The organism is Quyinboa mangrovi, assembly GCF_042219825.1.
In the GTDB taxonomy this organism is placed as follows: Bacteria; Bacteroidota; Bacteroidia; order Bacteroidales; family UBA5342; genus JBHJHP01.
This window is the reverse complement of record NZ_JBHJHQ010000005.1, coordinates 403,700-506,086: the sequence shown is the minus strand read 5'-3', so window position 1 is coordinate 506,086 and position 102,387 is coordinate 403,700. Positions and strand designations below refer to the sequence as shown.

At 39.9% G+C, this 102,387-nt stretch carries 68 protein-coding genes and 1 tRNA gene (1 of these 69 running past the window's edge); 36 read left to right on the top strand and 33 right to left on the bottom strand.

Annotation, left to right across the window (positions count from 1 at the left end; genetic code table 11):
- Positions 1–1,375: 1,375 nt before the first annotated feature.
- The 14 genes from ACE1ET_RS13220 to ACE1ET_RS13155 all read left to right on the top strand — a co-directional run bounded on the left by ACE1ET_RS13220 (position 1,376) and on the right by ACE1ET_RS13155 (position 31,099).
- A complete protein-coding gene (locus ACE1ET_RS13220; protein WP_375728886.1) occupies positions 1,376–3,568 on the top strand; it encodes a fasciclin domain-containing protein in 2,193 nt (730 codons plus the stop codon).
- 22 nt (positions 3,569–3,590) lie between these two features.
- Positions 3,591–6,842, top strand: a complete 3,252-nt coding sequence (locus ACE1ET_RS13215; RefSeq protein ID WP_375728885.1) for a SusC/RagA family TonB-linked outer membrane protein — start codon at positions 3,591–3,593, stop codon at positions 6,840–6,842.
- An 11-nt stretch (positions 6,843–6,853) separates the two neighbouring features.
- Positions 6,854–8,338: a RagB/SusD family nutrient uptake outer membrane protein gene (locus tag ACE1ET_RS13210; RefSeq protein WP_375728884.1), complete on the top strand. Its 1,485-nt coding sequence runs from the start codon at positions 6,854–6,856 to the stop codon at positions 8,336–8,338.
- A 9-nt stretch (positions 8,339–8,347) separates the two neighbouring features.
- Positions 8,348–9,826, top strand: a complete 1,479-nt coding sequence (locus ACE1ET_RS13205) for a fasciclin domain-containing protein (RefSeq protein WP_375728883.1) — start codon at positions 8,348–8,350, stop codon at positions 9,824–9,826.
- A gap of 36 nt (positions 9,827–9,862) precedes the next feature.
- Positions 9,863–12,955, top strand: coding sequence for a SusC/RagA family TonB-linked outer membrane protein (locus tag ACE1ET_RS13200; protein WP_375728882.1), 3,093 nt, complete (start codon positions 9,863–9,865; stop codon positions 12,953–12,955).
- 20 nt (positions 12,956–12,975) lie between these two features.
- Positions 12,976–14,520, top strand: a complete 1,545-nt coding sequence (locus tag ACE1ET_RS13195; protein WP_375728881.1) for a RagB/SusD family nutrient uptake outer membrane protein — start codon at positions 12,976–12,978, stop codon at positions 14,518–14,520.
- An 815-nt stretch (positions 14,521–15,335) separates the two neighbouring features.
- A complete protein-coding gene (locus ACE1ET_RS13190; RefSeq protein ID WP_375728880.1) occupies positions 15,336–17,072 on the top strand; it encodes a sugar-binding protein in 1,737 nt (578 codons plus the stop codon).
- A gap of 351 nt (positions 17,073–17,423) precedes the next feature.
- On the top strand, positions 17,424–19,691 hold the full coding sequence (gene bglX, locus ACE1ET_RS13185) for a beta-glucosidase BglX (protein WP_375728879.1): 2,268 nt from the start codon (positions 17,424–17,426) through the stop codon (positions 19,689–19,691).
- 36 nt (positions 19,692–19,727) lie between these two features.
- Positions 19,728–21,719 (top strand): cellulase family glycosylhydrolase, encoded by a 1,992-nt coding sequence (locus ACE1ET_RS13180; protein WP_375728878.1) that lies wholly within the window; start codon positions 19,728–19,730, stop codon positions 21,717–21,719.
- Positions 21,720–21,723: 4 nt separating this feature from the next.
- On the top strand, positions 21,724–23,721 hold the full coding sequence (locus ACE1ET_RS13175) for a family 16 glycosylhydrolase (RefSeq protein ID WP_375728877.1): 1,998 nt from the start codon (positions 21,724–21,726) through the stop codon (positions 23,719–23,721).
- A 28-nt stretch (positions 23,722–23,749) separates the two neighbouring features.
- Positions 23,750–25,300 carry a glycosyl hydrolase gene (locus ACE1ET_RS13170; protein ID WP_375728876.1) on the top strand — a complete coding sequence of 517 codons (1,551 nt, stop codon included), beginning with the start codon at positions 23,750–23,752 and terminating at the stop codon, positions 25,298–25,300.
- The gene (locus ACE1ET_RS13165; protein WP_375728875.1) at positions 25,301–26,824 is read left to right on the top strand and encodes a CotH kinase family protein; all 1,524 of its coding nucleotides are present in this window, start codon (positions 25,301–25,303) and stop codon (positions 26,822–26,824) included.
- Positions 26,821–28,314 carry a glycoside hydrolase family 30 protein gene (locus ACE1ET_RS13160; RefSeq protein WP_375728874.1) on the top strand — a complete coding sequence of 498 codons (1,494 nt, stop codon included), beginning with the start codon at positions 26,821–26,823 and terminating at the stop codon, positions 28,312–28,314. The genes ACE1ET_RS13165 and ACE1ET_RS13160 overlap by 4 nt, the downstream gene beginning before the upstream one ends.
- Positions 28,315–28,384: 70 nt before the next feature.
- On the top strand, positions 28,385–31,099 hold the full coding sequence (locus ACE1ET_RS13155; protein WP_375728873.1) for a carbohydrate-binding protein: 2,715 nt from the start codon (positions 28,385–28,387) through the stop codon (positions 31,097–31,099).
- Between the two features lie 32 nt (positions 31,100–31,131).
- Here the strand turns inward: ACE1ET_RS13155 and ACE1ET_RS13150 are convergent, their stop codons facing one another.
- From ACE1ET_RS13150 to ACE1ET_RS13135, 4 genes are all read right to left on the bottom strand, one after another.
- Positions 31,132–32,925, bottom strand: a complete 1,794-nt coding sequence (locus ACE1ET_RS13150) for a cellulase family glycosylhydrolase (protein WP_375728872.1) — start codon at positions 32,923–32,925, stop codon at positions 31,132–31,134.
- Between the two features lie 316 nt (positions 32,926–33,241).
- Positions 33,242–35,923 carry a helix-turn-helix and ligand-binding sensor domain-containing protein gene (locus ACE1ET_RS13145; RefSeq protein WP_375728871.1) on the bottom strand — a complete coding sequence of 894 codons (2,682 nt, stop codon included), beginning with the start codon at positions 35,921–35,923 and terminating at the stop codon, positions 33,242–33,244.
- Positions 35,924–36,186: 263 nt separating this feature from the next.
- Complete coding sequence (locus tag ACE1ET_RS13140; RefSeq protein ID WP_375728870.1) at positions 36,187–37,857, bottom strand: T9SS type A sorting domain-containing protein; 1,671 nt, start codon at positions 37,855–37,857, stop codon at positions 36,187–36,189.
- A gap of 299 nt (positions 37,858–38,156) precedes the next feature.
- Complete coding sequence (locus tag ACE1ET_RS13135; RefSeq protein WP_375728869.1) at positions 38,157–39,782, bottom strand: lipocalin-like domain-containing protein; 1,626 nt, start codon at positions 39,780–39,782, stop codon at positions 38,157–38,159.
- A gap of 623 nt (positions 39,783–40,405) precedes the next feature.
- On the opposite strand from ACE1ET_RS13135, the gene ACE1ET_RS13130 reads away from it, so the two are divergent.
- Positions 40,406–44,437, top strand: a complete 4,032-nt coding sequence (locus tag ACE1ET_RS13130; RefSeq protein ID WP_375728868.1) for a choice-of-anchor J domain-containing protein — start codon at positions 40,406–40,408, stop codon at positions 44,435–44,437.
- 174 nt (positions 44,438–44,611) lie between these two features.
- Here the strand turns inward: ACE1ET_RS13130 and ACE1ET_RS13125 are convergent.
- From ACE1ET_RS13125 to ACE1ET_RS13100, 6 genes are all read right to left on the bottom strand, one after another.
- Positions 44,612–44,684: transfer RNA gene (locus ACE1ET_RS13125), tRNA-Phe, on the bottom strand.
- A gap of 95 nt (positions 44,685–44,779) precedes the next feature.
- Entirely contained in the window at positions 44,780–46,039 is a 1,260-nt protein-coding gene (locus ACE1ET_RS13120) for a hemolysin family protein (RefSeq protein ID WP_375728867.1), read from the bottom strand.
- 46 nt (positions 46,040–46,085) lie between these two features.
- Positions 46,086–46,661, bottom strand: coding sequence for an LPS export ABC transporter periplasmic protein LptC (gene lptC, locus ACE1ET_RS13115; RefSeq protein ID WP_375728866.1), 576 nt, complete (start codon positions 46,659–46,661; stop codon positions 46,086–46,088).
- Between the two features lie 2 nt (positions 46,662–46,663).
- On the bottom strand, positions 46,664–48,055 hold the full coding sequence (locus ACE1ET_RS13110; RefSeq protein WP_375728865.1) for a tetratricopeptide repeat protein: 1,392 nt from the start codon (positions 48,053–48,055) through the stop codon (positions 46,664–46,666).
- Between the two features lie 19 nt (positions 48,056–48,074).
- On the bottom strand, positions 48,075–49,331 hold the full coding sequence (locus ACE1ET_RS13105; protein WP_375728864.1) for a BamG family beta-barrel-assembly machinery protein: 1,257 nt from the start codon (positions 49,329–49,331) through the stop codon (positions 48,075–48,077).
- The gene (locus tag ACE1ET_RS13100) at positions 49,321–50,046 is read right to left on the bottom strand and encodes a type III pantothenate kinase (RefSeq protein WP_375728863.1); all 726 of its coding nucleotides are present in this window, start codon (positions 50,044–50,046) and stop codon (positions 49,321–49,323) included. Before ACE1ET_RS13100 ends, ACE1ET_RS13105 begins: the two co-directional genes overlap by 11 nt.
- A 199-nt stretch (positions 50,047–50,245) precedes the next feature.
- Between ACE1ET_RS13100 and ACE1ET_RS13095 the strand changes: the two genes are divergently transcribed.
- Positions 50,246–51,151, top strand: coding sequence for a hypothetical protein (locus tag ACE1ET_RS13095; RefSeq protein WP_375728862.1), 906 nt, complete (start codon positions 50,246–50,248; stop codon positions 51,149–51,151).
- A 64-nt stretch (positions 51,152–51,215) separates the two neighbouring features.
- Positions 51,216–51,923, top strand: coding sequence for a hypothetical protein (locus ACE1ET_RS13090; RefSeq protein ID WP_375728861.1), 708 nt, complete (start codon positions 51,216–51,218; stop codon positions 51,921–51,923).
- A gap of 1 nt (position 51,924) precedes the next feature.
- Here the strand turns inward: ACE1ET_RS13090 and ACE1ET_RS13085 are convergent, their stop codons facing one another.
- The 6 genes from ACE1ET_RS13085 to ACE1ET_RS13060 all read right to left on the bottom strand — a co-directional run bounded on the left by ACE1ET_RS13085 (position 51,925) and on the right by ACE1ET_RS13060 (position 56,151).
- Positions 51,925–52,344, bottom strand: a complete 420-nt coding sequence (locus tag ACE1ET_RS13085; RefSeq protein ID WP_375728860.1) for a thiol-disulfide oxidoreductase DCC family protein — start codon at positions 52,342–52,344, stop codon at positions 51,925–51,927.
- Between the two features lie 102 nt (positions 52,345–52,446).
- The gene (locus ACE1ET_RS13080; RefSeq protein WP_375728859.1) at positions 52,447–53,226 is read right to left on the bottom strand and encodes a head GIN domain-containing protein; all 780 of its coding nucleotides are present in this window, start codon (positions 53,224–53,226) and stop codon (positions 52,447–52,449) included.
- 25 nt (positions 53,227–53,251) lie between these two features.
- Complete coding sequence (locus tag ACE1ET_RS13075; RefSeq protein ID WP_375728858.1) at positions 53,252–53,929, bottom strand: hypothetical protein; 678 nt, start codon at positions 53,927–53,929, stop codon at positions 53,252–53,254.
- Between the two features lie 17 nt (positions 53,930–53,946).
- Complete coding sequence (locus tag ACE1ET_RS13070) at positions 53,947–55,047, bottom strand: hypothetical protein (protein WP_375728857.1); 1,101 nt, start codon at positions 55,045–55,047, stop codon at positions 53,947–53,949.
- Entirely contained in the window at positions 55,019–55,600 is a 582-nt protein-coding gene (locus ACE1ET_RS13065; protein ID WP_375728856.1) for a hypothetical protein, read from the bottom strand. Before ACE1ET_RS13065 ends, ACE1ET_RS13070 begins: the two co-directional genes overlap by 29 nt.
- Positions 55,597–56,151, bottom strand: a complete 555-nt coding sequence (locus ACE1ET_RS13060; RefSeq protein WP_375728855.1) for an RNA polymerase sigma factor — start codon at positions 56,149–56,151, stop codon at positions 55,597–55,599. The genes ACE1ET_RS13065 and ACE1ET_RS13060 overlap by 4 nt, the downstream gene beginning before the upstream one ends.
- 251 nt (positions 56,152–56,402) lie before the next feature.
- Here ACE1ET_RS13060 and ACE1ET_RS13055 point away from each other — a divergent pair, with 251 nt between their 5' ends.
- The 3 genes from ACE1ET_RS13055 to ACE1ET_RS13045 all read left to right on the top strand — a co-directional run bounded on the left by ACE1ET_RS13055 (position 56,403) and on the right by ACE1ET_RS13045 (position 58,319).
- Positions 56,403–56,987, top strand: coding sequence for a hypothetical protein (locus ACE1ET_RS13055; protein ID WP_375728854.1), 585 nt, complete (start codon positions 56,403–56,405; stop codon positions 56,985–56,987).
- Between the two features lie 70 nt (positions 56,988–57,057).
- The gene (locus tag ACE1ET_RS13050; RefSeq protein ID WP_375728853.1) at positions 57,058–57,351 is read left to right on the top strand and encodes a chorismate mutase; all 294 of its coding nucleotides are present in this window, start codon (positions 57,058–57,060) and stop codon (positions 57,349–57,351) included.
- 17 nt (positions 57,352–57,368) lie between these two features.
- A complete protein-coding gene (locus tag ACE1ET_RS13045; protein WP_375728852.1) occupies positions 57,369–58,319 on the top strand; it encodes an aldolase catalytic domain-containing protein in 951 nt (316 codons plus the stop codon).
- Between the two features lie 70 nt (positions 58,320–58,389).
- Here the strand turns inward: ACE1ET_RS13045 and ACE1ET_RS13040 are convergent, their stop codons facing one another.
- The 3 genes from ACE1ET_RS13040 to ACE1ET_RS13030 all read right to left on the bottom strand — a co-directional run bounded on the left by ACE1ET_RS13040 (position 58,390) and on the right by ACE1ET_RS13030 (position 66,258).
- Positions 58,390–61,899: a CotH family protein gene (locus tag ACE1ET_RS13040; protein ID WP_375728851.1), complete on the bottom strand. Its 3,510-nt coding sequence runs from the start codon at positions 61,897–61,899 to the stop codon at positions 58,390–58,392.
- Between the two features lie 147 nt (positions 61,900–62,046).
- Positions 62,047–62,886, bottom strand: coding sequence for a restriction endonuclease (locus tag ACE1ET_RS13035; RefSeq protein WP_375728850.1), 840 nt, complete (start codon positions 62,884–62,886; stop codon positions 62,047–62,049).
- Positions 62,887–63,003: 117 nt separating this feature from the next.
- A complete protein-coding gene (locus ACE1ET_RS13030) occupies positions 63,004–66,258 on the bottom strand; it encodes a LamG-like jellyroll fold domain-containing protein (protein ID WP_375728849.1) in 3,255 nt (1,084 codons plus the stop codon).
- A gap of 130 nt (positions 66,259–66,388) precedes the next feature.
- Here ACE1ET_RS13030 and ACE1ET_RS13025 point away from each other — a divergent pair, with 130 nt between their 5' ends.
- Together ACE1ET_RS13025 and pbpC are read left to right on the top strand one after the other, a co-directional pair.
- Positions 66,389–71,908 carry an MG2 domain-containing protein gene (locus tag ACE1ET_RS13025; RefSeq protein WP_375728848.1) on the top strand — a complete coding sequence of 1,840 codons (5,520 nt, stop codon included), beginning with the start codon at positions 66,389–66,391 and terminating at the stop codon, positions 71,906–71,908.
- A gap of 31 nt (positions 71,909–71,939) precedes the next feature.
- Positions 71,940–74,273, top strand: a complete 2,334-nt coding sequence (gene pbpC / locus ACE1ET_RS13020; RefSeq protein WP_375728847.1) for a penicillin-binding protein 1C — start codon at positions 71,940–71,942, stop codon at positions 74,271–74,273.
- 52 nt (positions 74,274–74,325) lie between these two features.
- Here pbpC and ACE1ET_RS13015 read toward each other — a convergent pair whose 3' ends face one another.
- Genes ACE1ET_RS13015 through ACE1ET_RS13000 form a run of 4 tightly spaced genes read right to left on the bottom strand, consistent with a single transcriptional unit; the run spans position 74,326 to position 76,946 of the window.
- On the bottom strand, positions 74,326–75,834 hold the full coding sequence (locus ACE1ET_RS13015; RefSeq protein ID WP_375728846.1) for a peptidoglycan-binding domain-containing protein: 1,509 nt from the start codon (positions 75,832–75,834) through the stop codon (positions 74,326–74,328).
- A complete protein-coding gene (locus ACE1ET_RS13010; RefSeq protein WP_375728845.1) occupies positions 75,834–76,181 on the bottom strand; it encodes a hypothetical protein in 348 nt (115 codons plus the stop codon). The genes ACE1ET_RS13015 and ACE1ET_RS13010 overlap by 1 nt, the downstream gene beginning before the upstream one ends.
- A 17-nt stretch (positions 76,182–76,198) precedes the next feature.
- Positions 76,199–76,792, bottom strand: coding sequence for a hypothetical protein (locus tag ACE1ET_RS13005; protein WP_375728844.1), 594 nt, complete (start codon positions 76,790–76,792; stop codon positions 76,199–76,201).
- A gap of 31 nt (positions 76,793–76,823) precedes the next feature.
- A complete protein-coding gene (locus ACE1ET_RS13000) occupies positions 76,824–76,946 on the bottom strand; it encodes a hypothetical protein (protein WP_375728843.1) in 123 nt (40 codons plus the stop codon).
- A 360-nt stretch (positions 76,947–77,306) separates the two neighbouring features.
- On the opposite strand from ACE1ET_RS13000, the gene ACE1ET_RS12995 reads away from it, so the two are divergent.
- The 3 genes from ACE1ET_RS12995 to ACE1ET_RS12985 all read left to right on the top strand — a co-directional run bounded on the left by ACE1ET_RS12995 (position 77,307) and on the right by ACE1ET_RS12985 (position 80,017).
- On the top strand, positions 77,307–78,056 hold the full coding sequence (locus ACE1ET_RS12995; protein WP_375728842.1) for a hypothetical protein: 750 nt from the start codon (positions 77,307–77,309) through the stop codon (positions 78,054–78,056).
- Positions 78,057–78,420: 364 nt separating this feature from the next.
- Positions 78,421–78,882, top strand: coding sequence for a VOC family protein (locus ACE1ET_RS12990; protein WP_375728841.1), 462 nt, complete (start codon positions 78,421–78,423; stop codon positions 78,880–78,882).
- A 484-nt stretch (positions 78,883–79,366) separates the two neighbouring features.
- Complete coding sequence (locus tag ACE1ET_RS12985; protein WP_375728840.1) at positions 79,367–80,017, top strand: hypothetical protein; 651 nt, start codon at positions 79,367–79,369, stop codon at positions 80,015–80,017.
- Between the two features lie 183 nt (positions 80,018–80,200).
- Here the strand turns inward: ACE1ET_RS12985 and ACE1ET_RS12980 are convergent, their stop codons facing one another.
- Positions 80,201–81,457, bottom strand: coding sequence for a hypothetical protein (locus tag ACE1ET_RS12980; protein WP_375728839.1), 1,257 nt, complete (start codon positions 81,455–81,457; stop codon positions 80,201–80,203).
- A 332-nt stretch (positions 81,458–81,789) separates the two neighbouring features.
- Between ACE1ET_RS12980 and ACE1ET_RS12975 the strand changes: the two genes are divergently transcribed.
- The 3 genes from ACE1ET_RS12975 to ACE1ET_RS12965 all read left to right on the top strand — a co-directional run bounded on the left by ACE1ET_RS12975 (position 81,790) and on the right by ACE1ET_RS12965 (position 86,870).
- A complete protein-coding gene (locus tag ACE1ET_RS12975) occupies positions 81,790–84,480 on the top strand; it encodes a leucine-rich repeat protein (RefSeq protein WP_375728838.1) in 2,691 nt (896 codons plus the stop codon).
- 72 nt (positions 84,481–84,552) lie between these two features.
- The gene (locus ACE1ET_RS12970) at positions 84,553–85,917 is read left to right on the top strand and encodes a hypothetical protein (protein WP_375728837.1); all 1,365 of its coding nucleotides are present in this window, start codon (positions 84,553–84,555) and stop codon (positions 85,915–85,917) included.
- Positions 85,918–86,138: 221 nt separating this feature from the next.
- On the top strand, positions 86,139–86,870 hold the full coding sequence (locus ACE1ET_RS12965; RefSeq protein WP_375728836.1) for a hypothetical protein: 732 nt from the start codon (positions 86,139–86,141) through the stop codon (positions 86,868–86,870).
- A 225-nt stretch (positions 86,871–87,095) separates the two neighbouring features.
- On the opposite strand, the gene ACE1ET_RS12960 is transcribed toward ACE1ET_RS12965, so the two are convergent.
- From ACE1ET_RS12960 to lysA, 7 genes are all read right to left on the bottom strand, one after another.
- A complete protein-coding gene (locus ACE1ET_RS12960; RefSeq protein WP_375728835.1) occupies positions 87,096–88,508 on the bottom strand; it encodes a sugar transferase in 1,413 nt (470 codons plus the stop codon).
- Entirely contained in the window at positions 88,505–89,077 is a 573-nt protein-coding gene (locus ACE1ET_RS12955) for an L-threonylcarbamoyladenylate synthase (RefSeq protein WP_375728834.1), read from the bottom strand. The genes ACE1ET_RS12960 and ACE1ET_RS12955 overlap by 4 nt, the downstream gene beginning before the upstream one ends.
- Positions 89,070–89,828: a glycosyltransferase family 2 protein gene (locus ACE1ET_RS12950; protein ID WP_375728833.1), complete on the bottom strand. Its 759-nt coding sequence runs from the start codon at positions 89,826–89,828 to the stop codon at positions 89,070–89,072. Before ACE1ET_RS12950 ends, ACE1ET_RS12955 begins: the two co-directional genes overlap by 8 nt.
- Positions 89,829–89,832: 4 nt before the next feature.
- Positions 89,833–90,963, bottom strand: coding sequence for a glycosyltransferase family 4 protein (locus ACE1ET_RS12945; RefSeq protein WP_375728832.1), 1,131 nt, complete (start codon positions 90,961–90,963; stop codon positions 89,833–89,835).
- Between the two features lie 85 nt (positions 90,964–91,048).
- The gene (locus ACE1ET_RS12940) at positions 91,049–91,813 is read right to left on the bottom strand and encodes a glycosyltransferase family 2 protein (protein WP_375728831.1); all 765 of its coding nucleotides are present in this window, start codon (positions 91,811–91,813) and stop codon (positions 91,049–91,051) included.
- A 45-nt stretch (positions 91,814–91,858) separates the two neighbouring features.
- On the bottom strand, positions 91,859–92,737 hold the full coding sequence (gene dapF, locus ACE1ET_RS12935) for a diaminopimelate epimerase (protein ID WP_375728830.1): 879 nt from the start codon (positions 92,735–92,737) through the stop codon (positions 91,859–91,861).
- Positions 92,738–92,748: 11 nt separating this feature from the next.
- Positions 92,749–94,002 carry a diaminopimelate decarboxylase gene (gene lysA / locus ACE1ET_RS12930; RefSeq protein ID WP_375728829.1) on the bottom strand — a complete coding sequence of 418 codons (1,254 nt, stop codon included), beginning with the start codon at positions 94,000–94,002 and terminating at the stop codon, positions 92,749–92,751.
- A gap of 53 nt (positions 94,003–94,055) precedes the next feature.
- Here lysA and ACE1ET_RS12925 point away from each other — a divergent pair, with 53 nt between their 5' ends.
- On the top strand, positions 94,056–95,279 hold the full coding sequence (locus tag ACE1ET_RS12925; RefSeq protein ID WP_375728828.1) for an LL-diaminopimelate aminotransferase: 1,224 nt from the start codon (positions 94,056–94,058) through the stop codon (positions 95,277–95,279).
- A gap of 136 nt (positions 95,280–95,415) precedes the next feature.
- On the opposite strand, the gene ACE1ET_RS12920 is transcribed toward ACE1ET_RS12925, so the two are convergent.
- On the bottom strand, positions 95,416–96,183 hold the full coding sequence (locus tag ACE1ET_RS12920; protein WP_375728827.1) for a TIGR02757 family protein: 768 nt from the start codon (positions 96,181–96,183) through the stop codon (positions 95,416–95,418).
- A gap of 126 nt (positions 96,184–96,309) precedes the next feature.
- Here ACE1ET_RS12920 and thrS point away from each other — a divergent pair, with 126 nt between their 5' ends.
- The 7 genes from thrS to ACE1ET_RS12885 all read left to right on the top strand — a co-directional run bounded on the left by thrS (position 96,310) and on the right by ACE1ET_RS12885 (position 101,654).
- Positions 96,310–98,247, top strand: coding sequence for a threonine--tRNA ligase (thrS, locus tag ACE1ET_RS12915; protein ID WP_375728826.1), 1,938 nt, complete (start codon positions 96,310–96,312; stop codon positions 98,245–98,247).
- 33 nt (positions 98,248–98,280) lie between these two features.
- Positions 98,281–98,850, top strand: a complete 570-nt coding sequence (infC, locus tag ACE1ET_RS12910; RefSeq protein ID WP_375728889.1) for a translation initiation factor IF-3 — start codon at positions 98,281–98,283, stop codon at positions 98,848–98,850.
- A gap of 29 nt (positions 98,851–98,879) precedes the next feature.
- On the top strand, positions 98,880–99,068 hold the full coding sequence (gene rpmI, locus ACE1ET_RS12905) for a 50S ribosomal protein L35 (protein ID WP_438826951.1): 189 nt from the start codon (positions 98,880–98,882) through the stop codon (positions 99,066–99,068).
- Positions 99,069–99,143: 75 nt separating this feature from the next.
- Positions 99,144–99,503, top strand: coding sequence for a 50S ribosomal protein L20 (rplT, locus tag ACE1ET_RS12900; RefSeq protein WP_375728824.1), 360 nt, complete (start codon positions 99,144–99,146; stop codon positions 99,501–99,503).
- Between the two features lie 133 nt (positions 99,504–99,636).
- The gene (locus ACE1ET_RS12895; protein WP_375728823.1) at positions 99,637–100,263 is read left to right on the top strand and encodes a cyclase family protein; all 627 of its coding nucleotides are present in this window, start codon (positions 99,637–99,639) and stop codon (positions 100,261–100,263) included.
- 166 nt (positions 100,264–100,429) lie between these two features.
- Positions 100,430–100,558, top strand: coding sequence for a hypothetical protein (locus ACE1ET_RS12890; RefSeq protein WP_375728822.1), 129 nt, complete (start codon positions 100,430–100,432; stop codon positions 100,556–100,558).
- Positions 100,559–100,724: 166 nt separating this feature from the next.
- Positions 100,725–101,654, top strand: a complete 930-nt coding sequence (locus tag ACE1ET_RS12885) for a hypothetical protein (protein WP_375728821.1) — start codon at positions 100,725–100,727, stop codon at positions 101,652–101,654.
- Positions 101,655–101,676: 22 nt separating this feature from the next.
- Here the strand turns inward: ACE1ET_RS12885 and ACE1ET_RS12880 are convergent, their stop codons facing one another.
- Positions 101,677–102,387, bottom strand: partial view of a DUF3857 domain-containing protein gene (locus ACE1ET_RS12880; protein WP_375728820.1) — the 3' portion only. Its footprint extends 1,197 nt past the window's final position; the window shows 711 of its 1,908 coding nt (coding positions 1,198–1,908); its start codon lies beyond the right edge, outside the window; it ends in the stop codon at positions 101,677–101,679.

The window sequence follows — 102,387 nt, the reverse complement described above, 5'->3', positions numbered from 1 at the left end:
CCTCCCTGGGCACGACCGAAGAGAGTGTTTAGGGAGGGCAGCAAATATGAAGCTTGCAGGTTTGCCAAAAGCCAGGGTGGGTCATGAATTATTTGACTCACCCCAGTTCTCAGTTCCAGCTCGTTCTTTTCAGGATAACCCTCTCTATCACTTTACTTTATTTCGTGACAAAGAGGGACAGTATAGACCTGCAAATTTGATTCAATCATATCCCAACGAAAATCACTTGTCCAAACACCCTCCCTGAGCCGACCGAAGAGAGTGTTTAAGGAGGGAAGTAAATATGAAGCTTGCAGGTTTGCCAAAAGCCAGGGTGGGTCATGAATTATCTGACTCACCCCAGACTCCAGTTCCACCATGTTCTCCAAAAGACAGCCCTCTCTATCACTTGGCTACACTGCGTGACAAAGAGGGACCGTTTATACAAGCGGACCCGATTATAACTTTTCAATTCTTTTCTAATTGCCAAATTCATCCAATTTAATCCAATCGCCTCACAAGCAAATGTACCCGTCCGAATACCCTCCCTGGGCACGACCGAAGAGAGTGTTTAGGGAGGGCAGCAAATATGAAGCTTGCAGGTTTGCCAAAAGCCAGGGTGGGTCATGAATTATTTGACTCACCCCAGTTCTCAGTTCCAGCTCGTTCTTTTCAGGATAACCCTCTCTATCACTTTACTTTATTTCGTGACAAAGAGGGACAGTATAGACCTGCAAATTTGATTCAATCACATCCCAATGAAAATCACTTGTCCAAACACCCTCCCTTGGCCGACCGAAGAGAGTGTTTAGGGAGGGCAGTAAATAGAATCTTACAAGTTTGTCAAAAGCCAGGGTGGGTCATGTATTCATAATTCGTAATTAAATAACTAGGGTGGGTCATAAAATTGAATGCACCATTTAACCAAAATTTTGGCAGATTCCGTAAGTCTGGTATGCCTTACGAAAGGAGGATTATTTTTTCTAAAAATGAGTGAGGACCATACCTTTATAAAAAGCGGATAAGCGTACTTAAAACACTTATTTTTTGAGGAATTTTTATACGAAAATCTGAAATAGCAGCCTCAAAAGGTGATGGGGTATTTTTTTTGAATTCATTGGGGTTTGTTGTTGTAAGTGTAAGTGTGTGAGTGATTAAGATGCTTCTGTAATGCGGATATAATGAATTAAATTTTCATTGTAGAGAATAAGTATGACTTTTCATCAGATAACATTTAAGGAAAGGCCTTATTTTCGGGTTACCGATTACAAAAAAAATGTTAAATTGAAAATTGGGAGTGTTGTTATGATAACCTTATAATTTGCTATTTTAGTTGGTTCGATTGAGCTATTTTAAGGGTATGTTTTGCTAACTATAATACTACAAAAATCCGAATATGTTTATTAATCTTAAGTTTTTCCAAAAAAGAGCTGCAGTGCTGTTTGCGCTTCTGGCTCTCTTTGCCTGTAAGGACTATAAAGAAAGATACGAAGATCCGCCATGGTTGGGTGGATCGAATATTGAAACCCTGCAGGCCGCAGGTGATTATACCATTTTTCTTGAATTAATGGACAGGGCCGGATATACTGAATCTGTTTCTAAAATTCTGTATACCTTGTTTGTGCCAAACGATGAAGCTTTTACAGAATATTTTCATTCCATTGGCAAAGAATCGGTGGATGACCTGACCGACGACGAGGCTTTTCAGTTATTCACATTGCATATCCTTGTCAATCCACGCTCACGTTACCAGTTAATCTACGAATACGTATGGAGCGAGGAACAGGGGCCAAACGGGGAATATGCCGGGCTGTTTTTCCGTAAAAGAACACCAAGCCGTTCAACACCCTATACGGAGTATGTCAAATACAATACAGATTTCGAAGGTGATTCCTTACGGATCTACACCGGAGATAAATATGTACCGCTGTGGAGTAAAGATTTCTTCGAAGATTATTTCGCGGCGACCGATGGTTCAGACTATACCTTTATTTATCCCAACAGTACTTACGATGCAGCTTCACCGTTGGCCAATCAGGCCATGAACTGGCATAATGCCAGGGTGATCCCGAATCCGGCAAAACCGGATGAACTGGGAGCAAGAACGTCCAGTGGGTTTATCTACTATCTTGATCAGGTGGTGGCACCAATGCCAAGTATTGAGGAGTATCTGCGTCAGCATCTCGATAAATACGGCGTGTTCTACGATCTGATGCAGCGCTTTGCCGATTATGGCTTACCCATAGTGGATGAGGATCAGAATACCTTTTATCAGAAATCATATGTTGATTTGCCCAACATAGCAAACGATGCAGGTCCCGGTGATGGCCCTGAGGTAAGGATGAAGGATGTGTACAGTGCGTTTATTCCAGAGGACAATATCCTGGAACCATATATCAATAACAAACTTCTGGCTTCTTATGGCAGTATCGACAGTGTGCCGCTTATCACCTTGTCGTATGTATTGCGAAGCCACCTTATTCGTTCACTGGGACTGGTGTCAAAAATGGAGCGGGGATTTTTCAATGATTTTGGTGATCCGCTTACATTAACCCGCGATGATATCAATTCGGGATATATGTGCAGCAACGGTGTATTCTACGACATGAAAAAAGTGCTGGAACCCAACGCATTTACTGGGGTTACTGGTGATCTCTTTTTTATTAAGGACTATTCCACTTTTCTGTTTGCCCTGAATGAAACCGGTATGATCCGGACTCTGGCCAGCGGATACCAGGATGTAACGCTGTTTGCACCAACAAACGATGAACTGGAAAAATCGAATGTACGGTATAATAAAGATGCCAATCAGATTGAATACTACGGTCCTGACGAAGTCTGGCGGAAAATGAAAACCGATCAGCTGACAGAGTTCGTTCAAAACCTTGTCACCTTCAATAAGGTAACAGATTTAAGTGGCGAGGGATTTCTTGAAATGAGCTCAGGTAACTATGTGCACTATCGGAATAATATTTTACAGGGACCTGAAAACCAGTATTTAAACGATAGCATAACCATTGTATACAGTAAGGAACCCAACGAAACAGGGATTCAGTATGGCATAACAAATGCCATTAAATCGCGGTATTACAGCATGGGTAAATTAATCTGGTTCGATCCGGAACTAACTGAATTTGCTGCCCTGCTTGATGGTTCACGGCTTTTGAACCGCCGTATCAAAGACAGCGATACCAAGGAGCTGATTCCAAGACTTTCCTTTGTCTCCAATTCAGATGCCTGGACGGTTTTTGCACCAACCAACGACGCCATTGCAGCTGCAAGAGATGCCGGACTGATTCCTGAGGACCGTGATTCCCTGATTGCATTTCTGGAGTATCATTTTGTAAAAGATGTGGTGTCATTCGATAACGGTGATCCCAGTGGTAGCGGAACATTTTCAACACAGGCAGAAGCACCGGAAACCCCCAACGGACCTAAGTTTTATACGGTGACAATTAATAACGAAATGAATAACCTCAGGGTTACAGATATGAGCGGACAGGTGGTTACTGTGGATCATGCCAAAGCCGATAACCTGGCTCAAAAGAGTGTGATTCATAAAATTAACTCCGTGTTAAAGTATCAGTAGTAACGTTGTAACGAGTCTTAAAATGAAAAAAATCTTACTTATCATAGCTTTAGCCGGAGGTCTTTTAAATGCACAGGCGCAAACCACTATCATTAAAGGGCAGGTGGTTGATGCCGAAACAAAGGAACCTCTTGTTGGCGTCAACGTAGTGGAAATTGATGAAAACGATCGTTTTCTTACAGGTGCCATTACGGATATGAACGGTAACTATGTCATTCAGACGGGTGATCCGGATAATCCGCTGCAGTTTTCTTATATCGGATACGAAAAGCAAACTATTCCGGTTAACGGGAAAACAACCATTAATGTGGAACTTGGAACCTCATCGACGGCGCTGAACGAAGTATCTGTATCCGGTTCACGAATGTCCAACGATGGCATAACAACCATCAGGGACAGGACCACCAGTGTGTCGCGCCTCGAATTTAAGGAACTCGAAACACAGATGGGAAGCTCTGTGGAGGATATGTTACAGGGACGTATCGCAAACGTGGATATTACTTCCGTCTCCGGTGATCCGGGAGCAGGCCTGAATATCAGAATCCGCGGTACAGCTACTCTGAATGCCAGGAATACACCACTGATTGTGGTCAACGGCATTCCGTATAATTCACAAATCGATGAAAACTTCGATTTTGCCACTGCCGATATAGAAAAGTTCGGTAACATGATAGATGTGGCACCCGAGGATATTGAAAGCATAGAGGTACTGAAGGATGCTGCATCAACAGCTATCTGGGGCTCAAGTGCTGCCAATGGTGTTTTGATGATTAAAACCAAACGCGGTATCAAGTCAAAACCTATTTTCGACTATACCTATAAATATGCTGTGGGCTGGGAACCGGATCCTCTACCAATGCTTGACGGAGGCGACTACTCCCGTCTTATTCTGCAAATGCATTACAATGTGGATCGCAATGAATTTTCAAATCAGTTCAATCCTAACAATGTGAATAATCTGGCAAACGAAATTGCCTTTGACCCGAGATGGACGGAGTATTATAATTTCAGTCAGGAAACCGATTGGGTAAGAGAGATCACTCAGCGTGCCAATTCACAACAGCATGTGTTCTCGGTGCGTGGAGGTGGTGATAAGTCACGGTACAATATGTCTGTGGGGCACTCCAACGAAACAGGTACTACCATTAATAACGGGCTTAAAAAACTGACTTTGCGCAGTTCACTCGACTATGATCTGTCATCAAAACTAACGTTTAAAACAGATATTCTTTATACCCGTTACGATCAGTATAATACGTACGATGCTGAAGATCCTGAATTCGGAAGTAAATTAATCAGATCTATCGCATATCGTAAAATGCCTAATATGAGTGTGTACGACAGGGACGAAAATAATGAGCATGTTGGCGATTATTTTACACCGGCAGAAACATTGCAGGGCAATGCCCGGGATATGTATAATCCGGTGGCTCTGGCAAATCTGGGTGTAAACGAACAGCTAAAAAATAATGCAAGGGCACTGTTTACATTGCGTTACCGGATTCAAAACAACCTGATCTTAAATTCTACCATCACCCTTGATATCTTCGATAATAAAAGGCACAGGTTTCTGCCATACGATGCCGTCGGTTACATTTACGACAGTGAAATAACCAACCTTGCATCAGATGAGTTTTCAAAGAAAAGCACCATTTATACTTATAATCAGCTGATTTATACACCGGTTCTGGGAGAAGGTCACAGTCTTACAGTAATGGGTCAGGTTGATACCGAGAAAACCAATCAACTATGGCAAAAGCAGCAGACCAGCCGTTCGGCATCACCTTACCTTCAGTTGCCTGCCGGTGATAAAACGATTGAATATATCGGACAGAACTTTTCAGAATATCGTTCGCTTGGTTTCTACCTGCAGGGTGCCTATAAATATAAGGACAAATACCTGGCTACCATGGGTGCCAAATATGAAGGGAATTCAAAATATAGTCCTGATAGCCGTTGGGGCTTATTCCCAACCGTTTCAGGTGCCTGGAGAATCAACGAGGAAAGTTTTATGGAAGATGCCACCTGGATCAATGACTTTCGTTTGCGTGTCAGCTGGGGGCAGAGTGGGAACTCACCCAATACAAACTATCTTTACTGGAACACCTATAATTCAAGTGCTCAGCTGTCTTATCTCAATTACCAGGGCGTTGAACCCAATGGCGTGGAATTAACCAGCTTGAGATGGGAGACCCTGGAGACATTCAACCCGGGTATATCATTTTATGGACTACGAAACCGCTTAAATGTTGAACTGGATTATTATACCAAAGTCACCAAGGACCTGTTTCTCGAAAACACCGCCATCCCGACCCATACCGGTTTTACGAGTATGAGTATCAACGAAGGACAGATGGAGAACAGGGGCTATGAAGTGATGGTGGATTACAAGATTCTTGAAAAGACGGCTTTTAAACTGAGCGTTAATGCCAACTTTTCTACCAACAAAAATATTGTGATCAGCCTGCCGGAGAACTTTGCCATGGAATACGGCGATATGCTGGCAAACGGGAATTACAAAATCAGTGTGGTACCGGGTGAACCACTGGGGGGATTCTTTGGCTACCGTTACCTTGGTGTTTATCAGAGCAATGAAGATGCTGTGGTGCGCGATGAAAATGGCGATCCCATTTATGGGTTGAATAAGACCGAACCCTTAAAAATGATCATGGGTGGTTCTGAAGGCTATACCTTTGAAGGTGGTGATGCCAAATACGACGACATCAACCATGATGGTAAGATTGATGAACTTGACCTGGTTTATTTGGGCGACCTGAACCCAAAAGTAATGGGTGGTACCGGTATCAGGGCTCAGTATAAGAATATTACATTCAATACCTTCCTCTATTTCAAGCTGGGTCAGAAAGTAATAAACCAGACCCGAATGGATACCGAAAAAATGTATAACTACGATAACCAGAGCAAAGCCACAAACTGGTACTGGAGAAATCCAGGTGATATTACCAATGTTCCGAGGCCCTTATATAACAAAGGGTACAACTGGCTTGGATCAAGCCGGTTTGTGGAAGATGGATCGTATATGCGTCTGAAAACCATATCGTTGAGCTATGATTTTAGCAGTGCTCTCCTGAAAAAGCTTCACCTGAGAAGTCTGAGAGTGTATGCCACAGGATACAACCTGTTTACACTGACTAACTATTCGGGACAGGATCCGGAAGTCGGACTCCCGAACAGGCCGGATACATTGCCAAAAGATTACAGCAGAACACCGCCATCCAAAAGGGTAATGTTTGGTTTAAATGTTTCATTTTAAGAATTGCAGCTATGAAGTTTGACAGAATATATAAAAAACCGGCAGCTATTGCAGTGCTGTTATTGTTCATGATCACATCGTGTAACGACTGGATGACGCTGATGCCTGAAGATGAATTACTGAAGGAAAACTTCTGGGGTAAAACTGAAGATGTGTACAGCGCAATGGGCGCCATGTACAACGCGTTCAGGGATGCATCCATGGAGAACCTGATATGGGGTGAACTTAGGGCAGATCTTATGGTGATCAACGATATATCTCCGTTCCAGGATTATGCACGCATTGCAGAAAGTAATATCAGCCCTACAAACGGTGCGGTAAGCTGGAGACACTATTATAAGGCCATTAACCTTGCCAATACACTGATGTATTATGATAAGGAAGTCTTTGAAATTGATGAGACATTTACAAAACGCATGATGGATGGTGTGGATGCCGAAGCGCTCTTTATTCGTTCACTGAGTTATTTTTATCTCGTGCGTTTGTGGAAAGATGTTCCATTGGTTATTGAACCCACCTTATCGGACACCACAGATATGTTTATTCCTAAAAGTTCAGAACGTGAAGTTTTAAACCATGTTATTAAGGATCTGCTGAAAGCCAAGGATATGGCATATACAACGGAGTTCTTCGGAAGCAATGCCGAACCGGGTTTCAGAACCGGAAGAGCCAATAAATATGCGATTATGGCGCTGCTGGCTGACGTGTATCTTTGGGATGAGCAGTACCGGCTTGCTTCAGATTACTGCGATTCAATTATCGCTTCTGGTCTGTACGATCTGGAACCGGCCGACAACTGGTTTAGTTTATACTATCCGGGTAACTCAAAGGTGGAAAGTATTTTTGAAATTCAGTACGACGATAATCTGGATTACCAGGAGAATCCCATTTATAACGATCTGATTCCACTGACAGGTGCAGCAAAAATAAGGTCTGATATGCAACAGTTAACCTTGCTGCTCTCAGAACAGGATATTCGCACCTGTAATCCTTCAAGCCCAAGAAATCCGGATCCGCTCAGGAAATATAAAAGCATTAGCATAGAAACCGGAATCCCACGTTCACAAAACCAGCGTGATGCCAATTTTCTGTACTATCGGTATGCAGATATTACCCTGATAAAGGCAGAGGCGCTGAACGAGTTGGATGATGTATCCGGAGCCAACGAGTGGCTGAGGAAGACCAAGGAAAGAGCAAACCTCTCGCATTCTCCTGTTGATACCAAAGAAGATCTCCGGACGGCCATACTGGAAGAAAGGGCCAAAGAATTTCTTGCTGAAGGGAAAAGATGGTTCGATGTACTAAGGGTTGCCAAACGCAACAGTTTTGAGCAGAAACAGCTCATCATAAGCATGATCCTGGCAGGTGCCGATATCAAGCAGAAACCGATTCTGCAGGCTAAGGTTTATGATACCCTCAGTTATTACCTGCCTATTCCGGAAGGGGATATCAGAACCAATCCGAATTTGATCCAAAACCCGTATTACGACAGATAATCAGAAAGCATGATGAAAAAGATAGTATTACATAACATAAAGTCCGTTTTGCCTCTGGCAATGTTGCTGGTCGTATTATTTGCCTGTAAAAAGGATCCCATCTACTGGAAAGTGGATTCTGAATTCCAGGTGATATCAGAGTATGTAGCCGATAATGCTGAATTTACGGAATTCAACAAGATGCTGGAGTATACAAAGTTGTACCGTATACTGAGTACACGGGGACCTTTTACCTTGTTTCTGCCAACTGACGAGGCGATTCAGAAATTTTACCAGGGAAATGGCTATTCTTCTTTTCGCGATTTTCCGGATACCAACATGGTTTATGACTTTGTCTACAACCATTTGATAGCCAATCAGATTACAACCGGTGATGTGGGCCTGGGTGCCTTGCGCGATACCAATGCACTTGGTGATTACATTGTAAGTGAATTCCAGAATGCAGATATTATTCTCAATAAGAAAGCAAAAATTATTGACAGGGACGTAGAGACGGCCAACGGATTTATTCATGTTGTGGACGAAGTTATTCCGATCATCACAAAAAGTATTTATCAGACCCTGAAGGACAATCCGTCATATTCAATATTTACGCAGGGACTTGAAAGGACAGGTCTAAGCGATACCCTGGATATTATCACCTTCCCTTACGGTAATAAAACGGCGAGAACACGCTTTACAGTGCTGGCTATTGCTGATACAACATACGGGCGTTATGGTATTACAAATATTGATCAGTTGATCAATCAGTTTACGGATATGCCTGATAGTCTTACTTTTCTGAATAACGGATTCTACCGTTATATGGAATATCATTGTCTGGCCAACACCTATTATCTGTCAGATTTTGAATCACAGTTATATCCGATTCTGTCGCATGATAATAATGTAAAGGCTACCATTACAGATGATTATAAGTTAAATTTAGATCCTGAAACAGAAACCTATACTGGGTTTTATGTGCCGGAATCCAATTATCCGGCTAAAAACGGCGCCTTACATACTATTAACGGCTTGCTGCCGGTTGAAACACCCAGTCCAACCACAATTATTTTTGAGGTCACAGATTATTTCGACCTGAAACAGGGCGATTATTTCGGTAAGTATTACATGAAATGGTTTGACGGGGAAAATACCTTTAAGTACATCAAATGGTCAGGTGATTATCTGCAGTATTACTGGAAGGATCACGATACGGGAACACTGTTAAACGATGATTGTCTGAACATGCTGGGCTACTGGTGGATTGAGATCACTACGCCTAAGATCATGAAAGGGAAATACCATGTATCCGGAAATATCTGGCAAAACCAGGTGGGCTATGAGGTATTCGTTGACGATGAAAGAATTGGAATCGTGAATTCCGGCGAAGTGCCTGATCTGGGTACATTTATTTGGGATAAAACCGAAAGGCATAAAATAAAACTGGTAGCCATTCAGTTTGGTGGCTTATTCTGGGACACAGTAACGTTTACACCGGTTGATTAAATGAATAATCTGATCCATAATCTAATATAGTTTGAAATGACAAAAAATCGCAAATATATATTCTGTTTAGCACTCATGGTCTCTCTTTTTATCGTGGGTGGTTCAGGCTATTTAACAGCGCAGACTGACAGCGTAAATATTTCAGGAACAGTGGTTGAGTCAGGTACAGGTAATGCACTGGGTATGGTATCGGTTTCAGATGCCGTTTCAGGAATATCAACCAGTACCGATGAAAAAGGAGAATTCAGCATCAGGGTAGGTGATGCCAATGCCATGCTGATTTTTAATTTGCCGGGATATACCAAACGCAGTCTCTATGTGCATGGAAAGACGACAATCCGGGTTTATCTTGTTCCGGAGATGTATAAATCCGAAGATAAACTTGTGATTACACCACTTGAGAATAAACAGCTTAAGAATGTTGTTGCTCCTTTGGAGGCGCTCACGGTTCAGGATATGGAGATGACAACCATAACCTCGTTTGATCAGGGACTTCAGGGGAAGATATCGGGTTTGTATGTACAGCAACAATCCGGCATGCCGGGCCAGCGGACCTATATGAATATCCGGGGTGGTTCATCACTTCTGGCATCCAACGAACCTGTGGTGTTTATCGATGGAATGCTGCATAATTACAATTATGCGAAAAACGGAATTCTGGAAGGCTTTACCCTCAATCCGATGGATATTATTGATGATGAAGACATCACCGATATCACCGTGATTAAAGATGGATTGTCTTTTCTTGGTTCAGCAGGCTCAAACGGCTTAATCAATATCAGTTCTGAACAGGAAGCTGAGGCCAGTACCCGCATTAAATTTTCGGCATATGGAGGTATGGCTTCAAGTCCGCAGCCACTGGAGGTGTTGAATGCGGATCAGTTTAGAACCTATTTTGATCAGGTACTCGGCGGTCAGGGTTACAGTACAGATCAGATCAACAACATGTATCCATGGTTGCATGGCAATCAGTCCGCTTTGGGGTATTACAAATACAACAACAGTACCGATTGGCAGAAGGAGATCTTCAAACCTGCTGTTTTGCAGAAGTACCATTTTTTTCTGAAGGGTGGTGACGAAATTGCTACATACAATATTTCTACAGGCTATATGGCTCAGGATGGTATTTATGATAATACGGGATACAATAGGTTCAACCTGCGCATCAATGGTAAAATAAATATTACAAACCATTTTTCTGTGAAGCCAAATGTGAAAATATCACTGGCTAACAGCACAACACCAAATCAGGGGTACAGCCATTTTAAAAACCCTATGCTGTCTGCTTTGCTTAAACCTTCCATTATGCAGACCAATGCACGGGATGCGCTCACAGGTGCAGTTTTACCATATCTTGATGATGTAGGTGATATATTCCCGGTGAGTAATCCGGTGGCAATAACACGGAATGCACTCGGTAAAAATGTGAACTATATTTTTGTAAGTTCTTTGAAAGCCACATATGAGTTCAGCGATAAACTGAGTGTTTCTACCTTGGTTGGTATCGACTATAACAACTCCCACGAAGATATTTTTCTGCCGGATATTGGTTTGGTTCAGGTGGATTCGGCAAAGAACAGTCCGCAGTATTTTATCAACGAGTTTCAATCGGTGCAAAGCCATACCATGGCGACCTATCATAATGTAAACAGTAATGGACACGCGTATTCTGCCAATGCCGGATTGCGTTATATGAAAAATAATTACAAGTATAACTATGCGATTGACCTGAATACAGCTTCAGACGAAATCAGTAGTCTGGGTAAAGGCGGAAAATATACCTATTTAAGAGAAGTGGGAGGTGATGAAACAGGATTGGTCTGGCTCTCTTATTTCGCAAATCTTGGCTATAATTTCAAACAGAAGTATTTTGTTGAAGCCGGTCTCTCTTACGATGGCAGCTCAGCATTAAGCGGTGATCAGAGGTTTAATCTGTATCCGTCAGTGGCAGCGGCATGGCGTCCTGTCGATAATTTTAAATTACGCGGTTCCTATTCTTCAACAGGGAACATGTTTAGCTCTGTATACTACAATTCCCAAAACTACTATGTCACCCGCCGTCTCAACAGCTCAGGTGTATTGTTACGTGAGGCGATCCCAAATCCGGACATGGAAATTGAACGGAAAAATACGGCTAACGTGGGAACAGATCTTACCTTTTTCGGACAACAACTTAATCTGCATATCGATGCTTATCAGTCCAATATCAACAATCTGCTGATGCAACAGGAACTGCCGTTTTATTATGGATATCCCGAATATTATAATAATGATGGTCAGCTAAAGATTTCAGGACTGGATGTTAGCCTTGATACCCGTCTTAATCTGGGGCCTGTAATATGGACCCTGGCCGTGAATGCTTCAAAAACGGTGACTGAAATAACGGCATTGTCGTTTATTGATCCGGAAGCAGATAAAATAGTCACGGACTTCTATGGCGGTCAGATGGTCACTTCCGTCGGAAACAGCAGGACTGCCTTTTACGGCTACGAGACCAATGGTGTTTTCAATACCGATGCAGAAGCAGCAGCAGTAACCGGACCAAATGGTGAGGTAATGCAGGCCGGCGATATAAAATACCATGATGCGGATAATAATAACATCATCAACGAAGCGGATAAAACAGTGATAGGAAATCCGAATCCTGATTTTTATGGTGGCGTATTTACAGCCTTTAAATTAAACCGCTTACAGCTTTCGGCTCAGCTTAATTATGCCGTTGGAAATGATGCCTTCAACTATGTGCGGTACCTCACAGAGTCGATGTATGGATACAGCAATCAATCTGTTTCAGTACTGAACAGGTGGACCGGTCCAGAAACATCAAATTCTGTTCCACGTTCTTCCATTGGTGATCCTACTGGTAACACGGTATTTTCTGATCGTTGGATTGAAGATGCATCATTTGTTAGACTGAAACAACTTACAATAAGTTATGATTTCCCAAAAGCATTTGGATTCAGAGGATTGACAGCATACGTAAGTGCAACAAACCTGTTGACTTTTACCAGTTATTCCGGTTATGATCCGGAGTTTCAATATGCAAACGATGCATTTGGTATGGGACTGGATTACGGTCAAATGCCTCAGACAAGGAAATTTATTGTGGGTTTAAAACTTGATTTATAATCCTGGAAAAATTTAAAACGATGGTATCAGAATCACTTAAAAGGATATTCAGACTTCTCGCTTTAGCAGCGGTTTTCAGTCTTACCATAGCCTGTAGCGACGATATATTTGATGTTCCGGTTGGGGAACGAATTACCCCCGATGAGCATTATCAGACCCTTGAGGATGCTATAGCATCGTTGTATGGGACACTGAGTGGTCTTCAGGATGTGGCACCAGACCTGATCCTGCTGGATGGCTTGCGCAGCGACCAGATGGATATCACCCCGAATGCGGCCAGCGATATCGCCGCTCTGTATAACCAGGAGTTTAGTGCAGGTAACCCTTACCTGGATTATTCAGGATTATACAGGGTGATTATAAACGTTAACGAGGTGCTTGCAAATATTGAAAGAGCGGCAGAAAAGGACAGGGATTTCAAGACGAATTATTTGTTTGATATGCGTTCAAACCTCTACGGTTTAAGAGCGTGGTGTTATCTGAATATAGCCCGTTTATATGGTGAGGCGGTTATGATAGATGACAATATGACCAGTCTGCCTGAAGACTTAAGCAGCATGACTCCCATTTCAAAAGCGGACGTCATTGATAAACTGATCAGTCAGTTTAACAGCGATTCTGTGATCTACGATCAGGACACGGCATCTGTTGCCAGGGACCAGGCCTATTTCATAGGTTTCCCAAATTACAAGGCTGTGCTAGGGGAATTATACCTGGAGAAGCAGGATTATGAAAACGCCATATATTATCTGAAACTTGGATTGGAAACGGCTCCGGCAATTGCAGGTGATGAAGCATATAAAGTTGATGCCTCTTATGACGAAGATGCCTGGGAATCTATCTTTCTTAATGCTGAGAATGCCATACTTGAAAACATGCTGGTTATACCGTATTCCATCAATCAGAAACAGGTAAATACCATGGTTGATCTTATGCTTCCAAACCGTTCGTTTATGGTGAAACCTTCGCAGGTTCTTGTGGATTCCATGGAAGCACAGGTCACTACCCGGCGCGATACGGCAGATGTTTACCGTGGCATGGGCATAACATATGATACAATTTCATCGGGTAATTATTTTATTAGAAAATACGACATTGACGAAGCGCAACCTTACAGTTCTGATATCGTGCTTCAACGCGCAGGTGATGTGCATCTTCTGCTTGCTGAAGCATTGAACCGCAACGGTCAGTCGGATGTGGCCCTCATGTTTTTAAATAACGGGATCAGTGGTGTGAGTCTATCCAAACGACCGGCAGGTTATTCGGCTTTCAGTAAAAACCGTGGTATACGAAACCGTGTGTTGTTGCAAAACAGGGAAATTCCGGATTCGATTACCGGGAATGAACGGGTAGAAAGGATTGAAGATCTCATTCTTCAGGAAAAAGCCATGGAATGTGCCTTTGAAGGAAAGCGTATGTCAGATCTGATCCGCGTGGCAGAACGACGTGACAATCCTGGGGAATATATCGGAAACATAATTGCTGCAAAATACGACAGTAGTATGGCGGAATATGTAAAACAGTTTTATATGAATAAAGAAAACTGGTACCTGCCATTTCACTGACAGGTCCGGAGTCCATACAAACACAACCTTAACAACTGCATCCCCTGACCATATGGTCGGGGGATTTTTTATAGTTTATGTACAATGCCTGAAATTAATTCCGGCACCTCATTGCACTGCATCCTGTTGTTAATGTTGCCGGCTGAGTAACCCTGTTGAACCACTTAAGTATTTATTTATGTTTAAGTTTTATCACTTAATTAGCTAGTTTTAAATATAAAGCCATGAAGATGCATTTGTTCTCAAAATGATTGCACGGTGTACTTTGGATGTTAAAATTACCGGTTAATTATGAGGATTTTAGTTCCTTTATAGTGGTGTGGATGCTTTGTGTCCCTTAGTGAATTCCCTTTGTGTTTCATTGTGGTTAGATCTGGATTCACATGACTGCGGAGTTCTTTGCTATTCTCATGACGTATATTTTCCTCAGGTTATGCAATAATATACGATTTTGCCTTTAGTCTAACTTGCTTTGAGAGGACCTTTTTGAACATGCTGATTCTAACCTGTTTGCCTTGAAGTATCCAAGGGTTGGAATAATGTGCATTTATGTTGTTTAAACGATAATGAAATGTGTGCAATACATGGTTTTAATATATAAAAAGGACGATTAAAATTTGATTTTTTGAATTTGTAATATTCTGTAATAGAGTTTGTTGTGTGTTGCTGTAAATGAAATTATTGCACGATTTACTTAAGTGTAGCGCATAAATAGCGCCGGGTTATTATGTTGGTTCCTGAAAACTGCATAATTTAGTTTCATCAAGTTTTTTTGAAAAGCAACACTTAAATTTAATAACTTAATTCTAATTATTATGAGGAAAACTTTTACAATTCTTGCGGCTTTTCTGGTTGGTGCATTCTCATTTGCACAACAGCCTGAAGCAGTTTTTACAAGGTTAACAGATACCGCTCCTGTACTGGACGGTGAAATTGATGCGGTGTGGGATAATGCAACCAAGTACGATATTGACAAAGACTATACCGGTGAGACCCCAACAGTTGGTGCTTCCTATTTTAAAGGGATGTATGCAGACAGTGGTATTTTTGTACTGGTTTATGTAGATGACGATGTGCTTGTGCCCTGGTATGCTCAAACAGGTGGTGATGAGTGGACTTATGACAAGGCTGAAGTTTATTTCGATGTCAACGAAGGTGACCTTGCTGATGGACAGGGCCCAAGTACAGGAGGAACCGGACATTATCAGTTTGCACCAAGTATCACCGAAGAAAATGCCAATGGTGCATTAACAGAGGAAAGCAATTACAGGTATGCCCTTAAAACTACAGATCCGAGTTATACCATTGAATATTTTATTCCTTTCTCAACGCTTGTTGATAAAAGTAGTTTTGTAATGGCTCAAACCGCTGAGTTTGGCTTTGATGTGTATATTTCTGACAGAGATGCAGCAGGAGATGCCGGATCAAGACAACGCAAGGTGTGGGCTAACATTGGTACTGTAGGTGAAAACTGGGGTAATATGAATGATGCCGGTCTGGTAACGCTTGCCGATCCATCAGATCTTATTTATGTGGATGAAATTACATTGACTCCTTCATCTACCACAATTGATGTGAACAACGGAACAATACAGCTTACTACTGAAATAGTACCTGGTAATGCAACCAATAAGGAATTAAAGTATTATGCTGATCCTGCAAATGCCGTAACTATTTCCTCTACAGGATTGGTAAAAGCAGTAAGAGATGGAGAAGTTACTATTTATGCATCATCTACTGACGGTGGATACATTGATTCTGATCCTGTTACCATTACCATTACAAATCAGATTCTGACAGCAGACGAAGCAAACCTGATTGTGAACGGTAACTTTGATACTGACCTGAGTGCCTGGGGCGGCTGGGTAGACGCTGAGTCAGGAGAAACATACGTTTGGGAAGACGGTGTGGTTAAATGCGTGACAGTTGCAAAAGCAGAAAACTGGCATTATCAGTTCAACCAGACTAACATGTTCCATGCAACTCCAAATATACCATATATCTATAAGTTTAAGGCATGGGCCTCAAAAGTTCGTGTAGCTACTACAGACTTTGAAGATAATGAAGCTAATGGTTACAACCGTTATGGCGCAAGTAGTTCTGAAGGAAATGTTGATGGAAGATCAGAATGGCTGTTTGAACTGCAGACCGAACCAACATGGTACGAATATGAAGTAACTTTCGATCAGATTACTGAGACAACACCTGAAAAAGTTCAGTTCCTGTTATCCATAGATGATGGTACTGTTTATATCGACAGCGTATCACTGATCAGCAAAGCTGATACTGAAATTCTGGGTGTAGAAACAGGATTGAAGAAAGTGAATACAACAAAATTCAATATGTATCCGAATCCTGTAGGTCATGCTGATATCCTGAATGTAGAGGTTGCAGGTAAAGACACTAATGTCTCAGTATACAGCATCGCAGGACACAAAGTTGCAGAGCAAAGATCTGTAAACGGCCTGGCTAAAATAAACGTTTCACAGTTAAGTAAAGGTTTGTACCTCATTCGTTTGGATGATGGTTCAACACAGAAGTTTATTAGATAAGTTTAAATGGTTTTAATCACAAAAAGGCCTTGCCATAAGCAAGGCCTTTTTTGAATAAGCCTGAAGTAAAAAGGGGATGTACGGAGGCTCATTAATAAGCTGTATGTTTTGGAAATGAGAGGGTTTTAAATCCATATATCTGCTATAATCCGGCATGCTGTATTTATTCATATGGGACAGTATTGATTTGAAAAACAGGGTTTTGTGTCTTTCGGTATGGTATTAATAACGTCTGCCATCTATAGTGTAGTGTATAAGTACGATACAAAAACTTGCTGCCCCTCTGCATTCACTTTATTTTCGTTTAACAGCTGAAAAATTAACTAATCATACAAGGAAATCAAATCTCTTATGAAAACAACATCCATTCTCACGTTCCTTCTGGTTTCTGCAATAACATTTTTATCCGGGTGCGCGGATAAAAATGTGGGTTATTCCAATAACCCGGAGATAAATGAAAAAGTAGAAACGCTTCTGGCAAAGATGACTTTGGAAGAAAAGGTTGGACAGATGAACCAGTATAACGGGTTTTATGATGCTACCGGGCCTGCTCCGTCTGAGGGAGATGCAAAAAACAAGCTGGACCATCTTAAAAAAGGTTGGGTGGGTTCCGTACTTAATGTGAGAGGGGCTGAAGCTACAAGAGAACTGCAGCGAATAGTTGTGGAGGAATCGCGTTTAGGAATACCGCTTATTTTTGGTCTGGATGTCATCCATGGACATAAAACATTAACTCCAATACCATTGGCTGAAGCCGCAAGCTGGGATCTGGGAGCCATTGAAAAATCTGCCCGCAATGCTGCGATTGAAGCAACAGCTGTTGGTCAAAACTGGACCTTTGCTCCCATGGTCGATATCAGCCGAGATGCCCGCTGGGGCCGTGTTATGGAGGGTGCAGGAGAAGATCCATACCTGGGTTCACTCATTGGTGCAGCCAGGGTAAGAGGCTTTCAGGGTGATGATCTTGCTGCCAACAATACCATGGCCGCCTGTGCCAAGCATTTTGCCGGTTATGGTTTTTCGGAGTCAGGAAGAGACTACAATACCGTTGATGTGGGAACATCCACGCTCTACAATATTATTTTGCCTCCCTTTAAAGCTGTGGTTGATGCAGATGTGAAAACGGTGATGAATTCGTTTAATACCCTGAATGGTATTCCGGCAACCGGGAATGCATTTTTACAACGTGGTATTCTGAAAGGAGCCTGGGGATTTAAAGGATTTGTGATCTCTGACTGGGGCAGTGGTCAGCAAATGATTCCTCACGGATATGCCAGCGATCTGGAACAGGTAGCTGAAATGGCAGCCAATGCGGGATCCGATATGGATATGGAATCCTATTCTTATGTAAAATACCTTGTAAAGCTGGTTGGAAGCGGAAAGGTAAAGGAAGCTGTGGTTGATGATGCGGTACGTCGCATTTTAACGGTAAAGTATGAACTTGGTTTATTTGATGATCCTTATAAATACTGCAGCGAAGAACGTGAAAAAGATTTGCTCTATCATCCGGATCATCAAAAGGATGCACTGGATATAGCCAGAAAATCCATCGTTCTGCTGAAGAATGAAGGCCATATCCTGCCATTGGACAGGAATAAAAGGGTAGTAGTCATAGGTGCGTTGGCGGAGGATAAAACCAGTCCGCTTGGAAGCTGGAGGATCGGTTCTGATGACAGCACGGCAGTTTCTGTACTGGAAGGACTTGATCTGTTTGGTGCAAAGTATGCATATGCCGAAGGTGCAAAACTGGTTACAGGACCGGTCGCATTTAATTCGGAACTGGTCTTTAATACTACAGACAGGAGTGGTTTCAGTAAAGCTGTTGCATTGGCTAAGTCTGCCGGAACAGTTGTAATGGTGCTTGGAGAACATGGCCTGCAGACCGGTGAAGGACGAAGCAGGACTGAACTCGGCTTGCCCGGATTACAGCAGGAACTGCTCGAAAACGTATATGCCGTAAATAAAAATATTGTGCTGGTACTGATGAACGGACGTCCGTTAACTCTTACCTGGGCTGATGAACACATTCCTGCCATCCTTGAGACATGGCACCTGGGAAGTCAGTCGGGTAATGCCATTGCACAAACCTTGTACGGAGCGAATAATCCGTCAGGAAAACTGCCCATGTCATTTCCGCGCAGAGTGGGTCAGTGCCCGATTTATTACAATCATCTGAATACCGGCCGTCCGGGGCCAAACACGGATGTGTTCTGGTCCCATTACATGGATGTGGCAAATACACCTTTATATCCGTTCGGTTATGGGTTAAGCTATTCCGATTTTGACTATTCCGGGCTTAATGTGGATGCGTCTGATCCAAAAGCCGTGAAAGTTTCTGTAACCGTAAAGAATACGTCAGATACAGATGGTGAAGAGGTGACGCAATTGTATATCCGCGACCGGTTTGCAAGTGTAGCCAGACCGGTTAAAGAGTTGAAGGGATTTGAAAAATATAAGCTGAAAGCCGGTGAGTCAAAAACCGTATCGTTTATCCTGACAGATAAAGAACTTGGGTTCTATGATAATGACGGCAGATTTGTGGTGGAACCCGGAATGTTTGATGTGATGGTGGGGACCAGTTCTGATAAGGGACTGACCGGTGAGTTTGAACTATTGTAAAAAACGATTCTTCCAGAACAGAGAATGCAGATGCTGATGAAGAAATATACAGGAATCATACTGGCTTTCATGTTCTCACTTGGGATGTTTGCTCAGATAACACCGCAGCAGGCACTGGAACAAATGGGACGGGGAATAAACATGGGCAATACACTGGAAGCACCGGAGGAAGGTTCTTGGGCACCCGCAGCTCAGGAATACTTTTTTGAGGATTATAAAGCAGCTGGTTACAGCACCGTAAGAATTCCGGTAAGGTGGTATACACATACCGAAGAATCGGCGCCATATAAAATTTCCGAATCATGGATGAACCGTGTGGAGACCATCGTGGACTGGGCACTGAATCAGGGCTTTTTCGTGATCATCAATGCCCATCACTCCGAACCGGTAAAGGAAGACTATGAAGGACAAAAGGAACGTTGGGACAGTATATGGAGCCAGGTAGCGGTGAGATTTAAGGATAAACCGGATAAACTGTTCTTTGAGTTGATGAATGAGCCCAATGGCTGGACCGTTGATAATGTGAATGAGTATAATCATCGCGTTCTCGGTATTGTCCGTAAAACCAATCCGACGCGCATTGTTGTACTGGCCGGTAATAACTGGTCGTCAGCCAACGATATGGTCAATCCCGATGTCATTTTTCCGGATGATCCGTATTTGTTTGGTACCTGGCATTCCTATGATCCATGGGAATTCGGTGGACAGGGTAAGGGAACCTGGGGGACTGCGGCGGACAAGAATGCGATTGCTTCGTTATTCACTAAAGTACATACCTGGTCGGATCAGACCGGCATACCGGTTTTACTGGGAGAATTCGGTTCAACTTACGTTAACGATGACGGAGGCGACAGCGACCTGAACTCCAGGTTTCGCCATTATGCCTGTTTCGTTGAAAATGCTATAAAAAGCAAGGTTGCATTTACTGTGTGGGATGATAATGGCTGGTTCCAGGTTTACATGAGGCAAACCCGGAAGTGGAAAGAGTGGAATGACATAATCCTGCACTATTCACCGCAAAGTGTGACGGATTTTACAGCTGAAATGCAGGCGGATTCTTCCGTACTTCTATCATGGGTAAATCAGGCCAAAACGTATGACAGCCTGACGGTTCAGCGAAAACTGGCCGGAGGGAATTATATAACCATAGGTAGTGTTGTGCCGGGCGTGAACCGGTTTACAGACTCAACGCTGACAGACGGGCGGGATTACTTTTTCCGTATCATGACCCATCAAAGCGATACGGCTGTTTCATGGGGCTATCCCCAGATTGTTAAAGCAGTGGCTCCTGTTATAAGGGCGCCGTTTAACGCTGCTCCTTTATCAATACCCGGAACAATTCAGGCAGAGGAGTTCGACAAGGGGAATGAAGATGATGCTTATCATGATTCGGATCCTGAGAACCAGGGAGGTGCTTTCAGATCAAATACGGGCGTAGATATAGAAGCACGTACCGATGGAGGTTTCCAGGTTTCTTATGTTGAACCGGATGAGTGGCTCGAATATACTGTAAATATTGATAAAACCACGGATTATGTCATTACGGCGCATGTGGCATCAGCTGAAGATGGTGGAACATTCAGGATGGTGTTTGAACGAGGTAAGGCCAGGATATGGACAGTTCCGGCAACCGGAGACTGGCAGCAAAATACGGAAGTTACGCAGGATAAACTGAGGCTGCCGGAAGGACAACAGGTGATGCGGATTGAAATTATAGAAGGTGCTTTTAATATCGATAAATTTGAGTTCCGCGATGCCAATGCCCTGGCACTGAATAATAATAAGGGAAACCATTTTCAACTCTATCCTAATCCGACTTCAGGAAGCATTTCTGTTACAAGTCCCGGATTTAGGTTTAACAGAATTGAAATTATCGGAGCAGACGGAAGGAGAGTCTATCGTGAATTCCTTCCTGTCCCTGTGTCAGAAAAATTGAAAATAACACCGCCACTGAGTGCCGGAATCTACATTGTACAAATTGGTCAAAATGACAGAATGCTCTCCGGAATTCTGGAGGTGAAAAAATAACACTATGAATAAACGAATTCTCATACTTTGTTTTGCAATTTTAGCAGGTTTCTCCAGCGTTGTGGCACAATGTTATGAACTGGTCTGGGCTGATGAGTTTAACTATTCAGGCGCACCGGATCCTGCCAAATGGACACATGAGGTAAACGGCGATGGCGGAGGAAACAATGAATTGCAGTATTACACTGATAATCTGAATAATTCCAGGGTTGTTGACAGCATGCTGATTATTGAGGCACGCAAGGAAAACTACCTTGGGAAAGCATATACTTCAGCACGTCTGATTTCATACAATAAAGCGTCATTTAAATATGGCAGGATGGAAGCCAGGATAAAACTGCCTTACGGTCAGGGCATCTGGCCTGCTTTCTGGATGATGGGCAACAATATCTTTACGGGAACCGGCTGGCCATCGTGCGGTGAGATTGATATCATGGAGATGATAGGTGGCGGAGAAGGCCGCGATGATAAAATTTACGGCACAGTTCACTGGTCTGATGCCAGTGGTAATCACGCACAGTATGGGGGTTCAAAACAGTTGCCCACTGGTATTTTTAACGATGCATTTCACGTATTTTCTATAGAGTGGACAGAAACCTATATCAAGTGGTTTTTGGATGATGTGCAGTATGCAGTGGTGAGCATTACACCTGATCATATGTCAGAGTTTCACAATGACTTTTTTATCCTTCTTAATCTCGCTGTCGGTGGAAACTGGCCGGGGAATCCGGATGGATCAACAACCTTTCCTCAACAGATGTGGGTGGATTATGTCAGGGTTTATCAGGCTGGATCCGACCCTGCAATAGAAGGACCGGCAGAAGTGATACCTCGTCAGGAAGGAGCTGAGTTCAGCCTGATTAATAATCCGGAATATCAGTATGAATGGTTGGTGCCTGATGGTGCTGAAATCATTTCCGGACAGGGAACATCTTCGGTTACAGTTAACTGGGGCTGTAGTGCGGATACTGTAAAGTGTGTGCTGACCACACCCTGTTCAACTAAAAACCTGGCTTACCCGGTGAAGCTCGCTGAGGTCATCATGATTGGGGAAAATTCGGTCAGCGCTTATCAGAAAAACATCGTGTACCAGGTGCCTCATGCAGCGCATACAGATTATACCTGGATTTTGCCTGAGGGCGTGACATCAGAAAAAAAGGACTCCAGCACGATCGTTGTGAACTGGGGTGGAACTGGTGGAACCATAAAAGTAATGATTGGCAATTCCTGTGGAACAGATAGTGCCGAAATGGAAGTGGATGCAATTGCACAGCTGCCCTATCTGGATCAGCCGCTAACAATACCGGGAGACATACGGTCGGTATATTTTGATCAGGGAGGTGAAGGAATTGCATATCACGATACCGATGAAGGGAATAACGGCCCGGGACTTCGACAGGATGAAGATGTGGATACAGAAGATGGAGATGGTACCGGTAATATCGGCTGGACTTTCCCGGGAGAATGGCTCGAATACAGCGTGAAGGTTGAGGCAGATGGTTTGTACGATATCATGTGCAGAACAGCTGGTCTTACCCGTGGAGGCAGTTTCCGGCTGTTAATGAACGGGCGTGATCTCACCGGGGAAAAAGTAGCTTCTACTGCCAGCTCCTGGACGCAGTTTCGCTCCATGTACATCAGGGATATTCAGTTATTTGAAACAGATACCATGTTAAGACTTGAAATTATAAATGGAGATTTTAACATGGCAAACATGAATTTTACACGTTCAACAACACCTTTGGATAAAAACACGTCAGTAGCAGACTTAGCAGTTTTTCCCACGATAGTGACCAACAGGCTACACATTAGCAACATGGATACGGAGTACCGGTACCAGATTGCCAGTGTGAGCGGGAAAATTATACAGTCCGGGCGTGTTTTACCTGACGAGGTACTTTCTACCGGAAGCCTGGAGGCGGGTGTCTATATATTGACCCTCCGGAATGCATATGAAAGGACATCAAAAAGATTCATCAAAGTCAGATCACAGAATTTATAATCCGCAAGATCTGTTGCAGAAATAAAACATGAAAAAGACAGTTCCATACCCCGTAATACCTTTAGTGCATATCATTCTTATCATGCATGAATTAAGAAAGTATGGCGTACGGGTTACAGGCGTTTTTTGCTTTATCCTGCTTCTGATATCAATTCCTGATGCGGATGCACAAAAACGGGGTATTGCTTATGGCCATCATTCCCCGAAGGATATGGAGACCCTTGCGCCGGCTGTCTCCTGGTGGTATAACTGGTCAGAAACACCGGAGAGCACTGTAGCTGATGTATACGGCGATTATGGTTTTGACTTTGTTCCGATGACCTGGAATGGATCATTTAATGAAAGCAAACTGCGGACATTCCTTGATAAGCATCCGGAAACCAAATATCTTCTGGCCTTCAATGAGCCCAACTTTTTGGATCAGGCTAATATGAAACCATCCCAGGTTGCAGCGATCTGGCCGCGGCTGGAAGCTATTGCTGCTGATTACAACCTTGAGATTGTTGGTCCGGCAGTTAATTTCTGTAACAGCTGCGTATCTGAAAATGGCACTACATATACGGATCCTGTTCAGTACCTGGATGATTTTTTTGCGGCCTGCCCCGATTGTCAGGTTGATTATATTGCGGTGCATTGCTATATGAACCATGCCAGTGCTTTGGAATGGTATATCTCATTATTTGAAAAATACAACAAACCCATTTGGCTGACAGAGTTCGCAGGCTGGGAATATAACGATGCCATAAACTCCCCGGAAGATCAGATCAGCTTTATGATGGAGGCTGTGGAGTTTCTGGAAAACAGTCCGGATGTGTTCCGGTATGCCTGGTTTATCGGACGGACATCAGGTGGGATTCAGAGTTTTCCATACATCGATTTGCTGGGGGCAAACGGACAACTTACCGATTTGGGTCAGGCCTATAAAGCGATGCCGGTACATGATACCGCAAGAGTGGTGCAGGTTCCTGCACGTATAGAAGCAGAAGATTATAATCGTGCATTGGGAATGAAGATTGAACGCACATCAGACCAGGACGGGGTGATGGATGTAACCGATGTGCAGATCAACGATTATCTGGAGTACAGAATAGATGTTCCGGCAGACGGGACATATAATTTTGATATCCGGGTTTCGTCAACACGAAGAACTGCACTAAAAGTCTATGTGGATGGATCAGCTGTCTTAACACATCAGATTCCGGATAATGATGGCTGGGATAACTGGTCAACCGTGACAAAAACGATTGATCTGTCGAAGGGCATACATATCTTAAAGCTGGTTGCCCTGGGCAGCGGCTTTAATCTGAATTGGTTTGAAATCAGGAATCAGACCGCACAGAAACTGGATGAGAAGCCGGGCGCTGCCGTTATTTTAAATGCATCAGGTAATGATGTACTGATTATTTCCGGCACATCTGCTTCCGCAAACAGAGTACAGATTTATAATATTGACGGTATTCCTGTGCTGAAAAAGGAGAATGCCACACAAATTGATTTGGGTACTCTGGTGCCGGGCATTTATGTTGTGGAGGTCAATGCTGATAACCACCGGATTTTAAAAAAAATTGTGAAGCAATAAATGAAGCCTGAACAAATACATACACGTTTTACGTGGTTCCCCTTTGGGGTTACTGTCATGCTTTGCTTTTTTATGGGGCAGGGTATAAGCAGCCAGGATTTTGTACAGGTAAATATTGAAATTGAGCAGGATAGTATTGATGAACTGGAATCACATCCATATACCAACGAAGACGTGCACGGAAACTTTACCGCTGATGATCTGAGGATTGATAATGTTGAAATACATTACCGTGGTGCTTATTATTTGTATACACTGATGCAGCAGGGCGACTTCAGAAACTGGAAAATCAAAACGTCAAAACTGAACCGCTACAACAACCGGAGGGAATGGAATTTTAATTACGAGCTAAACCTTCGTCAGCGGCTGGCATATCTGCTCATGGATGCAGCAGGTGTTCCCTGTGTTACGGCTCAGCATGTCATCCTTTCCGTTAACGGTAAACGACAGGGGGTATACCTGCAGTATGAGGATCCGGATAATAAACGCTGGTTAACCGATACGTTTGGCGATAACGATGGAGACCTGTACAAAGCAGCATACGATATGCCGGATGAAATCAAGTATTTTGCAGACCTGACTTTCCTGGGGAATGCTTACAGTGATTACTTTCTGCATTATCGCAAGCAAACCAACAATAATGACGAAGAGGAATTTGATTACAGTTCTATCCGTGACTTTACGTATTTAATCAATTACACGCCTGAAGATCAGTTTGCTGAAATGATTCGCCGGAATTTTGATGTGGATGCATTCCTGAAATACCTGGTTGTGGCTAATTTCATGGCTCACTGGGACGGTTACCCTTTCAGGCCCAAAAACTACTTTTTATACCAGACCCCAAATGATAAAATGTGGCACTTTATACCCTGGGATATGGATGCCACCTTTCAGCGTTCAGGCCACTTTAACAGCATCGGAACAAATGGAAGTGTATTTCATTATTTTGACGGCTATGAACCTTACAATAAGGTGGAGGGGGAACCGGTGGAACGACCACTGGTCTGGAACATGATGAAAGATTCCCTTATTAGAAATCAATACATCGCAACATATAAAAGTGCGCTGAACAGCTATCTGGGGAAGGATTTTCTCAATGCAACCCTTGATTCATTATGGCTGGGTATCCGCAATAATGTAAGTCGGTATGAAAGCAGCACCTTTCATAATGACATGGATGATATGAAATCCTTTATTGACGATCGCCTCGGTAATGTTACTGCTGAACTCAGCGAATATGACGTACATACCGGGTATAAATCTCCGGTATTAACAGGCGGAATCAACAATCTGCTGGTTTATCCGAATCCTTCTTTCGGTCCGGTACATGTGCGGTATAGTTCTGAAAATAAGAATAGCAGAATTACACTGTATGATATGACCGGTAAGGCCATTTTCCGGAGCATACATCAGGGGCATTCCGTTGATGAAATTGTTGATCCGGAGCAGTATCCTAAAGGAATCTACATGTTGGTTATAACCTCCGGAAAAGACTTGATGCGGGTTAAAATCACTTTAAAATGAAAAAAGAAAACAAAATAAATACACATAACATGAAAGGCTATATAGGAGCAGTCGTTCTGGGAATCATCCTCACATCTTGTGGCTCAAAGCATGTGACAGATAACAGCACAGAAGATGTATTTACAGCTAAAGGTAAAACAGCAATGGTGTACACCACGGCTATGCATACCGGATCAAGGCTGCAAAAAACGGGCGAGTATAAATTTGAAAAAGGAAAGCAGGCTCTTGAAACGGAAAAATCTGTATTTGTGAATCCGCATAAAACGTTTCAGACTTTTATGGGTATTGGAGGAGCCATTACGGATGCCTCAGCCGAAGTATTTGCAAAACTGCCTGAGGAAAAGCAGCAGGAATTGCTGGATGCCTATTACGCTGAAACGGGTATAAATTATCACCTGCTCCGGGTTTCTATTCATAGTGCTGATTTCGGATCAGAAAGCTTTACCTATGTGTCTGACGATGATCCGGAACTAAAGACTTTTTCCATTGCTCATGATATGAAATACAGGATCCCGATGATCCATCGTGCCCTTGAGACGGCCGGAGGAAAACTCACGACTTATGCCAGCCCCTGGAGCCCGCCGCCATTTATGAAAAGCAATGGTGAAATGCTGCATGGTGGTAAACTGTTGCCTGAGTTTTACCAGCCCTGGGCCAATTATTTTGTAAAGTTTATTGAGGCTTACGAAAAAGAGGGTATTCCCGTTTGGGGGGTAACCATTCAGAATGAACCAATGGCGGTTCAACGCTGGGAATCCTGCATTTACACAGCAGAGGAGGAACGTGATTTTCTGAAAAACTACCTCGGACCAACGTTTGAAAATAACGGGCTGAAGAATAAAAAGATCATTGTTTGGGATCATAACAGGGATCTTGTTTTTAACCGTTCCAATACCATTTTAAATGATCCTGAAGCCGCTAAGTATGTCTGGGGAATTGGTTTTCACTGGTACGAAAACTGGTCGGGCGGAGATCCCAAATATGATAATCTTGAAAAAGTATGGGAGGCATATCCTGATAAGAATCTCATGTTTACAGAGGGTTGTAACGAGAAGTTTGATCCTGAGAAATACCAGTACTGGCCCAATGCTGAACGTTATGGAGAGTCGATGATCCATGATTTTAACAGTGGCACGGTAGGCTGGACCGACTGGAATATCTTACTGGATGAGAATGGCGGACCAAATCATGTCGGTAATTTCTGTTTTGCTCCGGTTCATGCCGATACGCGGACCGGAGAGCTGATCTTTACCCCGGCTTATTATTACATCGGACACTTTTCGAAATTCATTGAACCAGGTGCCAAACGCGTTAGTACGGCAACCAGTATCAGTTTCCTGCAAAGTACTTCGTTCCGGAACCCGGATGGTAAAATGGTGACTGTTGTGATGAATGATACAGATAAGGACATAGATTATTTGTTGTATGTGAACATGCAGGCTGTAAACATTAAGATTCCGGCCAGAGCCATTCAGACGCTGGTCTATTAAAATGGTTATTTTGTAAAGAGTTTAAAGGGCTAAGTTAAGTACCAATACCAGGAGGAAGAATCGATACGAAATGAAGATAATAAGAGGTATATATTTTTTAAGTTTGATTTTAGCCGCATGTTTAAGCCCTGAAGTTCGTGCTGAAGGGTTTTTACATGCAGACGGTAAACAGATTGTGGATGGAAATGGAGAGAACGTCATTCTTCGGGGCATCGGCACCGGGAACTGGATGATCATGGAAGGCTATATGATGAAAACAGTCGGCGTAGCAAACACACATACACAGTTCAGAGATAAGTTGATTGAAACCATAGGTGTGGCTAAAACAGACAGCTTCTACAATGTCTGGCTGGCGAATCACTTCACTCGTCGCGATGTGGATTCCATGAGAATATGGGGATTTAACAGCGTTAGGGTTGCCATGCATTATAAATGGTTTACCCTTCCCATTGAAGATGAACCTGTTCAGGGTGAAAATACCTGGCTCGATAAAGGGTTTACGATGATAGATTCCCTTCTTGACTGGTGTGGCGATAATGAGATGTACCTGATTCTCGATTTACATGGAGCTCCGGGCGGTCAGGGTAAGGATGCGGCTATCTCGGATTATGATCCATCCAAACCGTCACTTTGGGAAAGCAATGATAACAAGAAGAAAACCGTTGCGCTGTGGCAGAAACTGGCAGAACGCTATGCCAATGAACCATGGATTGGAGGTTATGATCTGATAAATGAAACAAACTGGACCTTTCCCGAAGGTAATAATTCACAGCTGCGGCAACTGTTCGGGGAAATTACCGACAGCATCAGAAAGGTCGATCAAAACCATATTCTGTTTATTGAGGGCAACAGTTTTGCCAATGATCATTCCGGTTTAAAACCACCATGGGATGATAACATGGTGTACAGTTTCCATAAATACTGGAGCACAACAGGGCCGAACGATCTGGACTGGATTATACAGTTGCGTAACCAGTACAATGTTCCACTTTGGCTTGGAGAGTCAGGCGAGAATTCAAATACATGGTTTACAGAATTGATTCAGTTATGCGAGAGTAAAAATATAGGTTGGTCGTGGTGGCCGGTCAAAAAGGATGATATTAACAGCATTCTGAATGTAAAAACCAGCAGTGCCTATGAAAGTCTGATCCGCTACTGGAAAGGAGAGGGGCCGGCACTGACTGAGCAGGAAGCCTTTGATGCGGTCCTGGAGTGGGCTGAAAATCACAAAATTGAGAATTGTGTTATTCAGTATGATGTGATCGATGCCATGATCCGTCAGCCACATACCAACGAAGTGCTGCCTTACACTGATCACAAACTCACCGAACCGGTATTCTTTACGGAATATGATTATGGTAAAAATACAATTGCGTATTCAGATGCCGTTGTGGCCAACTACAGCATGGATTTTTCATCCTGGAACGATGGCTGGTCCATGCGGAATGATGGCGTGGATATAGAGGCCTGTTCGGATAGTGAACCCAATAACGGATACAATGTTGGCTGGACCGAAGACGGTGAGTGGATGCAGTATTCCATGCACAGCGACTCTGTAACCATGTATGATCTGCAGATTCGCCATGCATCCGGCTCTGGTGGATCAACAGTGCATTTTGAAGTAAATGGTGTAAATGTATCAGGAAGTCTGGTGCTTCCGGCTACCGGAAGTTGGGATAACTGGCAGACCACGACCTTTAATGATATAATTATTCCGGAAGGTGATATCAAAATAAAGCTTGTTTTTGAACGAGGCGGTTCGAATCTGAATTATTTTCAGTTCATAAATCCGCGTTCTGCTTCCGATGTGGTGTTTAAGCTGATTTCTGCCGAGACAACTGAGGATGGGTTTGGAATTCTGCTGAGTTTGAATAAGAACGTGGATATTCCGGATGTTTCATTTAACCTGGCCGATTTTGAGCTGCTGGTAGATGATGAAGCTGTATCTGTAGATGAAGTCAGCATAAGTGGATCATCAGATATGATCCTGCTGCTGTCTGTAGCTCAGGGGCTTTATTCCGATCAGAATATCCGGCTGTCGTACACTGGAGAATCGGTGCATTCAGGCGATGTTAACCTGTTACAGTTTTCAGATGAACCGGTTCTTAAAAAGATGGCAGAAAGTAAACGTATCCCTGGAAAAATTCAGGCTGAAGACTTTTTTGTGAATCATGGATTTGAACTGGAGGATTGTACAGATACCGGAAACGGATTAAACACATCGTATGCCAACGCTGGTGATTACCTGCTTTATAAAGTACATGTCACACGAACAGGGTATTACCGTGTGATTTATCGCGTTGCCACAGAAAAATCCAATGCGGAGATAAAATTTCAGGCCGGTCCGTTAAATATTTATACTACCCTCGATACCATGCAGTTTGAAAGCACAGGTGGCTGGCAAAACTGGGATATTCAAACTTCTGAAGTGTACCTGGAAGAAGGATACTACTATCTCAGGTTCCTGGTGAAACAAAGTGAATTTAATCTGAACTGGTTTCAGTTGAACTATACAGGTACAGCGATCGATGAAAAGGAATTAAATACAGGTATAAAGCTTTTCCCGAATCCTGTAAAAGATCACATGTCGGTTGTTTTTTCAGGATCAGATTTTGATAATAAAACTATTGAAATTCTTGACCTGAACGGGAAAAGATTGCTTATAACTGAAACTAAAAATTTAGAATGCCAGATTAATACAGAGAGCCTTGTTGCAGGAATTTATCTGATCAGAATAACCAGAGACGACAAACAAAATAAGTTGAAGTTATCTGTTCAAAAGTGACTTATACGGTTTAACCAGATGCCGGTTTTAAGCTAATCTTCCATTTGACTAATCTCGCCTGACAAATGTTTAAACTTAATATAGTTTACGTTTAATCCTCCTTTAGTAAAGGTGAGTTTAACGTCTTTAATACCTTCTTTAATGAGAACATCGCTGATGGATAAATTATACCATCCTTCACCGGATCTTTGCAGATTTTTCTTCGGTGGAGCTACTTCGAGTTGCTGGTCTCCAAGCGTAATTTTAATTTTCCCGGAATCACCGGATACCCTTAAAATAATATTATATATGCCGGGTGTTACTGTGGATATTGAATATTTTGTCCATTCGCCATCCTGCGTCCAACCTACATAATAGCCGTTTGAGATAGGATCATTACATATACCGATATCCACACCGTCGCTTCTGTAGGTATAGCCGGAATTCCATCCGGTATATTTCCCGGTGGTTACATGCAGATCCTGATAATCGTTGTCGCTCCAGGCATCGTTTAAGGTTCCTAAGTCGTAATCCACTGCAAATATTGTTCCCGGAATACTGTGTGCTTTGAATGGTTTGCGCTCATGATGAAAAGGAGCATCCAGGTAGGCATAAATAACGTCGTTGTTAAATTTGCAGTTTTCCGTTTTTATATTTTCCAGAAGATCGTTCATGGCAATGATAGTTTCCTCTTTGCCGGGTTTGTTTTCACCGGTTTTAGGGTTGTAGTCTATGATGGCATCCCAGCTTTTTGACACAATTGTATAAGGATCGTCAATATCCATTTGCTTATATGCCCAGGTTGCCCATCCAATATTCAAACGTTCCATTTGCTCAACCATATCAGTAAACCATGTGTTGGAGTTTTCACCGGTTTCACCAAGCCACAGTGGTACGTTGAGTTGCGTCCTAAGGTCCAGAACGCCTTCTATACTTTTATCATCGTTATTGGACCAGTACTTATGGAAGCTGAAAACGATATTGTCATCGAACGACGCAAGATCATGTAAACCACCGTAATTGTTAGCCCAGCAATTTCCTTCAATAAAAATGATGTGATTCCTGTCAGCCAGGCGAATAGTATCTGTTATACGTTTATATAAATCCAGAAGTGGTTTGTTTTTTGTGCAGTCGCAACCGTTTGGATGCGTACCATCGTTCTCAAATGCCCAGTTGGGTTCGTTAATAAGGTCATAACCACCAATATTTACTCTGTTTTTAAATCTGTTTGCCAACTGATACCAAAGCGCTACTGTTTTAGCTTTATTGGCCTCGCTCTCCCACAAGGATGGTTTCTCAGGATCGTAGTCGCTAATATTGGCATCCTTACCCTGACCACCAGGAGCAGCATGAAGGTCCAGTATCAGGTAAATATCATTTTTTTCGCACCAGCTTAGTAAGCTGTCAAGCATATTGAACCCGGTTTTAAGCCAGGTATTCTCACCTTTAACAGGCTCCTGTTCTATTGGCAGTGTAAACAGGTTGTAATGCATTGGAACCCTGATGGAATTAAAACCCCATTCGTTGATATTTTCTACATCCTCGCAGGTAAAGAAGTTTGTAAGCCACTGGTTGTAAAACGCATCTGTAGTGGCCTTGTCAGTCAGATCCTCCAGCATGGCCCTGATCTTATGTTGGGGACCAACCGGCGTTTGAAACATATAACCTTCCTGCAGCATCCAGCCTCCGGGGCCAACACCTCTTAAAATGAAGTTGTCACTTTCAGTATTTACGATCCGTTGACCATCGCGTTTCAAAAAGCCATTGACATTTTTATTTGCATTTGATCCCTGCAGGAAGCATATCATAAACAGAAAGGGAAGCAGTATGTATTTATATTTACCCATATTTCCGAGTTTTATCAAATTGATGGATATAGTATTATGCATATTAAACAATACTCAAAAATACCTGAGGGAAAGTGAAAATCCCAGAATTCAAAGTATACTTGCTCTCTACAGATGAAAGAATTCAGCAGGATGTGCTATACACACGTTATTATTTTTAAGATATTCAGGTCCTTATGATCACAATGTCAACCTTATGAGTTATAATTATCATGGAAATTACGAATATTCTGATACGAAAAATTTACATTTTAAGTATGTTCTGTAAGAATTGATTTGTTATCGCGCGGCGGTTATGAGGCGCTAGATTTGCGGACTATAATTCCCTGATATATAAATTAAGGTCAGTTTCATGGGACAGACCCATCTTTTTCCTTAAACGATAACGGGTTACATCAACGCTTTTAGGTGAAATATTCATAAGATTGGCTATTTCCTGGGTGTCCAGATTGATACGTATGAACGAAAGAATGCGTACGTCGTGAGGTGTAAGATTTGTATGTTTCTCCGTCAGACGATTGATAAAGTCCTGATGCAGTTCTGAGAAAAGTTTATGAAAAAAGAAGTTTCTTTTTTCACTACTGACTTCTTCAAGAATCTTGTTTTCCCATCGTTTCGAGTCGCTGTTACGCATTTTCTCCAGGCCCTCTTTCAGCTCCATTAAAAACTGATTTTTGTGACTTATAATTTCAGCATATTGCAGCAACTGTTCGTTTTTTATTTCAATATTACTTTTTACAACATCCTGTTCATGAAGTTTTTGTTGTGTCAGGATTCGTTTCTTACTTAACCGGTTCATAATATGAACGGTAAACAGAATACACAGGAGGAAGATAATGGAGTAGGGTATAATGACCCATTTAGTCTGATACCAATAGGAGTCAATAGCGAATGATACTTCGCTTTCTTTGGTGATTTTACCGTTTAGTCTACTTTGAACCGTGAACCTGTACGTCCCACCATTTAGTTTTGTGTATTCTTTTTTACTGGCCGTTGCATTCCATTGCGACCAATCATGATCATATGGCCAAAGGATGTACCGGAATTCAATCACATCGCTGGATGATTTTTGTGTTCCGAAATGAAAAATAATGTTCTTATTCCCGGCAGAGAACTGAAGCTGCTTTGTCATATAAGGGTATGTATACTCCCTAAAGTCACTATCGTCCTGGCCAACATCAATCTTGGAAATTACCGGTGGTGTTCCTGTTACACGCTTCGATGTATTATCAATATTGAATGTGGTTACACCTCTGTCTGTTCCAATACGCAGTTCACCGTTTTTTATATCGATGAATATATTATGTTTCATGAGCGCATTCTCAATTGAACTCAACAACTTCTTATAGGAATAATAGGTTCCGTCGCGAAGATCGACCAGCATGTCCAGTTGGCCATTTTGAACATATGCCAGTGAGTTTCCGTTTGCTTCTTCGTAAAAGGCAGAAATTCCGGGCCCGTTAATATTATTGAATGGAGGAGTCGTTATTTCGGCGAAGGAACCATTGCTGTATTCCATTAATCTGTCTCCGTTATAGAATATGATCTTGTTATTGAAATCAAAAAATGTTTCAACTGTATCATAATTTTTTTGTTCTACCATTCCATCTGCTGCCAGTTTGTGTTGTCTTATCGGTTCTCCTTCTGTATCAGACCAGATACATTGATTGACATCATCGTAAAACAGTTTGGTTCCACCTGCATGATTGACAAATGTAACGGGTTGCATCTGATCACCCGCCATTTTAGTCAGTATCAATCCTGAATATGTGGAAAGCATGTAGAAACTGGTTCCATCGAATCGCGCGATGTCCATTACTCCATCACCGCTATAGATTTTTACGAGCTTATTATCAATCATTTTCATTAATCCCAGCGTATGACAAATGTATAGCTGATGGTCGATTTCCCGGATACGCCAAACCTGTCCTTCACTGTTAGGAACAATAGTAAAAGGATTATAAGCTTTAGATGAAAACAAACCCTTGTTGGTTGCAAGGTAAGTAGTGTTATTATAGTCTTTTATATAATAGGTTGCTCCCTTATTGAAAATCGGTTTTAATGCGTTTTTTAATTCCACATAAGCTATGCCATAATCAAGCCCAAGCCATATATTTCCATTGGGAGCTTTCTTAACGGACAGAACGGTATTGTCTATAAGGTTATTGGAAGAGTTGACTTCCGTTACAATAGAGTTGTCCTGTTCATCAATCTGTAGTAATCCGTTTGAAATAGTGCCAATGTTGTAAATTTCATTGTCATAAGATGAAGCTGTAAAAAAGGATATTCCTTCAATGGTATCCGGCATGGTAATCTGTCGTACCTCTTTCCCATCGTACGCAAACATTTTGCCATTGAACATGATGAAATAAAGTTGATTGTTCCGAACAAATAGTTTTCTTATTTCAACACCCTGAGTCTGATTGAAATTAGAGTGAATCTTGAACGTGTCATTTTCTATGGTCCCGATCTTTCCTTCTCTCGAAATAGCCCATAGTTTATTATTCCAGACAGTCATGTTGTAAAATCCTGTACCTGACCTTACAATGGATTGTTGTTTGGATTTTTTATTATACACGATGATTAATCCTTCGGTCTGGAAAAAGATTTTGTTACCCATACATTCCACGTCCCAGACTGTTCCTCCTTCCGCATTGCCAATAAAAGTATATTCCATGTTTGTGGGTGTGCTTTTTACAAAATATCCCATGTCTACATCGCCACCGCACCAAATCGTATCGTTCTGAACTTTCAGGCTTCTGATAACATCCTTGCTGGTAGTTTGTGTTAATTCCCAAATGCCGTAAATGTTCCGCAATAAGCCTTCTGTATTTCCAAAATAAACTACGCCGTATGAATCAATGTCAATATCCCAGTTCTGGCGACCTGCATTATAATCTGTTTTATCATAGGATTTAACTACCGAGAGGTAATTGTATCCAAATGCTCCGGAAGAAGAGAAAACGGAAATCAGTATGATAAAACATATTCTGGTCATTACTTTTAACGTAAGATAGTTATTGTTAAAGGTGCTGTGGTTAGTGAAATGAGACCTTTGTTAAAAGCAAATATAGTATTTAGATCAATGTCCTCCAAGCTATATCGCGATGCCGGGTGAACGTTGTATAACATGTTTTGATTCTGAATCCAGATTTTAAAAAAGTTAGGTTGGGTAATGAAAAAGTTTTCGTGTAAAAGAGAACCCCAAAAGCCAGATAAAACTTTTGGGGTTCTCTTCAGAAAAGCCGCAACCCTTCTGTATTATTGTTTTACAAACCGTTTGGTAATATATTGTTTCCCGTTTGAAATTGTAATAAAGTATATGCCACGATCCAGTGCATTAATGCTGACATTGCTGGCTAATTCTCCGGTGAGTTGATCCTTCTGAACTGTTTTGCCGGAAATATCTGATATCCTGTAAGACACAAATGACTTATAATCCGGAATTGTCAAATGAATTTCCGAACTGGCCGGATTCGGGTACAAGCTGAATCCTTTCGGATCTGAATAGACTTTTTGTACCGGTACAGGACCATTATCTGCAACCAAACTATTGATGTACTTTTCAAGCATGGTATATCCGTCAGCACCTACGACATTCCGGTCACTTGGATCTTCCTTGTTCAAACCATTGGCGTCCTCCCAGTCATCTGCCATACCATCACGATCATTGTCAACCGGAACTTCTGATTCATCGTAAGAGTAAGTCTCCCAACCACCAACATTTTCCTGCGTGTCAATCAATCCTGGACGTGTTGTGCCGTTTGAAGCACGCATAGGTGCAAGACCATTTCTAACTTCATTCATAACACGCATATCAGTCGAGTCCCTGCTATAGCTGGCACCAGCATAGTTAAGGACTGCTTCATAAGCTATTTCTGCAGAATGTGTAGTTACATGAGGTACTGCAAATTCTGTGGTTGATTTAATGCCATTTATTGTTCCACCCGGCAAATCACCGCCACTGGGTTCTATTCCTAACCAGTTGTTGTTTGTAACTGATGAGCTCGCTGTTACGACATTGCCGTCAACATAGAAGACACCCCATACACCGGCAGGTAACTCATATTTATCAGTACTTGGATTGGGGTTAAAAATACGCGTTGGGTGAGATGATCCTGGTCCTGCCTTGTAATAATTATTGACAAAATTATAGCTTCCTCCCATGCCGGCATAACCGCTGTTGCCTCCCCAATTGTATATGACATTGTTTCTGAAATCAACCAACTCAAGCTCTGTTTCACCTGAATATCTGGAACCATTCATTCTCGGATTCCTGCTGTCATGGTGCGCAAGCAAATTGTGATGAAAAGTTGCAGTCTGACCTCCCCAAATACCTCCATAACCATGGGTGCCTTTTTCATGGACAGATTCTCTGAGACTTTCAGATAAAATACACCATTGCAAAGTGAAGTTCTTATTGTCGTAGAATGATCCGCACTCATCTGTACTCCAGCTTAAAGAACAATGGTCTATAATTATGTCTGATTCATTTCTTCCCCACATGGCATCATCCTGTGTCGCTTTTTCATCTCCCATCCTGGAACGAATGTATCTTACGATAACATTGCTTCCGCCCTGATAAAGGCTATAGTTTTTAAGGCAGATACCATCTCCGGGAGCTGTTTGTCCGGCGATGGTCGTGTTATCGTTAATATCCAGTCTTGAATTCAGGGCAATGATACCGGCAACTCTGAATATAATGGTTTTTTTGCCCGGGCGCCCCAGGCACCATCTGAGAGTTCCTTCATGGGTTGAATAGTTTCCTGTATTGGAATCACCAAGAGAGGTGACAAAATAAACCTCACCGCCTCGTCCGCCTGTTGTATACATTCCACCTCCTTGAGCTCCTGGAAAAGCTGGTGTTTGTGCTGATACCTCTGATATAACAAAGGCTAAAAATAGAAAAAGAAAAGTAGAAAATCGTTTCATATCATGCTGATTAATGTTGTTTATATAAACTGGTCAAAACACTGTAAATAATCAGACAACTAAATGGCATTCATACAATTGATAGTTAGATTTAATAACAGAGTCTGTCCAAAGTATTTTTCAAATTAAATATTCATTGAATATTTATAAACTTGTCAAGTACTACACAAATATAAGAATTGAATTTTGAAATGATGAGAATTTTGGGAATATTTTGCAATCGATTGCATTAAAATGTGTTATTTATATTATGTTTCAATAATCGGGAAATAAAAAAGCTCCCGAAGGAGCTTTAATTATCAGTATTTCATAAATTGTTTATTAATATGGCCTGAATGGCTTGTAAACTGTATCGAATAGAAACCCGGATTCAGTCTTTCAGTATTAATAACAATCTGATCATCGTCGGCTATTGTATTTTCAACTAATTTATTTCCTGACAAATCATAAATTGCATAGCTTTTAATATGGATGGAATGGTTCAGCCTGACAAATAATTTATCATTAACCGGTACAGGATATACACTTATATTGTTTTGGGCCGATTCTTCATCAATTTTAGTTGCAACAGTTACCTTTATCTCGTTGTTAGTTGTATCCGTTCCGGTAAGTGTTGTATCAACAGAATAAGCATCAACCTTAAACCAGACGGATTGCCCCACATTTAAGCTGGCATCGTTCCAAACGTATTCATTCGAAGTTAATCCTGAATCTATCTTTGAGAATGACTGCTGGTTGTCGGTACTATAGTATAAATCATAGGTTATGGGATTTCCATCATCAGGATTGTTCAGAGTCCACGATAGAGGAATGGCTCTGTTCCACTCGTTATTCTCCGGTATGAGAATGCTCACATCAGGATTGGCATAGGTGTGAAGCAGTTCCGCATATCCTTTTCCACTAACAGCTGTTCCGTTCACAGTCCCTTCAATACTGACAGAGCCTTCGTAAAACCGGAATGGTAGTTTAACTTCTGTATTATTATTCAGTGCGGTGATGATGACGTCAATATTATTCTGATCAGAGGTCAGTCTCCATTTTCTGGAATAACATTCGTCTTTTGTGGAATTCCACCAGAATCCCAGACGTTCAATATGAAAATCAATGTTTGTATAACTGTTGTTTTCATCCACATAGACTGAAATATTCTTGTATTTTGGATCATCGGGGATTGAATTGTCTGTTGCAAACAGATCCCACAAATTAATGTCCATTCCGTTGGAAAGTTGTAAGCAGAACCACTCATATTTCTCGCCAGTACTTGGGTTAAAAGTGCCGTACTGCCTGTCAATCCAGGATGTTCCTGTTACAGACTCTGTGCTTTCGTTAAATGTAAATGAACCGGTAACATTATTCAGGGTCTGGGAATAATAATAGGTATATGTTTCCTGTCCCTGGGGGAAGTAACCATCATCACCAAGAATAAGTGGTGGTTTTTGAGCATCATATTCAAGATTTAATGCACCCTTTGGGGCAGTAGCATTCAATACATATTCGAACGGAATCATGCCGCTGGCATCTGTTTTGTTTTTCCATGTTTCAGTACCCGTGCCAAGAATTCCGGTTTTGGCAACAAGGTTTAAACTGTCAGTGGCAAGTAGCGCGTAAACAACAGGCTGTACATCAGAATAGAATTCTCCGGTATCATCATTCGTAACATTGAATATTCTGAATCCCTGATAAGGTGGATAATTCATGTAAAAGTAGGTTAGCATATAACTGTAGTTTGTACCGCTTTCCGATCCTTTTAAATGCCCTATTGTATACCACCATTCCACTGGTTCTGCCGTATGTCTGCCCTCATCCTTTGGAAATTTAATTAAACTGCCTCCTGGTTCATAAGGGTACGTCTTCCAGTCCTGTGAAGGAGCAGGACGTAAAACCAGAAAAAGAAAACTTAATAAGAAGTAAAATTTTATGTTCATACTAAAATTGTTAGGTTATTTAAAATTAGTCAAGATAAAAATACTATAATTTGAATGATTGCGAATGCCTGTAACGTTCTGTACAAATGTATAACATAAAAAACAGTAAAAATATCTGTAAGTACAAAATGGGTATTTTCGCTGAATTGAGAATACATTATAAGCGGAGAAAATTGTATTGTGAAATCCGGGAGTATTAGAAATTTGTAACGCCAGGAGAGAAGTGAAGGTTAATAAATTTTTCAATCTTCAAAGCCTGTGATCTGAATTGACAATCTATTGTCAGATATATTTTCCAGGCTGAAGCAAATTTAATTCAGGGGTCTTTAAAAGCACTGGTGTTGTGAAGCATTAGTCTGTATTAAGGATTATCGGATTTCCCAATGTAGGATATTTCATAAATATTGGAATAAATAATATGAGGCTATTTCATTATTCGACACACTCTTACGTAGAGAAAATCGACTTCTTAGGTCAATTTTAATCTAACGATATTTGAATATTACAGAATCAAAATAAATTCAACAGTAAGTCCCCTTAATATTATTTACTTACTTTGAATTTGTAAATATATTTTTCTAAATTTATTGGATATTAATTTGTTGACCTACAGATATTATCCCATGAAAACTCGAACGCTGTTAACTTTTGCAACTATTTTAATTTTTTCAATAGTCAATGCACAGGAAAATGACAAACCTGTTAAGTTGGCATATGTCACATCAGATAAGGTAATGGTTGCCCAGGCGGCTCAGCCAGATGATGACCCCATAATCAGAATGTTTAAGGCAGATACTAATTTTACTGTGACCACATTGGTGGTGGACGATGATGCAACAGTAGATCTGTCGGATTACGATGTGGTGGTTGTTCAGGAAGGATTTAACTCAGGGGCATCAATATTGCGACCGGGAGGGTCACTGGGATTAGCAAATATCAATGTCCCGTTCCTTTATAATAAAACATACGCGCTCAGGGATGGAAGGGCCTTGGATAGTGGCGGCGGGACCAGTTCTGCCCTGGCAGGTATGAGCGTTACTGTAGATCCTGAAAACCAGGGAAATGAGTTGTTTAATGCGATAACGTTTTCGAATAATTCTTTCGATGTTTTCTATCAAACTGCAAATGATTATGGAGATGAGGGAGAAAAGACATTTAATTATACTTATGGGCTGACTATATCTGATGGTTCAACCTTGTTGGGAACAGCAGAAGAAATTCAATATCCGGCAACCACAGCATTTATCAATGATGTACCGGCCGGAACAACAATCGGTTCAGAAACGCTAAATGCCAGGATGATCATTTTGGGGATGAACTTTGGTGCTATATGCTATAATGATGGAAATAATCTTACTGCAGACGGTCTCATGTTATGGCGCAATGCCATATACAGCCTGGCTGGTTTAGAGGTTCCAACTTCCTCGATAATCACTAAACCTGAGTTTCAGATGGCTGGTACTTCCGATCATTTCGAGTATTATTCCTCCATTCCTGATTCGTTGGAGCATGTTCTAAGCATAATGGATGCCATGGAAAAAAGTTATGCTAATTATCTATCCATTTGGGAACGGCCTAATTCAAACACCATCTTCCCGGAAGATCAAAAAATAAGCGTGTATTACTGTGCAAGGGAAGATAATCCTTTGTTCACTTCATCAACTCCTGAATGGGATTGTGGATCGAATGTCTTTGCTTCTGCAATCATTTATATTTGTGAACCGGGCAGTTCAGAGCAATTAAAATATTATGGGGATCTTGCTTCTGTAGCTGTTAATGAACTTTCCCAGATGGCGATAGAGGGTTTGCTGGATCGTAAGATAGATCCCTGGTATGCAGAAGGTTTTGGATTGTATGAAATGGGTTACCGTCCTGACCGTGCCGCACTGCTACAAAAATTAGCTGAACTGGGTACCCAGGAACCTGACGTTGAAACACTGTACGATATTTCCAACCTGAATGAACCGGGAAACATGGATCTGATGGCCAGTTTTTTTGAATCCAAAGCATTACTGGGAAGCTATTTTTTCGGACATTACGGTGATAATCTATATGAATGGTGGCAATTGCTGAAGCATTACTATATCAAGGAGACCGATCGGATCGGGATCAGGTATTCTACAGAGCATTTTGATTACTATGCTGCTGAGAAAGAACTCCCTTTCCTCGAAGCGATGGCAACCAATATGGAGGAACAGCTCACATTGCAGGAAACCCGGTTCGGTCAGCATATTGACCATCGTATCAATATTTGTATTTATGATAATGAAGTTGGATTGGAGATCAATAACCGAACAAATTTTCAGGGACTGGCAGAAGGCGCCGATAAAATCAATACCTCTCATCTCGAGGTCGGTCACTACGGATTGATCAATCATGAGTTTATGCATTTATGGGTTAATATCCTCTGTCCCTTTTCTTTCGAAAGAATTCCATATCCCGGTCAATTTTTGAATGAAGGTCTCGCAGAGAGTACGGATCGTTTCATGACCGATGAAGAAATGCTTGCCCACCGGTATAAAATTGTTGATCTATTTTATCATTATCAAAGAAAATATAACCGGGAACCAACCTGGCTGGAAATAGTGGATAATGCAGAAGTTAATGAAGAAGACGGCTTCTGGGTAGATGCCTATGCTTTGGGAGAGATGTACTGGCGGTACATGTATGATAAATACCCAGAAAATTTCTGGATAAAGGTTAAAATATTTCTTGAGCATGACCGTGACTGGACCGTGTTCGGAGGAAAATCAACTGAGGTAGAAGGAGCTGAATTTATTCAATTCATGAAAGAATTGGCTTATGTTGGTCCACCATTGGAGACAACTTCAATTCCCTTTTTTGAAGATTTTAAAAATGAATTTAAGGGCTGGACACGAATGCGTTTCGGGGGGGATGATCACTGGCAGCTGACAGATAATACAGGATACGATGACGATTCGTGCGCGTACGCTGTGGATCCGTATTGGTTAGGGGAAGAAGAGGATAAAACCATCGATTCCTGGTTGGTTTCCCCTCCAATTGATGCAACAGGTTCAGATGTTTTGAATATACAATTCATGTTCAGGCAAACAGGGTCTGCCAGTAAACCCGAACTTTATTACACCGGTAATTTTAGTGGACCTATCGTAAAAACAGATTGGACTGTTATTGAAAATCTGAATTGGAACATACCTGAATGGACATGGGATAAGATTGAATTTGAAATTGAGAATCCACCTGAAAAGTTATTTATTGCCATCAGATTTCATTCGGTTGACGGTGAGACCTATTCGTATTTAGTTGATAATTTTAATGTCACTCAGCAAGTTGCTGCTTCTGTTCCACAGGTTACAACCTTGAATGCAACTGAAATTTCATCTGCACAGGGTACAATAAACGGAAACATTGTTTCAGATGGTGGCTCTGGTATTACTCAACGTGGCTTTTACTGGAGTTCAACAAATGAAAATCCATCAGCATCGGATAACGTTGAAATTGTAAACGGAACAACTGGTGCATACTCTTATGAACTGACTGATCTGACACCAGAAACAGATTATTACTTCAGGGCCTTTGCTACCAACAGTGAAGGAACTGCTGCGGGTTTAGTTAAGCAGTTTAAGACAATTGAGAACTTAACCGTGCCGGAAGTTGTAACATTATCAGCTTCTTCCAATTCTGAAAATGCAGTAAGTTTGAATGGAAATGTTTCAAGCGACGGTGGAACAACCATTACTCAGCGCGGTTTTTACTGGAGTTTAACCAATACATCGCCTAATGATGGCGACAATAAAGAAGTTATTACAGGAACAACAGGTGAATTTACTTATACGCTTACTAACCTGGTGCCAAATACAACGTATTATTACCGTGCTTTTGCAGATAACAGTGAAGGAACCGCATTAGGAGAGATTCTTCAATTTAAAACTGATGAAGTTTTGAGTTTATTTAACCTGCCATTTTACGATGATTTTAGTGCAGAGTATAAAAACTGGACAATACTTTCAAGAGAAGGAAACGATAACTGGCATATTAGTGGTGATGATGGTATAGATGGAGGCAAGTGTGCACGTGCTTATACCATAAACTCAGATGATGCCGAAGACAACTGGCTCATTTCTCCTTTTTTCAATACACAGGACATGAGTCGGGTTGATGTTCAGTTTAAATACTGGTATTACGGCGATGAATTGATTCCAAGATTCTACTATTCTACAACCTGTAGTGAGATATTCAACGAAGCGGATTGGACTGAAATAACCGGATTACCTGAAATTACGAAATGGGTATGGGAAGACATTAATATTTCGCTCAACGAATTACAGGAATCACTGGTATTTGCCTTTCAATATAATTGCAATAAGGGAGAGGATAATAAAATAATGATCGACAACTTCAGCATAGAAAGTGTACATACAGGAAATACTATGACTTACTCAGCTGATAACGATGTTAAAATATATCCAAATCCTGTAGCACATGAATTAAAAATTAAACTCCAAAATAATTATGGAGTCATTAAAATATACAATGTTCCGGGTAAAAATATTTTATTACAAAGCATAACTAACTCTGAAAATACTATTGACGTTTCAACCTTTGAGGATGGGATATATATTATTGAAGTCATTCAAAATAATAAAGTATTAAGGAGCAAATTTGTGAAAGACTAAAGAGGATCCTTTAAAAGCACCCTTGTTGTGAAGCATTGATCCGTTTTTGGGAATCTTGGATTCAACTATATAGAACCTGTCATAGGTGTTAGAATAAATCATATAAACGAAATGTATCTCTAGTTTAGAGATTTAAAAAGCAAAGCGGGAAAAACAATTGTTTTTCCCGCTTTGTGGTGCCACCAGGAATCGAACCGGGGACACACGGATTTTCAGTCCGTTGCTCTACCAACTGAGCTATGGCACCATTTGGTTTTGCTGTGTGATCTCTTATTGCTAAGAGCGGTGCAAATATAGATATTTTTTCAAATTCTCAAAAACCAGATACAGAAAAATGAGAAATTATTCAGAAACCTTAAGTTTGACCAATTCTATTTTATTTTCTGTGGCTTTCAGTATTTTGAATTTAAACTTACCAATGTCAATAATGTCGTTAACCTTTGGGAGATTTTCATAATGGAATAATATTAATCCTGCCACGGTTTCAAAATCATCTGTCTTGGGTAGTTCAAGGTTTAATTTCTCGTTAACATCGTCAATTTCCAGACGTCCGCTTAAAACGTATTCGTTTTCTCCAACCAGATTGATCTGGAGGTCGGTACTGTCATGTTCATCTTCAATCTCCCCGAAAATTTCCTCCATGATATCTTCCATGGTTACAATGCCTGATGTGCCTCCAAATTCATCAACAACAACGGCGATGCTTCTTTTCTCCTGCATAAAAACCTTAAGCAGTTTGCTGGCTGCCATTGTCTCAGGAACAATAGGTATATTCATGATCCTTGATCGTAAAGTCTTCGGGTTTTTAAACAATTCTGAAGAGTGAACATAACCAACAACATGGTCAATGTTTTCTTTATATATGAGAATTTTTGACAGGCCTGTTTCAATGAACCGGAGCTTTAAATCTTCAAGAGAGGATTCAATGTCAACCGCAACAACTTCGGTTCTTGGAATCACGCATTCACGCAATTTTACACGTGAAAAATCCAGTGCATTCTGAAAGATTTTAACATCATGGTCAATGGGAGCAGATTCTCCCTGATTACTATCATAGGTTTCTTCAAGCAAGTTATTCAGTTCTATTCTGCCAAATACAGGTTTTTCTTCTGATGTGTCGAATTTAACCCTGAAAAGCCGTAAAATTTTTGCCGATACCCAGGATGAAAATGAAGCAACGGGATATAGGAGTATATAAGATAGAATCAGCGGAATCGATAATATCTTTAATGATAGGTTGGGATTCAGCCTGAAAACCGTTTTTGGAAGAAATTCTGCAGTGATCAGAATAATTAATGTAGAGAATATCGTCTGCAGCAATAATACAACGAGCCCTGAATCGACATATCTGAAGAATACCGGTTCAAGCACTTTTGCCATCTGAAGACTATAAATTACAAGTGCAATATTATTTCCAACCAGCATGGTGGCTATAAACTGCTGTGGATGTTCATAGAATATAGAAAGGATGTTTGATGTGAACTGTCCCTTTTGGCGATCCAGTTCAAACCGGAGTTTATTGGAAGCCACAAATGCAATTTCCATGCCTGAGAAAAAAGCTGAGAAAGTAACGGTGATCAGGATGGTAGCGAGTGAACTCATTGCAATATTTTGTATGAAAATAAGAAAGAGAATTTAAAAATTCAAATTATTCGATATCTATCAAAAATGTGGCGGTCACTTTTTCAAATGAATACTGCGTGAAATTCTGGTTGGATTCAAAACCTGTACAAATTACAACCTGTCCGGTTTTATGGTTTGTAATCCTTAACATCTGGTCCGTATAAAGCTTTTCCTTTTCCTGATCCCAATACATTAGTTCGGTTTCAAAGGTTTCATCGTCAATATTTCGGGCAAAGACTTTATTCTCCAGCCTCCATAATTTTTCCTTTTCAAGATACCTGGCATAGTTACATTCAATTTCGGAATCAACTACCTGATCATGATTATATCGTTTGAGTTTTAGTCCCTTGCTGAATTCCCAGTAAGGCTCTTCAACTTTATCGAATACTTCATACAAGGGTGCTGTAATTATATACTTTACATATCCGGAATCTGAAACAATGGATTCAATATTTATTGCTTTGACCGATGGCCACTTGGAACGGTCAATTTCTGGAATAAGTTGTGTTTTGGATTTAGTGCAACCTGAAAAAATTATTGCAGCACAGAATATAAGTGCTGCAATAACAGATTTTTTAATATGGATCTTATACCGTAACAAAATCAGTCTTTAGGCGTACAAATTGTTGTTTCGTTGATCCATCCACCTACATGGTATGGTTTATTCAGTTCAAAACCTTCCTGCATAAATATTTCTTCAGTACCAGGAAAATATTGCGAGTAAATCTTAATATACTTATTAGCCTCGTCCGCGCTGGAAGGATCAATCTGCTTAGCCTTTTTAAATTTGTCAACGGCTGCCCAGTAACCGGCCCTGTTTTCAATGTCTTTGCTTCCCAACTGCTGTGCCTGAGCTGAAGCAGCATACATTTGTCCGATCAGGATGTAAGGATCGCCCCAGTTTGGTCTGGCTGCAATTGCTTTCAAAGCATATGATCTGGCTATAGGATAATCCTTTTTCTTAGTAAATTCAATATTGGCCATCAGGTAAAGATAATCTGCTTTTTTATCGTTATCTGTTTCCAGACTTACGGCTTGTTTAAGATATTCCATGGCTTTATCAATATCCTCATGGCTTGGATTGATATACATCCTTGCCAATGCTACAGCACCAATTGCGCTTGGCTCAATGTCAAATACATATTCGGCAGCTTTAAAATATGTCTCTGATTCAGTACAATCTGATTTGTCAAATGTGTTCAGAATTTTTTCAAGTTCTTCTTTGTTTGACTTTTCTTCTTCTACCCTTGAAGCATACATACTTTCCAGTGTCTTGCAATCCGCAACACCACTTTCTGCAAATTTCTCTTCTGCATAATCGCGAAGTTGATTTACTGTACTATCGTATTTTTTTGTTGCTTTTTGGATATTATCCAGATCAGACTGTATTTCCTGATAATTTGCAATAAGTTTTTCTCCGGTAATTTCGCCTCTGTCATAGAGAACAAAGTTCAGTCCGATATATTTTGAAAGACACGATAATAATGTCGATGCAGTGCTGGATGTGAAATTCTTTTTCAATCCTGTTATTGCACTTTCAAAATTGTCCATCGACTGCTTTAACCCTTCAGTAGTATTTCCATAATATTCATAGTAAGATAAAGCTTTTTTACCCTGAATATATGCTTCCGGATATTTAGAATAATTACCGTAATACTTGATACGTTGGTCGTAAAGCTGCATTAATGATGTTATATACTGATCTTTATCTTCACTGCTCTGAGCTTTTTTGATCTGCCATTCAATAATATTCTCGCCATCCGTATAGATGTAAATACTTGCAGCCGGACATTCGTTGTAACATATTGTCCAGGGTTCAACAGCATCTTTATAATTTTTTTGTTTGGCATATTCGTGAAACAGCGATAAGTTGCTCAGACATCTGACACTGTCTTCTCCATGACCATACTTTGACCCGTCGTCCACTCCTTTCTGGGCGATCATGGTCATCGTAAAAGCAAGTAATGCTAATGTTGTAAATACTTTCGTTTTCATTTTTATTGCGATTAATTTATTATTCCAGTTTTCTGCGGAAGAACCAGTAATCATTGAATGAAAAATTAATGGTTATTTTTCCATACGATTCACTAATTAAAGAACCTCCTGAGGATTTCATCTGCCCAAGTTCAAATGCAATGTTGAACCTTGTTTTCTCGTATCTCAGTGGTAATCCCAATCCAAAAGTCATGCCAAAATTATATAAATCCTCTCCGAGGCCGGTTATATAGTTACTTGAGTAAAATCCACCAAGCCTGTATTCAACACGTTTAAAATAGTTTCTGTCTATAAAGTTAGGGATATATTCAATACCGGCAGAAATTCTTGTCTTATTTCCTAAGGTATCCGTTACATTATAAAATTCGCTTTTGCTCCAGTTCTGCAATTTATATTCGCCGGTTACCGTTAATTTATTTTTTATTTCATATGCTAAACCTATTCCATAAGCTTCCGGCATTTCCATCCCAATGCTTTTGCCAATATGGGAAGCAATGGTAATGGTTGTTATGCCGGCAAAATCCTTTTGAGATATAAGATCTTGTTTGGCATTAAGTGACGTTTTAAATTCATAGGTTCCACCAAGCGTTAAACTGTGTTTGTCGCTGACCGGTAACACAAACTGCAGACCCAAAACCGGATGAAGCGCATTAACATAAAGTTTTTCATAGCTGTAAAAACTGGAATACTCTGTGTTATCAGGGAAATTTACCGTTCTGTTATGAGATACTGCCCCAAACAGATATTCCAGGTTTGCTCCGAGTGATAAATATTTAAAAAATTTAGCAGATACTCCGACAAAAGCGTCTGTTACTCCACCGTAACCGCTGTAAATACTTTGGGTCAGACCAATATTGTTCAGATCTTCTTCAGTGTAGTAATCATATCCAACATTTGACATTGGTCTGGCTCCTAACGATACCCCGATGTTTTTTGAGATTGGAAATGCCATTCCAAGGTAACTGAAATTAACATCGTTATTATATTGCGTCAGATTTCCTGCTTTAAACTGAGAGATTTGACCGGAAAATGCAAATTCAAAAATCTGGCTAAGTGTATCAATTGCACTAAAGGCTGCAGGATTTGAAGGATTTATTGTTTTGTTGGAACGCAATGCAATTCCAGATCCACCCATTGATTGTCCTCTTCCGAAGGTATTGGTTTCAAGCAAGCCCAAGCCATACCTTGTATAGGGCGAACTGGTACTGTTTTGTGCATTTAAAACAGATACAAACATAAGTGCACAAAATGTAAAAAATAAAAATTTAATTCGCATTGTGTTCTAAAATTGTGTTTAGTCCTATCAGTACCAAATTTGGAATTACAAAGATGGTACTTTTTACATATTTTTCAAAAAAAACAGCATCACCTCCTGTCAGAATTACTTTGCCATGAGGATTATTATCTAAAAAACCGGAACATACCCCGTTTATTTCATGTGTTATTCCATTAAAAACACCTTGTTGAATGGCTTCATGTGTGTTTTTACCCAAAATGTTTTCAGAGAATTCAGGTTCAACCAAAGGAAGTTTAGACGTAAATGCATTGAGCGCTTTTAAACGTATCTTTAAACCCGGTGAAATGGTTCCTCCTAAATAATTTCCATCCTTATCAACATAATCGAAAGTGAGAGCTGTGCCTGCATCTATCACAAGGATTGCACTTCCAGCATAAAAATGATACCCCCCAACAGCTCCTGCCAACCGGTCTTTGCCAAGTGTCTCCGGAGTTTCATACAGGTTGTTGAGTGGCGTTTTTATAATATGATCCAAAAAAATAAACTGTGAGAATGATTCACTGAAATCCGCAAAGTCTGAAAGATGACTTTTTGTAGAACTGATCAGGCATTTGTCAGGATGGTATTTTTCTGTAAGAAGTATTAATTCTTCATAATCTGATGATGTACAGGTAAGCGCTTCCAGTAATTTTTCTTTACTGAATATGGCTGCCTTAATCCGTGTGTTACCTTCGTCAATTATCAGGTTCATCATCAATTGTTTATATAAAGACGACAAAAGTATTTATTTTACTGAGATACAAAGTATTTCTGTCGTAAGTAAAGTGTTAATCTTTGATAAATTAATCAGGTTTTATTTAATTTGCTTTACTACAATAACGTTTTTGTAGTCGTCAATATTGCTAAAACGGAGAACAGATGAAACGGTTACAGTAAAATATTTAAATACTGGTATGAAAATAAACTATACAGCCATAATTCTGACGGCTCTTGCCCTGGTTGGTCTTACCATATACCGCCTGTTAACACCTGACGATTATTTAATGATCTTGTCAAAACCGGATCATCAGAACACTTGTTATTTTGCTGAAAGTTCAGATGGTTTGCATTGGAATATGATCAATTCATCTAATCCGGTAAATATTCCATCGCCTGGTCATGTCAGCGAAATAAAGATTTTTAAAGAAAGTAGCCATCGGTTCAATATGCTTTTTAGATCTGAAGATTATCTGATGATGACCTATTCAGATAATTTAATCAACTGGGATAATCCGCGTTTAATTGAAAGTCACTTTGGATCGGAAATTGATTTTTCGGAAATGAGTAATATCAGGGGGCTTTATCAAAACCGGGAACGGTTGAATATATTTTGTTTAAGGAATAACAAGACGGATACGGATGTTTTGTTATTCAGGGTCACAGATAATAAAATTTCTGATCAACCTTTGGAAATTTTACACTCTACGCACAGAATAATGGATTTGCAATGTATGAAGTTTGAAAAGATTAATGTATTGGCGTTGATGCGTGAAGATAGTGTTTCGAAAGGTATGAAGGTTGATTTTTACCAATCGGGAATAACAGATTCAAACTGGACACATGTTTCTGATTTGAAAACAGACGATGAGAACTTGACAGAAACAGTAGTGTTACAAAAAAGTAACAGAGAATTCTGGTTGTATGGAAACCAAAACAGAATAATATCCGTAAAACAAGACAGGGAAACAAACCTGGTAACATCAGAAATATTAGCTGAGAAATCGGATTTTTCTTCAGGTTATGTATTGAAATCCGGACTTAAAATAAGAAGAGACATGATGAAAAAACTAAAGGAGCAACTTAAGAGCCCGAAGTTATAACTCAGTTAAACAGAAAGCGAATATGTTTTGTTATATCATTAAATATTAACCAAATCTTAGTATTATGAATGCAAGCGAAAAGATCGAAAGATACGGTCACTTGAATAAATACGAGAAACTCACCACAGTATCATCACAGAAAATTCCAGGTACGCTGGTATTGGAGGCACCTGAACCATTTCCGGGATATCTGGAATACTACAGTGAACGGCCACACTTTTCTTCTCCGTTGTATATTTATTTTGTCATTCAGGGAAAATCTTCACTTGAAGAAGTTGCCCGGGCCACACAGGCAGCACGTTCTTTGTTTAAAGGGCGTTTTGAGGCAGCGTATGCGGAAATAAAATTTCCACACGAGTCGTACGATGCTATCCGTGTGCGTAATCTTGATAACTTCAGTCAGGTACCGGTATTGCAGGAAGTATACAGTAAAGTAGGTATAAAATTCGAAAAACAGATTAAGGATATTAATGATACTGCATTATTGACCATTAAAAAGCTGTTTCATTTGAATGTGGTTCAGGAAGGCATATACCTTGATGAGGGAGAGCTGGATCAGGGATACTTTGTATTACCTTATCACCTGAAATGGAGCGAGTTCAGAGAATTGGTTCAACGTGTAAAATATAACTGGATAACTGCAAAATCTGATTTTGCACTTGCTTTCTTTTATACCAACGACAGAATAGAAGATGTTGTCAGGGTATATAATCCGTCTTTATCCCCCGAATTTTTACTTGAAGCCCATAAGCAGTTTTTGAACAGAATTTAAGTTATAGGTTTTTAATATTTTTAATGGGAGACCACAGTTTGGGTCTCCTTTTTTGTTTTTTTGGAGTCATCCTGCAATAATCCTTCTTACCGAATATCCTGTATCGGTTTCTGGCTACTAAGTCATAAAAATAGTCCCTTAGAAATCCCGGCATAATATAGAACACAGCTAATATATTTGCTGGAAATCCGAGTAGCCATGCAGTTTTCAATACTGCATCAGACTTAAAGTAAAGTTTATTGTTAAACGAAAGAATTACGGTATCGGGTATGCCTTCTGTGCCTGATAATAATTTTTGTCCTTCAGGTGACTGCAACGGGACATAGCGGAAAATGCTTTTGCTGTCAAACCGCAGGATTAGCCTTGTAGAAAAGTTGCACAGGTTACAATACCCGTCATATAATATTATTGGCACATTCATATTTCATAAACCCGCAGAGAGAACTTTGGTTTACCAAAAAAACTCCGCACCGGAACCTGCTAAGGTAACAATGCGGAGTTGCGATATAATTTAAGGGAACGTTTAGTCGTAAAGGTGAACTATATCACCCGAACCTGTGATGCGGCTGGTTACTTCGGGTTCACCATAATAATATACTTTGCCACTACCATCAATCCGGATATTCAGAATGTCGGTTGCCCAAACCTTACAGGTGCCCGATCCGTTTATATCCACATACGATTCCAGTGTTTCAAGGTAATCGGTAATGATGTCTCCACTGCCATCCAGATTAATAATCTGTTTCCTGGCATATCCCTGACTTCTTATCTTCCCTGAACCGTCGAGACTGGCATCAAAAATCTGGCAGTCGATGTCCGTTGTTGTGATACTACCACTGCCGTTCAAATCAGCAAATACGCGGTCTGCAGCTATTTTTAGCGTCATAATATCACCTGATCCGTCAATGGACATGGCAAAATCATTATTGACGCTGAAGTTGTCCATTACATCAATGTTGCCTGAACCATCAATAGATACATAGTGCAACTCGGGCAATGTGATCTTATACTGGAGTTTATCGTAGCTAATGGTTCGAAATTCATTTTTAAAACCAAGGTGTAGTACGCCGTCAACAACATAATTATTCAATAAATCGTAGAGATCGGAATGCGTAGTGACTTCCACGCTGAATGTTTCACCGTAGTATATGAATACGTCACCAGAACCATCCAGTTCCACACCTTCAAAGTCGCTTAAGGCATAATCTCTTGTTTCTATTGGTCCGTCAGCTTTGTAGTAACCTATACATGAGGTTAACAGGAGGACGCTTAATCCTATAATTGATACAATTATCTTTTTCATCTTCGTATTTTTTATATTAATAGTTTCAGAACCAGCCAAATTTAAAGCTGACTCCGCCTGTGAATCCGTTTAATGCTCTGCTGCTCACATCTTCCAGTTGGAAACCTAATGCCTGATGATAATAACCTCCCAGGGCAATTCTGAAAAAACGTGACAGGTTGACTTCCACTTCAACACCCGGACGCAGCATAAAGAAAAGATCATTCTCTCCTATGTTGCCGTTCTCGTAATATGTCTGGGTTGTATAGTCATATCTTGAGCTTGAAAGGTTTTTCCCTGCACCACCAATTCCGATAACCATTGGCACGCTCAGGTGTACAATTTCCTTGCTCCATATGATTGGCTCAATCAATAGTCCGCCGTAACCACCGGCCAGGTCAAGTTGTGCCACGGATGTTGCAGGATCTTCCACTATATTCTGTGCAAAACCGTAGCCTGCCAGACCAAATGCAAAACTATGGTTGATGATCCATCCCAGGCGCCCGCCGGCTTCAAAAACCTGGTTGCCATTCATTGCTCCACCGGTAATATCAATGCTTAAGTACCCGCCATTGGCTCCTTTGTTACCTAAAAGCGATTTAAAATCGTCTTTGCTGTGATCAACAATTACAAAATCTTCTGTTTTTTCTTCTTCCTGTGCGACAGTAGTTTGTAAAAACAAAAACGCTAAAACTATCGCTGCTAGTATACTTCTGCTTTTCATTATTATATTAGTTTGGATTATTTTACAATTAATTTTAATTCACCTGAAAACATTTCAACGCTGAGGTTTCCATTCAGCATTCCACCAGTGCCGATTGTACCTGTGGATTTATAAATAACATCTTTGCCACTTATTTTTTCTTCTTTAAGATGTGTGTTGGAAGATGAATACATGAAGCGGCTCTTTTGATGTAATATGGACACCGGAAGCATCCCATCCTCAGCGGCGAATGTCAATCCGATATCGGTATAGTTGGAATAAATGGTAATGCTATTTTCATAATGTTCCGGGAAATTCAGGTTCAGGTTTCCATATGTTGTCTTGGAATACACATTCCCTGAAATTTCATCTGCGTTCAGTTTTGAAAAGTAACCGTCCAGATGAAGTTCATCGCACGACTGGATGTATATATCATCATTTCTTCCATTTATCTCCAACAGGTTTGCTTCTCCGATGACGATATCTGCCGACCTGCTTTCAATGTTTATTTTGCCTGCAGAATCCAGTGTCATTTCACCAAAACGTGCCGATATAATGGCGTCTTCCGTAAAGCGTATGGTGGAATTACAATAGGCTGCATTCAGTTTCAATTTCCCAAACATGTTGTATGCCTTAAACTGACCGTGAGCCACATCTATAAATGCATCGCCCGTCATGGTCCCGATAAAAACATCGCCGTACCTGTGTTCCAGAGTCAGGCTAATTGCCTCGGGCATCCATATCTCCAGATCTACTTTTGTTTCTGTGTTTGATTTAAGATCCAGCGGAATAAAATTCAGAAGATCTTTAGCTGGATCAGAAAAAACGGTTTTTACATTTATAATATAACGTGTTTTCGTTATGGTAAAATCTACCGAACTTTTCAGCTTATCCAGTTGCTTTTTGTCTTCTGCCTTGTAATATTCACTTGCTTTGATTATCACCGAATCCTTTTGCCATGTATTAATATGAATGGTCCCATATTTATTGAAGACCTCGAGTTTCGTATCCGGATCAACCTTGTATGAACGGACCGTAATCAGAGTTTCTTCTATACCTGATGCCATTAATCCCAAAGGAATAAGTAACATCAGCAAAAGAATCAGTGTGTTAAGTTTGAATCGTGTGTGTATCATCATCACTGCTGTTTTCGTTATTATTTGTATTCAGCTGATCCAGAATATTTTCCAGTATCTTTAGTTTCAGCCGGTAATTTTGAACCATGGCTTCAATGATTTCCTTTTGAGCAATTCCTTCATTCAAATCGCCCTTCATGGTTTTCATATCTTTATCCAGGAGCTCAAATTCTTCTTTGACTTCTGCAATAACTTCAGGATGTTCCTTCGCAATATGTTCGAGTTCTGCAACTTTAGTATTAACCTGTGATGCATAGTAAGCTTCTGCTTCGCTATACTCTTTAATTGCAGGATCCACATGTCTGTCACTTTTTGTCGCTATTTCTGTCTGAGCCACTTTTATGACCATGTTATATGCACCATACATGGCCAGAACAATGATAACCGCAGCTGCAACTCTTTTGAAGATCCATGAAACGCCTGGCGATTTAATCCGGTCAACGTTTTGATCCAGATTTGCTGAGATCATTTCCCAGCTTTTGGATGATGTTTCAAGATCCTCGAAGCTATCGCGGTTATCATTGATAAACTTTTCCAATCTGTCCGGTTCTTTCATATTACTTCTTCCTTTAAGTATTCCCTGATTTTTAATTTTGCATACCTGTACTGCGTTTTTGAGGTTGAAACCGAAATATTCAGTACATCGGCAATCTGTGCATGCTGGTACCCTTCGAACAAATACAGATCAAAAACTATTCTGGCTCCCTCCGGCAAATCATTCATGGCATTTTTTACTTTTTCAACGGTTAGATTATCCGGATAATCTTCCGTTGTTTCCAAATCCGGTACCTGAAAAAAATCGTAACTTTCAATAAAAGTCAGTTCCGGTTTTTTCATCCTGTACCGGTTAATGGTTTTATTCACCACTATGCGTTTTAACCAGCTGCCAAATGATGCTTCAAACCTGAATGTGTTCAACCTGGTAAATGCATCAATGAACGATTCCTGAAGAATGTCCTCGGCCTCCTCCCTGCTGTTTGTCATCCTGTGGGCAACATTCAGCATTTTGTCGGCATAAAGTGAATATAGCCTGAACTGAGCCTGCCGGTCACCTTGCAAACATTGTTCAATTACATCCTGATTTATGTCAATACTTTTTTTCGCCAAGGTTATCATCCTTTTACACTATTATAGACACTAAAAAATGTTTAGGGTTGTAAAAGTCTCTAAAAAAATTTCAGAAAAAAATAAAAAGTAGCCGAACAACCTTTTTTTTTAGGTGAACAGAGATATCGGATCTTAGCTGTTGTATCTGAATTGCCTGCAGACCCTACAGATAATACTAATAATAAATATTTATTCATGCGCGTATCAAAAAATCTTTAGTATTTTCATCGTGTCATTTTAAAAGAATAAGGATGAAACTAAAAACATTACTTCTATCGCTATTATTTGTTTTGGCTGTCTTTTCAATGAATGCGCAAATGGAAAAGGTCCCGAAGCAATATACCGTCGAAGCAGGTTATATTTATACCTTTGATAACGGATTTGAAAATTCCGGGTCAAACGGTGGACATTTTTTACTGGACTATGCCTGGCAACTTTCAGGATTTCATAAGAAAAAAGCGGCTTATATAACTGTTCCTTTAGGTTACAGCTGGCTTATGGGACAGGGAGCTGAAAAGGATCTGAGAATTCTTTCGTATGGATGGACGGTAAGACACGAGCTGGGAAAGGACAGAGATTTTATTCCTTTTATTGGTTACGGTCTTTTGCTTAATCAATTGCGACAGGAAGGTACAGAAGGTAGTATATTCGGCCATCAGACCCAGTTTGAGTTTGGATTTAATTACACTAAGCCGGAACGAATACAGCCATTCATAAAGTTGGAATACAGCATGATTCGCTTCCCGCAGTTTGGCGCAGATCAAAGCTACAGGATGAACCACCTTGCATTAAAATTCGGCATCAGAATGAATAGCAGGGATGCTAATAAAAAATGATTTTAAATTGCAAGTAAACCGCCTTGGTTTATTATAGATTGTTATTTTTGCAGGGATATTAATTTTAATTATGAAGAATCCTGCAAATTGTACATCCATTCAGGAAGTACGGTCAATCATTGATGAGATCGACTTTGCCATTATTGAATTGCTTTCAAAAAGACAAAAATGTGTTGAGGAGATTGTCCGGTTTAAAAATAATCAGGAAGAAATTGTAGCGGAAGATCGTCAGAAAATACTTTTTGCTCAACGCAGATTGTGGGCGGAACAAAACAACATTTCTCCGGATATGATAGAAAACGTATATAAATTTCTGGTTGAACATAACATAAGCAAAGAATTAAATCTTTTTAATAAGCGATAATTATCAAAGCGAAAATCATGTATAAAAAGGATATTAAAGTAGTGGACTGCACAGTTCGTGATGGTGGCCTCATGAATAAATGGCAGTTCTCCGATGAGTTTGTAAAGGGCGTTTACGATGCTTGTGTGGAAGCAGGTGTTGATTATATGGAGATTGGTTATATCAGCAGCGAATTCGCATTCAGTCGTGATGAAGTAGGCCCGTGGAAATTCTGTGCAGACAGCGATTTGCGACGCATTATGGGAAATAATGAGACTAACCTGAAAATATCAGCAATGGCCGATATTGGGCGTATTGATCCTAAAGACATACCTAACCGGGCAGACAGTGTTATCGATATGATGCGTATAGCCTGTTATGTGCACCAAATGGATAAGGCCATAGAACTGGCTCATCATTGTATGGACAAAGGATATGAAACAACCATAAACCTCATGGCTGTATCAAAGGTCAATGAACGGGATTTGGAAGAGGCATTATCAGATGTTGCCAAATCAAGAGTTCCGGTATTTTACCTGGTGGATAGTTTTGGAAGTATGTATAGTGAAACCGTACTTCATTTAATGAAAAAATACAAGGACATGTTGCCGGATAAAGAAATTGGAATTCATGCACACAATAACATGCAACTGGCCATGTCAAATACCATATCCGCATTAATGGATGGAGCAACCTATCTTGATGCTACCTTGCTGGGGATGGGGCGCGGAGCAGGCAACTGTCCGGTTGAAATTCTGATAGCATTCCTTAAAAATCCGAAGTACAGGTTACTTCCGTTGTTAAAAGCAATACAGGAACAGGTACTGCCCTGGCAGGAAAAGATTGACTGGGGTTATCATGTTCCTTATCTGATTACCGGAGCAATGAATGAGCATCCCCGAAGTGCAATGGCTTGGATGGATTCAGAAGAGAAAAACGATTTTGTGAAGTTCATGAAATCTATGCACGATTATGAATTGCTTGAATAGTAGAGTGAAAAAATAAAATAAAAAGCCGCCTGAATTTATCAGGCGGCTTTTTATTGCACCGTATATGGTTTTAAAGTTTAATGACTTTCTCTGTTTGTACCTGCTTATTCGTTTTAATTATTACCATGTACATTCCTTTGGGCAGATTTTCTGCAGCTTTCCAGTTTATTGTGTATGAGCCGGAATTGAATGTTCCGTCTTCAATCTGCCGGATGAATTTCCCATCCTGTCCAAGAATACTTATGGAAACATATGTCCTTTCGGCAAGCTCGAATGTTACACTGAGATTGTCACGGAAAGGATTCGGATATGTTGTAAGTAAAGCGAAATCTTCCGCCACCGGATTCGTAACCGGTGTTCCCCAGTAAACATTTTCTTTTCCGGGTGTACCGTAATTATCTGTAATATACCATTCTTCTCCGTTGGTATTCTCAATTCGCTGATAAGAGAATGCATCATTATCAACAGGATTTGGGTTAGTATATGGTAGAGAGTCAACCAGGATTTTCTGATGATTATATAGTCTTACACAGTCACCGTCATTAGCAAATCCAAAGTCAAAATCACCGGTTTTTGAAATTGCATATCCGTAGTAATCAGCTACTGCTCTCGCATTGCGGCATATGACAAGATAACCCTTAGCTTCAATCGCAGTGCCCTCGGGTAGAATAAATACATGATCATCATCATCGTCTTTTAAAATCCAATTTGAGAGATCAACGGCATTATCACCTTTATTGTAAATTTCAACCCAATCTTCAGGCGTTGGAGCATTTACATTATTATAAAACACTTCATTTATCACAATAATTTCCTTGTAGGATGGATCAACCTCAAATATGGCCTGAATGGTTGAAGGATTACTGGTCGTGACATAAACTGTATCGTTGAGCGATGAAACAGATCCGTACCATCTTTTAAATCTGTAGCCTTTTTTGGGCTTGGCAACCAAGCGGATCGGGATATCATTAAAATAGTCTCCGTTCCATGGATAGCCATATTTGTTCAGATCAACAGTATTTATTTTTATGTCTCCCATATTAGGATCATTAACGGTAAGGGCAAGACTGTACATTCCATCAATGCTATAATAATTACGAACAAAGTTTTTAATAACATTGGGGCGTTGTGCACCATAATATTTCATTCCATCCGTACGTGACGACCATCCGTTTGCATCTCCTCCCCAGCGACTCATATGTGCCGGAATTTCACTGCTGATCGCACCTTTCATCTTATCGAAAATGGGAAGGAAGTAATCGGATTGCCATAGCGTATTTATAACATCAGCAAATGCGTTGATGAATACGTGCTGAAAGTCTTCATTCGTATTCATCTTTCGCAGCAGATAGGTTGATAATGCCGGATTTGGCCAGCCAGTGTTGTTATCTGCCATGGCAAATGTTAACGTATTATGGTTAACATCAGAAAATCCGAAATCCAGATCAAATGTCATCCAGCGCCAACGGGCATCGTAATCGAAGCTTTGCCAATATTTAAAATTATTTCCCGGCCAGTCTGTATTTTTAACGGCAATATTACAGGCTTCGTATAATGCAAAATTTTCAACATCCATTTGTTTTTTCACCCAGTTATAGCTTTCCGGTAAGGAAAGATCATTATTTTCAATATAGTCGAGAAGATCCAGATAATGCTGGTCATCTCCCTGAACCAGATTGATCAGCCAGTTAACATGAAACTGCATGATATTTACAGTAGACGGATCAAGATTGTAGTGTGTGGCATAATAGTATTCATCAAACCTTTCACGGATATTATGAATTCCCCAGTATTCACCATTGATGTATACCACTGAAGGCTGATAAGCCTGCTTGTCAATCTCGTCCGGGAAGAATCGGCTTGCGTACGCATCCTTCATCATGGTCTGGTTCCAGTCGTTACCCGAACTGCGCAGGTTCAGACTATAGAATTTGTCGATATCCAGATCATCAAAAACCTTATAATCCAGTCCGTCTTTACCGTATCTCTTTCTGAATCTCAGGCTTAGAGATTTTTGCGCAAAGTTACGGCTACATCCGCCAAATATTTTCACACCCGCATCTTGCGAAAATGCCTGGGTGCCATTTGGCAAAATCATACTCACATTTACAGGGCGTTCCCAGTCCTGCCACCAGTTTTGTCCGTTATCACAGTTTTCCCCACTGGAAGTATGTCCGGGGCCATTTACATAAATCCCGTTTTCATAACCAAAAAAGTTATCCGGGTCAGATACCAGTGAAATAACCGGAAGATCATGTTTGATATTAAACAGATAACTTTCTGTGCAAACTGGTCCCGGCATTCCGCCATCGTTAATAATGGCGGCTCTTATGGCTTTGGTGGAATTTATACTTATTGGTCCTGTATATGGGGTGCTTGATTTTGTAGGTTCAGTATAATCCGTAGTGTAGTAGATGTGATCCGATGTATTATCGGAACTCAGTGAAAGCGTAATACTGTTGTTAAAGATACCACCTTTAACCGAAAAAGTAACATCTCCGGTCAATGACGTATAGCCCTGGGTTGAATTAGCTGCTTCAGGTGTCGGATCCGGAAAATAATTAAACTCATCATAATATACATAATTTCTTCCGTATGAAATATTCGTAGGCAGTTCAGGTACCCGAATTGAATCTGCCAGATTATTGTTTTTAAATAAATACAGGCTTTCTCCTGAAGATGAGATGCTGAAGTCAGTATGAAATTTTGCTTGAGGAAGATCAACAAAATCTTCAAGTGATCCGGAAACAGGGGAAGTGAATCCAAGAGAAAGGAATGGAATCGCGGTCATGTCAGAGCTGTTGGTTCCTGCATTGTGTACCTGAATGGCCAACACATTTTCACCGTCAATCAATAAGTCCTGAATGTTTTCTAATGGAAATTCATTGGGATTTCCTCCTGTATACATCAAAGCTTCATGACTGGAGTTGTCTGCAAACGCGTTGTAAGCAGGCGGGCCAGAAGAAGTTATATTGGCCCTGGCAATTTCATTGCCATTCAGATAAGCGACGAAGGCATCATCATAATCCATGTGTAATATAGCCTTCTGTACCAGATTTTTATCTTTAATTGTAAATGATTTGCGCATGAAAACAGATATGGTTGAAGCGGGTACCGTTGTATTATCGTCATTGTCACCATAACCTATCCCACTTGTTCCATCCGACCATGCTGCATCATCGAAACTATTTCCTCGCCAATCTGAATTTATCTCTGAAGAGGGTATGATATATTTCCAGGCATCACCTTGTTTAATGATTGTTTCCCAGTATTGAGGTGCATCTTTTTTGTCTTTTCCGGATGCAAAAACAAGTAAATACTGATCAGGTGACAATGAAAAAGCAGGGAAGTGCCAGGCTTTCGATGTATCCATGTCATCAGAAACACTATAATCGGCGAGATCGACAACTTCGTTACTGTTATTCCATATTTCGAACCAGTCGGGTGTGTCACCGTCTTCATCTCTGAGATACTGCTGGTTAGAAGACATGACTTCATTTATGACTACCTGTTGTGGCAGACAAACCTGTAGAAGCACTACAGATAAAATACCTGTGAGTATTGATCGGGCAAGCACCATTAATTTTTACCTTAAAACATAAAACAAGCTAACAAATGTAACAATTATTACAAATAGATAACATCTACTGTCTGCTAATTACTCATTAATTAATCACTGTTTATCAGTTTTTTATGTTGTAAAACATGGAAATGTCCAAATGTTAAGTTAAAATCCCAAATCTGTTAGTTCTTTTAAAACCAATCGGTATTTGGCTCTTGTCAGATTCAGTTCAGATAAAATATCAATTTGATGGTTGAGCTGCTCACATGTAACGATATCCTTCTCAAGCAAAAGTTGTTTCTCTTTTAATGTCAGACTATGCAGAATTGTAACCGGATAAATTTTTAAACGCTCAATTAACTCTTTCAGACTGTTGCCATAAGGATAATCCCATGCAAGAAGATTTAACCCGCTACATTTACTGTACTGGATTGAATCGGAAGAAAAACGGGTGTTTGTCACTACCCAGCCTTGAAATGTTAATCCGCTGTATGCCTGTAACGTTTCACGCTTTTTGATGATGTCATCGACTCTTGATCTCACATAAAGAGGCACCTGTATGCTGACCTGTTTCCCCTGATCCTTATGATACTTACATTCCATCAGATGTTGCATTCCGTCTTTGGTTGCAATCACATCCATTTCGTGCGTTATACAACGGCCATCTACAACAATTCCAACCTCTGTTTCATACCCCTGGCGCGCAAAAATCTGTCCGATAAGATCTTCAAACGGATAACCCGACGGGCCCAGTTCAAAAATGGCCTTTTTCAGTTTGTACCGGACAGAAGCAGCTGACCGTTCTCTTTTTAGGAGTGAAAAAGCGCGTTGATATATTTGCTTGGTTGTAATGCCCGGAAAGATATAGTCAGAGATTTCCTTTGCGATATTTTCTATAGTAGCATCGGATGCTCCTGCGTTATGCAAGGATTTTTTGAGTTTCTCAACATGAAAGAATTCTTCTTCACCCGACGCCTTTTTAATGCTGATATTACGCGGTTTCATTTAAATATATTTAAAGGCAACTATAAATATAGCTCATATTATGTAATATGAAAGTGTAAAAAGGAAACAAAAATCCCCGCCTAATAAAAGCGGGGACATAATGTTTTCGAGTAATTATCATTCGAGAATGAGTTTTCTGGTATCTGTGACATGATTTGCAGAATTCATAATGTGAATCAGATACATACCAGGATCACCAAATTCATCTATGTTTATCTTGTAGATTGGCTCATTGATATTGGATTCAAATACTACTCTTCCACTGACGTCTGTTATCTTAATTTGGTATGAAGAGATCTGATTATAATAACTTCCTGTATTTATGGTCACCATATCCCTGGTCGGATTTGGATAGATTAAAATTCTGTTTGTCAGATCTTCTTCCTCATTATTGGTAAAAATGACATCAATTATGAGTGTATCGGTAACAGATACAGAGTCTGTAACTGATTCTGTACAATAATTTGGATCAAAAATGTATTTTTCATACTGTGTTACTATACTATCGCAACCATATATGCATATAAGAGTATCAATACCCCTGTAATATGTTTGAGGTGAAACCACCTCAAATTCTTTGGATGAGACATAATATATGGCTGTATCTATTACACTTCGTTCTTTACAAATCACTTCTGAATAGAGCTCCTGTATTTCTTGATAGGATATGGCTCTGCTGTAGATTCTTATATCATCAATGACACCAGGCACATTGTCTTCCCGGTCGCCGGATTTGCCAATATAGAGATCATGATTAAATGCATTTAATATCCCAATATTAAGTTTGGTATCTATTAATTCATCATTTACATACAATTTACAGGTTTCACCATCAAAAGTCATTGAGATAAAATACCATTTAGCAGGTTCCCATATATAATTTTCGCTCCGGTTTCCGGTTCTGGCATTTTGGGTATTTATATCACAAGCAAATCTGTAACGTGAATAATCTTTGTAATCACCTGAGACACCAACATGATATTGTGGTGTTGTATCGGAATAATGTCCTTTATCTATAAGGCTGTTATTTCCAATGCCAACAAAATAATCAGGTTTATACCATAAGCAAATACTTATTTCATTCGGATTTAACAAATCAGTATCTTTTACGACCATATAATCATTAATTCCATCAAAACTATACGCGTTGTTTGTATTACCAAATCTGTCGTAAGTTAACTCCGGGCCGTTAACATCCGCGTGCAAATTGTTACCACTGTAATCATATGCATTCCCGTCAAAAGGATAGTAAGCAACTAAACCACTATCAAGTTTAACCGGTGGAATATGCTCATTATATAAATCGCTAATGTTATTTTCAGATAGTGCTTTACTGAATATTTTGATTTCATCCAAATAACCTGAAAACGGATTAATATCTCCATAGTATAATTTTTGAAGTCCGAATTTTAAGTCCTGATCATTATCAGTGTTTTGCGGAGTTGCTATTGTTTGGGCAACAAGATGATTATCGACAAACAGTTGATGTAAACTATCCATTCTTACCGCTACTACATGATGCCATTCATTATCTGCAATATTATTTTTGCAGGTTGTTATAATAGAATTTCTGGTTCCGTTTCCGGTTGTATAAGACGCAGTGCCTTGTTGATCATTTAGCCTTATCCAGTACTGGGGATCATCGTATTCATTAATTCCTCCTTTCTGGCAAATCATTTGTCTTGCATCTGAGTTGCTTTTTACCCAAAGTGAAATACTGAAATCTTCGGTGCCGAAATTCAGTTTATTATCGTGGGGCACAACAAGGTAAGCAGCATTTTCGAAATAAGCGGCGGCATTGTTTTTGCCAAATAAGTCTGATCCAAACGTTACACCATGATTTTCTGCGTCAAAACCATTGCCACTCATGTCATTAAATGTGGAGTCCAGGGGGTAATAGGCCACCAAACTATCCGTAATATTTGAAACCGGTTCCTGTTCATTATAAAGACGATCTAATTCGTTATCTGTTAAAATTCTGTTGTAAATTTTCACTTCGTCAATGTAACCTATGTATTTTCTCGAACCGTTATAATTATCATAAATGCCACCGATTATCCAGTCGATATTATTGGATGTAGATGAGATATTCTCTATAGAAATCGAATTTACGGTGTCTCCATCTAAGAAGGTAGTTAATTTTTGGGTGGAAGAATCAACAGATACCACCAATAAATGCCATGTGTTGTCCCATATCATACCGACATTATTTTCGTATGTGTTGTATGTATCGTAAATAACAGAATTACAGCCTTTAGGGCCGGCTTGTAAACTGTATGGATATGAGGAAGTTGTTTCTGAATTCCATTTTTCAATAACACGGCATGCATTCATTACAGTTGAGTCACTCTTTAACCATAGCATTATCGTATATGAATCAGTTTGTGCATTAAAACTATTAAGAGCAGTATGCGGAATTATAATCTGATCATCAACACCATCAAAATAGTATGCCGAATTGAAGTTGTTGAATCTGTCTTTTGCCGATTGTATGTCTCCAACTACAATTCCATGATTTTCATTTCCACTAAAGTCATTAGCATTTCCATCAAATGGATAATAGGCAATAAGTCCTTCTTCAGTATTATTTATCTGGTCGTATTTATCATATAAACTGTCTATTTCATCATAGTTTAAAGCGCGGGAATAAACCCGTACATCATCTATTTTACCGTTGAAGTTATAGTTAAAACTATTATAATTTTTATTATTTCCCGCAAAAGTGCCGATATATAATGGGTGGTTCATATTCAGAGAAACGCCATCATTAAGGTCTTCTGAAATTAATTCCCCGTTAATGTAACTACGTGTTGTATCTCCTTCCCGTATAAACACACAATGACACCATTGATCTAATAACGCTGTTCCAGGGGAGAATTGTGAAATAAAAACATTTCCATCCAGATCTTTTGTTGAAGTCAAAACATATGATTTGTAGCTTTCGTCCAAGCCCAAAGAAATATTAAATCCATCAGTAATAATATCTGAGCTGTCAACAGAAGACTTTGCATGTCCGTCAAAAATGTAAGGTAGGTCAACTAAAGATTTCCAGTTATCACTTGGCTGTATTTCCCAGTCTGCTAATCTGAACCAAACAGAAATTGAAAAATCACAAACACTGTCAAGGTTTTTAATTGGCGAAATTTCAATAAAATCATCTATTCCGTCAAAATAGTAAGCGCTGTTTTCATTTCCGAATCTGTCATCTGTTATGCTGGCACCATAAACTGTTCCATTATTATTATTATTAATGCTCGAATCATTAGCATTCCCGTCAAATGGGTAGTATGCAACTAATCCACTATCCAGTTTTATCTGACCTAAAGTAATTTGGGCAATAAAAGCTACTAATAGAAGTAATTTTGTTTTCATAGCACTACGGTTAATTGAATAATTCTCAAACAGATTGCTAAGTTAAGTAATTTTTTAAAAATGATATATAATTTTTAACACCTTACTTTTTTTATTACATTAGTCCGTTAAAACTATTAAAAAAATTGCCATGAAGAATACCGGGATAATCTTTGCACTGATCCTAGTTTTATCAGTCATTTCATGTTCCAAAAAGAAACCTGTAACCAATGAAAAAAGTGCTGTTTTTCAGCAATATGTTGAATCGTATACCAAAGGGACTATTTCGAGAACTGCGGAAATAACAGTCCGTTTTACACAAAATGTGCCAACTGCCCGCCAGGGAGAAGAGGTTAAAGAAGAAGTAATTAAACTGGTTCCTTCCGTGAAAGGTACAGCTTACTGGTTCGATAGCCGGACTATTGCATTTAAACCGGAAACCTGGCTTGATTTTAATAAAGTATACACGGCATCGGTCAATGTAGATAAACTCTTTCCTGATGTTGATCCTAACAATAAAACGGTACGTTTTGATTTTAAAACCAAAAAGCAGGACTTTTCGGTAAGAATCGGAGGTCTGCAGTCGCAGGGACTGGCATACCGGATGGAAGGTACTGTTTTGCTGGCTGATGCAGAAAAGAATGATGTGGTTGAAAACGTCATATCATTAAGCGATAAGGATCTGAATAAAAAGTTGCAGTGGTTACACGTCAGTCCTGAGAAGCACTTGTTTTATGTAGACAGTATTCCGAGGAAAGAAGATAATACCGATTTCCAGGTTTTGGTCAATGGCGATCCGCTGACCATGGATAAAGAGGATAAGCTTGATATTGAAATTCCCGGGTTGAATAATTTTAAATTGTTGAAAACAAGAGTTGAGCAGGAACCGGCACAATGTTTAGTCGTTGAATTTTCTGACCCTTTGAATCAGGATCAGGATATCTCTGGCTTAGTGAGACTGGAAGGCGTGGTCAATGTGAAAGTCAAAAAAGAGAATAATGTGGTCCGGTTATATCCGGCTCATCGCATAACCGGAACCAAAACTTTAAATGTTTCTGGCGATCTGTTGAATGAAATGAACTATCATCTTAAAAAAGATGAACTGATAACCGTAAGTTTTGAAGCCATAAAACCTAATGTCAGATTTCCTCAGTCGGGTGTTATCATTCCTTCCGGCAATGAGGAGTGCATCGTTCCCTTTCAGGCTGTGAATCTGTCAGCTGTTGATTTGTATGTCATCAGGATTTTTGAAGAAAATGTACCGTACTTTTTGCAGCAAAACCAGTTGGATGGCGACGATGACCTGGCGCATTTCGGACGGTTAATTCTGAAAAAGAAAATTAATCTCACAGAAGATATCGTTGTGGATGAAGGTTCATGGAATAATTACTCGCTGAATCTTAAAGAATTAATTCAAACGGAACCCGGGGCCATTTACAGGATAGAATTCCGTTTCAGAAAGGAATATTCAACTTATCCATGCAGCGGTTCAACTGAGACTGCAACTGAAGAAGCTGCCGAAGTCGAAGCACCTGAACCTGTGGATCAGGATTATGAAAGGTTTGATAAAGGTCAGTACTGGCCATATTATTCATATGACGGTGAATACAGATGGCGGGAACGGGACAACCCGTGTGATATGTCTTATTATCAGAACAAGTGGGTTTACCGTAATGTGATGGCATCTAACCTGGGCATTCTGGTCAAAACAAATGGTCAGAACGGCTACCGTGCATTTGTTACTAATCTGATTAATGCATCACCCTTGTCCGGGATTTCGGTTTCTTTCTATAACCACCAGAATCAGCTGATGAGTAAAAAGGAAACAAATTCGGATGGCATGGCTGAATTTGAGCTTGATGGTATGCCATGGCTTGCTCTGGCTCAGCGGGGAAACGAAAAAACATACCTGCGCGTGGATGACGGAACAGCGCTGTCCTATTCCAGTTTTGATGTAGGTGGAGTAATTGCAGCCAAAGGAATAAATGCCTTTATTTATGGTGAACGTGGCGTGTGGAGGCCCGGAGATACCATTCACCTGGCCATGGTGATTAAGGATACAGATAATCCGCTTCCTGAAAATCAGCCGGCAACACTGTATTTTTATAATCCGGATAACAAGCTGGTAAAGAAAGTTGTCAATACACAGCCTGTGGGTAAATTCTATACTTTTAAGCTGAAAACAGAGGATAGTGATCCAACCGGAAACTGGCTGGCTGCTATCCATATAGGTGGTGCTAAATTCACAAAGACCATAAAGATTGAAACCATTAAACCTAACCGCTTAAAAGTTAAGCTGAACTTTGAGGATGATATTCTTGACGGAACCAAGGCAAATGTTGGCAAACTGGATGTCGCCTGGCTACATGGTGCTGTGGGTAAAAACCTGAAAGTAAAGACAGATGTTATGTTCCGTCCTCAGAAAATGAGGTTTGATAAGCTTCCCGGATTTGTGTTTAGTGATCCGGCTGTGGAACTGGATATGAAGGAAGAAACAGTGTTTGAAGGTCAGACGGACAGCCAGGGGAAAGCAGAGTTTACGCTGAAAAAAATCTCAACCAGGTATGCGCCATCTCTTTTAAAAGCTGTTTTTACAACCAAGGCTTTTGAACCGGGTGGAGAGTTTAGTATTGTGCAAACCTCAAAGGACTATTCTCCGTTTAAGACATACATCGGGATGAAGATGCCGGAAAAACCAAAGAGCAGCTGGCATTATAATTCAGGAACAGAGTATCATGTGGAGGTTGCTTCTGTTGATGTACATGGTAATCCTGTGGATGTATCAAAACTTGATGTAGAAGTTTACAAGCTGGAATGGTCCTGGTGGTGGCATTCCAATAATCAGAATCTGGCCTATTATATTCAAAATACATACCACAGGCCGGTTATTACTAAGTCACTTTATACGAAGGACGGAAAGGGCATGTTTAACCTTAAGCTTGGGGAACGTGAATGGGGTAGGTATCTGATCCGTGTAATTGATCCGAACGGCCACAGTACCGGACAGATTGCATATTTTGACTGGCCCTGGCGTAAAAGCAATGAAGGTGCAGGAGGTGCAACACGACTGGCGTTTAATACAGATAAAGCCAAATACACCAAGGGAGAAACCATCAAGGTTCAGTTCCCGGGTGAAAAAGGGGCAAGAGCACTGGTAAGTGTAGAAACAGGAACACGCATTCTCCAGAATTTCTGGGTAGAGGTAGGCGATAACGGAGGAGAATTCAACTTGGTTGCCTCATCCGATATGGCACCGAATGCATATATCAATATTGCACTGATTCAACCATATGAGAAAACGGTCAATGAAAATCCAATCCGCATGTATGGCGTTATCCCGGTATTTGTGACGGATCCTGAAAAGGAACTTGAGCCGGAAATAACACTGCCTGAATCAGTTGAGCCGGAACAGCAGTTCTCTGTGAAAATTAAGGAGAAAAGCGGAAAACCAATGACGTACACGCTGGCTATTGTGGATGAAGGTCTGTTGGATATTACCAACTTTAAAACACCGGATATTCATGGTGCATTTTATCAACGTCAGGCTTTGCTGGTTAAAATGTGGGATATGTTCGATTATGTATCCGGAGCGTTCGGTGGTAAAATAGAGAAGGTGTTTGGTATTGGCGGTGGTGATGAATTAGACAACAAGGATAAGAAAGATGATAACAGGTTCAAACCGGTAGTTATGTATTCCGGACCACTCCAACTGAAACAGGGTGAAGAGGCCGTGCTGAAATTCAGGATGCCTAAATACATCGGTTCTGTAAAAGCAATGGTTGTAGCCGGAAGCGGCGACAGGTACGGATCAGCCGATGAAGTTATGCCGGTGAAAAAACCTGTAATGGTGCTGGCAACCCTTCCGCGTGTGCTTTCACCGGGCGAAAAAGTGAGTCTGCCTGTATCTGCGTTTATTATGGATGAAACGATCAAAGATGCGAAAGTGATGGTAAGCGTGAACGATATGTTTACTATTGGTGAAACCACGAAAGCAATAGAGGTTAAGGAGACCGGTGAGTATAACGTGAAGTTTGATCTTGCTGTTGCGGATAAAGTGGGTACCGGAACTGTTAAGATCGTTGTTGAAACCACTAAAGGAAAGGCAGACTATGAGATCAATATCAAGGTTCGGAACCCGAACCTGCCGTTGAAGCAGGCTAAAGATCTGGTTCTGGATCCGGGGAAAGAACAGCAGGTACAGCTTGATTTGCCTGGAATGCCTGGAACAAATTCTATCAGCCTCGAATTCTCGTCCATGCCACCGTTGAACCTGAAAGGGCGTCTTGATTACCTGATCAGGTATCCTTACGGTTGTATTGAACAGACCACATCCTCGGTCTTCCCGCAGCTGTACATCAATAAGCTGATTCAACCAGATGCTCAGATGGCTGATCAGATGCATCATAATATTATCACAGGTCTGAACCGGCTAATGCAGTTCCAGTTGCCTGACGGAGGATTCTCCTACTGGCCGGGACATAAAACGGCTTCAAACTGGGGGTCGGTATATGCTACTCATTTTATTCTGGAAGCTGAAAAGCAGGGCTACCAGATTCCTTACGGAATGAAAGACAAAGCGCTGGAATACCTTGGAACTAAAGTGGTGGAATGGTCCAGAACCTACGATTATTATTATTACGATTATACACAGTCGTACAGGTTGTATGTACTTGCACTGGCAGGAAAACCTGATATAAGTGGTATGAACCGTTTGCGTCAGAAAACCGGCCTGAACGACAAGGTGAAATGGCGACTGGCCGCTGCTTATGCCCTGATCGGTAAAAAGGATGTGGCAGAAGACCTGGTGGACATGAATAAACTGGCAATAGCCGATTATGAAGATATGTCTGAAACCTACGGCTCAAAATGGCGCGATTATGCCATGTTACTGGAGACGTTGGTTCAGCTTGGTAAAAAGCAGGAATCGGCCCGGATCATCAAAGAATTCTCTGAAGTGTTATCCAGTCCAAACCATTGGCTGAGCACACAAACCACAGCCTGGATGTTAATGTCAGTGGCTGAAGCCAAATCGCTGGTTATGGCGGAAGATGACCCGATGAATGCAACTTACCAGGTTAAAGGAAAATCGAAAGAAACGGTGAAGACCGAAGAGTTGATTAAACTGGTGGAGTGGGATAGTGACAAGGATTCTGTGATAACCATTAACAATAACAGTAAGAATGTGCTGTTTGTCACGGCCAGATCAGTTGGCCTGCCCATCATTGACAAGCGTGATCCGGTAAGTGAGAATATTGATCTGAAGGTCCGGTTCACTGATATGGCCGGAAATACGTTAAATCCTGAATCCATTGCACAGGGTACTGACTTTAAAATGATATATACGGTTCGTTACACAGGTTGGTCCAGGTCAAGCGATATCGAGAATGTGGCCTTAAGGCAGATCTTCCCCTCGGGATGGGAGATCATCAACACCAGGTTATACGGTGAAGGCTATAAGCTGAGTTCGGATCAACCGGATTATATGGATATCAGGGACGACAGGATTTACATGTTTTTCAATTTGCGGCGGCAGCGACAGATGACTTTTGAGGTGCTTCTGAATGCAGCCTACGAAGGCAGGTATTACATGCCGGCAACTGTGGTGGAAGCTATGTACAGCGATAAATATTATGCCCGGACGGCCAGCAAACAAGTGAAAGTAGTCCGTTAGGGTGCAGGTTTTGAGGGGACGGCAATGAAAGATGATTAAAAGGAAACAATACAGGAGAAAAGGCTGGATGACATTATACGTGATGGTATTTGCTGTCACACTGGTAATGCTCATCACGCCTTTGCCCCGTTTCACAACAGATTATGCCACACTGATCCTGTCGGAGGAAGGCGATTTTCTGAATGCTGCGGTCAGTTCGGATGAGCAGTGGCGCTTTGAACCGCTGGATTCTGTTCCGGATCACTTTAAAAAGGCCCTGGTCACTTTTGAGGACCAGCATTTTTATTCCCATTTTGGCGTTAATCCCCTGGCTGTTTTTAGGGCACTGACCCAAAATATCAAAGCCGGTCATGTAGTGAGTGGTGGCAGCACTATTACCATGCAGATAGCCCGGATGTCAAGGAATGGGAAATCACGTAATCTTTGGCAAAAGGGTCTTGAAGTGCTGATGGCAGTCAAGCTGGAGATGTTTGATTCCAAGGATGATATCCTGAAACTGTATGCCACTAACGCCCCGTTCGGCGGAAATACGGTTGGCCTTGAAGCGGCTTCATGGCGCTACTTTCAACGATCGCCCTATGAGTTGTCATGGGCCGAAGCAGCCACACTGGCTGTGCTTCCCAATGCCCCATCACTTATTTATCCCGGTAAAAATTCGGTGTTACTGAAAGACAAACGCGACCGCTTACTCACCAGACTTTTTGAAGCAGGTTACTTCGACAAAACAACACTGGAACTGGCACTGTTGGAAACCCTACCGGATCCTCCCGGAGCTGTGGCAGCCTGGACGCCGCATCTGATGAACCGTTTAATTGAAGAACGTGGTAAGGGTCGGTTCAAAACAACGCTTTCCGGATCACTGCAGAAAAGAGTGGTGCAGATTGTAAATGATTTTGCAGCTGCCTATAAACAGCAGGGTATCAATAATGTGGCAGCCCTGGTGATGGATCTGGATGATTACAGTGTGAAAGCTTATGTGGGCAATTGTGCCGATCCCGACCGGACAAACGGAGGTGATGTGGATGTGATTATGGCGCCCAGAAGTTCGGGGAGTATACTGAAACCCTTTTTATATGCAGCATCCATCTGTGACGGAACGATTCTGCCTGATATGTTGCTGCCCGATGTCCCAACATACCTCAATGGTTTTACACCTGAAAACTTCAATAAAAAATACGATGGTTTGGTACCCGCAGGTGAAGCGCTGGTTCGTTCCCTGAATATTCCCTTTGTAATGCTGTTGAAGGAATACGGTATTCCCGGATTTTATGATTTGTTACAGTCATTGCAGTTCAGTAAATTTAACCGGTCTCCGGATCATTACGGACTTTCCATGATTCTGGGTGGAGGAGAGGTGACGCTGTGGGAACTGGCCCGGGCGTACGGATCCATGGGAAATATGCTGAACAATGAAGGGCGTACGTTTGATATTTTTGAACCGCGGCTGTTAATGGGGCAGGACAAGCACAAAGTCGCATCTGTGCTGGAAATAACGCCCGGAGGCGCCTGGATTACCCTGGATAAAATAACAAACCTTACACGGCCAGATGAAGAAGCCGGTTGGCATTATTTTACCTCTAAGCAGCGCATTGCATGGAAAACGGGAACAAGTTTTGGATTCAGGGATGCCTGGGCGGTTGGTGTAACAGCACATCACCTGATAGCTGTCTGGGTCGGCAATGCCGACGGACAGGGCATGCCGGGTCTGACAGGAACCAGTAAAGCGGCGCCAGTGATGTTTCGACTTTTTGAACAGCTTAATGAAGACGGCGGCTTTTTTAATACGCCCTGGGACGATCTGACCTATTATCCGGTGTGCAGCCAAAGTGGGGAACTGATGACGTCGGATTGTGACCTTGCTGATACCATTATCGTTCCGGCAAAAGCCAATTATACGTCCGTGTGTGAATACCATAAGACTATCCATTTAACGGCTGATGGACAATACCGTGTAAATTCATCCTGCTATGACCCCAATCGTATGATTCATAAAAAATGGTTTGCGGTGCCTCCAAAATTTAGTGTCTATTTCAGAAGGAAGGACAGCAACTACAGGGATTTACCACCCGTAATGCCGGGTTGTGGCGAAACAAAGATGTTAAGTTTTACCTATCCCAATAAATCACAAAAATTATATTTACCGGTCGATTTTGACGGTAAACGCAACCCGGTGGTCTTTGAGGCAGCACACGAAGAGAAAAATGCTGAAATGCGCTGGTTTCTGGACGAAGCATACCTTGGCTCAACCAGGTACAACCACCAGGTGGCCATTCAAATGGATAAAGGTGTACACGTTATTACCATTTGCGACCTGGCTGGCAACGAAGATAAAATAAGGGTGGAAGTGATGAATGAGGAGGAATGAAAATGACCTGATGATTCTTTTTTCGGAATTTGGTGTATTTATGTGTTGATTATTAAATAGTTACCGTTTTTAATTCTTCGTAGATCATCCTTATATCTTTATAACTGATCAGTAAACTATACAGGAGTCTCATCCAGCCGGCTATGCCTGTTACAGCGCTGATAAATATGTTTAATGAGAGTGAAATAATTTTACATGATAAGTTAAAGCAGCGGTTGTAATTATTGATCATAAGCAATGATGCCTCTGTTTGTTCGGGGGTTATCTCAGAACTGATAATGACGGTGGAGTCCATATCTTTTGAAAACTTATATACTATATTCGGACTTGTTAAATACCCATTCACGTAAGTTTGTACAGAATTGATAACTACCGTAAATCCTTTTTTAATAATCTTAAAGGCTTTGGAGGCATACCGGAAAAAACCTACAAAAATATTCTCTTTAACAAAAGATACCACCTGTTTCCCTTTTTTCAGGATCCATCTCCATATGCGTTTCAGTCCATCAAATAAACGTGTTCCTTTCCTTTTAATGTAATCCCAGGCTTCTTCAATGGCAGAAGGAGTCTTCAGATGTTCCGCGATCTCCTGAACTACTTCACTAATGTTCCGATTGTCAGTATCGGTATCAATATTTACCATATTTTTAAAGAGCACGGGGGTAATGTTTTTAGCTTTATCGGAAGCTTCATTCACCGACATTTCTTCAAAATCGATATAGTATTTTTTTATGGCTTCATAAATATCGCTGTCGGTACTGATGGCGAAATTATTGATACCATCAATTATTACGGAGTAACCCAGTAACCATAGTTCTATTTTTGCACAATTCACGATAAAGCTTTGAGCAAGTGAACGGGACTGTTCTTTGTTTTTATCAGGCAAACGTAGCAGGAAGGAATTTTTTTTCAGTGAAGAGCGCTTTATAATTGTATCTGTTAATAAATCCTGGTTAAACAAAATATTCAGGGTTTCTTCATCCAGATTGGCCGTATAATTTTCGGCCCTGATTAAAAAGATATGCAGAATCTGGTTGAAGTTCTTTAGGCTTGTCTGATTAAGCAGATTGAATTTTTGACGTGGTTTATCACGATAAAGTCCCAGACTCCATAACCGTAACTGAACGGCCCTGTGAACCGCTGATCTTGTTTCTTCCCTTATCTTTCCATCTTTGAACCACTGTTCCGGAATAATTTCAGATTCAAAACTTACCAGCTGATCCAAAGCGCTCCAGGTTTTATTTCCTACCCAGTTGTCCTGCTTCAGGTTGGCATCTTTTTGGAACCACAGTACGGCTTCTTTTATGTCATCAATATGCTTATGAAGCTGTTTTGCTTTAACCTTACGTTTTAAATATCCAAGCAAATATAACCGTGATGCAATTGTCTTTAATCTTATCCGCTGACTTTCCAGCGTATATGTTTCCTCTTCATTCGACGGAACATCATTGACCAGTCCGTTTTTTGATGCATCGTTTAAAATGGCTTCAAATGCACCAAGCCTGTCAACAGGATCATCAGGCAGTGCATCATGGTTATATGGAGGCAACCCTTCAGACATCAGGGTTTTGCAATCAGATCTTTAAATAAGTTCAATAATCCCAACCGGGTTTCAATACCTGCCTTCACGGCATTTTTATGAACCTCTAATGCCAGCGGCGGTACATTATCCAGGTCTTCACGCACAAAGTTGTACGAATCACCATCGAACTGTGCCAGCGATTCAGCTACCAGTTTAATTTTACCATCTGTTTTGCCGGCTTCGTCATTAATAAGTTTCTTAATATCATCAAACGATGTAGCGGAATCTACATTGGTTTCTATCTGACCCGTAAAGGTCTGAACGTGCAATGACGTTAAATCTTTAACGGCATCATCCAGTTTTTTAAGCGCATCTTTTAAAGGCATAATAAATTGTTTTAAAGTTAGAAATCATTCAATTCAAAAAGTGTGTAAGAAAACACAGAACCATATATCATACTTGATTTAATGACGACGGCAAGAAAAATGTTAAAATCAAGGTCATCCTGAATAACCTGGCAACCTGCACTGTAAGCTCCAACTTTTTCTACATCGTTTTTAAAACTGGTGGTATGCAGGTTAAGTCCGGTAACGTCAGAAAATACCTGTCCGCTTGTATCCAGGTCTCCATCCATATCATTGTCTCTCCATATGTTGAAAACACCAATTGCTTTTTGGGTCAAAGCCTGATAACCTTTATGAAATCCAAGTGTCCAACAACTTTTATACTGACCCGGAATTAAAATGGCAGTCCCGTTTACGCTTCCTGTTTTTTGTTTCAGCCAATATAATCCGGGTTTTGTTGTGGCATTAAACAGATGTACAATTTTATTGCGTGAAACATCACGGTAGGCTAAACCGATAAAATCATTGAATTCATCCACCAGTGGATTGTCTGACCGTATGCCGAAAATATTCAGGTTATACGAGCCACGGTCAAAAAAATTATATCCTTTCCGGTTATAAATTTGTTGTAACTGTTCGTAAGTTATTTGCATAAAATTCGTGTTTATGTTCACATGGCTGGCTCTATTCTACACCAGCAAAGAATTCATATGTGTTATAATAACTCCTTAGCAAAAAAGTTTTATTCTGCTCTTCGGTGATATATTCAGATAAGCCTGCCAGGTTGTAAGCAACACTGTTTCTCATAAGTATGCATATTAGTTGGGTGGGGTAATACACTGCATAAAGTTCGACTATTTATAAGAAAATGTTAATTAAGAAAATATTAATTAAATATGGTATTTAGATGCTATTTACCTTTAAGCTTTTGGATATGGCATTATATTATTTGTTTTATCGGGTTGTAAAACATTAAGAACAATTAGCCACATTAACAACAATATCCGTAATTTTATGATTCCTTGAAATACTCTTTTTGCCCTTCTATAAAATATTTAACCGGATATCTCTCCCATTTATATGTGTAGTAACCAGAGCATCTGATAAAGCAAACCGCTTTGGGTACAGTGTTGGATGTAATGACAAAAACGATAAAAACTAATGATTATGAAGAAATTTCTGGAAAACCTGAATAAATATTGGGTTACACCTGCTGTGGCAATAGTTGGCGCACTGTTAGGACTATATTTTACACTTGTAAAAAATAATCTGGAAACAGAAGCTGCCAAAATATCAAACAGTGCTGCAAAAATCGAAGCTGAAATAAAACAAAAAGAGTTCAGCAATAATGTAAAAATTCAGATGTACAGTGAAGTAAAAGAGGCAATTATGTCTGATGATAATAAGCTCCAGGATGCGGTACTTCTGTTAGTGAATGAAATGTTGGCGGATGACAGCTTGTTCAGGGAACAGCTTATCAGGATCTTAATAGCTTCTCCAAATGTTGATAATTCTGTGAAGCTGAAACAAAAAGAGATTGAGGTTCAGACAAAAGAATTTATACAGAAGGAAAAATCCAAACTGGCCGGTAATTTTACGGTAGATGTATTTTACCTGGAAGATATTTTGAATGAAGCCAAACCCAGGGCAGATAAAATAACGCAGTTGTTAAACGATAAATTTCCGGATTACAGAATACGAACCCGGGTTTTGCCCCGGACAGTGAATGCTAAAAGTGGTTACCGTATTTCCTCCAATCAGATCCGGTTTGAAAAAGATGAGCGAAAAGAGGCAGAACAAATTCTGGAGCTGATAAAAAAGAAAGGAATCTTCCAACTGGAACAACCTGAATTGCTGGAAATAAATCCAACTACAAAAACACCGGACTATATGAGTATTTTTGTGCGGAATATGTAATTCCGAAGAATAAGCTACTGACAGCGTGATAGCTTTTCCTCACTGGCTAAGCGGTAAAATACTAATTCGAAATAAAGTGGGGAAGGCCGTTGATTCTTTATTCGGAATACATTATTTTTATTTCTATAAATTGAACCGGTAAAATTGTCTGTTTGCAAAGCAAAATTATTAAGTTCTGTTTACTTATGTGATGGCAAAGAGGGACAGAGATCCGTAAATAATACTTTTGGTGTGGCAGGTTTAAGCATTGCATAGTATTAAAATGATAAACGTCAAAATGAATAAGATAGTCATAACAATAACTGTGGCAATAATTTTAATAAGTTGCAATAATACAGGTAAGACCAACAAAAACACACATAAAATGGACAAGCAAGATAGCGAAGCGATAAACACTGCTTCAACAAAAGATACAACCCCTAAAGTTACCGGAATCGGTGGGATTTTCTTTTACTCGGACGATCTGAAAAAAACGCAGGAATGGTACACAAAAAATCTGGGCATCGAAATAAATGACTGGGGGTCTTCCAGTTTTGAATCCCGTAGCATTGACAGGCCAGATGACGTAAATTCTCTTCAATGGAAACCTTTCGAAAAAGGGGATGAATATTTTTCCCCTTCCAAAAAGGATTTTATGATCAACTATACGGTTCAGAACATTGAAGGTCTCGTAAATAAACTTAAAGAAAACGGAGTGACGATACTCGACAGTATTGAAACTTACGAGTTTGGGAAATTTATACATATTATGGATGCGGAAGGCAATAAAATTGAATTATGGGAGCCGGTTTTTAATGCCGCAGATGATGATGACACAACGAAATAGCGGAATCACTATACTTTTACAGTGCAAAAGTTTCTTCCAACTTAAATCCTGTTGTAGATATAGGATAAAAATAGTGCAATAAGCAATTTTTTCTTGTTGTTGCAAAGTCACTGATTACAGATCCTAAAACTCATAACCACACCACTACTTCGGTTAATTGTTCAAATATAATTTCACGGAAGTTAACTGTTTTATCGTTCTTATGTCACTTTTCAATTTTTGCAAATATTGCCAATACATTTCGGTTCTTTTTTGAGTGGTTTCGTATTCCAGTTATTCTTTGTCTGTCACAGGAGGTTAAGGACAGTTAATGCATGGGATATGTGCAGTTAAAGTATATTAATAATTAGACCGTTACAGAACTTTGTTCCGGATTTAAAGGTTTTTGTCTCATCTTTTTCGGGATAAATAGAAACGGGTTCTGATATTTTTCCCGTTGTCATTTTGAAGGTTTTGCTCGGGACCCAAATAAAATTTTAAAAAAATGAAAAAGTTAGCAATTTTTCTGTTGTTAGTGGTGCCCGTATTGAGTTTTGGACAAAACGAAAAACTTCCGGCATCTGTGGTTAGTTCCTTTAAAAAAAATTTTCCTGATGCCGTTATCAATTCATGGACTGGTAATGATTCTTACAATTATTTAACTGACTGGTCAAGTGATGTGTATTATGGCGATTTTAACTTCGACGGTTTCCCGGATGATTACAACGATGGTTATTATGGAAACGGAGACTATTATGAAGGCTATGGTGATGAACCTTTTTATTATGATGACGGGTTGGATTACGACTATTATGTGCCGGAAGACTATGTTGTTGTTCATACTTTACCTACACAATATCAGTTGAATTTTACTTACAAAGGTGGACGTATGTCCGGAATTTTTAAGGCTGATGGCGCATTCGTTATTGCTAAAGCTCGTTCTACAGTACTGCCGATAGTTGTGGTTGAGGCGGTAAAAAATGCCTACAAGGGGAATGTTATTCGTATAGCACATGAAAAGGAGATTCTGATTACACCTGAAAATCTTCCATCTAACCCTGTTTATCGCTTGAAGGTTTTTGTTAAGCATGCAGGATATTCAATAATGAAGATTGACTCAAAAGGGAAAGTGATATCAAATAATAAGTATCAATAGATCAGATGAAATTCTATATCTGGATTTGATTACATACCTCATAAAAGGTAAAAAAGTAAATAAAAGGCTTCTCATGGAGCCTTTTTTCTATTGCAAATAAATTTTTATTTGTGTGTTGTTCAATCTGAGTTATGCAGTTGTTCTGTTAACCAATTTAGTCATAACCTCCAATGTGTATGTCACTTAGTTGCTGTGCTGTGTCAGACTGTTAATATAGTCCTCAATATTTGTATACCCGTTGTGGTTAATATCACCATTAATATCAGTGTCGGAGTTTGGATTCAGTCCATGTTCCTGCTCCCAGCTGTCAGGCATTCCGTCATTATCAGAGTCTGCAGGAGCTGTTCCCCCTGTAATTGTGCCAATTCCTCCAACCTCTGATTCATTCAGTATAAACGAACCTTTGGTTCCCAAAGAAGCAACTTCACTGATTATGCGGCTGTCATGTGCATCGCGAACCAACGAAGCGCCAACTGTTTTTATGACAGTCTGATAAGCCTCCTGAGCTGATTCAATGTTTAAGGGTGCAGATGAATGCAGATTCAGTTTCTCCATTGGTGTTGCAGCGTTATAATCCTTAATCGGTGTCCCGTTTAGTTTTCCGTCGCGGTTCAAATCCTTATAATTGCCTTTTTGGTACAAATGATCTGTTTCGGTCCATTGCGAATAATAACTGTCTCCGTTGTCACTCGGACCCGCAATGAAATAATTGTTGATGACATCCTGGTAATGATCTGCTGCGGAGTGGCCACCGACGATGCCATTCCCGTAATTATACACCACATTATTGACATATTGCAGGGCACATTTCATCTTGGGATTTCGGCTCTTGTTACTCACCCATAAACAATGGGTAACCGTCCAGTTCTGTGTTCCGTCTGTTATGGCTCCGAACCGTTGCGGATCAATCCCTTCACTGATGATACAATTTTGCCAGGTGACGGTATTGCTGCCCACGATATGCACGTTATCCCACCGTCCCCAGGAAATGGAGCAATGATCCAGAATGATATTACTGCCACCATCGCAGGTAAAGGTACATTTACCTTTGCTCATGGCTATACTGCCGCGCATTCTGAGATAACGAATAATGACGTTGGTTGAGTTGCACACAACCCGATTTCCGTAGACAGTTATGCCTTCGCCAGGTGCAGTTTGTCCTGCTATCGTAATGCTGTCGCTGATAAAAATGATATCAGCAGGCGATAATTTTATTACACCACCAACATCAAACACAATGATACGATTTGGCCGGCTTACCGCATCTGCTAAGGATCCTGGGCCGGAAGCATTCAGGTTTGTAACATGAACCACTGTTCCTCCGCGTCCGCCTGTGGCATAAGCACCAAATCCTTCAGCACCCGGGAAAGCCAGTTGTTGAGCCTGGGATGCTGTAGTAAGGAATAGTATAATGACTAATAAACTATATATTTTTTTCATGGGAAACTATTTGAGACGTTGAAAGTATAAAAAATGTGCGTGGAATCAAACTATAAAGATAGCCATCTCTGATAGATTAGGCATTGTAGATGAATCCGACTTTATTACTGTATGCCTGAAATGGAGTATACAGCTTTGAATATTTGTTTTGATTCTTAATTTTAAAATATTTACTTTTATAATCGTTGATAAACCGAGAAATGATCCTGTATGCAAAGCAATTAAAATATAAAGTTTGCTTTACCGACTCTAGTGGGTCGATAAACCGAGTATATATAGGTCTGTTGTTTTGTGGTTAACTATCTTTCTTCAGGCAGAAAAAATCTAAAATTATGAAAAATGTAATTAATGTAAAAAGTATCTCACACATTATTAAACCATTGATTTTTGTTTTTTCCATTTTCTTTAGTTTAGCAAATAATGTTTCTGCAATGGAATACACTCTTACAAGTGATGATGTGGTTGTAAATAATGGAATAATTGATAGTTGTTCATACAACTTTACCATCAAAGAAATCATTATTCCTGATTCACTGGACGGGCAGGAAGTAGTAGGAATTGGAGTAATGACCTTTGAAGCGAAAGAAATAACAAAAATAACTTTGCCGTTATCAATTAAATACATACGACGCTTTGCATTTGCTAAGAATAATATTACAAGTTTAGATTTAAGTCCATGTAAAAGATTAGTTTTAATTGATGAATATGCGTTTTATGCAAATAATTTAACAGTTGTAAATCTAACAGGTTGTAATTCATTGTCATATCTGGGTAAAAATGTGTTTTTAATGACACAACTTGATAATATAACGTTGCCGGAACATAAGTTTTACTCTGAAGATGGTTGGATGGATTTAATGGGTAACGTGTTCTCTGCGGGTACCACGGTTAGTAATTTCATGACTTCTTATTATATACCAACACCATATACTTTGACAAGTAATGATGTTATGATCAAAAATGGCATCATTCAAAGTTGTAGTTACGATTTTAGGTATAAGGTTATTGTCATTCCTTCAGTATTAAATAACCAAACAGTCATTGGAATAAAGGATAATACCAATAGTAGTTCTTCAGTTTTTAATTCTTATCAGGATAGTTTGTTTTGCAAAAGAGGTATTATTAATATAACATTGCCTGAGACTTTGGAAAGTATTGGTGAAAATAGCTTTGCTTACAATGATCTTCAAGCTTTAAATATTGATGATTGTAATTTGCTAATTCATATAGGTGCTAATGCCTTCAACAATAATCCATTGACAACAATTAGGCTTCCTGATAATCCTGAATATGTATCTTACGGTTGGAGGAATGAATTGAATGACTACATCGAAGGTGGGAGTTCAATTAGTAATTTTTCAAGTTACTATTATGTCCCCCAAGGCTATTTAATAATTTCTAAAGAAGAGGCAGTTATTGATAGAGGCGTTTTAATTGGTTGTAACTATGATACCACATTTAAAGAAATAAGGATTCCTGAAATAATTGATAACCAAACAATAACCTCAATAGGCAATGATGTATTTTCAGGAAAAGGACTTGAAAGAATTATTCTTCCATCAACACTAAACTTAATAAAAGAAGGAGCTTTTAGCAGCAATAATCTTACAAAGGTAGATCTTTCAAATTGCGTTGAACTTAGCTTTATTGATTCTAAGGCTTTTGACAATAACCCAATAGCAGATTTTGTATTGCCGTTTAAGACCAAATATGGTCTATATAATTGGAGAAGTGGAGATAAAGATACCTTTAGGCCTGAAGATAACGTTACAAACTTTTCAACTTATTACTACCTTTTAGCTCCATATACTATTTTAGACGAGGATGTTGAGGTTCAAAATGGCGTAATTCAAAGTTGTAGTTATGATTTCGCTCTAAAAACTATAATAATCCCAGATTCTTTAGATGGTCAAAGAATTATAGGCTTCCCTAATGGGTATCTTTCAGAAGGGTTATTCGCGAGTAAAAATATAGTTAGTGTACAATTGCCATCAGGTATAGAAACGATTGGTAGATGCGTATTCTATGAAAACCTTTTGGATAGTCTAAATCTTGACCATTGTACAGAACTAAGATTCATTAAAAAGGATGCATTTTCAAAAAATTCAAATTTATGTCTTAAATTACCTGTAAATAATGAATATCCTGAATATGGCTGGAAAAATAGCATGAATAATAATTTTAAGGGAGGTGATATCGTTAGTGATTTATCTCAAGCTTATTACGTTTATGCTCCATATACGCTTAAGGATGGTGATGTAATTATAGAAAATGGAATAATACAAAGTTGCTCAGCTAATTTACGATATTTATCGTTGGTCATTCCAGATAGTTTAAATAATCAAGAAGTAACAGGTGTCAAAGATGCTGAACAGAATTCTACCGGTGTTTTTGCCGGAAAAGGTATATTGGATGTTCAATTTCCAGCATCTCTTAAAATGATAGGTAATTTCGCATTTTCAAGTAACAATATTATAAATATAAATTTTAAAGAGTTGATTTCTCTAGAATTCATTGGGAATAGTGCATTTTACTCTAATTATTTCGTTAATATATATTTAAATGATTGTAAGTCATTGGTTTATATCGGGAATAAGGCATTTGACTCTTACCAATTTCCAACTTTTAAACTTCCAACTCCTGAAATAGTTGGTTTTGATTTTTATAGATGGTGGGGACCACGCGGCAAATACCTTGGTGGTGCGGAGGTATATACAGCAGATGGACCATATATTGCGGATGATAATGTAAGCATAGATGAAGTTAAAAAAGAAAACTTTAATATTTACCCTAATCCATCATCAGATAATTTTACAATATCTTATTTATTGGAAAGGGCATCAAAAGTTACTATAAACCTATATGATTTAAACGGCGTAAAAATAAATTCATTTAAACTTGGTAATAAAAGTCAAGGAAATCATTTGTATAATTTAGAGAACCTTGACCTTAATAAAGGTATTTATTTTATAGAATTAAATACAATAGACTGGTGCGAAATAGTAAAGTGCACAATCAATTAAATAGAACACATTTAAAGGTGTATTCTGCAAATAATAGAAATTGGATAAAAAATATTCCAAATACCGATTAAAATGAAATATCAAATCTATAATAATAACAAAATGAGAGCAATAAATATCTTTCTGTTTGTGTTAATAATTTTATTATCCAGTTGTATAAAAGAACCTGTTGAAACAGATAGAAGTTCAATAATTGGTCGGGTTTTAGACAAGGCTTCCGGACAGCCACTATCTTCTGCCACTCTTATTATTGAAAATGAAGATAATAATTATATTTCCACCACAAATTTTGACGGTTATTTTGAATTTAAAGAAATAATCAATGGCGAGTACACTGTAATTAGTAAAAAGAAAGAGGATGCCATAACCACGAAATCTAGCCAGTTTGATGGTGAGATAACTGATACATTAGGATTTTTTTCTACTGATAGTAAGAACTGGGGAAATTTATATTCACAAACGTTCTGTTCTTTGACAGGAAATATAACTATTCCCGAAATAAGTGATTATAGTGAAATAAACGTAAAGTTGCTTGGAACAGATAAAAGTGCATTAACAACCAACAAGGGATTTTTTAGATTTGATTTTATTTTTCCAGGTATATATGATATTGTTTTAGAAAAGGACAATTATAGGAAATTGAGTGTCAATAATATAATCGTTAATAAAGGTGAAATATACAATATAGATACAATCATTCAGCCAATCCATAAATTAATTACTATAGAAGAAAACGCATTAGAGTGGCCGCATCGTGATGTTATAGATTTTGCATTCTGTGAAGGAAAATTTTGGTATTGCAAATCTGCAGATCCATTAATGGCTTACAATCCTGAATCAGGTATTGAATCTTCCCATCTATGGAAAAATTTAGATTTTATGAATCACCCATATGGCCTTGCTGGTAATTGTGATATTACTGACACCTATGAAAATTCATTTTGGATTTCAGGAGACGCCGCAGTAAAATGGTACGTTCGTAAAATTGAAATAAAAAATAATAATGCTCTTATTGTTGATTCAGTAGATACAGGAAAGTATGGAATGATGCCATATAATTTTGGATGGGATCCAAAATCAAAAAGCTTAATTGTTCCAACAGGATATAATGACCAGTTACAAGTTTTTAATACTAATTCCAGACAATTGAAAACTATCAGTGTAAACTTGGATCTTGAATATGAAGAAACAATATATAAAGGTGACGGTGGTTATATCCGTTCTATAATAGTTGATCCCAATGGTACAATATTTCTGTTAATTTTTAAAGAGACAATATATGACAAAAGAGTAATGTTTATGTTTAAATATGATGATTTAGAAAATATGAATTTAATTGATTCATATATTTTCCCGGATACATATACAAAATTTAATATGCTATCATATTATATGGGGAATATTTATATAGCTGGTGATAGATTAAACTTAAATTAGAATGCCTTGCAAGCTCGGTTATAGTGCATCCCGGCAGGTTCGGGATGAGACCATACCGTGGGAATATTATGGTACCACATTTCAACCCCTCAAAATAAAATGACTGAATATATAGCGCTCTACCGTTAAAAAATATTTGGTGCGGGGGTAAGTTTTGAATGATTTGATGAATAATTTTGTATTTTTAACACAGATCCAAAAGCATAAGTTTAAAATATAAAATGTCAACAAAAGCAGTTAATAGTTCGGTTAAAACATCAAATTTTCCGTTTTTATTATTGTTTAGCAGGTTGCTGTTTTTTTTGGTTTTTCAGGCCATATTTGCTTTTATGTTGGATTCCTGGGAGTCCTCAGAAAAATACTGGTTACTGACTGCTACCCTGACAAATATAGTCAGCATTCTGTTGCTGATGATATTGTTTAAAAGGGAAGGAGAGAATTACTTCAAAATATTTAGATTCCCAAAGAATACAATTAAAAAGGATGTGCTTATTTTTTTGATACTTGCTCTGGTCTCAATTCCTGTTGCCATGATGCCGGGATATCTGCTAAGCTCAGTTATATGGGGAGATCCCGATGTTCCAACGCACATGATGTTTGGTCCGATAAACAAATGGTTGGTTTACTCGCTGATGTTCGCTTTCCCTTTGACTATTGCATTTGCAGAATTGGCAACTTATTTTGTGTATATCATGCCCAGGCTTGTCAAACGGCTGAATAAAAAATGGTTGGCAGTCATGCTCCCGGTGTTATTTCTTTCAGTTCAGCACTGTACACTTCCATTTATTCCCGATATGGATTTTATTCTTTATCGTGCACTTGTATTTTTACCCTTCGCATTGTTAATAGGCATTTCAATTTATTACCGGCCTTCTCTGTTTATCTATTTTGCAATTTTGCACGGCTTGATGGATTTTGGCACTGTATATATGTTTTTTATGCAGGTTAAATAAAATTTGCCGGAAATAGTATTTGCTGGTTTGCAGAATGTATTATGTTGGGAATCCCTTTGTGTTTCTTTGTGAAAACGCTTTGTGTACTTTGTGGTTAATGCTGGCCAATATGTAGACTGGTTTAATACAATGATTACTGTATCGGTGTTGTTCTGCAATATGAACGACTTAGTTTATTTTAATCAAACATATGAAAGACACTGTCGTTAATTGAAGCTTTACATATTAAACACCTTTGCCGGTAACAATGGTTTTCAAAGTATAAAAGAAGATTTTCAGATCGAGGAGGATGGACATGTTTTCCAGGTAAATCAGGTCAAATTTCAAACGGTCAATCATTTTATCAATACTGTCGGCATAACCGTATTTAACCATCCCTAATGATGTAATCCCCGGCCTTACTTTTTGTAACAGGTAATAATTCGGGTTCCTTTTTACAATCTGGTCAATGAAAAACTGACGTTCAGGTCTGGGGCCAACCACCGACATGTCTCCAATCAGTACATTCCAGAATTGTGGCAGTTCATCTAAGCGGTATTTCCGCATGGTTCGACCAAAACGCGTAATGCGTTTGTCATCAGGTGAAGCCAGTTGTGGACCGTTGCCATTTTCTGCACCGTCGTACATGGTCCTGAATTTGTGGATATGAAACGGATTTCCGTTTTTACCTACACGTTCCTGCCTGTAGAAAACGGGACCTTTGGAATCCAGTTTTACCCGGATAGCGAGTAAGAGATAAAGCGGAGAAAACAACACCATAAACAGAACTGCAACACCCACATCAAACACACGTTTCATGTTTTCCTCAAAAGGCGGCATCAGCTCATGGGCCACTTCAATAAAAGGTGTGCCATAAATCGGATTGAGCTTGGCGATCCCAATTAGTTTGTCTGCTACACCCGGAGTTGTTTTAATAAACACATCATGGCGGTATAGTGCTTCCAAAACCGATTTTAGTTTTGTTAGTGTGGAATCCCTGAGGGACAGGATCACTTCGTCGATATTGTTTTCGGTAATGATCTGGTCAAGTTGATCTACTGACCCGTAACAGGTCAGACCGTTGATGACCTCACTGCTATGCCGTTTATCCGTTGTCACAACCCCCAGAATGATGTTTCCCAGGTAAGGCGGCAATATTTTTGCAGTTTCTTCAATGTCTTTACCATTCCCAATAATCAGTGTGCGAAAACCATTTAATCCCTTTGCAATATTCTTTTTGATCCTGGTGGTAATGATGCTTCTGGTCGTATAAATGATTACAAACTGTATGGAGAACAGCGATAACAGTGACAGATAATATGTTGAATAGCCTTTTACTACGTCATCGAGCAGAATGGTGAAGAACAAAACAACCGAACCAAACAATATGGACAGAAGGGTCTGCGAGAATTCATTGAATCTGGATCGCCGCAGTACGTTTTTGTAATAGCCTGAAAGCTGAAAGATCAGGATCCAGAAAAAAGGAATCAGCGTGACACCCAGAAAAAGTTTGAAGTCCGGTTGGAATACCAGATTACTGCCAGGGTCTATAGCGTCCAGTCTGGCCCGGCGGAAAAAGAAAAAGACAACCCATCCGATGGCAGAAAAAACAAAATCGGATACAATATATTTTATGGTCTGTTTTTTCCCGCGAATCATTCCCTGATGACTTTTATTTCTCCGTTTGATTTCAGTTTAATAATTCCTGAGGGTTGAGCTCCTGTAGTTTCATCCTGTCGGAATTTTACCACATAATCTGCGCTTTCAAAAACAGCTGGATCAATTTCTGCAAAAAATTTCGGTGACGGGTTTCCACTGATATTGGCTGATGTGCTCACAATCGGTTTTTTAAACTTCTGGATCAGTTGCTTCGAAAAAGCCTCGCCGGTAATGCGAATGCCAATGCTGCCATCTTCTGCCACCAGGTTTTGAGCCAGGTTTTTGGCACCGTCGTAAATGATGGTCAGTGGTTTTTCACTCATCTCAATCAGGTCATACGCAATTTCCGGTACTTCACTTACATAGGTCTGAAGTTTGAACTCACTATCAAGTAAAACCAGCATACTCTTTGAATCTTCCCTTTTTTTTAGTGCATAAATGCTTTTTACAGCATCTGCATTGGTCGCATCACATCCTATACCCCAAATGGTATCGGTGGGATAAATCAGTATTCCTCCGTTATTCAGGCATTCCAGTGCCTTTTCTATATCGTCTTTAAAATCAGCCATGTTTATTTTGTAAACGTAATGCTTTGTACTTTAAATATGTCTCCCTGGTGTTTTGAACCGAAACCTGAACTCCGGTTATGCCGTCTAAAAACGCCAATTTAATAAAAAAAGAACGTAAAAAAGTCAAGGTAGCACGAAATATTGCAGAAAGGGCGCCGGCCTTTTCTCCGGCCTCCAATTTGTGTTCGGCCCACCACCGTGCATATTCTTCTGAATCTCTCCTGAATTCCTGTATGGTTGAAAATTCGTAACGGTTAATATGGAGTGGAATTTTAACTGGCTTTACTCCGGGTTCAGGTAATACTCTTTCCCTCAACACACCGGTTTCCCACAGGCCTTTATCTTTTCTGAACAAGCGGATTCGTTCGTTAGGATACCACAGTCCATGTTCAATCGCTTCCGAACCGATATGGTTCAGCGTTCTAAATGCATAAGCGAATTTTGTGAACTGCTCCCTGTTAACTGCTAGATGATTCAGCAGTCCGGGAGAAAGCTCTTCATTGGCATCTATTGAAAAGATATAGTCGTTAGAGGTCTTTGATATCCCATAGTTTTTCTGATCACCTGCAGAAGTTAATTCCTTTTGATAAAACTTAACTTCAGGATGTTTTTTACAGATTTCCGGTGTAGCATCAGCGGAGTAACTATCCACAACAATAATCTCTTCGCTTACAGGTTTTACCGAAGTCAGGCAGCGTTCGATGTTTTTTTCGTTGTTGTTTGTGATGATGACAGTGGAAATCTCCGGCATTTGGTTATTTCATGTAGTTATAGATCCTGTTAAGGTTGCGGGCAACATTCTCTCCTGTGAATTTCCGTACATGTTTATAGCCTTTTTCGATCATTTCTGCACGCTTGTCTGAATCACTAGACAAGGTTTGTATGGCATGCCCGATTTCTTCCATACTGCCCGGATTGATATACCATGCGGCATCACCACCAGCCTCACGAAGACAGGTTCCTTTTGATGTTATTACCGGAATGCCTGTAGCCAGCGACTCGATAACCGGAATGCCGAAGCCTTCGAAAAAAGAAGGATAGATGGTCATACCTGCCATTCGGTAAATACACGATAATTCGTAGTTACTGGCATTGTGGATCAGGATGACCCGGTTATCCATCTTCCGGCGTTTAACATATTCTCTAACTTTTTCGGTATATTCGGTACGTTGTCCAACAGCTACCAATGGGATATCGATGCGTTTATGGAAAAGGGTACGCACCACTGTTAGCAGATTTTTTCGTTCTTCTATGGTTCCAACCGAAAGGATGAAATTCTCCGGGAGATTGAATTTTTCACGTACCGCTTGCAGTTCTTCCTGTGTACGTTTTTCAAAGTAAAGCTGATCACAACCCTGATAGACCACCCGGATTTTCTGAGGGGATACTTTATAAAATTCAATTAAATCCTGCTGTGTTTGTTTGCTCACCGCTACTATGGTATCCGCAATTTCAGAACTAAACAGGAATTTCTTCTTATATGTCCACCGGTCAAGATCCTTATAAAACTGGGGATAACGCAGAAATATAAGGTCATGAATGGTAACGATGGTTTTAATGTTCTTTTTGCGCTGAATACTAACAGGAAGTTCGTTCCCTAAGCCATGGTAGATTTCAATTTTGTCCCTGCCAAGTTGTGGCACAATATTACGCGTTCGCCATATCGATTTAAACGGACCCTGTAAAACCATCGGAGGCGTTTTAATGGTAACATTATCCATGTTCCCGTTTAAGTCAAAATTGATGGCCTTCCTTAATGACGGCGTATATAAATAGTATTCGTGATTTTTTATATGTCTGGACAGATAAAATACGGTATTGCGCCCATAGTTGCCAAGGCCTCCTTTATTATAGAATATTTGTTTTGCATCGTATCCTATCCGCACTATAGTAGGGTTTTAAATGTATGTAAATCTAATGAATTTTCTCCTCAAATGGTAAATTTAAAGGAAAGTTATTGATTTTGAAATATCAACTTGATTGTAATGAATTCGTTTTTTTGAGTTGTTTTACATATGCATATCGCAGGTATACCGTATGCATTTGATAATACGCATATTTCAATCCCGGATATCCGTCAAAGATTCCTAATCCCATAATGTAGTGTTTAAAAAAACGGAATGCCGGTTTAATAATCAGGTGATAGAAAGAAACACGTTTAATTTTTTTGTCATATTCAACGGATTGAAGCCGGGCATATTTGTCCAGTTTATTTTTGTATGACACGGAATTATGAAATGAATAGTGGTCGAACCTGTTTTTCAGAAACACCGTCTTGCCTTTTGTTTCTATTTCTTCATGAACCAGCTTCCCGTTATACCGGCAACTTTCCTTTCTGAAAAGACGTAAAACTTTATCTTTTTGGATGCCTGAAAAGCGCAGTTTTCTGCCCATAAAAAAGTTCGTCCTGTATATCCAGAATCCGTCAATTTTGGTGTCGGAATTAATAATACCGAGTACTTCTTCTTTTAGTTTTTCGGGAACTCTTTCGTCTGCATCTATTAAAAAGATCCACGAGTTTTTAGCTGTGTCTATGGCAAAGTTCTTTTGGTTTGAGAAATTGTCAAATTTTCGCTGGATAATTGTTGTCTTGAACTTCTTTGCAATTGCTACAGTATCATCCGAACTGTAGGAGTCGATAACAATTATTTCGTCGGCAAAATCAATCTGTTCTAAAAGAGACCCGATATTGTGGGCCTCATTCAGTGTTGGAATGATTACCGTTAGTTTCTCCATGCGAAAACATTAACAATTACAGAAAATGAGAATCTGTAAAACAATTTATTCTAAAATAGGAATCTCAAGGTCCGAAATCATTTCTTCGGTCAGAATACCGCGTCCAATTTCACGGACTTCTCCGGTCATTCTGATGTTCCATTCCTCGTCAATCTGAATTTTCAGAACACCGCCAATCATATTCATGGTGATGTCGCCATCAACAAGGCCTCTCTTTTTAAGTGCGCAGGCAGCTGCGCATGATGAACTCCCTGAAGCCAGTGTCCATCCTGCACCACGTTCCCAGATTAAAATGCGTGCTTCGTTCCGTGATATGGCTTTGGCAAATTGCACATTGATACGGTTCGGAAACAATTTATGATTTTCAAGATATGTTCCGTAAGTTTTGATTTCTTTTTCATCCAGCGCATCTTTAATAACGACGCAATGCGGATTGCCAACAGACACGCAGTTAACCTCAAACGATTTATCACCGGCCTGAATGGTTTCGGCAATAAACTCCGGTTTATCGGAATCTACAGGAATCTTACGGCTTTCAAAAATGGCTTTACCCATGTCCACTGAAATCAGTTTGGCTTTACCATTTTCCTCTTCGATAATTTCTGCAGTTACTAATCCACCCAGCGTTTCAACGGTAAATTTTTTTGAATTGGCAAATCCGTAATCGTACAGGTATTTACAGAATATACGCAGACCGTTTCCGCTTTTTTCCGCTTCTGAACCATCCGGATTGTAAATTTTTAAGCCAAAGTCGGCTTTGTCAGAATCAATTTTTAAAAGAATTCCGTCTGAACCTATTCCGTAGTGGATATTACAAATGCGTTTGATGGCATTTTGGGTAAGTTCAAAGCTTATTTTGGCAGCCTCCATTACAATATAGTCGTTGCCGAGGCCATGGGATTTTATAAAGTAGTTTGTTTCCATCGTAAAACAGTTTATACAAAATTACGAACCAGATCTTCCAGGGTGTCACGTTTGCGGGTCAGCCGTTCATTCCCATCTTTATCAATCAGTACTTCGGCTGGACGAAGGCGGTTGTTGTAGTTAGATGCCATAACCATACCGTAAGCACCGGCGTCCAGTACGCCAATAATATCGTCTTCAAATATTTCCGGCAATTCCCGGTCTTTTGCAATAATATCGCCTGTTTCGCAGATATTTCCGACGATTCTTACGGATTCCTTTTTGGTCGAGACTTTATCGCTGGTGCGATAGATTTCCACGTCGTGATGTGAGTCGTACATCATCGGACGGACCAGTACATTAAATCCGAGATCAGTTCCAATATATTTAAGATCGTAATTTTCCTTGGTTGTATGTACCTTTCCAAGCAGCACACCACATTCGGCAGCGATGTAACGTCCCGGTTCAATTTTAAACTGGATCTCCTTACCGTATTCCTGCACAAACCTGTTGATGATTTCTGTAATTCTGGCGCCCAGTGATTGCAGGTCCAGACGTGCCTGACCTTCCTGTTTGTGATACGGAATGCCGAATCCACCACCCAAATCGATAAATTCGAGATCTTTAAATTCCTTGGCAAATTCAAGAATGGCTGCAGCGCTTTCAGCATAGGCATCGCCTTCCATAAACAGAGATCCGATATGCTGGTTGATGCCGATCACTTTAAGATTGTATTTTTCAACAATGGTTTTAATGTCTTCCAGAAAGCGCATCTCAATACCGAATTTGGTCTTTTTACCACCGGTAACCACTTTCTTGTGATGCCCTGCTCCGACACCCGGATTCAGTCGAAACGTCACTTCTCCGCCCGGATTCAGTTTGCCATATTTTTCTAGTTGTGAAAGGGAGTCAACCGAGATTTTAACACCGGCATCAATGGCGTACTGAAACTCTGCATCATCAACATTATTGCTGATATAAAAAATCTGTTCGGGAGAAAAACCGGCTTTCAGGTTGACAAAAATCTCACCGGGCGACATAGCATCCACATATAAGCCTTCGTCATGCACAATCTTAAGCAATTCAAGATTGCTGTTGGCCTTGGCAGAATAATTGACGATAAAATTCTCATAGTTTACAAGATTCTTCAGTTCCCTGCATCGCTTGCGTAAGATATTTTCATTGTAAACATAAAGAGGAGTGCCGTATTTTTCCACTAACTCGGCAGGTGTTGTATTCCCAAAGAAGTTGGTTCTGCCGGTTATTTCCGAATAAATGTAATTCATTGTTGTTATATCGATTATTTTGTTTTCTATATATTTGCAGCAAAATTAATAATATGGCTCAGATAAACGAAAATTATTTAAAATTACAGGCAGGATATTTGTTTCCTGAAATCGGAAGAAGAGTAGCAGAGTTTCAAAAGAATAACCCCAACGCTGATGTAATAAAGATGGGAATTGGTGATGTTACCATGCCATTGGTTCCTTCAGTAATCAAAGCCTTTCAGGAAGGTGTTGCAGATATGGCCAAACCGGAAACGTTTAAGGGATACGGTCCGGAACAGGGCTATGCCTTTTTACGCGATGCCATTGCAAAAAACGACTATCAGGATAAAGGTGTGGACGTTAAAGCGGATGAAATTTTTGTTTCCGACGGATCCAAATGCGATACCGGTAATATACTGGAGATTTTCGGAGCCGATAATAAAATAGCGGTACAGGATCCTGTTTACCCGGTGTATGTGGATACTTCTGTTATGGGGGGCAGAACCGGTTTAAAACTGGATACCGGTTATTATGAAGGTCTGGTTTATATGCCATGCAATGCGGAAAATGGATTTATCCCTGCACTGCCAACTGAAAAGGTGGATATTATCTTTTTGTGTTACCCAAATAACCCGACTGGAACAACCGCCACCAAAGATGAGTTGAAAAAATGGGTGGATTATGCCAAAGCCAATAAATCCATTATTTTATTTGATGCAGCTTATGAAGCCTTCATTACCGAAAATGATGTGCCACATTCCATCTATGAAATTGAAGGCGCAAGGGAAGTAGCTATCGAATTCCGCAGTTTTTCCAAAAAAGCAGGATTTACCGGAACACGTTTGGGTTTTACAGTGATTCCGAAAGACTTGATGGCATATACAAAAGATGGTGAAGCCAAACCGGTTCACCCGTTGTGGTCGCGAAGGCATTCCACCAAATTCAACGGTGCTTCGTATCCTGTTCAGAAAGCAGCAACAGGAATTTATACCGAAGAAGGTAAAAAAGAGGTGCAGGATATTATTGATTATTACATGGAGAATGCGCGCATCATGCGTGAAAGCCTTGTGGAAATGGGCTTTAAGGTATTTGGTGGTGTAAATGCACCGTATGTGTGGGTTAAAAAAGGTGAGACTAAATCGTGGGATTTGTTTGATTTGTTCCTGAATGAGTCACATGTGGTTGGAACTCCGGGTTCAGGTTTTGGCCCATCCGGTGAAACATACTTCCGTTTTTCAGCTTTTGCATCACGCGAAAATGTGATCGAAGCGATGGACAGAATTAAAAAAATGTGATTTTTAGACACAAGAACCAAGAATCAAGACGCAAGATATAAGTGTCAGAAATAAAGATAAGCGGGGCAATGATGTTGTTCCGCTTTTTTCGTTAATGAGCGTGCGAATGTGCGTTGAACTTTCGTTACGGATATTATTAAATTTTATCGAACCTGCTTAACCCAAACAAGGCAAAATCATATTTTACAGGATCTTCAGGATCAAGTTCGCGGAGTTTCAACGTGACCTCCAAAACGGCTTTCCAGTCGTTGGCTTTTCGGGTAAGCAGTCCCAGTTTTTTTGAGGCATTGGCAGTGTGTACATCCAGTGGCAAATAAAGCTGAGATGGTTTAAACTGATTCCAGATCCCAAAATCCACACCTTTTTTATCATTCCGTACCATCCAGCGCAAAAACATGTTCAGTCGTTTGCCGGTCGAACCTTTCTCTATGTTCGGAATGTGTTTTAATGTGCGAACCGGATGGGCTATGCCAAAGAATAAATCCCGGAAGTGCCCGATTCCGCGATACAGGTTTTCTTCGGTTTGAAACGGAATGGTAAATGGTGTTTCCAGTGTGCCAAACGTTCGGAGAATGTTTTGAAGACTACGGAGTATGAATTTAAGATCCGTGGAATTAAGGGTGCGGTGCACAAAATCATCGAACAGGTACAGATCGTTTTTGGTATGGTTCATCACAAAATCAAACGGACTGTCGTCCATCAGTTCCATCAATCGTTTGGCATTGTTAATAATGGTGGTGCGTTGTCCCCAGGAAATAATGGCCGTTAAAAAACCGGCAACTTCAATGTCTCCTCTTTCAGTGAAAAGATGGGGCACCAGAACCGGATCATCTGCAACAAATGCTGTATTGTTATATTGTTCTGCTTTAAAATCGAGCAGTTCTTTTAATTCTTCATCAATCATGGGTTTGCCTTGTTTCGTAATTTCGGGTAAAAATTAACCCGTTTTGATACCTATTTATAACACCGTTTAGTTGTTCTTGTTTTTGAAAAATAGTTATCTTTGCCGACCGTAAAAGCTTAAAATTAAATGGTAAAGATAACATTTCCGGATAATTCGGTCAGAGAGTATGAATCGGGGGTAACCGGTTACGATATTGCGCAGAGCATCAGTCCAGGATTGGCTAAACAGGTTTTGTCCATAACGGTAAACGATCAGGTATGGGATTTGACGCGGCCAATCACAGCAGACAGCAAAATTGTACTGCACAAATGGGACGATGAAGAAGGCAAGCATGCATTCTGGCACTCTTCGGCTCACCTTATGGCTGAAGCCCTTGAGGCATTGTATCCCGGAACCAAATTCGGTATTGGTCCGGCCATTGAAAACGGCTTTTATTACGATGTTGATCCCGGAGATGATGTAAGTATTACCGATGCAGATCTTCCAAAAATTGAAGCTAAAATGAAAGAGCTGGCCCGGGAGAAAAATGAGTATATCCGCAAGGATATCTCCAAGGCCGATGCCATGTCTTATTTTACCAATAAAGGTGATGAATACAAGCAGGAACTGATCAGTGAGCTGGAAGACGGAACCATCACATTATATAATCAGGGCCATTTTACGGATTTGTGTCGTGGCCCGCACCTGCCGAACACCGACAAAATTAAAGCTATAAAGTTGTTAAGCGTTGCCGGTGCTTACTGGAGAGGCGATGAAACCCGTAAGCAGCTCACACGTATTTACGGTATTACATTTCCAAAGCAGAATATGCTGGATGAATACCTTGTCATGCTTGAAGAAGCGAAAAAGAGGGATCATCGGAAAGTTGGAAAAGAACTGGAACTGTTTACTTTTTCTCAGAATGTGGGACAGGGTCTGCCATTATGGTTACCGAAAGGAGCCGATTTACGCGGGCGCCTGGAAGGATTTTTGAAAAAAGTACAGAAGAAAGCCGGATATGAACAGGTGATAACACCCCATATCGGATTAAAACAATTGTGGGTGACTTCGGGGCATTATGCAAAATATGGTCAGGATTCTTTCCAACCAATACATACTCCGGCAGAAGGTGAAGAATTTCTGTTGAAACCAATGAACTGCCCTCACCATTGTGAGATTTACAAAAGTAAACCGCGCTCTTATAAAGATCTTCCATTACGCCTTGCAGAGTTTGGAACAGTATATCGGTATGAACAAAGTGGGGAGTTACATGGTTTGACACGTGTAAGGGGCTTTACCCAGGACGATGCACACCTGTTTTGCCGTCCGGATCAGCTGAAGGAAGAGTTTATTAGTGTAATCGATATCATTCTGTATATTTTTAAAGTTCTTGATTTTAAAGATTATACAGCGCAAATATCTTTGCGTGATAAAGAAGACAGGGAAAAGTATATTGGCAGCGATGAGAACTGGGAGAAAGCAGAACAGGCTATTATTGAAGCGAGTGCCGAAAAAGGACTGAATACCGTGGTGGAATATGGTGAAGCTGCATTTTATGGTCCGAAGCTTGATTTCATGGTGAAAGATGCCATCGGCAGAAAATGGCAATTGGGAACCATTCAGGTTGATTATAACCTGCCGGAACGCTTTGAACTCGAATATATTGGCAGTGATGACCAGAAGCATCGTCCGGTAATGATACACCGTGCGCCGTTTGGATCACTCGAACGGTTTGTGGCCGTTTTAATTGAACATACCGGAGGTAAATTCCCCTTGTGGTTAACCCCTCAGCAGGTAGCCATACTGCCTATCAGTGAGAAATTTAACGAATATGGCAGAAAAGTTTTAAATCTGCTGAATAATTACGATATTCGCGCCGAAATTGACGATCGCAACGAAAAAATCGGACGAAAAATCAGGGATAACGAATTAAAACGTGTTCCTTATATGCTGATCATTGGTGAGAAAGAGGCTGAAAATGATGAGGTTTCGGTCAGAAAACAAGGTGACGGTGATCAGGGTTCAATGAAAATTACTAAATTTGCGGCGGTCGTTGAAGACGAAATAAAAAACGAGTTGAAATAAAATAAAGTTTAATAAACTTAGGAGGATTTAGTTATAGCTGATTTTAGACCAAGAGGCGGAGGACGCAGACCTGTAAGGGAACAGGAACCACAGCACAGAATTAATGAAAAAATTCGTGCCCGCAGTGTACGTGTTGTCGGAGATAACATTGAAAATCAAGGTGTATATTCCGTTCAGGAAGCCTTGAAAATGGCGGACCAATTAAGTTTGGATTTGGTTGAGATTTCTCCAAATGCAGATCCGCCGGTATGTAAGATTATTGATTATCAGAAGTTTCTTTATCAACAAAAAAAGAAACAGAAAGAGATTAAAGCCAAATCGGTTAAGGTTATTGTTAAAGAGATCCGGTTCGGACCTCAAACTGATGAACATGACTTTAACTTTAAGCTGAAACATGCCGAGAAGTTTTTAAACGAAGGGGCTAAAGTAAAAGCCTTTGTATTCTTTAAAGGGCGTTCGATCCTGTTTAAAGAACAAGGTGAAATTTTATTACTGAGATTAGCCCAGGAATTGGAGGAAGTTGGAAAAGTGGAACAACTTCCCAAACTGGAAGGAAAACGAATGACAATGTTTATATCACCTAAAAAGGTGGCAAAAAAGTAGGACATTAAAATTTAGACAAAATGCCTAAAATGAAAACAAATTCCGGTGCTAAAAAACGTTTTACGTTGACAGGTAGCGGTAAAATTAAAAGGAAGCATGCTTATAAAAGTCATATCCTGACTAAAAAAGCAACGAAGAGAAAGAGAAATTTAACGTATTTCGGTACTGTTGACAAAGCAGATCAGAATAACGTTAAAGAGTTACTTTCAATGAAGTAAAAACGAGTTATTAACAGAGTGAATTAGCTTAAAGACTCCTAATGAGGAGCGCTAACCATTCAAAAATTAAAAGTTATGCCAAGATCAGTAAATTCTGTAGCATCAAGAGCCAGAAGAAAAAGGGTTCTTAAACAGACAAAAGGTTATTTCGGTAGCAGAAAAAATGTATGGACCGTTGCTAAGAATAGCTACGAGAAAGGATTGAATTATGCTTACCGTGACAGACGCGTTAAAAAAAGAAGTTTCCGTGCACTTTGGATTCAGCGTATTAACGCTGCAGCCCGCTTAGAGGGGATGTCATATTCTCAGTTAATGGGTGGTTTGAAAAAGGCCAATGTAGAGATCAACAGAAAAGTTTTGGCTTCTCTGGCTATTGATCATCCAACTGCTTTCAAAGCTGTGCTGAAAAAAGCCGAAAGCGCATTAAAAAAATAAGTGACTTAAGGTCATTCGTTGAAAAGGCATCCGTCGACTGACGGATGCCTTTTTGTTTTCATGCAGATCTATATAAATGCATGCTTTCGCATTTTTTAGTTATACTTGTAACCAAATTTATCAAATTGCTTTGTTGAAAAGATATATCGACATATCGTATCTTGTTTCAGGTTCTGTTCTTTCCAGGCTGACTGAGCTTAAAACATGGATGGATTATGAAGATCTTGCAGCTTTAAACAGTGAATTGGCTGGATTAACCAATCTGTATGTTCCCGGAAATGAAATAAAGAAAACAGATATTTCTTCAGTGTATTGTGGTCGTTATTTTACAAAAGCCTGGATAGTTGATATTAATGATGCAACACCGAGCGATGTACTGACCTGTGATATACTGGGTGAAACGGAAGATAGCTTTGTTGCAGGCGACAGTCTTTTGATCAGAACCGGCTGGAGTAAAAATCATTCAGATAGAAATTTATATTTTGATAAATATCCCACAGTTGGAGTAGACCTTGTGGAATGGTTGGCAAGAAAACAGGCTAATATGATTTTAACAGATACCCCGTTTTTGGCTAACAATCATTATTTGCCTGAGTTTAAAGAGGTTTATGCAAAACTTGGAGAATCGGGTATTCTAGTTGTTACCGGTGTCACAAATCTTGATATCCTCAGCAACGGGTCTGTGGAACTTGTGATTATGCCGTTGAAGGTAAGGGAATTAAACTATTCGTTGGTAAGGGCAGTAGCCATACTTACTTAAAAATAACGTATTCGATGTTATAAAACGGGCATGAACTTCTTTAATTAAAAATTATACAATTAGCATGATTAAAACAAGTTTATGTGAGACCGGAGCGGTTATCCCGACACAGTGGGATTCTTAAATTTTAAAGTATTATTTATTGCCAACTTGAAAATTTAAACGGATGAAAAGGAAAGTCATTAACTGGATTATACTGATTGTTATTTTATTAGCTGTGCTTTTTGCCTTAAAATGGGCAGAGGCAAAAAGGGAGGTATGGCTTAAAAGACAGGATACAGAACAAAAACCCTAAATTTGTTTCCCTGATCTTTAAATCCTTTTGAATCCTGTTTTGTACGAGTTTCCTTCTGCAAACATAAAAATTAATAAAATTTATTAGTTCAGGTTAATCTCTGGTGTCTGTTGTGCAAAACTACATGATGATTTTGTAACTTTAAGTCTTATAAATCCCAATTTGTATGTCATTAGAGATTAAACAGATAACTAAAAACAGTACTAAAGATTGTCTTTTGTTAAAAAACAGAAGGGTCAGCGTTATCATTGATCCTAATTGCGGTGGTCGCATTATTGAGTATTCTGTGAAAGGAGAGAATGTGCTTTACGTGGATCCCAATGAAGAAAGGTATGCCTTTAGTGTTGACAAACCACCTTTGAATAGTCATAGTCCGACCGGAGGTCGTTTTGATATCGGTCCGGAATTGATTATCCCGCAGCATTCCGATTTGTGGATAGGCGAATGGGATGTAATCCATGCTGACCAACTGGGTATTATTATACGCAGTAAAAAGGATCGCAATACCGGCATTCAACTTGAACGTTTTTTTAAACTGTCGGATAACACATCAAATTTACTTTTTACGCAAACCATACGTAACCTCTCTGAAGATCCGGTTAGTTGTTACCACTGGAGCCGAACGCAGGTACGGGGAGGAGGCATATTTATTTCACCGGTGAGCAAATTCTGGAGGTTTCCTAAACGGTACGTGGTTTTTAATTCGGATCATACCATTAATTATATGCCGGAACCCGAGGAAAATGTGTCAGTAACAGACGAGGAGGTTATTGTTAAAGGAAAGCCAAACGGACAGCATATTGCTTTTGATAGCAATGAAGGCTGGATGGCATATGTTGCACCGAATGATATGATGCTGGTGAAACAGTTTCATGTGTATGAGGAAAGGGATTATGGCGAAATTGTTTCCAATAATATGTCATTACTGTATGAAAACGATTTTTGTGAATTATCGCCGTTTGGTCCCATTACCTATCTTGAACCGGGACAGGAAGATTCATTTACAGAAGAGTGGTGGCTGTACGCAATGAATTTTAAGAAGTTAAGCAAATCATTGGATATATCCGAGGTGAGAGAAATCATCAAAGCCCTTTAAGGCTCTGATGATTATGTAAATACTAACCATTTTGCGGTTTTAACAATACTTTTTGCTGGTCGGCAGATTTTATATCCTGGAAGAATTTTACAAAATCAGCATACTGTGATTTGTCATAAATGCCTTTGTTAAACCTGGCACTCCTTATATACGTAAGTTTATTTCCCTCCTGTTTAATAGTTGCTTCATAATTGCCGAAATCAGATATGATTTTTATTGGTTTAATCTGAGCTTCAAGAATAAATCCTTCGGGAAGTATATATTCAATTGTGTCAGATTCCAGCATTGTTCGCTGTATTTCCAGGTTTGATCTGCGTTTAAAAACTTTTTTTGGAGAGTATGTTTCCTTATTTAGCTTATTAATTTCGAATATTATTCTGCTTCCCATCAGTGTTCCGGCCGAAAAGACTCTGAAGTTTAGTTTTTCCTCTACAGCATTAATGTCTCCTCTTATTTGATAATTAAATCCGTCAAGTCGTATATCAGAGAAGGATAGACTTTCATACGTGCTTCGTCTTTTCTTTTCGTTGTCATCGGAGTACCACCATGGGATCTCGTTTTCATATTCTCCGCTGTAATATGTTACAACATTAAAGTCGGCGCTCAGGTCATTATGGATATTTACAATTGCCTTACGTCTTTCACTGTTTAGAGGTCCAGTCAGACGAGGTGTTTTAACAAGTTTGCTGGAATCTTTATCAATTAACAATGCATAGCGGTCATCTGTAAATGT

Excerpts from the sequence above, each read along its gene's own strand:
- ACE1ET_RS13220 (WP_375728886.1), top strand. The coding sequence starts at position 1,376 with ATGTTTATTAATCTTAAGTTTTTCCAAAAAAGAGCTGCAGTGCTGTTT.
- ACE1ET_RS13215 (WP_375728885.1), top strand. The coding sequence starts at position 3,591 with ATGAAAAAAATCTTACTTATCATAGCTTTAGCCGGAGGTCTTTTAAAT.
- ACE1ET_RS13210 (WP_375728884.1), top strand. The coding sequence starts at position 6,854 with ATGAAGTTTGACAGAATATATAAAAAACCGGCAGCTATTGCAGTGCTG.
- ACE1ET_RS13205 (WP_375728883.1), top strand. The coding sequence starts at position 8,348 with ATGATGAAAAAGATAGTATTACATAACATAAAGTCCGTTTTGCCTCTG.
- ACE1ET_RS13200 (WP_375728882.1), top strand. The coding sequence starts at position 9,863 with ATGACAAAAAATCGCAAATATATATTCTGTTTAGCACTCATGGTCTCT.
- ACE1ET_RS13195 (WP_375728881.1), top strand. The coding sequence starts at position 12,976 with ATGGTATCAGAATCACTTAAAAGGATATTCAGACTTCTCGCTTTAGCA.
- ACE1ET_RS13190 (WP_375728880.1), top strand. The coding sequence starts at position 15,336 with ATGAGGAAAACTTTTACAATTCTTGCGGCTTTTCTGGTTGGTGCATTC.
- bglX (WP_375728879.1), top strand. The coding sequence starts at position 17,424 with ATGAAAACAACATCCATTCTCACGTTCCTTCTGGTTTCTGCAATAACA.
- ACE1ET_RS13180 (WP_375728878.1), top strand. The coding sequence starts at position 19,728 with ATGAAGAAATATACAGGAATCATACTGGCTTTCATGTTCTCACTTGGG.
- ACE1ET_RS13175 (WP_375728877.1), top strand. The coding sequence starts at position 21,724 with ATGAATAAACGAATTCTCATACTTTGTTTTGCAATTTTAGCAGGTTTC.
- ACE1ET_RS13170 (WP_375728876.1), top strand. The coding sequence starts at position 23,750 with ATGAAAAAGACAGTTCCATACCCCGTAATACCTTTAGTGCATATCATT.
- ACE1ET_RS13165 (WP_375728875.1), top strand. The coding sequence starts at position 25,301 with ATGAAGCCTGAACAAATACATACACGTTTTACGTGGTTCCCCTTTGGG.
- ACE1ET_RS13160 (WP_375728874.1), top strand. The coding sequence starts at position 26,821 with ATGAAAAAAGAAAACAAAATAAATACACATAACATGAAAGGCTATATA.
- ACE1ET_RS13155 (WP_375728873.1), top strand. The coding sequence starts at position 28,385 with ATGAAGATAATAAGAGGTATATATTTTTTAAGTTTGATTTTAGCCGCA.
- ACE1ET_RS13150 (WP_375728872.1), bottom strand. The coding sequence starts at position 32,925 with ATGGGTAAATATAAATACATACTGCTTCCCTTTCTGTTTATGATATGC.
- ACE1ET_RS13145 (WP_375728871.1), bottom strand. The coding sequence starts at position 35,923 with ATGACCAGAATATGTTTTATCATACTGATTTCCGTTTTCTCTTCTTCC.
- ACE1ET_RS13140 (WP_375728870.1), bottom strand. The coding sequence starts at position 37,857 with ATGAAACGATTTTCTACTTTTCTTTTTCTATTTTTAGCCTTTGTTATA.
- ACE1ET_RS13135 (WP_375728869.1), bottom strand. The coding sequence starts at position 39,782 with ATGAACATAAAATTTTACTTCTTATTAAGTTTTCTTTTTCTGGTTTTA.
- ACE1ET_RS13130 (WP_375728868.1), top strand. The coding sequence starts at position 40,406 with ATGAAAACTCGAACGCTGTTAACTTTTGCAACTATTTTAATTTTTTCA.
- ACE1ET_RS13120 (WP_375728867.1), bottom strand. The coding sequence starts at position 46,039 with ATGAGTTCACTCGCTACCATCCTGATCACCGTTACTTTCTCAGCTTTT.
- ACE1ET_RS13110 (WP_375728865.1), bottom strand. The coding sequence starts at position 48,055 with ATGAAAACGAAAGTATTTACAACATTAGCATTACTTGCTTTTACGATG.
- ACE1ET_RS13105 (WP_375728864.1), bottom strand. The coding sequence starts at position 49,331 with ATGCGAATTAAATTTTTATTTTTTACATTTTGTGCACTTATGTTTGTA.
- ACE1ET_RS13100 (WP_375728863.1), bottom strand. The coding sequence starts at position 50,046 with ATGATGAACCTGATAATTGACGAAGGTAACACACGGATTAAGGCAGCC.
- ACE1ET_RS13095 (WP_375728862.1), top strand. The coding sequence starts at position 50,246 with ATGAAAATAAACTATACAGCCATAATTCTGACGGCTCTTGCCCTGGTT.
- ACE1ET_RS13090 (WP_375728861.1), top strand. The coding sequence starts at position 51,216 with ATGAATGCAAGCGAAAAGATCGAAAGATACGGTCACTTGAATAAATAC.
- ACE1ET_RS13085 (WP_375728860.1), bottom strand. The coding sequence starts at position 52,344 with ATGAATGTGCCAATAATATTATATGACGGGTATTGTAACCTGTGCAAC.
- ACE1ET_RS13080 (WP_375728859.1), bottom strand. The coding sequence starts at position 53,226 with ATGAAAAAGATAATTGTATCAATTATAGGATTAAGCGTCCTCCTGTTA.
- ACE1ET_RS13075 (WP_375728858.1), bottom strand. The coding sequence starts at position 53,929 with ATGAAAAGCAGAAGTATACTAGCAGCGATAGTTTTAGCGTTTTTGTTT.
- ACE1ET_RS13070 (WP_375728857.1), bottom strand. The coding sequence starts at position 55,047 with ATGATGATACACACACGATTCAAACTTAACACACTGATTCTTTTGCTG.
- ACE1ET_RS13065 (WP_375728856.1), bottom strand. The coding sequence starts at position 55,600 with ATGAAAGAACCGGACAGATTGGAAAAGTTTATCAATGATAACCGCGAT.
- ACE1ET_RS13055 (WP_375728854.1), top strand. The coding sequence starts at position 56,403 with ATGAAACTAAAAACATTACTTCTATCGCTATTATTTGTTTTGGCTGTC.
- ACE1ET_RS13050 (WP_375728853.1), top strand. The coding sequence starts at position 57,058 with ATGAAGAATCCTGCAAATTGTACATCCATTCAGGAAGTACGGTCAATC.
- ACE1ET_RS13045 (WP_375728852.1), top strand. The coding sequence starts at position 57,369 with ATGTATAAAAAGGATATTAAAGTAGTGGACTGCACAGTTCGTGATGGT.
- ACE1ET_RS13040 (WP_375728851.1), bottom strand. The coding sequence starts at position 61,899 with ATGGTGCTTGCCCGATCAATACTCACAGGTATTTTATCTGTAGTGCTT.
- ACE1ET_RS13035 (WP_375728850.1), bottom strand. The coding sequence starts at position 62,886 with ATGAAACCGCGTAATATCAGCATTAAAAAGGCGTCGGGTGAAGAAGAA.
- ACE1ET_RS13030 (WP_375728849.1), bottom strand. The coding sequence starts at position 66,258 with ATGAAAACAAAATTACTTCTATTAGTAGCTTTTATTGCCCAAATTACT.
- ACE1ET_RS13025 (WP_375728848.1), top strand. The coding sequence starts at position 66,389 with ATGAAGAATACCGGGATAATCTTTGCACTGATCCTAGTTTTATCAGTC.
- pbpC (WP_375728847.1), top strand. The coding sequence starts at position 71,940 with ATGATTAAAAGGAAACAATACAGGAGAAAAGGCTGGATGACATTATAC.
- ACE1ET_RS13015 (WP_375728846.1), bottom strand. The coding sequence starts at position 75,834 with ATGTCTGAAGGGTTGCCTCCATATAACCATGATGCACTGCCTGATGAT.
- ACE1ET_RS13010 (WP_375728845.1), bottom strand. The coding sequence starts at position 76,181 with ATGCCTTTAAAAGATGCGCTTAAAAAACTGGATGATGCCGTTAAAGAT.
- ACE1ET_RS13005 (WP_375728844.1), bottom strand. The coding sequence starts at position 76,792 with ATGCAAATAACTTACGAACAGTTACAACAAATTTATAACCGGAAAGGA.
- ACE1ET_RS13000 (WP_375728843.1), bottom strand. The coding sequence starts at position 76,946 with ATGAGAAACAGTGTTGCTTACAACCTGGCAGGCTTATCTGAATATATC.
- ACE1ET_RS12995 (WP_375728842.1), top strand. The coding sequence starts at position 77,307 with ATGAAGAAATTTCTGGAAAACCTGAATAAATATTGGGTTACACCTGCT.
- ACE1ET_RS12990 (WP_375728841.1), top strand. The coding sequence starts at position 78,421 with ATGGACAAGCAAGATAGCGAAGCGATAAACACTGCTTCAACAAAAGAT.
- ACE1ET_RS12985 (WP_375728840.1), top strand. The coding sequence starts at position 79,367 with ATGAAAAAGTTAGCAATTTTTCTGTTGTTAGTGGTGCCCGTATTGAGT.
- ACE1ET_RS12980 (WP_375728839.1), bottom strand. The coding sequence starts at position 81,457 with ATGAAAAAAATATATAGTTTATTAGTCATTATACTATTCCTTACTACA.
- ACE1ET_RS12975 (WP_375728838.1), top strand. The coding sequence starts at position 81,790 with ATGAAAAATGTAATTAATGTAAAAAGTATCTCACACATTATTAAACCA.
- ACE1ET_RS12970 (WP_375728837.1), top strand. The coding sequence starts at position 84,553 with ATGAAATATCAAATCTATAATAATAACAAAATGAGAGCAATAAATATC.
- ACE1ET_RS12965 (WP_375728836.1), top strand. The coding sequence starts at position 86,139 with ATGTCAACAAAAGCAGTTAATAGTTCGGTTAAAACATCAAATTTTCCG.
- ACE1ET_RS12960 (WP_375728835.1), bottom strand. The coding sequence starts at position 88,508 with ATGATTCGCGGGAAAAAACAGACCATAAAATATATTGTATCCGATTTT.
- ACE1ET_RS12955 (WP_375728834.1), bottom strand. The coding sequence starts at position 89,077 with ATGGCTGATTTTAAAGACGATATAGAAAAGGCACTGGAATGCCTGAAT.
- ACE1ET_RS12950 (WP_375728833.1), bottom strand. The coding sequence starts at position 89,828 with ATGCCGGAGATTTCCACTGTCATCATCACAAACAACAACGAAAAAAAC.
- ACE1ET_RS12940 (WP_375728831.1), bottom strand. The coding sequence starts at position 91,813 with ATGGAGAAACTAACGGTAATCATTCCAACACTGAATGAGGCCCACAAT.
- dapF (WP_375728830.1), bottom strand. The coding sequence starts at position 92,737 with ATGGAAACAAACTACTTTATAAAATCCCATGGCCTCGGCAACGACTAT.
- lysA (WP_375728829.1), bottom strand. The coding sequence starts at position 94,002 with ATGAATTACATTTATTCGGAAATAACCGGCAGAACCAACTTCTTTGGG.
- ACE1ET_RS12925 (WP_375728828.1), top strand. The coding sequence starts at position 94,056 with ATGGCTCAGATAAACGAAAATTATTTAAAATTACAGGCAGGATATTTG.
- ACE1ET_RS12920 (WP_375728827.1), bottom strand. The coding sequence starts at position 96,183 with ATGATTGATGAAGAATTAAAAGAACTGCTCGATTTTAAAGCAGAACAA.
- thrS (WP_375728826.1), top strand. The coding sequence starts at position 96,310 with ATGGTAAAGATAACATTTCCGGATAATTCGGTCAGAGAGTATGAATCG.
- rpmI (WP_438826951.1), top strand. The coding sequence starts at position 98,880 with ATGAAAACAAATTCCGGTGCTAAAAAACGTTTTACGTTGACAGGTAGC.
- rplT (WP_375728824.1), top strand. The coding sequence starts at position 99,144 with ATGCCAAGATCAGTAAATTCTGTAGCATCAAGAGCCAGAAGAAAAAGG.
- ACE1ET_RS12890 (WP_375728822.1), top strand. The coding sequence starts at position 100,430 with ATGAAAAGGAAAGTCATTAACTGGATTATACTGATTGTTATTTTATTA.
- ACE1ET_RS12885 (WP_375728821.1), top strand. The coding sequence starts at position 100,725 with ATGTCATTAGAGATTAAACAGATAACTAAAAACAGTACTAAAGATTGT.